The organism is Paenibacillus sp. MSJ-34 (genome assembly GCF_018918005.1).
GTDB lineage: Bacteria > Bacillota > Bacilli > Paenibacillales > Paenibacillaceae > MSJ-34.
In genome coordinates this window covers 1-93,807 of record NZ_JAHLPR010000024.1, presented here as the reverse complement: position 1 = coordinate 93,807, position 93,807 = coordinate 1, and the positions used below count along the sequence as shown (strand labels likewise).

Below are 93,807 nucleotides of genomic sequence, written 5' to 3'. Positions count from 1 at the left end.
TCGGGTTCTTTAGCATACGCATTTTTGAAAATTGCTTTCAAAAACACGTTTACATCGATAATTTTAACTCAAGCACCCCAAATTGAGCCTCAATCGCCCGGTTTATTCCGAGATCCTATAAATAAAAACGTCCCGGTTCCATTCATAACGGAAATGGATCGGGACGTTCTTCGTCTCTTGCCTTGTATTATAACGCGAAGGCAACTTGCGATCCAGCCCGATCTTGCGCCTTCCATCCGTTCCTCTCGCTTGCGTTTGATATTGCCATAGGACAGGGGTATGATTATGATAGAAAGTAAAATTAGATTCGAAGGCTCGTCTTTCGGCAAGAGCGGTCATTGAAGTTATAAGGAGTTGACGGTCATGCAAACAACAAGCAACCAAGCCCAAAGAAATCAAACCACAGGCAGTATATCGGCAGGTCGATAGCGATGGAGACGAAAGACTTTCGCATCCGAGGCATGACTTGCGCGGCATGCTCCGCCGCGATCGAACGAGGCTTGAACGATCTTCCGGGCGTACAACAAACGAATGTAAATGCGATGCTCGAATCGGCGCGCGTCGAATACGATCCGGCCGAATTGTCGGTATTCGATATTATCGAGAAGGTGGAAGAGCTCGGATACGAGGCGATTGTCGAAGAAGAAGCGAACTCCGGCGAAACGGAGCGGCAAATGGAAATCCGGTTCCAACAGAAACGGTTGATCGTCTCGGCCCTGCTTTCTTTTCCCCTGTTGTGGGTGATGGCAAGCCATTTCTCATGGCTGTCCTGGATATACGTGCCGGAATTTCTGAAACATCCGTGGGTTCAGTTCGCGCTGGCCACGCCGGTGCAGTTCTGGATCGGCAAACCGTTTTATGTTGGCGCATATCGGGCGTTAAAGGGCGGGAGCGCCAATTTGGACGTTCTCGTCGCGCTTGGAACGACATCGGCTTATATGTTCAGCTTGGCGGCGACGCTGCGCTGGGTCGGACAATTTCACCAAATGCCGGGCATTTATTACGAAACCAGCGCGATCTTGATTACGCTGGTCGTATTCGGGAAACTGCTCGAAGCGGTAGCGAAAGGGAGAACGTCGGCGGAACTCAAATCGCTCGTCGAATTGCAGCCGAAGACGGCAATCCTTGTCAAGGACGGCGAGGAAACGGAAGTGCCGGCGGCCGATGTCGCGGTCGGAGATCTATTGCTGGTCAGACCCGGCGCGCCGATTCCGGCCGACGGCGAAGTCGTTGAAGGCGCTTCCGACGTTGACGAATCCATGCTGACAGGCAACAGCGCGCCTGTGATGAAACAACCTGGCGACACCGTGTTCGGCGCCACGATGAACGAATCGGGCCGTTTGCTCGTGCGGGCCGCGCGAATCGGGAAACATACGGCCCTGTCGCAAATCGTAAGAGCGGTTGCCCAAGCGCAAAGCGCGAAACCGCTCCCGATTCAACGGGTGGCCGACGCCGTGGCCGGCGTCTTCGTTCCGATCGTCGTCACGTTTGCGGTCGTGACTTCGATCATTTGGTATATGTTTGTTCAATCGGGCAATTTCGCGGCGGCGCTGGAGGCCGGCATAGCGGTGCTGGTCATCGCTTGTCCGTGCGCGCTTGGCCTCGCGACCCCGATTTCGGTGATGACCGGTTCGGGCCGCGCCGCGGCGCTCGGCATTTTGTTTAAAGGCGCCCAGTTTCTGGAAACTACGCATGAAGTGGACATCATCGTCTTCGATAAGACAGGCACGATTACGCAAGGAAAGCCGCTGCTGCGGGAAACGGTCGTCATTCCCGGCGATTGGGACGAACAGACGGTGCTGCGCTTAGCGGCGCTCGCGGAGAAGCAATCCGACCATCCGCTCGGGAAGGCGATCTTTCACGGAATCGCGCAGCGCGCGGATATCGATCTTGCGGGAAGCCAGGATTGCGTGCGGCACTTTGAAGCGCAAGCCGGACTCGGCGTCGCAGCCGACGTGGAAGGCCGTCAAGTGCTGGTCGGCAATCGGCGGTTGATGCATGAGCATCGAATCGATATTTCGGGAGCGGAACGGGAACTTGGGCGTATGGAAGCGCAAGGGAGAACGGCGATGCTCATTGCCGTCGACCGGAAATACGCAGGGATCGCCGCCGTATCCGATGCGCTGAAAGAAACGGCCTCTGCCGCCATTCTGCGCCTGAAACAGATGGGCATCGAAGTCATTATGCTGACCGGCGACAGCCGCGGCACGGCCCGAACGATCGCCAATCAGGCCGGAATCGTGCACGTGCTTGCGGAAATTCTGCCGCAAGACAGGGCGGAAGCGGTACGCAAGCTGCAGGTACAAGGCCATCAAGTGGCGATGATCGGAGACGGCATCAAAGACGCTTCGGCATTGGCCGCGGCCGATATTGGCATCGCGATCGGCAACGGATCCGAGATTGCGATGGAAGCCGCGGATGTCGCGCTGCTTCGGGGAGATTTGAACAGCATTCCCGACGCGATCCACTTAAGCCATAAAACGATGAACAATATGAAACAGAATTTGTTCCTGGCGCTGGCGTATCATGCGATCGGAATTCCGATTGCCGCCGCCGGCTTGCTTGCCCCGTGGGTTGCGGGGGCGGCGATGGCGCTTAGTTCGCTGTCCGTCATCGTCAATGCGCTAAGGCTGCAAAAAGCGAAATTGCGCTAATCGCCGGAGCGGATCTGCACGCGCATTCGCTTGTTTCCAACGAAATTGTCATCTCTTTGAAACTTTTTCGCGCTTATCTTGTTGCATAATGAATCTATTAAGTACGATTACAACTAGAAAGCGAGTGTAGTTATGAAGTTGACGAAGCTCATATTCGGAGCTGGCACGGCGCTATTGCTGATTACCGGAAGCGCGTGCTCGCCGAAGGAAGCGCTTCAGACGGAAGCACCTCGAATGGAGTCCGAATTGAAAACGGAGAAAGTGCCGACGACGACGCTCGAAATCAACGGCGGGAAAATTGTGCCAAACTTGACGAATACGATCATCGCCGACTTTAAGGAAGGCATTAAAGTACGCGATATTCTGGAAGGAAGCGGGATCGTCAAGGTTTCCGAAGACGGCGAATCGATCGTGTCCGTCAACGATGTTGCCCTCGATCCGACGATGGAGTGGGGGATTAAAGTGAATGATAAGGAAGTATCCGCAGAACCGTTAAATCATATGCTGAATGAAAATGACCGGGTTGAAATTTTCGTGAAAACGACGGAAGTCGACCCGTCCTCCAACCTTATCAAATAAAAATTCGATTTGCATACATAATTACAATGGAATAGCGGCATACATACGGCGAAGACCGGATCTAAAGCGCGACGAGCGCGCGATGGATCCGGTCTTTGCATTATCGTTCAAACTTGGCGTTCTGCGCTGTGAAATTTATCACATCGTTCGAAAACCGTTGAATGTATACTCGAATTACTTCGTACACAGGGGAGGTATTCGATATGCGAAGCCAAGAGCGCGAGAAGCTTGTATTGATCGGAAACGGAATGGCGGGCGTCAGTGCGCTGGAGCAAGTAATGAAGCTGTCTTCATCGTTCGATATTACCGTATTCGGCAGTGAGCCGCATCCGAACTATAACCGGATTATGCTGTCCTATGTACTTGAGGGAAGCAAATCGATTTCCGATATTATTTTAAACGACTGGAATTGGTATAGGGAAAATAATATTACGCTTCATACCGGAACAACCGTGACTCATATCGATACGGCAAACAAAACGGTGCACACGGACAAGGGCGTCTCGGTCGCATACGATAAATGTATTATCGCAACAGGTTCGAATCCGGTCATGCTTCCTATTCCCGGAATCGATAAGGAGGGAATCGTCTCGTTCCGAGACATTGCAGACTGCAGCCGGATGATCGAAGCCGCGCGCACATTCAAGAAAGCGGCGGTAATCGGCGGCGGATTGCTTGGCTTGGAGGCCGCCAAAGGTTTGCTCGGGCTAGGCATGGACGTAACCGTCGTTCATCTGGAAGACAGATTGATGGAACGCCAGTTGGATGACGAGGCGGCGGCCATGTTGAAGCGCGAATTGGAACGGCAAGGCTTGAAATTCGCAATGGGCAAGCGAACGGTGGAAATAGCGGGGGAGCAAAGAGTAAGCGGATTGCGGTTTGACGACGGCACGGAACTCGAGACGGATTTCGTCGTCATGTCGGTAGGCATTCGTCCGAATGCCGAACTGGCCAAAACAAGCGGAATCAACTTCAATCGGGGGATTATCGTCAACGATTTCATGCAAACGTCCGCTCCGGACGTATATGCGGTCGGAGAATGCTGCGAGCATCGCGGCGTCAGTTACGGTTTGGTCGCGCCGTTGTTCGAGCAGGGCATGGTGCTTGCCAAACATATATGCGGTGTGGAGACGAAGCCGTACGAAGGGTCGGTGCTGTCGACGAAATTGAAAATTTCCGGCGTCGACGTTTTCTCAACCGGGGAATTCGAGAACAGGCCGGATCTGCAAGTGATTCGAACGCAGGACGATTGGAACAATACGTACAAAAAAATATTGCTGCGCGGCAACCGCGTCGTAGGCGCCGTGCTGTTCGGGGACGTATCCGAATCGTCCCGCCTGCAGCAGTGGATTAAAACGGGCAAAGAAATGACGAAAGAGATGTATGCTTCCATCATGGGAACAGGCTGCTGCGGAGGTGCGGAAAAGAGCAACGCGGCCGCCGAGATGGCCGACGACGAAATCATATGCGGCTGCAACGGAGTGAACAAGAAAGCGATCGTCGACGCTATAAGAGAGCAAGGTTTGACGACGGTCGACGAAATTAAAGCCCAAACGGGGGCGACGCGTTCTTGCGGCGGATGCAAACCGTTGGTTGAACAACTATTGCAGCTGGAATTAGGCGAGCGATACGATGCCGTTGCGAGCAAGCAGGGCATTTGCGGTTGTACGGCGCTTAGCCGTGACGAGATTGTGGCGGCGATTCGCGAGAAGGGACTCGGAACGATTAAAGAAACGATGCATGTGCTCGGTTGGCGCAATTTGGAGGGCTGTTCGAAATGCCGTCCCGCGCTGAATTACTATTTAGGCATGATCCGCCCTGTCCAATATGAAGATGACAAATCGTCCCGTTTCGTCAACGAACGGATGAACGCCAACATCCAAAAGGACGGTACCTATACCGTTGTGCCGCGCATGTACGGCGGCGTTACGACGCCGGAGGAATTGAAAAAAATCGCCGAGGTGGCCGTGAAATACGATGTCAAGGTCGTCAAAATGACGGGCGGACAACGGCTTGACTTAATCGGCGTCAAGAAACAGGATTTGCCGAAAGTATGGGAGGAGCTTGACATGCCGTCCGGCTATGCGTACGCCAAATCGCTCCGTACTGTCAAAACATGCGTCGGTTCTTCATTCTGCCGTTTCGGCACGCAAGACTCCATGGGCATGGGCGCGCTGCTCGAACGCAAATTCGAACGGCTCGACTTCCCGGCGAAATTCAAAATGGCCGTCAACGGCTGCCCGCGCAACTGTGCGGAATCTTGTACGAAAGATATCGGAATTGTGGGCAACGAAGGCGGCTGGGAAATATATGTCGGCGGCAACGGCGGAATTAAGCCGCGTCTGGCCGATCTGCTGACGAAGGTTAAGACGGATGAGGAGTTAATCGAAATTACCGCCGCCGTGATGCAGTTTTATCGTGAAACCGGCACATATTTGGAACGGACGTCGGAGTGGGTGGAACGAATCGGTTTGGATGCGGTCAAGAATGCGGCGGTTGACAATATGGAATCGCGTCGCGCCCTCGTCGAACGGATGGAGTTGGCATTGCAGCAAACGGAAGATCCGTGGCGCAAAGTGTTGAACGATGCGTCTGTCCGCAGCGCGTTGTATGAGGATATTCAAGCGTAAAAAGGAGGGGAATGCGATGAAATCGGTACAAGCGCATCAATCTTCAAGCGATAAGAAGCTGACGTATTACACCGTTGGAAACATAAACGAATTTATCGTCCGAATCGGGCGGGTCGTTCATCTTCGGGGGAAGGAGATCGCGGTATTCCGTTCGGAAGAAGGCGATGTGTTCGCCTTGGAGAACAAGAGCCCTCATCCGAAAGGCGGGCCCCTTGCGGAAGGAATCGTTTCGGGCCGATATTTGTACGAACCGCTGCACGATTGGAAAATCGATATGGCGGACGGGTTAGTGCAGGCGCCGGACACAGGGAGCGTGCAAACCTTTCGCGTGCGCGTTACCGATGGCGGAGAGGTTCAAATCGGAATGACTCCTTCATTCCGGGAATGAGAAGCGGATGCGGATGACTGCCTGAGACTGCAAGGAGAGGAGTGGGCCAGATGTACAAAACGAGCGTAGAGTCTATGGTTCATACCGCTTTATCCAAGAAAGAAGCGATGCGGCAAAGCTGGCTGCGGTATTTCATGTCCTCATGGCTGGCCGGAGCGTATGTCGGCATCGGGATCGTATTGATCAATATCGTCGGAGCGCCGTTCTTCGCGGAACATTCGCCCGCCTACAATTTGGTGATGGGGGTATCGTTCGGCATTGCGCTGACGCTCGTCATATTCGCCGGAGCGGAATTGTTTACCGGAGCGAATATGTATTTCGCGATCAGTACGTTGGAGCGAAGAACGTCCGTCGGAGATTTGTTGAAAAATTGGGGGACCGTATGGCTCGGCAATTTGGTCGGAGCGCTCATCCTGTGCGCTTTAGTCGTTGGAGGAGGCATATTTAAAGACATTCCTCCGGATCATCTATTATTTACGGTCGCCTCGAAAAAAATGAATTTAAGCGCATTGGAAATATTTTGCCGCGGCATTTTATGTAATTGGCTTGTCTGCTTATCCATCTGGACCGCGAGCAGGGCGAAGGAAGATACGGCAAAGCTCATTCTGATCTGGTGGTGCTTGTACGCCTTTATCTCATCCGGTTACGAGCATAGTGTCGCCAATATGACGGTGCTCAGCCTGGCGGTTATGCTGCCGACGCATCCGGAGACGGTATCGATTGCCGGCTGGTTTCACAATATGATACCGGCAACGCTCGGCAATATTGTCGGCGGCGCTTTGTTTATGGGAATGATGTATTGGTTTGTCTCAAATAAAAGCAAATAATTGTATTCTAGCGCAAATGGGCCGATTGATTTCGGTTCATTTGTTTTTTTAGGCATAAATCTCCCTTGAACAGACAAGAAGCGCTGATTTCGGCCCGAGAAGAAAGTAAATAAAATAAAAATGACATCCAATCCGTCGCCGGGTTGAATGCCATTTTACTATTCCTGTGAAGAGAGTCAATTTCATAAATCGCCGCCGCTTTATCGCGCATACAGAAGCGGATACCTCGCTTCATTTCAAAGGCGATGCGCGCGGACCTACGCTCCTTGTTTGGCACTAACGAAACTAGCAATTCTTATTCGACTCAAAATGAAGACATCCCCATTTTAGCGAAACTACGTATCCTTATTCATTGGAAATCGGCGGTTTTACCGCCCTTTTCCCCTCATTAGCGTGATACAGTTACGTTAACATCCGCAGTGTATACGTTTCGTTAGCCCGCCCGCTGGCGCCGTCAGCCGGCAGCGGTATTTCGCTGCGCGGCTATCCGCCATCTACGAAGCAGCCGGCGAAGGGGAAGGGGAGAGCAAGGAAATCAAATCCGGCAAATCTCGTTCGGACACATTTCGCAATGGCAAATTTCCCGCAATTGCTGCAAATCTTGAATGACGATAAGTCCGTTATCGTAATCGATCGCCTCTTTTTTGCGCAGATCGCTTAACATCCGGTTGACGCTTTCGCGCGTCGCTCCGATCATGTTGGACAGATCGGTATGCGTAATTTTTTTGTTAATCAGGATGCCTTTATCGGTTTTCTCCCCATACGTGTTGCCTAGCCGGATTAAGGTCGAACATAACGCGCCCGGCTTGCCGTAAAGCATTAGATCGCGGAATTTCGTTTGCGTCAGCCGATGATGGATGCCCATCCACTTCATAAAATCGATGGAGAAATCGGCATATTGGCAGATGAGCAGTTCCAAATCTTTTTGTTCCACGACGCCGACGACGGATTGCTCCAACACTTCGGCGGTGAAGCCGTGTCTCGATTGGTTGAACGGATCGACATGGCCGATCAGATCGCCCGACCGGTACATATAGAGGATCAGTTCTTTTCCTTCGTCCGTCGATTTCGTAATTTTCACGCGCCCGCTTTTCAAATAATAAAGCTTATCCGCCTCGTCTCCTTCCCAGAACAGATGAGTATCGTTGGAAAAAACGCGTTCTTTCATCGCTTCTAACAATCTATTCAAATTTTGTTCCGAGAAACAGCTTGTATTTCCTGCTACTGCTTGTTCGTTCAATTGGAATTGTGCCATGCCCATTCCCCTCTCTCCCGTCATTTGTTTTGCTAAAATTCAGAAGTTGCAATTTGGTTTGTGCAAATTATCACATACTTATTTTAACATGTATTGCCGCAAGGGAACACCCATAAGCGTCGACAATTATGAATAATTAGTTAAAATTGCAGTTCTTTTTTTTCACGCTGATGAAAATTCAAACAATTTTCAAACTTTGTGAATTTTTTCACGATACAAAGACAATGATTTGTTGTATGCTAAAAGTGTCACAGACAAAAAAAGAAATTAGGGAAGTGGAGGATGGTTGGGATGGCAGTGAAAAACGAATTGAAAGCCGAAAAAACGACGCAAACCGTTCAGGAGCAAATCGATGCGGTCATGCGCAAAGCGCGCAAGGCGCAAGAAGCGTTCATGGCGCTCAATCAGGAGCAAGTGGATGAAATCGTGCAGGCGATGGCGCTTGCCGGCTTGGACAAACATATGGCTTTGGCCAAGCTCGCGGTGGAGGAAACGGGGCGCGGCGTGTACGAAGACAAAATTACGAAGAACATTTTCGCAACGGAGTACATTTACCACAGCATTAAATACGATAAAACCGTCGGCGTCATCGAAGACAATCCGTATGAAAATTGCCAAAAAATCGCGGAACCGGTCGGGGTCGTCATGGGCATTACCCCGGTGACGAATCCGACGTCGACGACGATGTTCAAGGCGCTTATAAGCATCAAAACGCGCAATCCGATCGTATTTGCTTTCCATCCTTCCGCGCAAAAATGCAGCGCCGAAGCGGCGAGGATTTTACGCGATGCGGCTGTCGCCAAAGGCGCGCCGAAAGATTGCATCCAGTGGATCGAGACGCCGTCGATGGAAGCGACCAACGCGCTTATGAACCATCCGGACGTCGCTTTAATATTGGCGACAGGCGGCGCGGGCATGGTCAAGGCGGCTTACAGCGCAGGCAAACCGGCGCTCGGCGTCGGTCCCGGCAACGTTCCTTGCTTTATCGAGAAGTCGGCCCATATCGAACAGGCGGTTACGGATCTGATCCTTTCCAAAACGTTCGACAACGGCATGATTTGCGCGTCCGAGCAAGCAGTGATCATTGAAGAGCCGATTTACGACAAAGTGAAAAAATTGCTCATTGCCCATGGATGCTACTTCTTAACGAAAGAAGAAACGGCGATTCTGTCCGGCAAAGCGATGAAGGAAGGCACATGCGCGGTCAATCCGAATATCGTCGGCCAGCCTGCGGCGAAAATCGCCGAAATGTTCGGTTTGAAAGTTCCGCAGGATACGAAAATATTGATTGCGGAGCTCGAGGGAGTCGGTCCGAACTATCCATTGTCTGCGGAAAAATTAAGCCCTGTGCTGGCGTGCTACAAAGTGAAAAACGCGGACGAGGGCATTGAGCGCGCGACCGAAATGGTGGCATTCGGCGGCATGGGACATTCCTCGGTCATTCATTCGAACGACGACGAAGTGATCCAAAAATTCGCAGACCGGCTGCAAACCGGCCGCATCATCGTCAATTCCCCGTCGACGCATGGCGCGATCGGCGACATTTACAATACGAACTTGCCGTCCCTAACGCTCGGCTGCGGTTCGTACGGACGGAATTCGACCTCGCAGAACGTAACTGCGGTCAATTTAATCAATGTGAAAAGGGTGGCGCGCCGCACGGTGAATATGCAATGGTTTAAAGTTCCGGGCAAAATATATTTCGAAAAAGGCGCGACGCAATATTTGGCCAAAATGCGCGATATTAACCGCGTCATGATCGTGACCGACCCGATGATGGTCAAATTGGGTTATGTGGAGAAGGTGGAGCATTACTTGCGGCAACGGCTGACTCCGGTAGCCGTCGAAATCTTCTCCGAGGTTGAACCGGATCCGTCGACGGCGACGGTGGATCGCGGCGTGGCGATGATGAATCAGTTCAAGCCGGACTGCATTATCGCGCTCGGCGGAGGTTCCCCGATGGACGCCGCCAAAGCGATGTGGCTGTTCTACGAATATCCGGACACGGATTTCAACAACTTGAAACAAAAATTTCTCGATATCCGCAAACGGACGTACAAGTACCCTCGTCTCGGCCAAAAAGCGAAATTCGTAGCGATTCCGACAACTTCGGGCACGGGATCGGAAGTCACTTCGTTCGCTGTCATTACCGACAAGGAGCGCGGCAATACGAAATATCCGCTGGCCGATTACGAGCTGACGCCGGACGTGGCGATTATCGACCCGGATTTCGTCTATAGCTTGCCGAAAGTGGCCGTAGCGGATACAGGCATGGACGTATTGACGCATGCGATCGAAGCGTACGTTTCGGTCATGGCGAACGATTATACGGACGGGCTTGCGATCAAAGCGATTCAATTGGTATTCGAATATTTGGAAAAGTCGGCCTTAACCGGCGATCCGGTCGCACGCGAGAAAATGCATAACGCTTCGACGCTGGCCGGTATGGCATTCGCCAATGCGTTCCTTGGCATCAACCATAGCTTGGCGCATAAATGGGGCGGGGAATATCATACGGCGCACGGCCGCACCAATGCGATTCTTATGCCGCATGTGATCCGTTACAATGCGAAAAAACCGACGAAATTCCAATCGTTCCCGAAATACGATCATTTTATCGCGGATCAGCGTTATGCGGAAATCGCGCGCATTCTCGGGCTGCCGGCGCGCACGGTGGAAGAAGGCGTAAGCAGCTTGATCGCGGCGATCCGCAAGCTGAACAAGGCGCTCGGCATTCCGGAGTCGTTCCAAGAGCTCGGGTTCGATGCCAAAGAATTTGAAGCGAAAGTCGATTATTTGGCGGATCGCGCCTTCGAAGATCAATGTACGACGGCGAATCCGAAGCTTCCGCTCGTTACGGAACTTGCCGAAATATATCGGAACGCGTTTTACGGCAAGTTTGAATAATACAGTTTCAAACCGATAAAACGAAATATATATAACAGATTGAATAATTAATATAACAGTTGAGAAAAGTTGTGGCAAAATCATCCGAATGTGATTTTTGTCACAACTTTAATCTCTTTCTAATTGTACAATTAAAGTGTAAACGATAAGACAAATCCTATATTTCAGGAAATGGAGAAATCAATAAACAGATATCCTGAATATGTAGTACAGAAAATGGAGGGATTACGATGTCGGTGATTGAACAAGACGTGATGAAACAGGCGGAACAAGGTTGGCGCGGATTCAAACAAGGAAAATGGACGAAAACGGTGGATGTGAACAGCTTTATCGGAGCGAACTTGAAGCCGTATTACGGAGACGAGTCATTCCTCGCCGGTCCGACGGACAGAACGACAGCCCTATGGCAAATCGTGTCCGACTTAACGAAAAAAGAGCGCGACAACGGCGGCGTTTTGGATGTCGATGTCAACACGCCATCGACGATCACTTCGCACGGACCAGGCTATTTGGATCAAGAGAAAGAGCAAATCGTCGGGTTGCAAACCGATGAGCCTTTTAAACGTTCGATTCAACCTTTCGGCGGCATCCGCATGATGATCGACGCCTGCAAAGCGTATGGCTTCGAGATGCCGCAGCAAATCGTCGATATGTTTACGACGATCCGCAAGACCCATAACCAAGGGGTATTCGACGCCTATACGACGGAAATGAGGAAAGCCCGTTCCGCCGGCATTATTACCGGACTGCCGGATGCTTACGGACGCGGACGCATTATTGGCGATTATCGCCGGGTAGCTCTGTACGGAATCGATTTCCTGGTCGAAGAGAAGAAGAAAGATTTGCTGAACCTGGAATTGGACGCGCTGGACGCCGATACGATTCGGGACCGCGAGGAAATCTCCGAGCAAATCCGCGCACTGGGCGAACTGAAGTCTATGGCCGCCATGCATGGGTTCGACATTTCCAAACCGGCCGTTAATGCGAAGGAAGCGTTCCAATGGCTGTATTTCGGCTATTTGGCCGCCATTAAGGAACAGAACGGCGCGGCGATGTCCTTGGGAAGAGTGTCCTCGTTCCTGGACATCTATATCGAGCGCGACTTGCAAGAAGGAACGCTGACCGAAGAGCAGGCGCAAGAGCTGGTCGACCATTTCGTCATGAAGCTGCGTATCGTGAAATTTTTGCGTACGCCGGATTACAACGAATTGTTCAGCGGCGACCCGACGTGGGTTACCGAGTCGATCGGCGGCATGGGCCTGAACGGCGAAACGCGGGTTACGCGCAACAGCTACCGTTTCCTGCATACGTTATACAATTTGGGGCCGGCGCCCGAACCGAACTTAACGGTGCTCTGGTCGACGAAATTGCCAGAAGCTTTCAAGAAATATTGCGCCAAGGTGTCGATCGAGACCAGTTCCATCCAATACGAGAACGACGATATAATGCGCCCGCACTTCGGCGACGATTACGGAATCGCCTGCTGCGTATCCGCTATGCGGATCGGGAAACAGATGCAGTTCTTCGGCGCACGCGCCAATCTCGCCAAATGTTTGCTGTATGCCATCAACGGCGGCGTCGACGAGAAATCCGGCAAGCAGGTCGGTCCCGAATATCCGCGCATCACGTCCGAAGTGCTCGATTACGAGGAAGTGACGGCACGCTTCACGGCGATGATGGAATGGCTTGCGAAGCTGTATATGAACACGCTCAACGTCATTCACTTTATGCATGATAAATATTGCTATGAAAGAATCGAGATGGCGCTGCACGACAAGGACATTTTGCGCACCATGGCATGCGGTATCGCAGGATTGTCCGTCGCGGCCGATTCCTTGAGCGCGATTAAATACGCGAAAGTTCGGCCGATCCGCAACGAGCAAGGAATTGCCGTCGATTTCGAAATCGAGGGAGATTATCCTTGCTACGGCAATAACGACGATCGCGTCGACCGTATCGCCGTTCAATTGGTGGAAAAGTTCATGGGCATGCTGCGCAAGCATAAAGCGTACCGCAACGCGCTCCCGACTCAATCCGTATTAACGATTACGTCCAATGTCGTATACGGGAAGAAGACGGGCACGACGCCGGACGGCCGCAAGGCGGGCGAGCCTTTCGCTCCGGGAGCCAATCCGATGCACGGGCGCGACAAGAAAGGGGCGCTCGCATCGCTTAGCTCCGTTGCGAAGCTGCCATACGAGCATAGTCTGGACGGTATCTCCAACACGTTCTCCATCGTCCCGAAAGCGCTCGGCAAGGAAGATCAAGTCCGCAAATCCAACCTTGTGGCGATGATGGACGGCTACTTCGGAAGCGGAGCCCATCATCTGAACGTCAACGTGTTCGACCGCGAGCAACTGATCGACGCGATGGAGCATCCGGAGAATTATCCGCAATTGACGATCCGCGTCTCCGGATATGCCGTCAACTTCATTAAGCTGACGAAAGAACAGCAATTGGACGTGATCAACCGTACGTTCCATGGCATGATGTAACGGAAGATCAAATTGCAAGGCATTCGCTGCATGTTGGAACAATAAGGCGCAGTGCTGCAGAAAGGATGCGTGAAAAAAATGAACGGTCGAATCCATTCATTAGAGACGTTCGGCACCGTTGACGGACCCGGCATACGCTTCGTGCTTTTCATGCAGGGCTGCGCCCTGCAATGCCAATACTGCCACAATCCCGATACATGGGACACGACGAAAGGGACCAGCATGTCCGTCGAGGAAGTGGCGGCGGAGATCGAACCGTATCTCTCTTATTACAATGCTTCCGGCGGAGGCTTGACCGTTTCCGGCGGCGAACCGACGCTGCAAGCCCCATTCGTCTCCGAACTGTTCCGCGAGGTCAAGCGGCGCTGGGGAATGCATACGACGCTCGATACGAACGGATTTTGCGAGGCGGAGCGGGCGGAAGAACTGCTGGATGCAACCGATTTGGTGCTGCTTGATATTAAGCATATCGATCCGAACAAGCATCTTGCCTTAACGGCGCAAAAGATCGACCGGACGTTGAAATTCGCCCGACGGTTGTCGGATAGCGGCAAGAAGATGTGGATTCGTCTCGTGTATGTACCGGGCATCCATAACGACGAGCGAGACTTGATCGCATACGGCGAATTGCTTGGCACGCTGCACGGAGTCGAGAAATTCGAGATATTGCCCTATCATCAAATGGGCGTATATAAGTGGGAACAGCTTGGCAAAGCTTATCCGCTCGCAGGAGTGCCTTCGCCGGCGGATGAAGAAATCGCGCGGGCGTACCGCTTGATCGAGCAAGGAAGGCAGGCAGCGGCGAAGACGATATAAACTTATCATAAAAAATTAGGAATTCCGGAATCTTAACAAGTAGGTTCCGGAATTTTTATGCAAAAGAACTCCAGTTAGTGGGGTTTGGGAAGCTTTAACTTAGGGAAAGTTATCACTCGAACTCGATGCTAAGATAATTGCTGGTCTGCCAACTGCTTATATTGAAGCGTAGTGTGGGCAATTGCTTTTCCCATGATGCCATCTCTTTCGGGTATTATTTTACCCACTTCGCTTTCATTGCGTCAAACGCCTGATGAGCAAAATCGATGTCCTCGTTGTAGATTGTCTGGAGGTACTGTTCATTAGAAAGTTAGACATCTGTTCTTTCTTGATGAATCCTAATTTTTCTTTGACAAACTCCTTACTAGAATTTTAAATACATCATTAAGGCCTATTTTGTGCACATTATTCATGAGTAGGGTTACTTTCTTGGTGGTTTTGGTCAATCCCGAGAATACCCTACTTTTTGTTGTCTGAAAAGAATCCAAATTTGTTGCACAAACAATTTTACTTCTTCAAACATTTTACGGTCACTATTTACTTTTGTAATTTTTCGTTAGATTAGTGGTATCCGCATCGTTATATAAGTAGAGGCAATTCTTCAGGTAACACAGCATGCCATAATGTAGGGGGGGATCTATAAAAAGGAAAATAAATCATATATATATGGTAACCCGACTCGAACAATGCCTAATTTAACCTACGTTAATGCTACAAGATGAAGTTTTAAAAAAATCCTAATTTTAGGTACAGGAGGAGAAGGAATGATTAAATTCAAAAAGATTGCAATGATTGCTACAGCTATTTTTTTATGCATTTCATCTGCCGCTGCATACGCAACAGAGAGTGCGACACAGTCAGTTCAGCAAAAGCAGGTGCAGACAGAAGAATGGTCAAATGCTTACCCTGCACCTACAGTAGCTGAATCTATCCATATTCCGATAAATACAAATTTTTACAATAAAGAAACTAACAAAATCGATAAGGATAAGCTCAAACAAGGAATAGAGGAATTGGTCGCCAAAAACCCAAAGTATGCTAAACTTTTGGATAATTTAGAGTTGAAGGTTGATCGGTTTAATGCTAATTCTGAGAACCGTTTGCAAAGCACAAGTAGCATATCACCTCAATCTGTCGTGATATGGTATAATGATTGGGCACCTGGAAAGGAGCCTAGAGTGACCTATGATGGTAACTGGTATACCTATACCATATCATGGTTAGGTGAAGATAATTACAGATCAAGCGTTCCAATTAAAGTGAGTGAAACCAAAAGTATTACGACAAGGGAATCTATAGGTTTCACAGGGGACGCAGATATAAAAGCAAAATTTGGATTTTCAGCAGCAAGAGAGGTAACACAGACCGCTACTAAAACGGTAGGAGCTGATATTCCGGCATGGACATATTGGGCTACTCGTCCATATATTTATTGGAACAAGAAGATTTATACTGGTACTTGGGCTTTAGAATATATAGATGAAGCAGGATATCACTATATTGAAGAACAAAAAGAAGGTATAAACAGTACTCAAATCAGTAAAACAAATGATTATTGGACAAGAACAAACAGTGCCAAAAATCCTAATGCAAATTCTCCACAACCTCCGGATAGAATGCCTTATTAATATTACTAAAATGGAGTTGCATTAAATTTATGCAACTCCTATCTTACCTTAATGGGGGATGGTTGGTTTATGCAAAATAAAAAATATATTGATAGGCTAATTATATTAATATCAGGTTATTTGTTTTTGCTATTAATAATTGGGGTTTTTTTTGTACCATGCATTAAAACTTGGGGGCCTAACAAAGAAAGAGAAAGTGCAGTTTTTGCACCGATCTGGAAACTTATGGATTCGTATGATCATAACGGATACAGTTTAATTTATGAAATAAACACAGATAGAATATTATTAGAAATCCTGATAGTTTCATTAATTGCTGTTACTGTATTTTTGTTAATTCATACAATTAGTAAAGCAAAGTAAATTGTTAGATTTTATCTAGTCTCACTTTACGAGAAAAGTAAACAGTTGCATAAAACTGGTCGTTTTTCTGGAAAAAATTAAATTACCGTTAGCTCGGCTGCCCTATCTCAGGAAAAAAACACTACTTTCCATAATGCTAAATCATCCTTCCATCAATTTTTTACTCGGTATTTGATTTTTTAGAAAAAGGTAGTGCTAACATATCTTATAATGATTATCGAAAAGTTAATATTTGGGGACAATCGTTCGGAACTAAAAAAGTAGACCTGAATTGGTGTGCTATTACAACGAAATGTTGGACAGAATTAACTTGGGACGATGTAAAGTTTGGACATCGGACTGAAGAAGTGAAACGGCGCATTTAAAGAAAGAGAAATACGTTTTTCGTTCTAGCTTTAAAAATTAGACTAAACGTAAAAATTACAGACAACAGCAATCACTTGTTGTTCCTCTATCTAACCATTCCTTACGTTTATTTCTTTTCATTAATTTGTGTTTTTCACCCGAATCCACGATGGATTCGGGTCCGGAATATGAATTTCAGAGTGTCGTCTTTTTTAGAGAATCTTTGAGTTGTTCATCATTCATTTTCGATCGTCCCATTTTTTTAAAAAATATTGAAGTAATTTTTTTCTTGCTCTAGCTAACCGTTGAGTTAAAACTGATACGGATATATTGAGTGTTTTTGCAATTTCCTTATAGGATTTTTCCTCGATGTAATACAGAAATAGAACTATTCGGTAATTTTCTTTTAATTCAAAGATAGCCTGATTGAGCAAGTTGTTGCGTATTTTTTGTTCTACTTGATCAGCAACAGCAATTTCATCATTAGCCAATTCTTTATTTTCATTAACGAGGTCGATGTCCAAATTATAACGATATTTCTTATTTTTTTTCATAAAATCATAGGCTGTATTCTGAGCGACTCTTTTAATCCAAGCTTTCATATTACCATTTTGTTTTAATGTTGGAGCTTTTGCAACCACTTTCAAAAACGATTCTTGTATAGTGTCTTCAACCCAATGGTAATTTCTTAATAAGAAATAAATATCCCTGTAAATTAGATTTCTAAAATTAATGTAGATCAGTTTCTGAATTTCTTCATTTAGGTTTTCAAAATCTCCTATTAGTAAGTACAACCATTGCTCCATCGTTACACCTCTCAGAAGAAGCTGAATTTGCTTAATTTGGGAAGTGAGTCTCTACGTAGTAAAATTATCTTATTTTATTATACCAAAATATACCTAAAATGTAAATTTTAAACTAAAACTTGATGTATGAAATACTCCAAATTTCCGCTTCTAATTAGATTAAGATAGATGATTGCTTAAACTGGTTACACGCTCTGTGGTGTTGTCAAACGCCTGGCTATACGAAATGTAGGCGTGAAACTTTATTCAAAAAGTTAATGTGTTTATACGAGTTATATCTACAATGCAATCTATGTCAAAGTAGTATCATGATTGAGTTAAAACTAACAATTACGACTCTGTAACTAAGCAATTATTGACTCCTTGAAAAAAAAGCCTACTTTCCAGTTTCTACCTTTTATCATTTTCTACAGTCCAAGGCTTTTATTGACGATAAATGAACAGGGCTGTCCTTGACAGTGGTGATCACTACTGAGGGCAGCCCATCATTTCGAAAAAAATTCATCTTGCTTGTAGATAATTTTATCCCTAAATTATTTAATTCTATCCTATTACAGAATATGTAATTAGAGCTACAATAATTGTGTAAATTACAAAATGTTACAAAATTTTCCGTAGATGGAGGTGAGGATTTACGAGCGTGCGTGCAAACGCGAACCAATTTCATAGATGAAGGAGAGCCGATGATTATGATGAAACCCGAGTACTCTTGCATTATTGCCGAAGATCATCCTCGTTGCCGCAATACGTTGATTCAATATGCCACGAAGTTGGGATTGCGCGTCGTAGATACGCCGGGCAGCGGCAACGCTTTAATTGACGCCGTGTTCAAATTTATGCCCGACCTTATTATTACCGATATTTTGTTGGACCGAATGGACGGCATTACCGCTTGCAAGCATATTCAAAGACAAGGCTTCGCTCCGCCTGTCATCATCGTGTCGCGCTCCACCGAGCCTCGTCATTATTCGGCGGGATTCGAGTTGAATTCTATCGATTATATCAATTTGCCCATTCCTTACGATCGTTTTGCCAAAGCCGTTACGAAGGCGAAGCATCGGATCGAACAGCATAAAACATTGTCGCTCTTGCAGCAAGACGCTCAAAACTACATTCAAGTGAAGCATAAATACCGCACGGTAAACGTCGCCGAAAACTCCATCGTCTTTGTAGAAAAAGTGGACAAAAGGCGATTTGAAATCCATTTAACCGACGGAACGATCATGGATACCAGCACGAATCTAGAACGGATTCAGGATCGCTGTTCGGAATGGATCATGACGCCTCATCGCAGTTATCTCGCCAATATCAAACATATTGAAACGGTCATACCAGACCCGATCATCCAGGGCAATTATCTTATTGTCTATCCTCACATCAATCAGAACATACCGCTGACCCGCCGAAACTACGATCATTTTTTGCGCCTTGTGCACAAGCTCAAAATATCCGAAGCGTTCTAGAGAACCGAAACCGAATCCGATTCGTCCGCTTCTCTGTCCGCTAAGGACAAACATCGTGCCGTTTGGGACGAAACTATCGCCCTTTCATCCTAACTCATTCCTTCAAAGGATAGATTTCTTTATATTACAGATATGGAGATTGATAGAAAAGAAAAAACGAATGGAGGGAAGAGCATGGGGCAGTACCGCCATCATCTGTTGTCGCCGTTGCAAGATTTCGCGGAAATGCCGTATCCGCAGTTCGACTTTTCGGATACAGGGCTTTTCCATAATCGAATCAGACCGTCTCAACCGCCTTGGCAGATCCGTTGGCTCAGGCATTCCGACCGGAGGTGACGCGTCTTGGATATGACGATGCCGATCCAATTGCTGGTTTGCACCGTTTTTGTGAGCACCGGAATTTCGAAGTTGTTCGCCATGTCTTCCTTTGAAGAAGCGATCGTTCGATTTACATCGATTCGCAACGCGTTGGCGGTACGGATATTATCGGCAACGACGGTGGCTTTGGAAATCGGTTGCGCCGTTCTATTATTGGTACCGATCGTTCCGTACCATATACCGGAGATCGTCTTAATGGCTATGCTGCTGTTCTTTTCCATCCTGATTGCGTATCATCTCTTCAAAAAAACGAAGCTGACATGCCACTGCGGCGGACTGCTCGGAAACGAACCGATCGGCGTCGGCATTCCGATTCGCAACGCGCTCTTGTTCATCGGTCTGGGCTGGACGATTGTAGCCCCCGCATCACCGTCTGTAGTCGAGCGATTGAAACATGCGGAGCAATGGCAAATGTTGGCGTTAACCGAACTGCTCGTTCTATGTTTGTTGACGGCTTATTATTTCATCCAAAAAGTCAATGCGCTTATGAAAGAGAATGCTTCATCGCAATAATCGAACGAAGAGTGGTGAAAACGGAAATGGAACGATTGATGCTGCTGCATATTACAATTTCGTCGTTGTTCTTTTTTTGCAGCCTGTTTTTAGGGCTGAAGCTGGCAAAGCATCAAAAAATGGTCTTCGAAAGGCTGGAGTCTCTGCTGGCTTCAAGACATCAGGATCATGATAGCGCCCTTGTTCCGGCTCATTACGGTTTAGCAAAAGAAGCTCTTTTTCCAACGATTCAAGTCAAAGATATGACGACCGGACAGATGTCGGCGTTACAACTGAGCGGCACGAAGGACACGTATATTTTGTTTGCGCTGCCGGGCTGCAAGCCATGCGAAGAAACGTTGGAGAAAATGAAAATGTATAATTTCAGCGCGTTTCAGTTTGATTTGATCGTACTGACCTATACTTATCCGGGAGTATCCGATGCGGAAGATAAGATGGCCAAGCATCGCCAATTTCTGCATGCGCTTTCTCTGGATCGAATATATAGCGTAGCCGCGCCGGAAATGAAACAATTGGATATTACCTCGTTTCCGTCCATGATGCATATCGCTTCGGACGGGAAAGTGATTGGAACGTATACGGTCGATTCGGAGAAATTGCATCTCTATTTTCAAGAATACCCGGCGGCAAGAATCGCTTCCTGACCGGCGGAAGCATGAAAGGAGGTGAGATCATGCGTGTTTGTAACTTTGATTCGTCCTGTACGTACAGCTATCATAGGGAAATTTTAAAAGGCAGCGACGGGCAATGGTATTCGGGCGGCTGCTGCTAATGCCAATGAAGTAACAAGGGGAGAAGACTCAATCTTGAGTTTCTCCTCTTTTTTTAAATCATACCAATTGGGGTTATCGAAAATGAACAACACAAATATACGAAATTGGATGGACATGCTTTCGGTGCTAAAACGAACATTTTCATGGAAATTGTATTGCTTTGTCGTTCTTGCGGGCGTTCTCGTCATTTTGCCTAATGCGCAATTAATGATTACGGAATACATCGGCAATTCGCTGCCCGCGGCGATCGAACATCGGCAATTTGACAAATTGATCGCTTTATTGGCTGTGCAAGCCGGGATCTTCGCTCTCATTCAATTATGCATTGCGCTCAATAAAATATTGGAGACGCAGTTGAGCAGCCAATATAAATGCTTGTTGGAGGAAAAAGTCCATACCAAATTGTCCAATGTGAAAATTACGCTGCTGGAACGGTCGGAGACGCACAACCAGATTATGGCGCTATCGAATACGCTGCAGCATTTGGGCTTTCCGCTCTTGAAGCATTTGATTCAATTTGCGAAATCGTCGCTGACGATTGCGGTGATGCTGTATGTCATGCGGAACGTTCATTGGTCGGTGCTTGCGATTATCGTTACGGTAAGCTTTTTGCATGTGTTTGCGATTCGCAAATATTTTCGGAAACAGATGGAAATTTATATGCAAACGAGCGAGCCCTCAAGAAAAGCGAAATATTATGCCGGCTTGCTGATCGATCGCGAACTTGTGGGCGAAGTGCGCACGTTTCAATTAAACAGCTTTATTCTATCCAAATGGAAGTCTTTGTTTTTTCATATCGAAAAGATGCAAGTCCGGTTAACGAATAAACAGGATCTATTGCTCGGCTCGCTGCAAATGATAAGCCAAGCGCTGCAATTTATGATGCTGCTCATCCTTGTTCTGTTTACGTCCTTTACGGTCGGGACTTATTTGATGGTGACGCAAGGTTTGCTGCAATTGCAAAATATGGCGCACGAATTGGTGGAATCGGTCAATCGGCTGCAGGAAACGTCGGTATATTTGCCTTCGTTTTTCAAGGTGATGGAACTGGAAGAGGAGGAACAAGACGAGCGGCTGCTCCCCTTTCAAGGATTGAAGCGCGAAATCAAATTAGAGAACGTTTCGTTTCGGTATCCTAATGCCGCATCCTACGCATTAAAGCAAATCAACATTGAAATCAAAGCCGGGGAAAAAGTGGCCATTGTAGGGCATAACGGTTCGGGCAAAACGACGTTGGTGAAATGTTTGCTTGGAATATACGATCATTACGAAGGAGAAATATTTCTCGATGGAATACCGATGCGCCATTATGACAAAAAATCGGTTCGGGCGCATCTTTCCGTGCTGCTGCAGCATTTTGGGAAGTACCCGTTGTCGCTTCGGGACAATATTTCGCTTCATGACGGGGAAGGCGGCGGACATGCCGACCGTCTGCTTGAAGCCGTTCGTCTCAGCGACGCAAGCGGCTTTGCAGACGGGTTGCCGAACGGAATCGAAACGCCGCTGAATCCCGTATTCGGCGATGGCGTCGATTTATCCGGCGGACAATGGCAAAAGATTGGTTTGGCGCGGGCCTATTATAAAAATTCGGATATTGTCATTCTGGACGAACCGACGGCAGCGATCGACCCTTTATCGGAAGACCGGTTGTTTGAAGGGATGCTTGCGCATCTGCAAAATAAAACGGCGCTCATTTTGACGCATCGGCTTGGAATATGTCGGCAAGCGGATAAAATTATCGTCATGGACGGCGGAGAGGTCGTGGAGATGGGATCGCACGACCGGTTAATGAGTCGGGGAGGATACTATAAACGGATGTATGAAACTCAAGCGAAATGGTACGTTCACGCGAAAGAAGGCGATTTATATCCCGTTCCTTTCTGAATCGTTTGCAATCATTAGACGATTTTATCCCTCTATAATCGAAATGTCATCCTTACCAAAAAAAAACATCCATTTTATAATGAACACGTAGTACAAAATAACTATTCAATGGGAGGGTCTTACAAGGATGAAGAAGAGTTTATTATTGCTAATGACTCTGGTAATCGTCTTAACAATGGGACTAGCCGGTTGCGGCAGCAAATCGGCCGATCCGCCGCCGGCGAACACTCAGGGCAACGAAGGAACGAAAGAGGCGGAACCGCCTAAGGAAGAGCCGGAGAAGGTGGAGCCGTTTGAAATGACGATTCGGCATACGCAAGTCGCTGAATCCTCCAAGAACCGCTTGAAAATCCTGCAAGACGTCGCCAAGAAAACAGAGGAAGAAGTTCCAGGACTAACATTGAAGCTTGACGGGGTTCAAGATGCCGTGAACCGGAACGAGAAACTGAGAGGAGAGATGGCGGCAGGAAATCCGCCGGAAATCTTCGATACGTTTGGCAGATTTGACGCATATTTGTACTACAAAGAAGGCAAAATGCTCGATATTACACCGATTATCGAGGAATTGGGGATTAAGGACAAGTTTTTCGACTTGAAATCGTGGACGTCGGATGACGGTAAAGTGTACGGATTGCCTGTAGGCGGATCGGCGGAAGCATTCTTCTACAACAAAGAATATTTCGAGCAAAAAGGCCTTAAAGTGCCGACAACGTTCGAAGAATTGGAAGATTTGCTCGCCAAAATTAAAGCGGACGGCAAAGTGCCGATCGCGGCAGCATCGCAAGCATCGTGGGTTCCTTTGATGATGACGAACCAGCTGTGGGCGCGTTATGCGGGACCGGAAATTACAGCAGGCTTTGCGAGCGGCAAGACGAAATGGGACGACCCGAATATGATCAAAGCTTGGGCGAAGCATAAGGAATGGGTAGATAAAGGCTACTTCAAGAAGGGCGAACTCGCGCTGGATTATGCCGATATGACAACGCAGTTTACGACCGGAGAAGCGGTCATGATGTTCGAAGGAACATGGCGCTCGTCGATTTTCAAGAAAGCTGAAGAAGGCCAAGAGCCGAATATGGCGGAAGATATGAGAGACAAGGTAGGGTTCTTCAATATGCCGCCTCTTGCCGGAGGTCCTGGAGATCAAACCGCGTTGATGCAAGATATGAACAACGGATACGGTTTCTCTGCCGAAGTCGCTAAGGATGAAAGAAAATTAAATGCGGTCAAAGTATTTATTAAAAACTTGTATAACGAAGAAATGCAGCTTCGCGGATTTAAAGAAGACGGCGTACTTCCTTCCATGAAAGTAGATGAGCAGAAATATCAGGAATTGGCTACGGAGCCGATCATGAAAGAAATTACAGGTACGTTGTCTAAAGTTCAAAGCTCTTTCAACGCATTCGACGCTTTGGTTCAACCTTCCGTTAGAACGGAAGTAGAGACGCAAATTCAAAAGCTGATTGGCGGTCAGGCAACGGCGGAAGATGCGCTCGCCGCGATTCAAAAAGCGCAGGACGTTGCAATTGAAACCGGTCAATAATTAGCAAGATAAGAAATAAGGGGCCACTTATCGAACGGTATGGGTGGCCCTTTCTTTCCAAATATTCGCTTCAGATCGATGTCATAATGTGCTGGAGGTTTCTATGAACAGAGCGTTACGAAGTCCGATTATTTATATTTGCTTTATATTGCCGGCTTTAGCGCTATTTGTCGCTTTTTTCGTATACCCTTTAATTACTTCGATTTATTATAGTTTTACCGATTGGAACGGTATTTCGAGTAATTATACGTTTGCGGGCATGAAGAATTTTTCCAAAGCGCTGCAGGATCCGAGTTTTTGGAAAGCGGCATTAAACAACTTTTATTTCATCGCTTTCTCTTTGCTCATTCAATTGCCGCTCATTATTATTTTCTCCTTATTGATCGCGAACGTGAAGCGTTTGAAAGGCTTTTACAAGTCGGCCGTTTTCATGCCTTCCATCATGTCGACGGCAGTCATCGGTATTCTGTGGGGATTTATTTACAACCCCGATGTCGGTTTGCTTAATAAAGTGCTGGGCTTGTTCGGAATCGAACCGCTGTATTGGCTTGCGGAACAAAACTTGGCGATGCTGTCGATATTGATCACGAACGCCTGGCAATGGACCGGATTCTATATTATCTTAGTGCTGGCCGCCATTTTGGGCATTCCGAGAGAAGTCGAAGAAGCGGCATTAATCGACGGAGCTACGAAGTATCAGCGTGCGACCCGCATTACGATCCCGTTAATTATGCCGGTCATCTCCGTCGTCGTCTTGCTGTCGGTAGCGGGTGCGATGAAGGCGGCCGACATTGTCGTTGTTATGACGAAAGGGGGGCCTGCGTCAACGACGGACGTGTTGATCACCTATATGATTAAACACGCCATCACCAGCTTTCAATACGGCCTCGGCAACGCAATTACGGTATTAATCTTCATCTTAACGCTCATTATCACAGGAATTTATCAAGGGGTTTTTGCAAGACGAAGCGAAAGGGTCGAATATTGATGAGAACGCTAAAGAGGGGAATACCGCATTTTTTTCTGCTGGCTTATGTACTAATCGTTTTATATCCGTTTCTATTCGTCATTTTTTCTTCCGTAAAGCGCAACAATACGGAAATTGCCTTGAATCCGTTCGGACTGCCGACGGAATTCGCTTTTGAGAACTACGTTCGGGCTTGGGTCAACGCGAATATTAGCACGTATTTTTTCAATAGCTTGTATATCGCCTTAATCGCGACGGTCGGGACGATTTTAATCAGCTCCATGCTGGCGTTCGCCGTAACGCGGATGAGATTCGGCAAAATCAGCGTCGTTGTCTACTCGTTGATTCTTGTCGGCATTCTTATCCCGAACAATTCGCTGCTGCTGCCGATCTATTTATTGATGGGACAAATAGGCGTACTCAACACGCATATGGCTTTGATTATCCCTTATATCGCGAATTCGATTCCGATTACCGTCGTCATCCTGACCGCTTTTATGCGTTCCTTTCCAAGCGAAATTGAAGAAGCGGCCGTTGTCGACGGGTTGAGGGCGCAGGGGATTTTTGCTAGAATTATGATACCGCTTATGGTTCCATCCCTAGTCACCGTTTTTATACTAAACTTTATGGGGAACTGGAATGAATTTCTACTTGCAAACTATTTCCTTTCGAACGACGAGTTAAAGACGCTGCCTGTCGGAATGGTTGGATTCCGCGACAAGTTTTATACGAACTATGCCCAGATGTCTGCGGGCATTGTGTATAGCGTCGTACCGGTCATGATTATTTACGTCTTTTTACAAGAGAAAATTATCGAAGGCGTTACCGCCGGAAGCATTAAAGGCTAACGCCCCAAGGGAGCAAGAGGAATGATGAATTTGCGTAAAAAATTGTTTATCGCTTTTATTGCGCTGATCATTATTCCTTTGTTTTCGTTGGGGACCGCTACGTTCTATATCTCCACTTATTTAATCGAGAAGCAGTATAAGCAGCAATCCGAATTAACATTAAAAGCCGTCAGTCAAAATATTCAGTTCATTTTCAAAGAAATGAACAAAGTAACGGATAACGGAATTGTAAACTCTTTCTTTCAATCCGCATTAAATGCGAAAGATCCGAAAAAGCAAAACATTACCGATTTGGACCGGTTGAATATGAACGAAACGCAGCGGAATTTCCGCAATTTACTGTACAACCATCCATCGATCAGTTATGCATTCCTCTATAATTTCAATCAATACGCTTTTAGCAATTCGAACATTGTGTCCATTTTTACAAAGGAAAATTTCAAAGCTCTCCCTTTCGAGGAATTTAACAATCATCCGATGTACCGGGAAACGATGGAGCGCAACGGAAGTCCGCTCTGGATCGGTCCTAACGAATTTCCGGAATTGACGGGTACCGAACCTGTTTTCACGCAAATTCGCGTCGTGAAAGATTTATGGACGCTCAAAAATATGGGGATTTTGGTCGTTCAAATTAAAAATTGGGAACTGGAAAAAATTTTTAATAGTTTCCGCTATAATGATAATTTGAAGCAAATCCGTTTCTTTCTCGTCAATAAGCACGGATTAATATTGTATGACAGTTCGCAGCAAGACGACGGACAATATTTGCAAAAATATATTCCGGCCAATTTGAATCTCGCGCCGGGTTACCAAAGCTATCGAGGCAATTTCAACAATTCGGAAAGCGTTATCTCCGTCAACGAAATGCCCGATTTGGACTGGTATCTCGTATCCGTGACTTCATGGAAATCGTTGTCCGAAGACATCACTTTGTTTATTAAGTGGATCGGTACGATAACAACCGTCAGTTTATTGGCCGCATTTCTATTTTTCTTGTTATTTATGAACCGAATCACCCGATCGATTATCCGCATCGTACGTTTTATGCGGCGGGTGGAAACGGGCGATCTGCAAGTGCGAGTGAACGAGAAAGGGAACGATGAATTGCATTTGCTCGCGAAAGGGTTCAACAGCTTGATCGACCGGGTCAATCAGTTGCTCGAACAAGTGAAATTGGAGCAAAACCATAAGAACAAGGCGGAAATGCGCGTGCTCCAGGCGCAAATCAAGCCGCATTTTCTATTTAACACATTGGAATCCATTAATGTGCTGGCGATTCAGAATAAGGGACGTATTGTAAGCCAAATGGTGCACCGTCTCGGGAATATATTGCGAATCAGCATTCAAGACAAAGAAGAAATTACAATTAAACAAGAGATCGAACATTTGCGCAGTTATTTGGAAATTCAAAAATTTCGTTTTGAAGATTTGTTCGATTATGAAATTTCCATTCCGGACGAAGTGATGAGATGCACCATTCTGAAGCTCACACTGCAGCCGCTGGTTGAGAATTGCATTCAACACGGGTTTGAAGGGATTCAATATAAAGGGTTTATTCATATTAAAGGCCGGCTTGACGGCAATAAGGTCGTCATCTTCGTAGAAGATAACGGGATCGGCATTTCGGGCGAACAGCTCAAAAATTTCCGCTATTTGCAAAGCGACGATCCATCGAAGGACGCACCGGCAGAGGCCAATGTGGAACGCCGCGGGTTAGGCGTGCGCAGCGTCGCCGACCGCATACGCATACAATACGGTCCGGGATACGGATTGTTTATTTGCTCCGAGGTTAATCAAGGAACTATCATTCAGTGTATAATCCCTAGGTACGGGTTAGGTGATATTAATGAATCTGAAAGCGATGTTGGTCGACGATGAAGTTCATATTTTAAATAATTTGAAACAAGTCATTCCTTGGGAAGAGTTGGATATCGAAGTAGGTTTGGCCCGCAACGGAATGGAAGCGCTTGAGCTCGCGTCCGTCGAGCGCCCGGATTTAATATTATGCGACATCCGCATGCCCGTCATGGACGGCATGGCTTTTTTGCGGGAATACCGCAAAATCGATTCGGATTGCGAAATTATTATGCTGACGGGCTATGAAGAATTCGAATATGCTAGAGTCGCGCTGCAGCACGGCGTTCGGGACTATATCTCGAAACCGATCAATTACGAGGAATTGGAAGAAACGGTGCGGAACATTGTCGGCCTGATCCGTGCGCATAAGCTGGAAAAGATGGTGGCGGAGCGCAGGTGGGGCCGGGTCGTACGATTGGCGTACGAAAAGATGATGTTCGATCAATTAATGGGTTATTCCTTAATTAATGAACGTTATGTCATTTCGGAAGCGGACCAGAATGTGGACGATTTGGAATACGCGCTGTTCCTGGTCGATTTGGACGGATATTCGCAAATGTCGACCGCATGGAACGACAACGAACGGAAACTGTGGAATTTCGCGGTGAATAATGTGCTGCAGGAAGCGCTTCACGATTGTCATATTAAATACGCGGCACTGCAGACGCGGGAAGGCGAATGGTGCTTGATCGTCCAGTTTTTCAAAGGGATGCTGCCTTTGCGCGAAGAGAAGGCAATGGCCTGGGCGGCAAAGCTGCGGGAAGCCGTCAAGCAACATGTGAAATTTACCGTTAGCGTCGGAATCGAGCACGGGCCGATCCGGCTGGACGGACTATCGGAGGCCTACAAAAACATTCAGCGCTTGCTGCTCGTCAATCCGCTCAGCGAACAGCTCATTTCCGTCAAAAACAAATCGCACGACCATTCCAATCCGACCGTTTCGGAGTGGCAATTAATCGAAGATATCGTATCCGGACTGCGGCATTGCGATCGCGCGAAAATCGAACGGACGCTGCAATCGCTGCAATCGAATTTGCTTGCAATGTCGGAGCAGTCGCTCGTGCGGGCCGAACGGCTGCTGCATTATGTCGTCATCCATTTGCTGCGGGAAATGCGGGAGATGGATGTCGTCTCGACGAAGGAAGAAGAAGCCGTATGGAAAAATTTGCAGCATAGCGTCAGCGTGAAAGATTTGCTGCAAATGATCGCGGAGCTTGTGCATCGTTCGACCGACGCGGCGCTGAACAAAAAATCGAGCGAACTGCTGATGATTTCCGCCAAAGATTATATTACGCGCAATCTGTCCTCCGACATCGGCATCGAAGAGATTGCCGATCATCTCGGAATCAGTTGCAGCTATTTCAGCTTGTTGTTCAAAAATCATTTCGGCGAAACGTTCGTGGAATATTTAACGAAACAACGAATGGAATTGGCGAAATCTCTCCTGCTGATGAGCGATAAAAGCATTACCCAAATCGGCTCGCTTGTGGGATACTTGGAGAGAAGGTATTTTACGAAAGTCTTTCAAAAATATACTGGCATGACACCCTCAGAATACCGGGAAAGAAAGGATGCAGGCATTTGAAACAGATCAATTCCATGTCCTTGGCGGAAAAGGTAGGCCAAATGTTTGTTTGCGGTTTTGAAGGCTATGTCCCGAATGATGACATTAAGGCGCTGATTTCGAACTATCATTTGGGCGGCATTATTTATTTCCGCAGAAATGTGCGCGAAGTCGGGCAGATCGCCGGGCTGTCCTACGATTTGCAGAAGTGGAATGAAGAACAATCGGATATTCCGCTATTGATCAGCATCGATCAGGAAGGCGGAATGGTGGCGCGAATCGATAGCGATGAAGTAACGCTCGTTCCGGGCAATATGGCGATCGGCGCGACGCGCAATATCGATCTGGCTTATGAAGCCGCGCGAATATGCGGACTCGAGCTGCGGGATTTGGGTATTAATGTAAATTTCGCGCCGAGCGTCGATGTGAACAACAATGCGCTCAATCCGGTGATCGGCGTCCGGTCGTACGGCGAACGCGCCGATCTGGTAGCGGAGATGGGCGCGGTGGCGATTCGGGGTTTGCAGGAAGCGGGGATCGCGGCGACGGCAAAGCATTTTCCGGGTCATGGAGACACGGAATCCGATACGCATTACGGATTGGCCGAAGTGCCGCATGAGAGGGAACGATTATTCAACCTGGAACTCGTTCCGTTTAAACGGGCTATCGAAGAAGGGGTGGATGCGATCATGACGGCCCATGTCATGTTTCCCGCCTTCGAACCCGCATCGAAGCCGGCGACGTTATCGCGTCATGTGCTGACGGATTTGCTCCGAGGAGAATTGAAGTATAACGGCGTCATCATTACGGATTGCATGGAGATGCATGCCATATCGAAACATTTCGGCGTTGCCGAAGGAGCGGTTATGGCGGTCGAGGCGGGAGCCGATCTCGTTCTTGTCAGCCATACGTTCGAAAGCCAGGTCGCTTCCATCGAAGCGGTCATCGCCGCCGTCGAGTCGGGCAGGGTGCCGGAAGCGCAAATCGACGAGTCCGTCAAGCGAATTATGGAGTTGAAACGCAAGCGCCAAATGGATCGGTTTAGCCGGGTAACGGCCGACTTTGCCTCTCGTTTCGGCACAACCGCAAGGAAAGACATCGTGCGGCAAATTTGCGAACAGAGCGTCACGCTTGTGAAGGATGACGGCCAGTTGCCTTTGGACAAGAATGAGCCTACGATCGTCATTTGGCCGGAAGTGAAGGAGAGGACGGAAGTCGACGAACCGGTCGAACAAAGGTATACGCTGGCTGCCGCTTTATCCGAATCGATGGCGAACGTTCAAGAATTACGAATCGGAACGAATCCCGAACCGGAAGAAGTGCGCAATGCGATCGAAGCTTGCGCCGGGTATAAGCAAATCGTCGTCGCCACCTATAATGCGGTATCGACGCTGCACGAAGGGCAAGTTGAGATCGTCCGCGAGCTTGCGGCGCGCAGCGGCGTGAAACTTGTCGTCGCCTCGACAAGAAATCCGTACGATTTGAACCAATTTCCGGACATTGCGACTTATTTATGCTGCTATGAAAATCGACCGATGACGATGGCGGCGCTCGGCAAAGTATTGGCAGGCGCCATTCCGGCGCGCGGAAAGCTTCCGGTCGCCATTGCGGCCGAGTATCCGTTCGGGCATTCCGCAACATTGCAATCGTAACGAGAACAAAGATGTTTCGTACTTTGGGCCGGCAATATGATAGCGTGCCGGCTTTTTTGTGCGTTTCCCGAATTTATTGAGAAATTTGCACTAGCGAAGAAACTTTTCAACCTTTCCTGCGTCTATACATTGTCAACACTGACACGATAACGGATATGAGGGAGTCTATGATGAAACTATTTAAAACGATGCTCATTTCTACACTGATTATTTCGCAATTATTAATGGCATCCGCCGTTTCGGCAGAGCAGGCCGATGCGTCGCAATCCGCGGCGGAACAAACGACCGCCAATCCGCAGAACGAAGCTAAAACGGACATGACGGAAGAACAAGCGGAACGACCGGGGGAAACGCCGGTAACGGAGGAAGCGCCTGATACGGAACAAACGGCAGATCCGCAAGAAACGGCGGGGAACGGTCCGGCGACGGTCGATCCGGCCGAATCGCAAGAGGAGCAAGATCTGCTGATCTTAAAAGCGAACAGCGATAAAATGATTCATAATGGCACGGAATATACCGCGCTTCAGCCGGTGACGGTCAAGGACGGTAATTCTTACGTCTCTCTGCGCTCTTTGGCGGAACGTGTCGGCATTAACGTATCGTTCGACAATTCGACGAAAGAAACGGTGCTGCAAAGCGGAGGTCATGAAATACGCTTCAAAATGGACAGCGCAACTTATACGGTTGACGGCGTGAAGAAAAAAGCGCATGGTCCGGCCTACTCGCAAAATGATATTTTTATGGTGCCGCTGACGACCATTACGCAAGCGTTGAATATTCCGCTAACGTTCAATGCGGAAACGAAAGAAATTATACTTAACTTATACTCCGCTCCGAGCGCGGAATTTATCGTGAAAACGCAAGATATTCGCGCCGAACAAACGAGAGTCGAATACGAAGACCGCTCTTCCCACCCGCGCGGTTTAACCATTGTCGAAGAACGCTGGGAAGGGAAAGAAGAGATTTTCCAAGAGCCGGGCTTGCATGTCATTACCCGTTGGGTTCGCGACGAGAACGGCGTATGGAGTAAACCGTATTCCGTGACGGTCAATGTCAGACCGGCCAAACAACCGCCTGTCGCCTTTTTCGTGACGAATCAGGATACGTACCGGATGGGCGAATTGATCAGCATTCAAGACCAAAGTACCGATGAAGAAGATTCGATCGTCGAACGCAAATGGGACAATAAAGAGCGCGCCTTCTTTACCCCGGGACAACAAACGATTAAATTGAAGGTTACCGATAAATACGGCTTGAGCAGCGAGTACGAAAAGACGATTACCATCACGGAAGAAACGTTGTACACAAGAGACGATTTTAATAAACTGTATACCCCTGTCGGGGAAAAATATACATTCAACGGCGGCAGCGTGCTCGAATTGCCGAAAATTCAATTCAAAAGCACGGATTGGGGCAAAGTGCTGCTTCGCAGCAACAGCCCGGAAAGCGTGACGACCGAAGGAGTCGTTTACGACGATACGATCAACGGCGACATGCGCTTCTTGATCCATCATAAAAATATTTCCAACCAAAATTTGAAGTTTTATGTGGTCGCCACCAACCCGTACGATTTTGACGTCGCCTTTGGGATCGAGCATGTCGGATTCGCCGGTCCGAATGAATTCGAATCGATTACGGGACAAAAATCGTTGCAACGTTACTTTGAGTCATTGCAAAAAGGCGGCGTGCGGCAGACCGTTAATTTAGCTCCGGGCGAAAGCAAGCTCATTTTGACCGACTTGAGCGCAAGAGCGGCCAAACCGGGGCAAGTCGTCAGCATGATGGCCGATTTGTATTCCGACGCTCCGGTTCGTTACCGTGTCGTTGCGGTGAACGAATCGAAGGATGTCATGGCTTCGCTTCCGTTCTTGACGCTGCTTGACCGCGACGGCGTACACATTCGCGGCACGTATCAAGGATCCAATCGCACGATCAGCATCGCGGAAACGATCGGGGATAAACCGGCCCGCATGATGCTTGCCGACAAGACGGACGATCCGTTCCTCGTCGGGAGAGATTTCATGAATGGCATGGATAGCGTAAATCTTGGGAACTATGGAGTCTATTATACGATTTATTTGGAAAAGGTAGCGCCGAACACGCTCATCTCCTTCAATCCGCGCGGCGGCTTATACTCCGGCGTATTTATGGTGAACGGGGAATTGGTTCCCGCGCCTGAGTCGGGCAATTTGAACAATCGGGACGAAGCCAGCGTTCTGTACCGCACCGGGTCCAGAGAAGAGAAAGTGACGATCGTGTTCTCGCCGGCGTCCGGCAGCAATTTGCCTGTAAATCTATTGTTCTATCCTTTGCCTGACAAAAAAGACTAGAGTAATAGAGCTCCGATTTGACGTCCAATTTGTTTTGTTGCATTATTAAAAGAAACGAGCAATTGCGACGGGGGTAACGATGTTGTTGACAACGGAGCAAATCACGAAAATTATGTCCAATCAAGGATTGCGGATTACCGATCAACGGAAAACGTTGGCCAAACTGTTCGCGGAATCGTCCGGGTATTTAACGCCGAAGGACGTATACGAGTACATGGGCAAGCATTATTCGGGCCTGAGTTTCGATACGGTATACCGCAATTTGCGAGTCATGCAACAACTCGGCGTGCTGGAGCAGGTCGTTTTCGAAGACGGCGTCAAATTCAAAGTGCATTGTGCGGAACCCCATCATCATCACCATATGATTTGCTTGCAATGCGAGAAGACATATCCGATTACCTTTTGTCCGATGCCGTTAACGGACGTGCCGGACGAGTTCGAAGTGGTCAAACATAAATTCGAAGTATTCGGGTATTGTAAAGATTGCAGATGATGAAACTGGTGTTTAAAGGGTTGATTCATTTTTACCGCAAATGCATTTCGCCGTTAAAGCCGCCGACATGCCGGTTCTATCCGACCTGTTCGGCCTACGCATTGGAAGCGATCGAGCTGCACGGCGCCGCGAAAGGGAGCTATTTGGCCGTCAAGCGGATTTGCAAATGCCATCCTTTCCATCCGGGAGGATTCGATCCGGTCCCGCCGCGGCGCGGAGAAGGAGAATCTTGACAATCGATGTCCCGATTCGGTATATTATCTTCATATATATCGTTCCAGTGAAAGGATAAGTACAAAGCGCCAGCCTAGTCCAGAGAGCCGGGGGAGCTGCAAACCGGTATAGGATGACTTTGGAAAATGGTCCCGGAGGAACCGTCTTTGAGCGGCTTGCTTCATGATGGATACGCCCGATCGGCGGGAATCCGAAGCTGTCGTAAGAGGACGGCGCGACCCGGCGTTAACGGGGCAGTCCTGAGGAAGGACTTACGGAGCCGATATCTGCGAAGATACCGGGAATTTGGGTGGTAACACGTGAGCGAGACTCTCGTCCCATAATGGGACGGGAGTTTTTTTGCATTTTAATCATGTTTAAGGAGGAAGAGCGGCATGGCAACTCAAAGCCAAAAAACGTTTTACATTACGACGCCGATTTATTATCCGAGCGATAAACTGCATATCGGGCACGCCTATACGACGGTGGCCGGTGATGCGATGGCAAGATATAAGCGCCTGCGAGGATACGATGTCCGGTATTTAACCGGGACGGACGAGCATGGGCAAAAAATCGAGCGCAAGGCGAAGGAGAGCGGCAAGACGCCTCAACAATTCGTCGACGACATCGTCGCGGGCATCAAGCAATTGTGGAACAAGCTCGATATCTCCCATGACGATTTTATTCGTACGACGGATGAACGCCACAAGAAAGCCGTGGAGATCATTTTCGACCGTTTGCTGCAGCAGGGCGATATTTATAAAGGGACGTACGAAGGCTGGTATTGTACGCCTTGCGAATCGTTCTTCCTGGAACGGCAGTTGGTGAACGGAAATTGTCCGGATTGCGGCCGTCCGGTGGAACGGGTGAAAGAGGAGAGCTATTTCTTCCGGATGAGCAAATACGCCGACCGTTTGCTGCAATATTACGAAGAACATCTCGACTTCATTCAACCCGAATCGCGGAAGAACGAAATGATCAACAACTTCATCAAGCCGGGTCTCGAAGATTTGGCGGTATCGCGGACGACGTTCGATTGGGGCGTCAAAGTGAAGGGCGATCCGAAGCATGTCGTCTACGTATGGATCGACGCTTTGTCCAACTATATTACGGCGCTCGGCTACGGCTCGGACGACACGGAGCTGTTCGACCGGTATTGGCCGGCGGACGTCCATTTGGTAGGCAAGGAAATCGTGCGTTTCCATACGATTTATTGGCCGATTATGCTGATGGCATTGGATCTTCCGCTGCCGAAGAAAGTATTCGGCCACGGCTGGCTGTTGATGAAGGACGGCAAAATGTCCAAATCGAAAGGCAATGTCGTCGATCCGGTCATGCTGATCGACCGGTACGGCTTGGACGCGCTGCGCTATTATTTGCTGCGCGAAGTGCCGTTCGGCGCGGACGGGACGTTCACCCCGGAAAGCTTCGTCGACCGGGTCAATTCCGATTTGGCCAACGATCTGGGCAATTTGCTCAATCGGACGGTAGCGATGGTCGATAAATATTTCGACGGCGTAACGCCGCAATACGAGGCGAATGTGACGCCTTACGACGCGGCGCTGGTCGAGGCGGCGGAGACGGCGGTGCGGAAAATGGAAGAAGCGATGGAGCAGATGGAGTTCTCCGTCGCCTTAGCCGCCATCTGGCAGTTTATTAGCCGCAGCAATAAATATATCGACGAGACGCAGCCTTGGGTTCTCGCCAAAGACGAAGCGAAGCGCCGCGAACTAGCCTCGGTCATGGCGCATCTGATCGAATCGCTGCGCATTGCCTCGGTCATGCTGCAGCCGTTCCTGACGCAAGCGCCGCATAAAGTGTGGGCGCAGCTCGGCATCTCCGCCGGGGAATTGACGTCGTGGGGCAGCATCCGCACCTTCGGCATCATTCCGGCGGGAACGAAGCTGAGCAAAGGGGAGCCGATCTTCCCGAGGCTGGACGCGGAACAAGAAGTGGCGGCGATCGCAGAGGCGATGTCCGGAACGGCTCCGTCCGCCGATGCGGCGGGGAACGAGCCGGAATCGCCGTCCGCAAGCTCCGCAAGCGCGCCTCCGGCGGCAGCGGAGGAAGCGGAAGAAATCTCGATCGACGATTTTATGAAGGTCGATTTGCGCGTTGCGCAGGTCATTCACGCAGAACCGGTCAAAAAAGCCGATAAATTGTTGAAATTGCAGCTCGACCTCGGTTACGAGCAACGGCAAGTCGTCTCGGGCATCGCCAAATTTTACACGCCGGAACAGCTCGTCGGCCGGAAAGTCATTTGCGTGACGAATTTGAAGCCGGTGAAATTGCGCGGCGAATTGTCGCAAGGGATGATTTTGGCCGCGTCGCAAGGCGATCAATTGACGCTCGCTACCGTACCTGACGGCATGCCGAACGGCGCGAAAGTGAAATAACGATATACCAACGCCGCTTCTTCCTTTCAAGGAAGAGGACGGCGTTTTTGGCGATTGGAAGTTTTTTATGTTGACAATCGTGCAATTTACCTCCTATAATCCTATTTGTAATAATTACGATTAATGAGCGGAGGATTTTAGATCATGAAAAGAATGACGATGACGGCGCTGCTGCTTGCGCTGGCCGTTTCCGTAATACTTGCAGGCTGCGGCCGCTCGAACGAAATGAACATTGTAGAAGGCAAAATCAATGTCGTGACCACCTTCTATCCGATTTACGATTTTGCGCGGCAAATCGGGGGAGAGCACGCTCACGTGATGAATTTGATTCCGGCGGGCGTCGAGCCGCATGAATGGAGCCCGAACAGCCAGGAACTGCTGGTGACTTCCAAGGCGCAGCTCTTTATGTACAACGGCGCCGGCTTTGAAGGGTGGGTGCCTACGTTTCTGCAAGGATTGGATCCAAACTCGAACTTGAAGACGGTGGAAGTCAGCAGCGGAATCGAACTGCTGTATACGGCGGAAGACGACGGGCATAACCACGGGCATGAGCACGGCCCAGAGGGAACCGGGGAAGCGCATGAGCATGAAGACGAGCAACATGCCCATGGCGAAGATGGGGATCATAAAGATGAGGGCAGCGGGCACGATCACGAAGATTTGCATGTCGATCCGCATACTTGGGTAAGCCCGAAATCGGCGCTCAAGATGGCGGACAATATTTACCGCAGCTACGTCGAGGCCGACCCGGAGCATCAAGCGGATTACGAAGCGAATTACGAAGCGTTGGCGCAGCGGTTGCGGCAATTGGACGATGAATTCGGATCCTCCCTTGCTTCCGCCGCCCGGAAGGAGATCGTCGTATCGCATCAAGCGTTCGGATATTTATGCCGGGATTACGGACTGACGCAGAAAGCGATTATGGGTTTGTCGCCGGAAGCGGAGCCGCGCAGCCAGGATTTGCTGAACTTGATCGCCTTCGTGAAAGAGAACGATGTACGTTATATTTTCTTCGAGGAGCTCGTATCCGATCAGTTGGCCCGTACGCTGGCCAATGAGACGAATGTGGAGACTTTGGTGCTGAATCCGTTGGAAGGCCTGACGAAAGAGCAAGCGAACGCCGGGGAAGATTACGTATCGGTCATGGAGCAAAATTTGCAAAATTTAATGAAGGCATTACAATAAAAAATACGATAAACGCTCAAGAAGGAGAATGTGGGGATGACGATTCGGACGGCGCAAACGGATGGAACGGCGGCTTGCCACGATCCTGTCATTACATTGGAACAAGTGAATTTCTCATACCAACATCAAATCGTCATTCAAAATTTGGATTTCGTTGTCAAGCAGCGCGATTTTGTCGGTTTGGTCGGGGCGAACGGCGCCGGCAAAACGACGTTGATGCGGATGATTGTCGGGCTCCTGACTCCAAGCGCCGGACGGATCGACTTGTTCGGCAGCCCGATCGCGCAATTCCGCGATTGGGAACGAATTGGCTATGTCCCGCAAAAAAATTCGTTCAATCCGCTCTTTCCGGCTACGGTGAAGGAAGTCGTCATGTCGGGAATGTACAACAAACGAAAGATGTTTCGGCGGATTGGGAGAGAGGATCTGCGCAAGGCGGAAGATGCGATGCAGGTCATGCGGATTGAGGATTTGGCCGGCAAGAGGATCGGGCAATTGTCCGGGGGGCAGCAACAGCGCGTTTTTTTGGCCCGGGCGCTCATTAACAAACCCGACCTTTTACTTCTCGACGAACCGACCGTAGGAATCGACGTGGAAACGCAGCATAATTTTTTTCAATTAATCCGCCATATGCACCAGCATCATCGAATGACGATCGTTATGGTTACGCATGATATCGAGATGGTTGAGGAATATATCGGCGAAGAACCGCTGCTGCAAAGCGGCAAATTAAAATTTTACGTCAAGCATTCCCATGAGGTGGAAAATTGCGAACAGACGGATTTGCGGCACAGTTTTGTATAATGGAGTCGCTGAGGAGTAAAAGGGGAGACGTTCGGACATGTTGATGGATATATTGGCCAGCGGCTTTTTTCAACGCGCGCTTGCCGGAGGAATTTTGATAGCGCTGATGGCGCCTTTGATGGGAACGTTTCTCGTACTGAGACGATTGTCGATGATCGGCGATACGCTTGCGCATGTGACGATCGCGGGCGTGGCGCTCGGTTTTCTCATCGGGGTATATCCGCTGGCGGTCGGGCTGCTATTTGCGCTCGCCGCGTCGTTTGCGATCGAAAGATTGCGCAAAGCGTACAAAACCTATGCGGAGTTGTCGATCGCCATCATAATGTCGGGGGGAGTGGCGCTCGCCTCCTTGTTGTTTACGCTCGGCATGAGCTATAACTTGAACGTTTCAAGTTATTTATTCGGCAGCATCTATACGCTTACGAACACCGATCTTTACGTTGTGGGCGGCATATCGGCGGTTGTCCTGCTCGTCGTTGCTTTGTTATGGAAGGAACTGTTCCTGATGTCGTTCGACGAGGATGCCGCAGCCGTGAACGGGCTGCCGGTACGGTATTTGAATGTGTTGATTACGGTGTTGACCGCGCTCGTGGTGAGCGCTTCGATCAAAATTGTGGGAGCGCTGCTTATTTCCGCGCTGTTGACGATTCCTGTCGCATGCAGCTTGCTTATTGCGCGCGGGTTCAAGCAATCCGTCTTCTTCGCGGCGCTCATCGCCGAAATCGCGGCGATCGCCGGACTGCTCATTGCCGGCGTATGGAGCCTCGCGCCTGGCGGGACAATCGTGTTGTTGCTTATCGCGATTTTGATTGTTACACTTATAGTAAAACGAGGTATGAAAATATAACCAGTAGAGGTTGCATCAAATAGACTCTCGTTTTGCATAAAGGTGGGAAACATTCTTGTCTAACGTAAATATATGGATCGCTTTTTGGGCGGGACTCGCTTCTTTCATCTCGCCATGCTGCTTGCCGTTATATCCTTCTTATTTATCCTTTATTACGGGCATGTCCGTCAATACGCTCAAAACGGAGCAAAATAAGAGAGAGGTGCGGTTCCGCACGCTATCCCATACATTCTTTTTTATATTAGGTTTTTCCGTCGTGTTCTATACGTTAAGCTACGGCGCAAGCCTCATCGGCGATGTGTTCGTACAATACAAAAGCTTGATCCGCCAACTTGCCGCCGTCTTAATTATCGCGATGGGTCTTTTCTTGACCGGTTTGTTCCAGCCTCAATTTTTGATGAGGGAACGCAAGCTGAACCTGAAATTCAAACCGGCCGGTTACATAGGCTCTTTTGTATTCGGCATCGGCTTCTCCGCGGGTTGGTCCCCATGCATCGGCCCGATCTTAACGGCCATTATCGGACTGGCCGCAACGGAACCGACCGCATGGTTTAACTTGACGACGGCGTATTCGCTCGGTTTTGCGCTGCCGTTCTTTATTTTCGCTTTTTTCATCGGTTCGACCAAATGGATTTTGAAATATTCGAACATGCTGATGAAAATCGGCGGCGTTTTAATGATTATTATGGGAATTTTGCTATTTACGGATCAAATGACCAAAATTACGATTTGGCTGCAATCCATTACGCCGGAATGGCTCAAGTTTTAATTACGTGAAATAATCGATGGCTGCCGCCGGAAAATGCTCGAAAATCCGCTCTGCGAGAAACATCCGCAGGGCGTTTGCTTTTTCGTCCGGATAGACGTATTTGCCCTGCCCCCAGCGCCCCCATTTATATTTGCGTTTGGCGATGTCCATCTCGAGCTTGCTCTTCGGATAACGCTGTTCGATGACGTTTTTGGCCGTTTTTGTAAACCGATGCTGAATGAGCTCAAACGTCAAGTCTTGGGCCGCCTCCGGCGGCAATATTTCCCCGAGCCGCTGCAACAGTTCTCCGTAGCCTTGTTCCCATCCGTCAAACCAAATAATGGGGGCGATAATAAACCCTAACGGGTAGCCTGCTTTGGCAATTTTCCCCGCCGCTTCGATTCGTTCCATAAAGCGCGACGTACCGGGCTCGAAATTCCGGATGACATAGTCCGCGTTCACGCTGAAGCGGATGCGCGTATGCCCGCGATGGGGCAAGCCCAGCAACGAGTCGACATGATGGTATTTGGTCACGAAGCGCAAACGGCCGTACTCTTCCTTACCCATAAATTCGATCAATTCGGCAAGCGATCCGGTAATATGCTCCAACCCGACAGGGTCCGACGTGCATGCCGCTTCGAATCTGGTTATTTCCGGCGCGCGTTCGTCGATATAACGTTTTGCCGCCGCCATAATCTCGTCCGTGTTGACATACACCCGAACGTACGGTTTCGCGCCCAGCGTCGTTTGCAAATAACAATAATGGCAATGTCCCATGCATCCGGTTGCGATCGGAATCGCGTATTCGGCCGAAGGCTTGGATTGATCGAACTTCAACGTTTTCCGCAGGCCGACGACGAGCGTTTTTTTGGCGATTCTATATTTCTCCAGGTCGGATTCGCCGGGCAAATTCGTGATGCGGTTATGCGATGTCGTCATTTGGTACGGAATTCCTTGCGCTTTGACCCATTGCATAATTTTTTCGCCTTTTGGATATTGCAATGCGTTCGGTTCGAAATAGACCAATTCGGGCACGAATAATTTCGTCCGTTTTCCGGCGATAGGATTTGCAGATGCCGCAGTATTCAACGAAAACCCTCCTTCAAGAGGTTTTGACATGCCCTTCCCGCCGGGGCAGTCAATCTTTAGTTTTCCTTGCGATGCGTGGATCGAAACATGCAAATGAAGGCTTTTCCGACTCGATTTGCTCGGCAAGGCTTGCTTTTCTTATGTAAATCCATGTATCATTAAAAGTGGTTTCAATTCGAAGTTTATATGTGAAATGAGGGAATCGCATGCCAACGCCGAGCATGGAAGATTATTTGGAACGAATTTATAAATTGATCGATGAAAAAGGGTATGCCCGGGTTTCGGATATCGCGGAAGGATTGGAAGTTCATCCCTCGTCCGTAACGAAAATGATACAAAAGCTCGATAAAGACAATTATCTCATCTACGAGAAATATCGCGGCCTTGTTTTGACGAATAAAGGAAAGAAAATGGGGAAACGCTTGATGGAGCGCCACACATTGTTGGAAGATTTCCTCGAGATAATCGGCGTGCAGGAGGAAAATATCTACAAAGATGTGGAAGGAATCGAACATCATCTAAGTTGGGACTCCATTACTTGCATCGAATCGTTGGTCGAATACTTTCGGCGGGAGCCTGAGAGGCTGCAGCAGCTGAAGGAAATACATAACGAATTGGAAAACGACGCGTAACAATGCCTGTTTCTACGAAACGGGCATTTCTTATTTTTTGCGGTGCGGGAAACTTTTGCCTTGTTCATTGCGTCAATACTATTGAGGTTTCGCAGGCGGCCGCATTGCCAGGCTAGCGAGGGCAGGGCATTGTTATGCCCGGCAAGCGAAAAGAATCTAGCAATATTCCGAATTTGCCGGTGCGAGAGTTGCTGCGGAGTCGTACAATACGTTTTAGGAGAGTGAGCCGGATTGAAGTTTACTAGAGTTGCGATATGGTTCATCGCATTGGTTTTGACTTTGCAGACGACAGCCGTATTTGCGGCAAAAGCCGAAGCGGCTGGCGCCAAGGAGATCGAATTATACTTAAACGGATCGCGCATACATACCGATACGGCTCCCTATATCGTGCCGAAAGCGGGCAAAGTGATGGTGCCGCTCCGAGTGATCGGCGAGTCGCTAGGAGCATTCGTCGATTGGAACGAACGATCGGGCACGGTTTCGATTAGCGGTCAGGATACGGCCATTTCTTTGGCCAAAGGGAAGAAGACCGCAACCGTAAACGGAGAGCCGGTCGAACTGGAAGCTTCGGCCGAAATGAGAAACGGGCGCACGATGGTGCCGCTTCGTTTCGTAGGCGAAAGTTTGGGGATGACCGTCAATTGGGATGAAGCCGCACGAGCCGTCCGGCTATTCGCCGCTTCCGCTCCGTCTGAACCGTCCGTCCCGTCTCCGTCTGTCCCGACACCGTCGAAACCGGACAAACCGGCGGGGGACGAATTTCGGGCCGCATGGGTATCTACCGTTTACAATATTGACTGGCCTACGAAAGCGGGACTATCCGCGGAGCAGCAGCAAAGCGAATTTACGAAGCTGCTTGACGATTTGCAAGATATGGGGATGAATGCGGCGATCGTGCAAGTCCGCCCGACGTCGGACGCATTCTATCCGTCGCAATATGTGCCATGGTCCAAATATTTGACCGGCGTGCAAGGACAGGATCCGGGATACGATCCGCTCGCTTTCATGATTGAAGAGACGCATAAGCGGAACATGGAGTTTCATGCCTGGTTCAATCCTTTCCGGATCAGCGTAGACGATAAAATGGAGAACTTGGCGGCCGAGCATCCGGCGCGGCAGCATCCCGAATGGGTCGTTCGCCATCAAGGGAAGTTGATGTACGATCCGGGCATTCCGGCGGCGCGCGACTTCATCGTCGACAGCATCATGGAAGTGGTGCGGAATTACGATATCGACGGCGTGCATCTGGACGATTATTTTTATCCATATGGCGAAGACAAAGAGCCGTTTCAAGACGATGCGGCCTATGCGGAGTACAATAACGGACAATTCGCGGACAAAGGCGATTGGCGGCGGCATAATGTCGATTTGTTCGTCGAGCAATTAAGCAAAAAAATCGCTGCGGTAAAAAGCGGCATCGAATTCGGCATTAGTCCGTTCGGCGTATGGCGCAATCAAAAGATGGACCCGACCGGTTCCAATACGGCGGCGGGCTTGAGCAGCTACGACAACTTATATGCCGATGTGCGCAACTGGATTCGCAGCGGCTGGATCGATTATGTCGCTCCGCAAATTTACTGGAGTCTTGAACATAAAACGGCCCCTTACGCCACGCTCGTCGATTGGTGGGCGAACGAAACGAAGGGAACCGGGGTGAAGCTTTACATCGGTCATGCGCCATACAAGCTCGGGACGAGCGAAGCGGGATGGTCCAGCGCCGCGGGACTTCTATCGCAACTCGATTACAATCGCCAAATTGGCGGTGTGAGCGGCAGCATCTTCTTCAGCGCCAAAGATTTGCGCAAAAATACGCTCGGCATCGCCGACAGGCTGAAAACGTATTATCGGCAATAACATAGTGACAACCCTCCGCCGCATACATTTCCAGTAGAGGAATGACTGCGAAAAGGGTGATGTGCGAATGCGGGTCAATGCCGTATTTGAAGGCGGAGGTGTCAAAGGAATCGCGCTGGCGGGAGCGGTGCGGGCGGCGGAACAACACGGCGTCCGATTTGAACGGGTGGCCGGCACTTCGTCGGGTTCGATCGTCGCGGCATTGATTGCGGCCGGATTTACAGCGTCGGAAATGAAGAAGATCATCATCGAAACGCCGTTTTCCACATTGCTTACGAGAGCGCCTATATTTAACGTCAAAGTAATCGGCCCCGTCGCCAGGGTGCTATGGAAGAAAGGGCTTTATTCCGGCGAGGCGTTGGAGTATTGGATCCGAAACATTTTGTTGCGGAAAAAGGTGCGTACGTTCGGCGATTTGGCAAAAAACCAACTTCGCATCATCGCTTCGGACATTACGAACGGCAAGCTGCTCGTACTTCCGGACGATATATCCCAATACGGCATCGATCCCGCTCAATTCGAAGTGGCCAAGGCGATTCGCATGAGCACGAGCATTCCTTATTTCTTCGATCCGGTCATGATTCGCGAAGCGCATTCCGTCGGCGGGCGCAAAAAATTCAAAACCCAATTCGCCTATATCGTCGACGGCGGCTTGCTCAGCAACTTCCCGCTTTGGTTGTTCGACCGGGAATGCAAGCCAGGGCAAACGCCGATCGTACCGACGATCGGTTTTCAACTGGTAGGGAAAACGGAAAGTCAGCCGCATCGGATTAACGGGCCGTTCTCCATGTTCGAAGCGATGTTCGAGACGATGATGTCGGCGCATGACGAACGGTATATCGAGCAGCATAACCGTTACCGTACGATTAAAGTCCCGACGCTCGGCATCGGGACGGTTCAATTCGACATTAGTACGGAGGAAAGCTTGAAATTGTACGATGCGGGGTTAGCGGCGGGCACTCATTTTTTTGAAGGCTGGACCGTGAAGGATTACGAAGTGCATTTTAAGAAATACGTAACGGCGTTGAAAGTATAACCCGAAACAAAAGCAGCCCGCTCTTGAAGAGGAGGGGCTGCTTTCTTTTGCTTTAATGATACTTGGGATAATCGTCGTCGTCCGGACCTTTCTTCGAGCCATCGATTACCCGGAACGGAGCGCGTTTGCGCTTCGGCTTCTCCGGACGAACGCGGTTCGCCTCCACCCGGCGGTAACCGCCGCGGGCTCCGGGCCGCATAGAACGAAACCGTTGCGGCGGAAACTTATACAAGACGAAGACGACTCCAATGACGAGCAAAGGAATGATAAATTGGCCGGGCTGCTCCAGTATGCTTACAACCAAACCGATTAGCGCAAATGCGATAAAAATGTAGGCCGTAATCCGGTACCGGTTCACCATCACGCTCTCATCCTTTCGCTAAAAAATTATTGATTGGCAAATTGACGATCCAACTCTCTCATTCGGTTGAACGAAGCGATCGAAACTTCCACCTGATCGTCCGTCGGTTGCTTGGTCGTTAGTTTTTGCAGCCACAAGCCGGGATAACCGAGGTAACGAAGCACCGGCACGTCGCGCAAGGAATTTGTGAAACGGAGCGCCTCGTACGAAACGCCGAGTACGACAGGCAGGAGCAGCAATCTTTGAATAACGCGTTCCCATAAGTTGTCCCAAGGCACAAACGAATAGATGATGACGCCGATAATAACCGATAAGACGATAAAACTGCTTCCGCACCGGTAATGCAGCGTATTGAATTTTTGGACGTTCTTTACCGTCAGTTCCAAGCCGGCTTCGTAAGCGCTGATGACTTTATGCTCCGCGCCGTGGTATTGGAACAATCTTTTGATCGGCGGGGCTTGCGAAATGACCCACAAATAAACTAACAGAAATGCGATCTTAATGATGCCTTCGATCAGGTTGTGTAATATTTTATTCTCGAATGCTTGGCCAAAGATCAACTGCTCGACAAAAACAGGAACTAAAGTGAAAACCAATTTGCCCACGAGGAAGGAGAGAATGCCGACGACGGCGACGCCGAGAATCATCGTCAGGTTAAAGCCGGAGCTTTCCTTTTCCTTCTGCTTGGCGGCTTCCTCGGGGCCTACTTCGTCCTCCGCGTACGCTTCCGCCGAGAAGTTCAAATGCTGGGACCCTTTGGCGCTCGAGTCGATTAATCCGACGATTCCGCGGATAAAAGGTATTCTCTTTAACTGTTTCACCCACGGTTTTTCTTTTTTCGGAACTTCGAAAAACGCGATTTCGTTATTTTTCCGCCTTACGGCCGTTACATTCACGTATTGCCCCCCGAACATAACCCCTTCCAAGACCGCTTGTCCGCCGTATATTGCGGTTTTTGCTTTATCAGACAATGAGTGTCACCTTCCCCAAGTAAAAATCTTCCCGCTGCGCCTGACTCGTTCGAGGGCGAAGCTACCTTAATTGTAACGAATTTGCGGCAGAAATGCTACTTTGATTACGATAGTGCCAATTGCGCATACTACCGGATAGATCCGTGCGAATCTTGCAGAAGGAGGTTTATACATATGAAAAGACGAAAGAAAGGCAACACGAATATGTTCTGGTTCTCCATTCAACTCGGTTTTTTTGCGGGATTGATTTGGGGGCTCGTTCGGTGGTTTTTTTATTGGTTTCGTTTTACGTCGGTTAGTCCCGGCTTTATGCTCAAACCGTTCTACCGCGCTTCCTTCTGGCAGTCGATTGCCGGCCATGCCGCCGGAACGCTGTTATTTATACTGCTGTCCATTCTCGCAACGCTCATCTATACGCTGTTGTTTCGCAAATTGTTGGGCCCGTGGCCGGGAATCGTGTACGGCATGTTGTGGTGGGCGATATTGTTCGTATTTGCCGGACCCGCCGCCGGCATGGTGAATCGCGTGACGCATTCCAATTGGAATACGATTATATCCGAGTTTTGCGTTTTTGTGCTATGGGGGCTGTTCATCGGCTATACGACGGCGTTCGAATTCAACGACGAGCGGGTGAGAGAACCGCGTGAAGCGCGCAATTGATCTTCCGCCCGGTCGATCCGTGCGACAAAAGCTTCTCAAACCGCGGACATTTATGGTAAAATATCATGTGGTTATTTTACCGTAGGATTACGGATATATCAGTGCGGGTGGTCGATCGTAAATGCTTACAATATTAGTGTTGAACGGACCGAACTTGAATATGCTAGGAATTCGCGAACCAGGCATATACGGATCGGTCGGATTGGATGCGATTGAAGCGGCGCTGCGCGGCAAAGCGGGCGAATTGGGCATGGACCTCGAGTTCTTCCAATCGAATCACGAAGGGGCGCTCATCGACCGGATCCATGAAGCCTATGGCGTTGCGCAAGGCATCTTGTTCAATCCCGGCGCATTCACGCATTACAGTTACGCGTTGCGCGATGCCATCAGCACCGTCTCGATTCCTGTCGTCGAAGTACATTTGTCGAATATTCATCAGAGAGAATCGTTTCGTCATACTTCGGTGATCGCACCCGTCGCTCTCGGTCAAATCGCCGGCTTCGGAGCCGCCGGTTACGAACTGGGACTGATTGCGCTGCATCGCCATTTGAATGCGCAAATGAAAGAAGGTTGATCGTATTGAATAACAAACGGGTGGAACAACTCCGCCAAGCGATGGAAGCGCGGCAATTGGAAGCACTGTTTATTACGAACGGCGTAAACCGTCAATATGTGAGCGGTTTTACCGGGTCGTCCGGTTATGTTGTGATTACGATGGATAAGGCGTATTTGTTGACCGACTTTCGTTATATGACGCAAGCTGCGCAACAAGCTCCGGATTTTGAAGTGATCGAGCATCGCCCGCAAGTGATGGAGACGGTTCGGGATTTGCTCGCGGCGGTTGGAGTGAAGCGTACCGGATTCGAGCAGGATTATGTTGCGTTCAGTACATACAAGACGTACGAGGCGCAAGCAGGGACGATTCGATTGGTTCCCATGTCCGGCCTTGTCGAAGAACTGCGCATGGTGAAAGACGAGCGGGAATTGGCTTTGATTCAGGAAGCCGCCGATTTGGCGGATGCGACGTTTTCCCATATTTTGACGATGTTGAAGCCGGGAATAACGGAGAAGGAAATCGCGCTGGAGATGGAGTTTTTCATGCGGAGAAAAGGCGCGACCTCGACTTCGTTCGAAACGATCGTCGCTTCCGGCGAACGTTCGGCGCTGCCGCATGGCGTTGCGAGCGACCGCGTGTTGCGGAAGGACGAGTTCGTCAAATTCGATTTCGGCGCATATATGAACAGTTATGTCTCCGATTTGACGCGCACGGTCGTGCTTGGCAAACCGACGGACAAACATCGCGAAATATACGATATCGTATTGGAAGCGCAACTGCATGCGCTTGCGAACATCCGTCCGGGGATGACCGGCAGCGAAGCGGATGCCTTGGCGAGAGATATGATCGAGCGCCACGGTTACGGCGATAGCTTCGGCCACAGCACCGGCCACGGCATCGGCATGGAAATTCACGAGGCTCCGCGCCTCTCGAAGCTGAGCGACACGATTTTAAAGCCCGGCATGGTCGTTACCGTTGAACCCGGCATCTATATTCCGGGATTCGGCGGCGTACGGATCGAGGATGACATCGTCATTACTCAGGACGGGATTAAAATATTGACTCATTCCACGAAAGAATTTATAACGATTGACGCGTAAATGCTTCGGACGAATGAATTCACAACATGAGTTTCATGAAGGAAGAAAAGTTGGCGATCGCATTCGACGCGTCGCTTCACAAACATTTTTAGGAGGAATTTTCGTGATTTCAGTAAACGACTTTAAAACAGGATTAACCGTCGAAGTGGACGGGGATATTTTTACGGTTCTTGATTTCCAACACGTGAAGCCGGGGAAGGGAGCGGCATTCGTTCGTTCGAAGCTGAAAAACTTGCGCAACGGCAATACGGTGGAGCGTACGTTCCGCGCGGGCGAAACGATCGGCAAGGCGCAAATCGACAACCGCGAAGTGCAATATTTATACGCATCAGGCGACGAGCATGTATTTATGGATAACGAGTCATATGACCAATTCAGCTTGAGCGGCAAGCAGTTGGAGTGGGAATTGAATTTCCTGAAGGACAATATGAATGTTCATATCGTCAGCTATCAAGGCGAAATTCTCGGTATCAACCTGCCGAACAGCGTCGAATTGAAAGTGGTGGAAACCGAGCCGGGCATTAAAGGAAACACGGCTACCGGCGCAACGAAAAACGCGAAAGTAGAGACAGGATTAAACGTCCAAGTTCCTTTGTTTATTAACGAAGGGGACACACTGCTAATCGACACGCGCGAAGGGAAATACATTTCCCGGGCTTAATCGTCATCGGCGGTTATTGTTTTCTATAGCGGAAAGCCTCTCTTGCACGATATTCGTGACAGGGAGGCTTTTTTTGGCGGTTAGCGGCCGCGGGAGACGGTGTCCGCAGCAAGCGAGGCGGCCGGAAGATCCCTGATTTGCATCAGATAGGCGCCACTAGCCAATCTGCGGACTCAGAATCCATTATTTGTTACAAAGCAGGCGATAACAGCCAGCCCAACAGCAACTGCGGTTCGCTCTTTACCCCATAACTACTGGCGTTGCATCGAAAAAGGGTGCGGATTCGAGTTCATCCTCCATCAAAGCGAGAAAAAAGATGCATAGCAGCGCTTTGCTGAGCAACCGATCAAAACGGGTTAGAAGATGCAAAAATGACGGGGGAACTCGCCTATTGGGCAACACACGTTATGAAATCTATGATATAATAAAACATTATGCAACCGTAAATAGAGTGGGAGTGAGACACCTTTGGCATTGTACGTTATGAAATTTGGGGGCAGCTCCGTAGGGGATACGGAGCGGATGAAACATGTCGCCAAACGGATCGTAGAGAAAAAAGAGCAAGGCAACCAATGCGTTGTCGTCGTTTCGGCGATGGGCGATACAACCGACGATTTGATCGATCAATCGAAAGCATTGAATCCGAATCCGCCTGCAAGGGAAATGGACATGCTGCTCACGACGGGGGAGCAAATCTCCGTTGCGCTCCTGTCGATGGCCATTCATCAGCTCGGGCATGAAGCGCAGTCTTTCACCGGCTGGCAGGCAGGGTTTCGCACGGACGGAACGCACGGCAAGGCGCGTATCGTCGATATTGTTCCGGAGCGGGTCCACGCCGCGTTGGATAACGGGAAAATCGTCGTTGTGGCCGGATTTCAGGCGATGACCATGGACGGGGAAATTACGACGCTCGGCCGCGGCGGCTCGGATACGACCGCTGTTGCGCTTGCTGCGGCGATACGCGCGGACGTTTGCGAGATTTATACCGATGTGGACGGGATCTATTCTACCGATCCGCGAATTGTGAAATGCGCGCGCAAACTGGACGAAATTTCGTATGACGAAATGCTGGAGCTTGCCAATCTGGGCGCTGCGGTGCTTCATCCGCGCGCCGTAGAATACGCGAAACATCAAAAGGTACGCTTGGTTGTCAGATCCAGCTTTACGAATAATGAAGGAACGGTTGTCAAGGAGGAAACGAAGATGGAGCAAGGTGTAGTAGTCAGCGGCATCGCTTACGATAAAAATGTAGCGCGCATCAGCATTATGGAAGTGCCGGACGTTCCGGGGGTATTGGCGAAAGTGTTCGGGGCGTTGGCGGAAGCGAAAATCGATGTCGATATTATCGTGCAGAGCGGCGTACAAAACGGCAAAGCGGATTTCTCTTTTACGGTGGCGTTATCCGATCGGGAACGCGCGCTGCAAGTGATCGAACAGTTGCGCGAAGAATTGCCGTACCGCGAGGCGACTTCGGAAGACGGGCTGGTTAAAGTATCGATCGTTGGCGCCGGTATGGTTAGCACTCCGGGCGTAGCCGCGAAAATGTTCGATGTCATCTCCGGACTCGGCATTAGCATTAAAATGGTGAGCACGTCGGAAATTAAAATGTCTTGCGTCATCGACGGCGAGAAGCTCCAAGACGTAATACGCGCCTTGCATACGGCGTACGGATTGGATACGGCCGATCAAGTGTTTGTCGGCGGCCCGCAAGAACGCAGATAGTTATTGGAAAACATCAATGAAACCTGAGGCGAAGCAGCCCTCAGGTTTTTCAATTCATAGATATAAGCGGTATTCTTCTCAGATTCGGTCGAATATCATTTGCACGACCTTCATCAGCAGCGCGGTCAGGCCTGCGGCCATGAGCGGACCGACGGGGATGCCGCGCAGGAAAATAACGCCCAAGATGGAGCCAATAACAAGACCCACAATAATCTGTGGGTCTACCTTCAGCAGTTCGAGGCCGCGGCTGTTCATATAAGTTGCGAAGGCTCCGCCCAGCAAAGCGATAATGCCGGGCCAGGTCGTCAGCGCGGACCAAATATCCTTGAGCGAAACGCGGCCGGACGCGAACGGAACAAGGACGCCAAGCGTTAGAAATAGCAGCCCGAGCTCCAAACCGCGCCGTTCGATTGTCGGCAAAAATCGATCCAAATGCACGAGCTTGACGACTAACAGTATGCAAGCTGCCGTCGTTATTATAGGGGAGCGGCCGACCAGGCCGACAATAATAAGAATGACCATGACAATTTCGCCGTTCATCGTAACGCCCCTGTCCAAGTTAGTCTCTATATTAAATGTATGAACAAGCAGTCGTTTTAGAACGGGAGGCGTCGATGTTTTACTCGAACAGGAAAGGCTTCATGGACTGATGATCGGTTAAAATCGGTACGAGCGGTACGGTATCGACCCCTGCGCAATATTCCACGTCTTTGCCGAAACCAAGCTTCGAGAGCCTTCTTCCGCCTGCGCAATCGTACAGCGTTTGCGTCAGCCGGTCCGCGGAATGCAGATAGGCGCTGCGCATGGCAAGGCCCAGATCGTTAATTTGGATCGAGCTTGGATGATCGGAATGCTGCAGCAACCGGTCGACCAACAAGCCTGCGCATAATCCGTCTTCCAGCGCAAACTCGTCCTGCGTTCCCGAGCAGAGCAGAATGATATCCTTTTTCAAATGCAGGGCTGCTCTAGCGCATGCCGTCGCGTTAATGAACGCTCCCGCCAATATATAAGCGGCTTTCAGCGATTTTTGAATCGCGCGCGTTCCGTTCGTCGTCGTGAAGATGACCTTTCTGTCCGTCATTTCTTCGGTCATATACTCGTAAGGCGAATTGCCGGCATCGAATCCGGCGATTTTTTTGCAAAACCGTTCCCCACCCAACCAATCTCCGGGTTGCTGCACGTTTTGGGCTTGGCATACGGTCTCAACGGGAATGACTTCGCTGCATCCGTGCGCCAATGCGGTAACGATCGTACTCGTCGCACGCAAAGCGTCAATCACAATTGCTGTTTTGTGGATAAATAGTTCGGATCTGGCCTCGTTGACGCTAGCAATTACATCTACGTGCATTTTCTCAACTCCTAAATTTTGTACTCGCTTCGGAAGCATACCTCTTAAATTACATAATCGTATACTTGAAGTTTAGTCACAAACGTGTCGGAGCGCAACCCCCTGCGCAGCGCTTCCAGCGTCATGACATCCTGCGGGGCGATGTTGCCCAAGTTTACGTTCGCACCTAGTTCCTTCAGCATAAACAACTGCTGCGATTTGAGCGGCGCCTCCCACATAATCCAATCCATTTGCGGAATTTGGCTGACGATATTGCGAAACGATTCCTGCACGCATTCGCCTTGCTTATCGTAGATGCCGACATCGAGCCCGGATTCGCGGCCTTCGATCGTAAGGAATTCAGCCCCATGCTCGCGATCTTCGAATACCGTTTCGATCAACTCCTCCATATCGATGCCGGAACCCGACAATTTTTTGCCGAATTCGGAAAAAACGGCAAAACCTTCTTCCCGCCCTCTGACGATCAATTCGCTTCGCTTGCGCCGGGTTAAGGAAATGCTGCCGTCGGACACTTCGACGCCCGTAAACCCTAATTGTTTAATCATATGAAAAAATGACGGGACGATGTCTTGCTGTACGGCAATCTCCAAAAACGTTCCACCCGGGATGAAACATATGTTATACGTTTTGGCCATCTCCGCTTTTTGCCGCAACACCTCCGTCGGATAAAGCGGGGACGTGCCGAAGCCCAGTTTCACGATATCGATATATTCTCCAACTGTTTGCAGCAAATCTTCGAAAGCATGTAATCCGAGTCCTTTGTCGATAATCATCGTTTTGCCTGTCTGGCGCGGTTTGCTTGTTCTTTCTCCGGACGGATCAAGCAAGAGCGGATGCCAATTCGGACACGCGTTACCTTCCATAAGACGATTCTCCTCACTATGATGGTTTGAACATGTGAACGTTCCACTGGGAGTAATATATGCAATCGCATTTAGTCATGTGCCTACGGGAGGCGTCCCGCTTATTCGACTTTTCGATTCCTAAAATGAGACGAGCCTGCATACAGTTGTACAAAGCATGGTGAATGGGAAAGGAGCGAAGCAAGTGATCGATAAAATTGTGCTCAGTATGGCGTCGATTCGCATTTTGTCAGGTTCGATCGAAGTGTTGGCGGCCTTGCTGATGCTGCGTTTGAATCAGCCCGAGAAAGCGCTGGCTGTCAATACCGCGCTCGCGTTGGTAGGGCCGATCGTGCTGATTACGACGACGTCTATCGGAGTGATCGGCATCGCCGACAAGCTGTCCTGGGGCAAAATCGGTTGGATCGTCTGCGGGGTAGGCTGTATATTAATCGGAATTCTTAAAAAATAGTTCAGAGAGTCATAAAAAGATAGTCCAGGCATACATATGTGGTAAACGATAGGACAACTAGGGGGTGCGAAGGATGAACAGAGCGGCGTGGTTATCCGTTATTCCGTCCGCGCTCCAGGACATGTTGCTGAAGCTGCCGCCGCATGTTGCCGATCGCCTCGAAGAGATCCGTGTTCGCGAGGGGCGGGCGCTCGAAGTCAATTTCGCCGGAGAACATTCCTTCTTAACGTTGCGGGGCGAATTGACGAACCGGCCGGATGAAGCCTATCGTCCGACGCGCGAAGACGGGAAAAGGCTGCTTGACATGATCACGAACCATTCGCTCTATTCGATGGAGGAGGAACTGCGCAAAGGATTCATTACGATTCCAGGCGGCCACCGAATCGGACTTGCCGGCCGTACGGTGCTGCATCGGGGGGAAGTCGAGCATATTCGCGAGGTGACGAGTTTCAATATTCGGATCGCGCGGGAAATGAGAGGCGTCGGCCAGGAAGTGCTGCCGCATTTGCTAGATTTCCGGCAACAGAGCGTGCTGCATACGCTCATCTTGTCTCCGCCGCAGCATGGGAAGACGACGCTCATTCGCGACCTGGCCCGATTAATTAGCTATGGCGAATGGAATCATGCCGATGCGAAATGGAAAGGTCTCAAAGTCGGGATCGTCGATGAGCGTTCGGAAATCGCCGGTTGTTTGCGAGGCGTTCCCAGCTTCGACGTCGGCCCGCGAACCGATGTGCTGGACGGATGCCCGAAGGCCGAAGGAATGATGATGCTGATCCGGTCGATGTCGCCGGACGTTCTCATTGTGGACGAAGTCGGCCGCCCGGAAGACGCCGAAGCGATACGCGAAGCGCTTCATGCAGGCATTCGGGTTATTGCGACTGCCCATGGCAGCGGATTGGAGGAGATTTCACGACGGCCGATTTTGGCCAGGCTGAGCGAGGAGGAGCTGTTCCAGAGCTATGTCGTGCTGAACCGAACGAAGCAAGGGACGGTCAGGAATATTTACGATGCGAAGAAACGGCAGCTCTTGACGCCCGCTTTTGCAAGGAAAGGCGGGGGGCTATGACGCTGAAACTGATCGGTGCGGCGCTCGTCATCTTGTCCTGTTCGTTATTCGGTTTCTATCAGGCCGCGCAATTCGCCAACAGGCCGAAGCAAGTCAGACAGCTTGTCGCGGCGCTGCAGCGGTTGGAGACCGAAATATGGTACGGCCATGCTCCGCTTCCCGACGCGCTTCGCAAAATCGGGGAACAAATCCCCGAACCGCTCAAGCTTATTTTTACGACGGCGGCGCAGCGATTAACGGACGCCAAAGGGCTGTCGACGCAGGAAAGCTGGCAGCAGGCGATTGAGGAGCACTGGAAGTCGACCGCCATGAAACAAAACGAAAAGAACATTTTGCATCAATTCGGATTCAGTCTAGGAACCAGCGATCGAAACGACCAGATCAAGCACATCCGATTGGCCGTAGGTCAACTGCAGCACGAAGAAACGGCAGCCTTTGACGAGCAAGCCCGTTACGAGAAAATGAGCAGAAGTCTCGGCTTGTTAGCCGGTGCGCTCATCGTCATATTAATGTTTTGAAAAGCGGTTCAGGCACGATACGAAGCTTACGATTTACGTCTAAGCGCAACTATATTGCGAGGCCTGCAGCATGGGGTACTGTCATTCATATAGAGAGGTGCCAAGAGGATGAACTTAGAAGTAGGCGCGATTTTTCAAATTGCGGGGATCGGCATCATCATCGCGATGATCCATACCGTGTTAAAGCAGATGGGGAAAGAGGATATGGCGCATTGGGTCACCGTGATCGGGTTCGTCGTCGTACTTTTTATGGTCGTTCGGCTCTTGAATGATTTGTTTCAAGAAATTAAGATGATCTTCCTGTTCCAGTAGGTGGACGGCGTGGAAATGATACAGATCGTTGGTCTGGGGCTGATCGCCACCGTATTGATCCTCGTCCTGAAAGAACAGAAGCCGATGTTTGCATTTGTCGTAGCCACGTTCACCGGCATCGTTATTTTTCTTTTCCTGATCGAAAAAATCGACGCGGTCATTCAAGTGCTGCAAGATTTGGCCGAACGATCCGGAATTCAAATGATCTATTTGAAAACGATACTGAAAATTATCGGCATCGCCTATATTGCCGAATTCGGAGCGCAAATCGTCAGGGACGCGGGTCAAGAAGGCATCGCTTCCAAAATCGAACTGGCCGGCAAAGTGCTAATCATGGTCCTCGCCATCCCGATTATCAGCATTATTATCGAAACGGTGCTGCGCCTGTTGCCGGCTTAACACGTCTCTTGCGCGAAACGGAGTTGATGCCATGAACCGCACGAACCAATGGAAAAGCGCGTCCGTCATGTTCCTTTGTTGTTTCATCGCGATGCTGGGGCAATATATTGCCGCGACAGCCTCGCCGGCGGATCAATTGATCGAGCAGCAGGCCAAACAGCTGCAGACGAGCGAAATCGAACGGTACTGGGATAATTTAATGAAGCAGTACGGCGGATTTTTCCCGGATCAGAAGGCCCCGACGTTTATGGATATGCTGCTTCCCGGAGGAGAAGGCTTCAGTCTCGCGTCGGCGTTGCGGGGATTGCTCTCGTTTCTGTTCCATGAAGTCGCATACAACGGCAAGCTGCTCGTCACTATCGTCATATTGACGGTATTTAGCATGATTCTCGAAACGCTGCAGACCGCGTTCGAACGGAACGCGGTCAGTAAAGTGGCTTATTCGATTTCTTATATGGTCATTATCATTATCGCGATCAACAGCTTTAACGTCGCGATCGGGTACGCCAAAGACGCCATCTCGGGCATGATTCATTTTATGATGGCGATGGTACCCCTATTGTTCTCTTTGCTCGCTTCCATGGGCAACGTCGTAACGGTCTCCATTATGCATCCGCTCGTCGTTTTTATGATCCATACGGTAGGGAATCTGATCTACTTCGTCGTGTTCCCGCTATTGTTCTTCTCCGCCGTGCTGCATATCGTCAGTTCGATGTCGGACAAATATAAAGCGACGCATCTTGCAAATTTGCTGCGATCGATCGGGGTATATGCGCTTGGAGCGCTGCTGACCGTGTTTCTCGGCGTCATTTCGGTGCAAGGCGTAACCGGATCGGTGACGGACGGGGTGACGGTACGCACGGCCAAATATATTACCGGCAATTTCGTGCCCGTTGTCGGCAAGATGTTCTCGGATGCGGCGGATACCGTGATTTCCGCTTCGCTGCTCGTCAAAAATGCGATCGGCTTGGCGGGAGTACTCATTATCTTGTTTTTATGCGCGTTTCCCGCGCTTAAAATATTGACGCTCGCATTAATATACAACGTATCTGCGGCCGTCATGCAGCCGATGGGAGAGAGTCCCATCGTGACCTGCCTGCAAACGATCGGCAAGAGCATGATTTACGTGTTCGGCGCGCTCGCCGCCGTCGGATTGATGTTTTTTCTGGCGATCACGATTATGCTGACTGCGGGGAATGTGACGGTGATGCTGCGATGATGGACTGGCTCAACGGTTGGTTGAAACAAATCATCGTCGTCATTCTAATCGCTTCGTTCGTCGATTTGATCTTGCCGAGCCGTTCCCTGCAGCGGTATGTCAAATTGGTTGTCAGCCTGCTGATCCTGCTGACGATCATTTCGCCCGTACTGGAATTGTTTCAAGGCAATTTTGCGGATCGGCTGGCAGACGAATTGGAAAGGCAATCGAGTTTCGAGAAGGCCGCTTCCGGCAAGATGGACGATCTCGAGCGAATCGTCAGCGAGGGCGAACGAATCAGGCGAAGCCGGGAAGAAGAAGCTTTGCGCACGGTCGAAGCCGAGATCGCCGCACGGATGAAGGAACAGATCGAGCGCGAGACGGGCGCGGCGGTGTCGAAGGTCAGCGTTTCGCTGAACTACGGGCCGAATGGCTCGGGGCAGACATCAAGGCAACCGCCCAAGATCGGCTCCGTATCCGTCGTTCTGAATGGAGACGAACAACCCGCGCTAGGCGGCGCCGAGCCGATCGCCGGAATCAAGCCGATGGAGGCGGTCAAAGTGGAAGTGCGCATCGAGTCTTCGGGCGAGTCCGTTCCCGCATTGGCGGAGGCGGACCCGGAAGCGCGGCCGAATGGCGCGAGTGCCGGGCAAGCGGCGGGCGGGCAAACCGTCAAGGAGGAAATCGTCCGTCTGATACGGCGCGAGTGGGATGTGGAAGCAAACGGAATCCAGGTCGAATAGGAGGTGGACTTCATTTGGCAAAATGGCTGCAAACGTTGGAGAATTGGATCGGCGGCGGCCCGGGCGGGACCAAACGGGTACAAACGTTTCGCTGGCTGCTTATGTTGGGGCTGATCGGCATGGGACTATTGCTGTTCAACTCATTTGCAAAAATGAACGTCAAATCGGTCGATAACGTCAATGAGAGTCGCGATCCTCCGCCGTCTTCCGACATACAAGCCGCTGCGACCGCCGATCCGTCGCCGCTCTCCGCGTTCGATACGATCGAACAGGCTCTGGAGGCGAATATGAAGGAGATCTTGGAAAAGATCGTCGGCGTCGGCACGGTGGATGTCATGGTAACGGTCGATTCCACGGAGGAAGTCATTGTACAGCGCAACGTCAAAGACAGCCAGCAGGTTACGGACGAATCCGATCCGAACGGAGGCAAGCGGCATATTACGCAATATACCCGCGACGGACAGATTGTCACGTACGAATCTTCCGGCGATCAGACTCCGATCGTAACGAAAAAAATTAAACCGAAAATTCGAGGGGTGCTCATTGTTGCCAAAGGTGCGGAAAACCGCACTGTGAAGGAACTGATCATCGACGCGGTGGAAAAAGGGATGAGCGTTCCCGCTTACCGCATTTCCGTCGTGCCCCGCAAGCAATCCCAATAATTGAAAATAAATCATATCCGCAAGGAGGAAAAACAATATGAATTCGAAAAGACAAACGATTTGGTTAGTTTCCATGCTGAGCATTATGGTCATCCTGTCCGCCTATTATTTGTTCACCGATCCTTCTGGATCGAAGGAATCGAACCAGCTCGCGGACGGCACGCAACTGACGAACGATATGATCATGCCTAACGGATCGGATAACGGCAACGGCGCAAACGATGTAATCGTGGACGAAGTGCTCGATCCGAACGCGGATCCGACGAGCGAGCCGTCGGAAAGCAAGAGCGACCAAGACGTGCTGAAACAGATGGAAAATCAGGGGGCGTCGTCCAAAGACTATATTACGAAGCTGCAAATGAACCGGAACGACGAAAACCAGAAAAAAATGGAGGAATTGCAATCGATCGTGAACGACATGGAAAAATCGCCTGCGGACGCCGGCAAAGCGACGGAAGAGATGATGAAGCTGGAAGAGAAGGAGCAAAAAATAACGAGCGTCGAGGAAACATTGCAGAAAGAATTCGGCGATGCGGTTATTACGCAGGATAACGATAAATATAAAGTCGTCGTACAGAGCAAGCAATTGGAAGTCAGCCAAGCGGTCAGCATCATCGATCTTGTTATGAAAGAATTAAATGTAACGCAAGATAAAGTGAGCGTACAGCGCGTCTCGCCGTAATCCGATTGTTGCAATGAAAATGCAAGTTCAAAAAGTGAACTTTTCAAACACCGAGAAGGCAGGGAGAACCATTCGATGTCGAATCCGCTCCCGGATATGCTTCGCGATCAAAAGGGGACTTTTTGAACAACCGCGTAAAAGAGTCCGGTTGATCTGGACTCTTTTTATTTTGAACGATTATGTTATAATACTTACGTTATATGTTCGTCCGCAACATGGACAACGAACGTTTCCGCAACTTGAATGAGAAAGTGAAAGCAGATCTGACAAGGAGTGAAATAAATGTTTAAACTGAGCGAGATTAAAGAGTTAATCAAGCTGGTCGACCAGACTACCGTTCAAGAATTGGAAATTGAAAACGAAGGTTCAAGACTGTTGATTCGCAAGCCGGGCAAAACGGAATTGGTCAACGTCCAAACCGCGCCGATTCAGCAAACCTTTCATCCCGCGCCAACCGCGCATATTGCGGCGGGTCCCGCAGCGGATGCGGCCCAGGCCCAAGGCCAGGCGAACGACGCTCCCGCCAAAGCGGAGCAAGCAAGCAATTTACATAAAATCGTCTCGCCCATGGTGGGCACTTTCTATCAAGCGCCATCGCCTGACGCGAGCCCATATGTGAAAATCGGCGACAAAGTCAAGGAAAAATCGGTCGTTTGCATTATCGAAGCGATGAAATTGATGAACGAGTTGGAAGCAGAGGTTAAAGGCGAAATCGTCGATATTTTGGTTGAGGACGGTCAGTTGGTTGAATTCGGTCAACCTCTTTTCTTGGTGAAAACGGAATAGGGGGGAGAGCAATGAAGTTTCGAAAAATATTGATCGCCAACCGCGGCGAAATCGCAGTGCGCATTATTCGCGCATGCCGGGAGCTTGGAATCGCTTCGGTTGCCGTATATTCCGAGGCGGACCGCGACGCGCTCCATGTCCGGATGGCGGATGAGGCCTACTGCATCGGACCTACAATTTCCAAGGAAAGCTATCTGAACTTGGCGAATATTATGAGCGTAGCTACGCTTACCGAATGCGACGCCATCCATCCGGGATACGGTTTCTTGGCCGAGAACGCCGATTTCGCGGAAATTTGCGACTCCTGCAACATCGCCTTTATCGGTCCTTCGCCGGAAGCCATCAGCCGGATGGGCGACAAATCCGTTGCCAAACAGACGATGAAAGAAGCGAATGTGCCGGTTATTCCGGGTTCGGACGGATTAATTGAGGATTTGGACGAAGCGATCATGGTCGCGCGCGATATCGGTTATCCCGTGATTATTAAAGCGACGGCAGGCGGAGGCGGCAAAGGCATCCGTTTGGCGGAGAACGAAGAAGCGCTCATTCAGCAAATCACGACCGCGCAGCAGGAAGCGCAAAAGGCGTTCGGCAATGCCGGCGTTTATTTGGAGAAATATTTGACCGGCATGAAGCATGTCGAAATTCAAATTATCGCCGACAAACACGGAAACGTCGTGCATTTGGGCGAACGCGATTGCTCGGTGCAGCGCCGCAGACAGAAGCTGATCGAAGAGGCGCCGTGCGCGGTGCTCACGCCCGAAATTCGCGAGCGGATGGGGCAGGCCGCAGTGCGCGCCGCACAAGCCGTCAATTATGCGGGTGCGGGCACGCTGGAATTTCTGCTTGGACCTGACGGCAACTTTTACTTCATGGAAATGAATACGCGAATTCAAGTCGAGCATCCCGTAACGGAGATGATTACGAGCGTCGACCTGATTAAAGAGATGATCTCGGTAGCCGAGGGCAACCCGTTGTCGTTCCGGCAAGAAGACGTTCAATTTAACGGATGGTCGATCGAATGCCGCATTAATGCGGAAGACGCGAGCCGCAATTTTATGCCTTCGCCGGGCAAGATCGGCTTCTACTTGCCGCCGGGAGGATTGGGCGTCCGGGTCGACAGCGCCGCGTATCCGGGATATACGATTTCGCCCCATTACGATTCGATGATCGCCAAGCTGATCGTATGGGCGCCGACGCGCCAGGAAGCGATCGAGCGCATGCGCAGAGCGCTGTCCGAATTTGAAATCGAAGGAATTCATACGACGATTCCTTTCCATTTGAAACTGCTCGAACATCCCAAATTCGTGGAAGGCGATTTCGATATTAAGTTTCTTGAGGAGTATGAAGTCTAGTTTGTCATATTTCCGATGAAATGATATAGTATGTATAATATGGTGCGTATGCTTGTCGGATGAAACATCCGCAAACTATTGGAGGTGTCTGGCGAATGGATACGATAGCGACGGATTACGAAAAGACGGAAATGGGACAAATTCATATCGCTCCGGAAGTCATTGAGGTCATCGCCGGTTTGGCCACAATCGAAGTGGAGGGCGTTGCCGGCATGAGCGGCGGTTTTGCGGGAGGCATTGCAGAATTGCTAGGACGCAAAAATTTGTCCAAAGGCGTAAAAGTTGAGGTCGGACAACGGGAAGCGGCCGTGGACGTATCGATCATTGTGGAATATGGAAACCGCATTCCGGAAGTGGCTACGGAAATTCAACGCGGTGTGAAACGTTCGATTGAAACGATGACCGGCCTGCATGTCGTGGAGGTCAACGTACACATTCACGACGTTCATTTCAAAGTTGCGGATAAGCCGGAAGAGGAAGAGTCGGCGGCGCAACGAGTACGATAAGCCGTTTGCAGGAACGCGTTAATTAGAATGGAGAACCCCCGACATCATCGTCAGGGGTTTGCTCTGATTTTAAGGAGGCCACAGCATTTATGGTGAAAATATTGGACAGGCTGCTGCTGTTTCTATACAGTTTGGTCATCGGGGCATTATCCGTCGTGATGTTTCTCCTTAGCATGCGATTGGTGAACCCGTCTTTCTTTATGGTCGAAGGCGAATGGCTCCGTTACAGCTTTATTGCCGGTTCGGTCGTCATATTTTTGATCAGTCTCCGCTTTTTTTACATATCGGTTCGCCGCGAGAAGGCGTCGCTGCATTCGATCGATCAGCGCAACGACTTCGGCGATATTAAAATTTCCGTAGAAACGGTTGAAAATTTAGTTTTGAAATCGGCGTCCCGCATTCGCGGCGTCAAAGACTTGAAAACGAAAATTGAAGTGACCGAAGCGGGCATCGTCATTACGATTCGCCTGATCGTGGACGGAGAAAGCTCGATTCCGGGACTGACCGAAGAAGTGCAGCGCCAAGTTCACGGATATGTGCAAGAAATTACGGGAATTCCCGTATCCAATGTATCCGTATATATTGCGAATATCGTTCAGACGCAAGTCTTCAAATCGAGAGTGGAATAGAGGTGAGTTTCCCGATGTGGAAATCGATATGGGAAAGTCACGGCGGACGTATTTCCGGCGTTGCGGCAGGAACGATTCTTTTTATCGCATATATATGCTTCGGATTTTGGGACATGCTCTTCCTGGCTTTGTTAGTATTTATCGGCTATACGCTCGGAAAGCAGAAGGACTTGAAGCTTGGCGCTTTGTTCCCGTGGCAACGCATGGCGGATTGGCTGACCGATAGATGGAGATTGTTTAAATGAATCCTGTGAAAGTTCCTGAACGAAAATGACTTGATATAGAGGTTGTTCAAATAGCGGGCGCAGCGCCGGCTGCCTCCCGAATCTCGCCGAAAATTGCGGCTTGCGCGGGAATTTCCACGGAAATTCCAAAGGCATCCTTAGAAGTCCCCATCGGCTGTTTGAACTTGCATTTATATACTGTCCGCTATCGTACAGGAGACGATCATAGGTTTTTTTGTGTCGAGAACGTATCATACTAGTGAAATAAAACCCTAATGTTGGAGGAACGTGAATGAAGAGGCGCCTGGCGAGAGAAATTACGGTGCAAAGCTTGTATCAAATGGAAATGAACGGAGTGTCGGCGGAAGAGGCCGTCTCCATGGTGTTGACCGAAGCAAAGGAAGAGAACGAGACGGAAATCGAAGTGCGCAACGTACAGGAGACGAGCGTTCACGTGCTAGCCCTTGTTCATGGCGTATGGAACAACAAAGAACGGATCGACCAGCTGTTGTCCGAATTTCTAAAGGGATGGCAGGTCGACCGTTTGTCCCGCGTCGATCGGCAAATACTGCGCCTCGCTTGTTATGAAATGGTGTTCAAGGACGACGTGCCGCCGAAGGTGGTCATCAATGAAGCGATTGAGCTTGCAAAACATTTCGGCACGGACGATTCCGGCAAATTCGTCAACGGCGTGCTGGGGAAAATGATGAAGGAACTGGATAAGCTGAAATCAAACTGACATAGGGGAGAGATGAACAATGACGGCAACCTTGATAGACGGCAAGGCGATTTCCGCGTCAATTCGCGAACAAATTCAATCGGAAGTGGAACGGTTGATCGGGCAAGGCGTTCGTCCCGGTCTGGCGGTGGTGCTCGTCGGCGAAGATCCGGGCTCGAAAGTATATGTGGACAGCAAGGAAAGAAGCTGCAAGGAATTGGGGATTTATTCGGAGGTGCATCGCCTCCCCGAATCCGCGTCGCAGGAGGAATTGCTTGCGCTGGTGGATCGATTGAACCGCCAGGACAATATTCACGGCATTCTTGTCCAATTGCCGCTTCCCGGACATATGAACGAGAAAGCGGTCATCGACGCGATTGCCGTCGAGAAGGATGTGGACGGCTTCCATCCGATCAATGTCGGCAACTTGATGATCGGCGACGATAGCTTGCTGCCGTGCACGCCGGCGGGCGTCATCGAGATGATCAAACGGACGGGCGTCGACATCGCCGGCAAACACGCCGTCGTCATCGGCCGCAGCAATATTGTGGGCAAGCCGGTATCGATGCTGCTGCAGCGGGAGAACGCGACCGTAACGATGTGCCATTCGAAGACGGCGAATATGCGGGAATTGACGCGCCAGGCGGATATTCTCGTCGTGGCGATCGGCCGCGCCAAATTCGTAGACCGAAGTTATGTGAAACCGGGAGCGGTCGTCATCGACGTTGGGATGAACCGGTTGGAGAACGGCAAGCTCGTAGGCGATGTCGATTTCGAAGACGTGAAGGAAATATCGGGACCGATCACGCCGGTACCGGGCGGAGTCGGGCCGATGACGATCGTCATGCTGATGCAAAATACGCTGATCGCCGCCAAGCGGGCGCACGGCATCGAATAAGGTGCGGGCGATGGCGGAGCAGCGCATATTATCGATCAAAGAATTAAACCGCTATATCCGCATGAAGCTGGAGACGGATCATGTTCTGCAAGAGGTGTGGATTCGCGGGGAAATATCCAATTTCACGCATCATTCGAGCGGGCATATGTATTTCACGCTGAAAGACGCGGACAGCCGCATCAAAGCGATTATGTTCGCCAGCCATAATCAGAGGCTTCCCTTCATTCCGAAGGAAGGCGCCCGGGTGATCGCCCGCGGCAACGTGTCCGTCTACGAGCGGGACGGACAATACCAATTTTACGCGACGCATATGCAGCCGGACGGGATCGGCAGTCTGTATTTGGCTTACGAGCAACTGAAGCAAAAATTGGACGGGGAAGGCTTGTTCGCTCCCGAATCCAAACGGCCGATACCGCGATTTCCGAAAACGATCGGCGTCATCACGTCTCCTACGGGGGCGGCCGTGCGCGATATTATCATTACGCTGCAGCGCCGCCATCCCGCGGTGCCGGTCATCCTATATCCCGTGCTTGTCCAGGGCAAGCAGGCGGGCCCGATGATCGCCGGCGCGATCGAAGCGATGAACCGGTATAAGGAAGTCGACGTGCTGATCGTCGGGCGGGGCGGAGGCTCGCTGGAGGAGCTATGGGCGTTTAACGAAGAAGTGGTCGCACGCGCCATTCACGCGTCGCAAATTCCGATTATATCGGCGGTCGGGCATGAGACGGATTATACGATCGCCGATTTTGTCGCGGATTTGCGCGCGGCGACGCCGACGGCGGCGGCGGAGCTTGCCGTTCCGCATCACGCGGAATTGAAGCAGCATCTCCGCCATTTGGAGCAGCGGATAGAGCAGGCGGCGCGCATGCGCCTTCGTCAGCGCCGCGAAGCGCTTAACCGGCTGCAGAAGTCGCCGGCATTCGCCAATCCGCGCAAGGCGCTGCTGCAGCCGGCGCAGCGGCTCGACCGGCTGCGCGAGCAGCTGCGGTTCCGGATGCAGAACCGGCAAAGCCGGCTCGCCGAGCGGCGAACCCATTTGTCGGGCCGTTTGCTTCGCCACAATCCGCAAGAGCAAGTAACGGCCGCAAGCAAACGAATGGAGCATCTCCAATACCGGATGCTGCAGTCGATTCAATCGACGGTGAAAGAAAGGAAGCATCGTTTGATCTCAGGCATGAAGCAGTTGGACGCGTTAAGTCCGCTCAAGGTGATGGCGCGCGGCTTCAGTCTCGTTTACGACGAGCGGGAGCAGCGATTGATCAAATCGATTGCCGATGTGGAGCTCGGCGATCTCGTACGCATTAAAATGGGAGACGGCAGGCTGGATTGCCAAGTATGGGGCATGACGGGGGAGGAGGAAACAAAAGATGGCGGACAATACGGAAAAGACGGAAAACGCGCATAGCTTCGAAGAGGCGATCGATAAGCTCGAGCAAATTGTAACTCGGCTCGAAAGCGGAGACGTTCCGTTGGAACAAGCGATCGAACTGTTTCAAGAAGGAATGAAGCTGTCGCAATGGTGCGGCCTCAAATTGGAGCAAGTCGAACGCAAAATTGAGATGTTGATGGAAGAAAACGGGGAATTTCGCAAAAAACCTTTTACAAACATTTTAGACGAGTCTGGTGATCCGATTGAATAATACGCCCTCGATTCAAGATTATTTGCAATCTTGTTCTGCATTGATAGAGCGGCATTTGGGGAACATATTTCCCGAGGAATGGAATTTTCCTAGCGTGCTGCGCGAATCGATGTTTTATTCGCTTATGGCGGGCGGCAAACGGCTGCGTCCGATCTTGACTCTCGCCGCGGCCGAAGCGTTGGGCGGATCGGCCGAGAAGGCGATGCCGGTCGCTTGCGCCGTGGAGATGATCCATACGTATTCGCTAATACACGACGATCTGCCCGCCATGGATAATGACGATTACCGCCGCGGCAAATTGACGAACCATAAAGTATATGGTGAATCAATGGCGGTGCTGGCCGGCGACGCGCTGCTTACTCACGCTTTTTACGTTGCCGCGCAGGCCGCCCGGACGTCCGGAGCGTCCGCGGAGGATACGCTTGCCGTTATCGAAGATTTGGCGATGCTGGCCGGGGCGCGCGGCATGGTGGGGGGACAAGTCGCCGATATGCAGGGCGAGCAAGGGTTGACCGATTTGGATCAGCTCCGGTATATCCATTTGCACAAAACGAGCGATTTAATCGTGTTCGCGTTGAGAGCCGGCGGCCGAATTGCAGGCGCTACGAAGGAACAGCTTGACGGCTTGTCCGTCTTCGGCTCGAACCTCGGCCTCGCTTTTCAAATTCAGGACGACATTCTCGATCTGATCGGGGATGAACGTAAGCTCGGCAAGCCGACGAACAGCGACGTCAAAGGCAAAAAAGTGACCTATCCGTTCTTTATCGGCCTGGAAGCTTCGGAACGGGAAGTGGAACGATTGACGGAAGAAGCGAAACAAGCGATTCTTGGCGCAAACTTGCCGAATCCGCACAAATTGTTGCAAATTGCTGACTATTTGATGAAACGGGACCATTAATTGCTGCGTATAACTTATTAATTTATGTTATAATAAGTCTTACATATGAGTGGTGCAGTATCCTAGTCAGTCTACCTTTCTGAAGGCGGGCCTAAAAATTCGCCAAAGGGCACATCGATGAAGTTCCTTGTGTTGGCTTTCGACGCCCAGTCGGGGGCTGATGCTGGGAGTTAAGGTTGTGGGGCGATCCACAATGGCATGTGGGCGTTGACCCCGCTTCCGCGGAGGCCCAAGTTCGTGGCTTTTGCGCCCTCGCGCGCCCGGTTACGGCTTGGGGTATGAACCTGCATTGCGAGTCGAATCTGTCTCATTTTATATCATTATGAGCGGGAAGCAGCATCTATGACTTGTTTGCAGCGTAGCCTGCCTTGAGTGAATCAGCAGGGATTATGGAAGTGTAGGCGGATATCGCTTCGGCCAAAGCGCTATTCTCCGGATGCTATATGAAAGCTGATTTGCAAAAGAGGCTAAGGAATGGTTTAAAGACTGTCGGAGGAAAACTCCTAGGCTGTTCACGCAGTGAGGCTTTTTGAGGATTATAGTGTGGACTAAGTGGTAATCCAGTCTGACGGCCGGCAACGGGGTCAAGACGAGCGTAAAGGGAAACCGCCTTTTCGGCGACGGGGAGGCGTCTTGTCTGGGAAAACCTACTGGACCTAAGCCACAGCGTTTACTCAAAAAGTTGCCACTCACTTTCCATACTTAGGAGCAAAGAAGATCAATATGAAGTTTTCGATCAAGCACTCCATCAAATGGAGTATTTTTATATCGATCGTCACATTTGCGCTAGCGTGTATCTTCTCTGTCGTTTCGACCGCCTTATTGGCAGGAGTCAGTTGGGGAATCGGCACGCTTATTGTTTTTTTACTGATACTGATCGGGATCGTGTTCGATATTATGGGACTCGCCGCCGCCGCCGCGGACGAGAAGCCGTTTCACGCCATGGCGGCCGAGCGCGTTCACGGGTCAAGGCAAGCGATCTATATCGTTCGCAATGCCGACCGCTTTTCCAATTTTTGCAATGACGTCGTGGGCGACGTAAGCGGCGTGATTAGCGGAGCCGCGACGGCGCTCGTCGTGGCGAATTTAATTGCGACCATGAATGCGAGCAACGTCGTGGTGACGACAGCAGTAAGCGTTGTCTTCGCCGGCATCGTATCCGCACTTACGGTCGGAGGCAAAGCGATGGGCAAATCGTACGCGATTCATTATTCCACCGGCATCGTGCTGACGATCGGCAAGTTTTTCGACGTATTGGAACGAAGATTGCGCATTCGCATATTTGTAAAGAAAAAAAGCAAATCGAGCAAAGGAAAGCGAGGAAAATCACGTGCTGCTAGACCAAATTGATCAACCCGACGATCTGAAAAAATTATCGGTCCCGGAATTAACGCAATTGGCAGCCGAAATTCGCCAATTTCTTATCGAGAAGCTTTCCGTTACAGGCGGGCATCTCGCGCCCAATTTGGGCGTTGTCGAATTGACGCTGGCATTGCATTATTTATACCAAAGCCCGAAAGACAAGTTTATTTTCGACGTCGGACATCAAGCGTACGTTCACAAAATTTTGACGGGACGCATGGACAAATTCGATACGCTGCGCAAATATAAAGGATTATGCGGTTTCGTCAAACGCTCCGAGAGCGAGCATGACGTATGGGAAGCGGGTCACAGCAGCACGTCGTTGTCCGCCGCGATGGGCATGGCGACGGCGCGCGATTTGAAAGGCGAAGACCACAAAGTGATCGCGGTGATCGGGGACGGCGCTTTAACGGGAGGCATGGCCTTCGAAGCGCTGAACCATATCGGCCACGAGAAGAAAAATTTGATGGTTGTGCTGAACGACAATGAAATGTCGATCGCGCCGAATGTCGGAGCGATGCATAACTATTTAAGCAAAATTCGTTCCGACAAACATTATTTGCGGGCCAAAGGCGAATTGGAACAGTTCCTCAAAAAAATTCCGGCCATCGGCGGAAAGCTGGCCAAGACGGCCGAACGAGTGAAGGACAGCTTGAAATATTTGGTCGTTTCCGGCGTATTATTCGAAGAGTTGGGCTATACCTATTTCGGGCCGATTAACGGCCACGATATCGAAGCGATGCTCGATGCGTTCAGACAAGCGGACAATGTAGACGGTCCGGTATTGATGCATGTCGTCACCGTCAAAGGAAAAGGCTACTCGCCGGCGGAAGCGGACTCGCATAAATGGCACGGCATTACGCCGTACAAAATGGAATCCGGACAAGTGCTGAAGGCGGTCGGCAATCCGATGTATACGGAAATCTTCGGAAGCACGCTGATCGAGCTCGCCGAGCAGGACGAACGCATTGTCGCCGTTACGCCTGCGATGCCGGGCGGTTCGGGGCTGCTTGCCTTCGGAGAACGGTTCCCGAACCGAATGATCGATGTCGGCATCGCCGAGCAACATGCGGCCACGATGTGCGCGGCGCTAGCTTTGGAAGGGCTCAAGCCCGTATACGCGGTCTATTCGACCTTCTTGCAGCGGGCGTACGATCAAGTCGTTCACGATATTTGCCGGCAAAACGCCAACGTCATCTTCGCGATCGACCGGGCGGGATTCGTCGGCGCGGACGGCGAAACGCATCAAGGCGTGTACGATATCGCTTATTTGCGCCATATTCCGAATATGGTGCTTATGATGCCGAAGGATGAGAACGAGCTTCGCCATATGATGAAAACGGCGCTTGAATACAACGATGGGCCGATCGCCGTTCGTTACCCGCGCAATAACGCCGTTGGCGTGCCGCTCGATCCGGAGATGAAGCCGATTCCGATCGGAACGTGGGATATCGTACGCGAAGGAGATTCGGCGGCGATCGTAGCTGCCGGACCGATGATTCCAGTCGCGGAAGAGGCGGCGGAACTGTTAAAGCGGGAAGGTATGAGCGTGCGGGTCGTCAATGCAAGATTTATTAAGCCGTTGGATGAGCAAATGCTGTTGCAGCTTGCCAAGGAAGGTTTGAATTTGATCGTATTGGAAGAATCGTCCCAAATTGGCGGCTTGGGCAGCGCGGTTTTGGAATTTTATTCGAATAAAGGCATTTTCAATATGCATGTCAAAACGCTCGGCGTGCCGGATTACTTCGTCGAGCACGGCAGCATCGTCGAACAGCGGCAGGAAGTCGGTCTGACCCCAGGCAGAGTCGCGACGGAACTGAAAGCGATGTTGCCGCGGATTAAATTAAGCGCAAAGTAGGTTTATATGGATGTCGAATCAGAAAGAGCGGATCGATGTGCTGCTCGTCGAACAAGGTTTATGCGACAGCCGGGAAAAGGCGAAAGCCGCGATTATGGCCGGATTGGTGTTCAATAAGGACGGAGAACGGCTCGAAAAAGCGGGAATGAAGATTGCGCGCGATACCCAGTTGCAAGTGAAAGGGGCCGTTCATCCTTATGTAAGCCGAGGCGGCTTGAAGCTGGAGAAGGCGCTTCGTACGTTCGAATTGGACATTGCCGATTCCGTCATGCTGGATATCGGCGCGTCTACCGGCGGTTTTACCGACTGCGCGCTGCAGCATGGAGCGCGGTACGTTTATGCAATCGATGTCGGATACAACCAGTTGGATTGGTCGCTTCGCAACGACAGCAGAGTTCATGTGATGGAAAGAACGAATTTCCGCTACACGACCCCGGAGGATTTATCGGGACCGGTTCCGGACTTTGCAACGATCGACGTATCGTTCATATCGCTTACCATCATATTGCCTCCTTTGCTCGCCTTGCTGCGCCGTCCTGCCCGGGTCGTCGCCCTCATTAAGCCGCAGTTCGAGGCAGGCAAGGAGAAAGTCGGCAAATCCGGCGTCGTGCGCGACCGGAAAGTGCATCAAGAAGTGCTCGAGCGGATCCTTGCATACGCCGCCGGACTCGGTTTCCGCCTGGACGGCCTGACGTTCTCGCCGATCACGGGCGGAGAAGGAAATATCGAATTTTTGGCTTGCTGGACGCTGGCGGAAGGCGCCGAGGCGATGGAACGGGAAGGCGAAGACGCGTCTCTCATCGAGAAGGTCGTGCGGGACGCCTCGCATACGTTTACCGGAAACTCATCCAACGGATGAGTTTCTTTTGTTTAAAAAAAGGATATTGGCTGGTTTTCCGCGAATAAGATGTGCAAGAAGTCTTTCCATCGTTTGAGGTGATTCGAATGGGGCGCAGTGATGAATTCGTCATGATCGGAATTATCGTCCTGATCGCTATTTGGATTTATTTCGCATTTCGCAAGTGGCTGCTCGAACCGACCTCGTTACGGTATATTCCTTTAAATAACGACATTAAAGAATCCGTCGCGGTGCAACTGCTGGAACGGGCCGGCTACGAGGTGATCGGGGGCAAGTTCCGCATTCCGTTTCATTTTACGGTAAACGGTGACGATCTGCACAGCCGCTTGTTCGTGGATTTAGTCGCAAGACAAGGGAAAGAATGTTATTTAGTGAAAATCGCGCGGGACCGCATGCCGATCGATTGGACGGGCAGCGGCGTCCGCAATCGTTTGCTTGCGTATTTTTTAATATATGGAGATTGCGCAGGGATATTATATATTGATGAAAAAGAACAGCAAATCCATAAAATACAATTTCAATTCGACGAAGACGATTAGCGGTGATTGCGGTTTATAGGTCCGACGAACAAATTGGAGGAGGGTATCATGAAGGGACAACGACACGTAAAAATTCGCGAAATTATTATGAATCGGGACATTGAGACGCAGGACGAGCTCGTGGACGCGCTGCGAAATGCCGGATACCAGGTGACGCAAGCTACCGTTTCGCGCGATATTAAAGAAATGCAGCTCATTAAAGTGCCGCTTGAAAACGGAAACTATAAATATTCGATGCCTACCGATCAACGCTACAATCCGGTTCAAAAATTAAAACGGGCGCTCGTGGACAATTTCGTTCATATCGACTATACGGAAAATTTGGTGGTCATGAAATGTTTGCCGGGAACGGCCAACTCCATTGCCGTATTGATGGACAATTTGGAGTGGGAAGAAATTATGGGCACGATTTGCGGCGACGATACGATGCTCATCATTTGCCGCAATAAAGAAAATAGCGGCAAAATCGTCAATCAAATTATGGATTTGATTTCGTAAGGATGGTGGAACTATGCTTGTGGCGTTATCGATTCGGAATTTAGCCGTCATCGAGTCGGTTTCTGTTGATTTTCATAAGGGATTTCACGTATTGACAGGGGAAACGGGCGCGGGCAAATCGATTATTATCGATGCTTTAAGTTTAGTGATCGGCGCGCGCGGCTCGGCGGAATTCGTACGCTACGGATGCGATAAAGCGGAAATTGAGGCGATGTTCGATCTGCAAGCGGACCATCCGGTATGGGATGTGCTGAAGGAGATGGGCATACATACCGCGGAAGACGAGCATCTCGTAGTCCGGCGCGAATTGACAGCCCAAGGCAAAAGCGTCAGCCGCATTAACGGGCAAATGGTCAATTTGACGATGCTGCGCCAGGTGGGGGAGCATCTGGTCAACATTCACGGCCAGCATGAGCATCAATCCTTATTGCAAGTCGATAAGCATCTGCATTTATTGGATACGTACGGCGAGACGATCATTGCGCCTGTCAAAGCCGAATACCAAGAGGTGTACAAGCAATTCGTCGCCGTGCGCAAACAATTGGAAGAGCTTGAAGAATCGAGCCAAAAATCGTTGCAAATGCTGGATCTGTACCGCTTTCAAATCGAGGAAATCTCAAGCGCCGGCTTGAAAATCGGCGAAGACGAATCATTGGCGGAAGAGAAGCGCAAACTAGCCAATAGCGAGAAAATGATGGATACCGTATCGGAAGCATACGAAACGATATACGGAAGCAAAGGGCTGGATTCGGTCGGCAAAGCCGTTTCCAAATTGAACGATATCGTTTCCTTCGACGCGCCGGCGCTGCAGCCGATTATCGAACAGTTGCAATCCGCGTATTATCAAATGGAAGACGCGGCTTTCGCGCTGCGCGACTATCGGGAACGGATCGAATTTAATCCGGCGCGATTGGAGCAAATCGAAGAACGGCTCGATCTTCTCGTCTCTTTCCGGCGCAAATACGGCGATAACGTTGCGGAAATATTGGCTTATTTGGATCGAATCCGCAAGGAAACCGAAACGATCGAGAATAAAGACGAAGTGATGCGCAAGCTGCAGCAAGAAGCCGACGGCTTGTTCGCGAAGCTGGTCGTATTGGCGAAGCGGCTGAGCGGTTTGCGCAAACAATGCGCCGAACGGCTAACGAAACAAATGGAATCGGAACTGACCGATTTGCAAATGGAACGTACGCGGCTCGCAGTCAAGCTCGAGCGAACGGAAGACCCAAGCGGCCTGGATGTCGACGGCGTACGGATCCGGTTTACGAAACACGGGTTCGACAGCGCCGAGTTTCTGATCTCGCCTAATCCGGGAGAGCCGCTTCGGCCTTTGCATAAAATCGCGTCCGGCGGTGAACTGTCGCGTCTTATGCTTGCGCTGAAATCGATATTCGCCGCCGTCGACCGGGTTCCGGTGCTCGTCTTCGACGAGGTCGATACGGGGGTCAGCGGACGGGCTGCGCAATCGATCGCCGAGAAAATGTCCAAGCTGGCGGAGATGTGCCAAGTGTTCTCCATTACGCATTTGCCGCAAGTCGCTTGCATGGCCGATCGTCATTATTTGATCCAAAAGCAAGTCGTCGGGGAACGAACGATGACGAATGTAGAAGCGTTATCGAGCGAAGGGCGCGTGGCGGAACTCGCCCGCATGCTGGGCGGTGTCGAAATCACCGAGAAGACGCTGCACCACGCCCAGGAAATGCTGACGCTGGCGGACGCCAAAAAAGCGATGTAATCGCTTGAAAGGAACGGCTTGCAGCGATGCAAAGCCGCCTTAGGGAACGGACACTTTCATTGGTTTTACGATCAATTTTTTCAGTAATAAAACGCTCCGGCCAAGGTTATCTTATAGGTACGCAATTGGCGACTGCCTTTCTCGTCAAGCGAAAGAAGGAAAGGGAGCGTGACATCTTGAATTCCACCGTTAGGAAAAGATTCATCGGTCTTTTACTTGTTTTTTCCGTATGCATACTTACCACGACGACACCGTTTCAGAACTTTGCCACCTTTCCGAGCGAAGTACGCCTTTTTACCGGACAGCACAAGGATTTGATGCTCTCCATTCCCGTTCAGGCGCAAGCCAGTCTGGATCGCCCGGATGTCGTGCAGGTGAACGGAGCGGCAGGGCCATCGTTCAACGTCTCGTTGAACAAGCCGATTCATTTGCAGACGGCGCAAAGCGGCCAAGCGGAATTAAAGCTGAAATTATTCGGCAAAATTCCGTTCAAAACGGTCAAAGTGAACGTCGTTCCCGATTTGAAAGTCATTCCCGGCGGACAAACGATCGGGGTAAAGGTGAAATCCGCCGGCATTTTGGTCGTCGGTCACCATTTGGTTGCGGCCGACAAAGACCGTAAAGTGTCGCCAGGCGAAGATGCGAATATTAAACTTGGGGATTTGATTACGCGGATCGACGGCGTTCCATTGAACGATGTGTCCAAAGTCGCCGCTCTTGTGGAAGAAGCGGGCAAGAAGAACAAGCCGCTCGAATTGACCATTTTGCGCGACGGCCAAGAAATCAAGACGAAGCTAACCCCCGCTTACGATACGAAGGATAAGGCATGGCGCCTTGGATTGTATATCCGCGATTCGGCTGCGGGAGTAGGAACGCTAACGTTCTATGCGCCGGATCAAGGAGCGTTTGGAGCGCTCGGGCATGTCATTACCGATATGGACACCCAAACGCCGATCGTAGTCGGCAAAGGCGAAATCGTACAATCGAACGTTACTTCGATTTCCAAGAGCCAAGACGGGGAACCGGGGGAAAAGCGAGCCCATTTTCTGAAGGAAACGAAAGTTTTGGGAGAGATCGAGCGCAACACGCCATTTGGCATCTTCGGCAAGATGAAAGCCAATCCCGAACACAGCTTGTTTAAAAAACCGATTCCTGTCGCCTTCGCGGAGGAAGTCAAGGAAGGCCCAGCGCAAATATTAACGGTCGTCGAGGGCCAACAAGTCGAACGCTACAATATCGAGATCGTTCATGTAACCCGTCAAACGACTCCGGCCACGAAAGGGCTCGTGATCCGCATTACCGATCCGCGCTTGTTGGAAAAGACGGGGGGAATCGTACAGGGGATGAGCGGGAGCCCGATCATTCAAAACGGTAAATTAATCGGTGCCGTCACTCATGTTTTCGTCAACGATCCGAAATCGGGTTACGGTTGTTTTATCGAATGGATGCTGCAGGATGCGGGCATTATGATCAAAAATTCCGGCAACGCCAAAGATAAAGCATCGTAATGTGATCCCCCTTTCAGGGGGATTTGTTCCATCGGGCAAACCTATTTTATATGGTCACACGGAAAGGCTTCGGTATGAAGCTTTTTTCATTTTTTGTCGAATGGAAACGAAAAAAGTTGGAACATGTAATAAAATTATTATTATAAAATATTTTTTAGAAAAAATAAAGAAAAATAATTTTCGACAGGAGGAATTTACTGGGTGATGTCGAATTTCTTTTTCTGGACAGGAAAAAAAGAAACATTGAATTTAAACAGATGAAGGAGGATCCAGTAGTGCAAAAGATTGAAGTATTGTTAGCGGACGACAACCGAGAATTTACGAATTTATTGGCGGAATATATTTCCGAACAAGGGGATATGGTGGTTACTGGCATCGCTTATAATGGCGAAGAAGTGCTGCGCCTCATTGAAGAATCGCGCAAAGCGCCCGACGTCATTATTTTGGATATCATCATGCCGCTTTTGGACGGGCTTGGCGTTCTCGAAAGATTGCGCGCCATGAATTTGACTCCGCAGCCCAAAGTCATCATGCTGACGGCTTTCGGCCAGGAAAATATTACGCAAAAAGCGGTACAGCTCGGCGCTTCGTATTACATCCTCAAACCTTTTGATTTGGAAGTGCTTGCGAACCGTGTGCGGCAATTGATCGGAACGGTAACGATGGCTTCGGTCGGCACGCCGATCGTTTCATCTCCTAAGTCGAACGTGGTTCCAATGGGCAAAGGGAAAAATTTGGACGCTAATATTACTTCGATTATCCATGAAATCGGAGTGCCGGCGCATATTAAAGGGTATCAATATTTGCGCGAGGCGATTACGATGGTGTACAACAACATTGAAATACTCGGCGCGATTACGAAAACGCTGTATCCGGCCATCGCCGAAAAATTCAAAACGACGCCGAGCCGCGTCGAACGGGCGATCCGCCACGCGATTGAAGTCGCTTGGACGCGCGGCAATATCGACTCGATTTCGCATTTATTCGGCTATACGATCAACATTTCGAAGTCGAAACCGACCAATAGCGAGTTCATCGCGATGGTGGCCGACAAGCTGCGGATCGAGCATAAGGTGAGTTGATCGCCAAGGGCATAAAAAGAGCAATTACATAATGCTTTAAGTACTTGATTCGCCGCATCATAAACGGTTGTAGCAGCCGTTTACGATGCGGCGTTTTTAACGTTTGTAAGCGATTTTGACCGAATTAGGCGAAAAAACAATTGACAATGCAGCGTAACTTTGTTTATATTAAGCATTAATACATGAAATGACGATGACGGAGAAGAGTAAGCTGGGACGTCCTAAGCCAGGGATCGCGCTGCCGGAGACTGAGAGCGCGCGAGTGGAAAGAGCAGCCGAAGTTCGCTCCCGAGTTGGCCCTTGAAAGGCGGCGGCTTCTTGACCGGTCGGTTGCCGTACGAGTAGAGGCGTTCCGGTTCGCACGCCGTTACCGTGTCAGAGTGAACAACCGTCTGGAGCCGGCGATATGCCGTAAGCTCACGTAAACAACGGGTGTTAATTAGGGTGGTACCACGATTCCTCGTCCCTTTGCGGACGGGGATTTTTTGTTTTCGTTGAAAGAAATTAAAGGAGTTGGAAACGATGAATACGGACATGATGCTGGAAACGTTACAGGAACAATTAAATCATATAGATTTGGAATTAATTCATATTTTGAACCGGCGCGAAGCGACGATGCGCGAAATCGAACGCGCGCAAACCGGCGATGAGCTGGCTGTACGCTCCGTGCACGAGGACGAAGTCGCCGCGACGTTACGGCAGTCGTTCCCGGCTTTGGCCCCAGCGGCGAAGCCGGCGAAAAGCAAGCGCACGCTGCTTGTCAGCCGGGAAGCGCGAAGCGTTGACACGGTTCTGCATATTAAGGACGCGGTAATCGGCGGCGGTGCGAACTGCCTCGTGGCCGGCCCGTGTTCGGTGGAAAGCTACGAGCAAACCCGCAAAGTGGCGGCGGCGCTGAAGGAGAACGGCGTTCGCATTATGCGGGGCGGCGCTTACAAGCCGCGGACGTCGCCGTACGATTTCCAAGGTCTCGGCGTCGAAGGGCTGCAAATTTTGCGGGAAGTGGCCAATGAATTCGGCCTCGTCACGATCAGCGAAATCGTGCATCCGGCCCATATCGAAACGGCGGCGCAATATATCGACGTCATTCAGATCGGTGCGCGCAACATGCAGAACTTCGAATTGCTCAAGGCGGCCGGCGATATGCGCATGCCGGTGCTGCTGAAACGGGGAATCGCCGCGACGATGGAAGAGTTTCTGCTTGCCGCCGAATATATCGTCTCGCGCGGCAATACGCAAGTGATGCTGATCGAACGGGGCATTCGCACTTACGAGAAATGGACGCGGAACACGCTGGACATTTCGGCCGTGCCGCTGTTGAAGCAGAAGAGCCATTTGCCCGTGCTCGTCGACGTCAGCCATTCGACCGGGTACAAAGATATTATGCTCCCATGCGCGAAAGCGGCGCTTGCCGCCGGCGCCGACGGCGTCATGGTTGAGACGCATCCCGATCCGGCCAGCGCGCTGTCCGACGCGGAGCAGCAATTGACGCTTGAGCAGTTCGCGGAGTTTTTCGCCGGGTTGAAGCAATCCGGATTGTACCGCGCGTGAATGCCGCGCGAAAGAAGATAAGACCGCCAACGGGTAGATCCCGTTAGACGGTCTTATGTTTCGTTTGGAGCTATATAGCGGCGGTTCGAGTGGATGCGGTCGGTTCGGTGCTGCGGACTGCAGTGCGTTTTACGTCCATCGTATACGTAACTCCAATTTCTACCGCTAATTCGTGTCATGTTCGCATAAAACGATCATTAGATGGAAAACCCGGCGCTAATCCCTTGCTATTCGATGAAACGCCGCAAATTTTCGAAATTAGCTCCATGAAATACCGCTATTTAACGCTCCACATATCAGCTAAACAAATTAACGGCAGGAAATACCGCTAATAAGGAAGCGCTGCGTTGGTATTTGCCGGCCCAGCAGCGCTGTCATTTTCCTTGTGGTCTCGTTCGCTTTGCTTTAAAGCGCGGCGCAACGTAATTGCGCTTGCGGTCCCGGAAAAAAATCCATCCTCCGATAAAAAAGACGCCGCCGAAGAACAGGACAAGCCCGCCGAGGAACTTCAGCCATTCGAAATCCGGCACGGCCGATTCGTCGCCGTGCTGCGCGAAATAGAAGAAAAGGCTGTCTTTCATCAATAAAAAACCGTAGGCGGCAACGATGCCGGGAATCACCAATAACAAAATGGCGATAAACCGTGAAACAACTAATTTCATGTCCGACCTCGCTCAACTGAAATTTTGATACGTCTATCATACTCTTTTTGCAAAATGTTGTCTAACGATGGCCGGTGTTTTTATTCAACATAAAAAAGTTGTACAATAGGTGGATAAGCAACGAATAAGTATTAACGAATGAAATGAAGAACTTCACTCACGGCATGGACAAGGCCAATGTTCCGAAACGGGATTTGTTCGATGCCGATGTAGCAATTGGTTCAACGACACGATTATGGGAGGTTTGATGTATGACTCTTACTTACGACGTTGCCGTACTCGGCGGAGGAATCGGCGGTTATACGGCGGCCATATCCGCCGCTCAAGCGGGGAAGACGGTTGCCATTATCGAGAAGGATTTGTTGGGAGGAACTTGCTTGCATCGCGGCTGCATTCCAAGCAAATCCTATTTGCGAAGCGCCGAATTGTTCGCTGCGATGAAGGAGAGCGAGCAGTACGGCATCGTTACGGATGGCGTTCGTTTGGACTTTGGCAAAGTTGCGGAACGGAAACAGAACATCGTCGATCAACTGCATCGCGGTTTGCAATATTTAATGAACAAAAATAAGATCGACGTACTGCAAGGGAAAGGTCGCATTATCGGACCGTCGATCTTCTCGCCGAAGAGCGGCGCATTGGCCGTGGAGCTAGCCGACGGCGAGATGGAAACGGTCGTTTCAACCAATTTGATTATCGCGACAGGGTCCCGTCCGCGCGAACTGCCGGGCTTGCCTTTCGACGGCGTCCATGTCATGTCCAGCGACGACGCGCTGCGAATGAGCGAGATTCCGGAATCCATCGTCATCATCGGCGGCGGCGTAATCGGCGTGGAATGGGCGTCAATGCTATGCGATTTCGGCGTTAGCGTAACGATCGTCGAAGCGGCTCCGCAGTTGCTGCCGGCCGAAGACGGAGATATTGCGCGCGAATTGCAGCGGTTGCTGTCCCGGCGCGGAGTCAAGGTGCTCACGAACGCGGCTGTGGCTGCGGATACATATCGAACCGACAACGGGCAAATCGTAATCGAGGCTTCGCATGAAGGGCAGCCTGCAACGTTGAAAGCGGACAAGCTGCTTGTCTCGATCGGCCGCCAGGCGAATGTGGAGCATATCGGCTTAGAGAATACCGATATTCAAGTGCGTGACGGCGTCATTCTTGTCAACGGCTCGATGCAAACGACGGAGCCGCATATTTACGCCGTGGGCGACGTGAACGGCGGTTTGCAGCTGGCGCATGCCGCCGGGCATGAAGGCTTATTGGCGGTGAAGCATTTGAACGGAGAAGCCGTGCAGCCTTATGCGCATCATTTGATTCCGCGCTGCATCTATTCGCGTCCGGAAGTGGCGTCCGTCGGCTGGACCGAGAAGCAAGCCTTGGAACGGGGACATGCCGTGAAGAAAGCGAAAGTGCCGTTCTCCGCCATCGGCAAGGCGCTCGTATACGGCGATAGCGACGGGTTCGTCAAAGTAATCGCCGACAGGAACACGAACGATATTCTCGGCGTACACATGATCGGCCCGCATGTGACCGATTTGATCTCGGAAGCGCAGTTGGCGCAAGTTTTGGACGCGACGCCGTGGGAAGTGGGACAATCTATCCATCCTCATCCTACCTTGTCCGAAATTATCGGAGAAACGATGCTTGCGCTTGACGGAAAGTCGATTAATATTTAACGGAAGCGAAATCGTAAAAAAGTTCATTTTCTTTTTTGGCGGAAAGAGAGTATAATAAGTTTAAACCCAAGTCTTAGTACCAGGTTATAATACCAACATTGGGTTTCAAACAAAGGAGGTATCTCCATGAATCAAAAAACGATCGAACAACAACAAACGAAGCATGAGCAGCTCGGTTTAACTGACGAGCAAGTGATTGAAATGTACAAATATATGCTGCTCGCCCGGAAATTCGACGAACGCACGCTGCTATTGCAGCGTGCGGGGAAAATCAATTTTCACGTATCGGGAATCGGGCAGGAATGCGCGCAAGTTGCCGCGGCATTCGCATTGGACCGCGAGCACGATTATTTCTTGCCGTATTACCGCGATTACGGGTTCGTCCTCTCCGTCGGCATGACGGTCCGCGAACTGATGCTTTCCGTCTTCGCCAAGGCGGAGGATCCGAACAGCGCCGGCCGGCAAATGCCGGGCCACTTCGGCTGCAAACGGCTGCGCATCGTAACGGGCTCAAGCCCGGTGACGACGCAACTGCCGCATGCCGTCGGTTTCGCGTTGGCGGCCAAAATGAAAAAGCAAAATTTCGTTTCTTTCGTCACATTCGGCGAAGGCTCCAGCAACCAGGGCGATTTTCATGAAGGATGCAATTTTGCCGGGGTTCAAAAGCTCCCAGTCGTTATTATGTGCGAGAACAATCAATACGCGATTTCCGTGCCGCTGCATAAGCAAGTGAGCGGGAAAATTAGCGATCGGGCTCTCGGTTACGGATTTCCGGGCGTACGCGTCGACGGCAACGATACGCTGGAAGTGTACCGCGTCGTGAAAGAAGCGCGCGAACGGGCGCTTCGCGGGGAAGGGCCGACGTTGATCGAAGCGATGATGTACCGGCTTTCGCCCCATTCGACATCGGATAACGATTTGGTGTACCGGACGAAGGAAGAGGTCGATTCTTACCGGGCCAAGGACGGGATTCCCCGTTTTAAGCAATATTTGATCGAATGCGGCATTTGGGACGAGAAGCGCGATGAAGAATTGCAGGCCCGGTTGCAGCAAGAAGTGAACGAGGGGACGGATTATGCGGACAAGGCGCCGTTTCCGAAGCCGGAAGATATGCTGCTGCACGTTTATGCGGATAGAGGAGGGGAATAGGCATGGCGGTTATAGAGTATATCGATGCAATTCGCCTCGCCATGAAGGAAGAGATGGAACGCGACGAGGATGTGTTCGTGCTCGGCGAAGACGTCGGGTTGAAGGGAGGCGTCTTCACAACGACGAAAGGCTTGCAGGAGCAATTCGGCGAGATGCGGGCGCTGGATACTCCGCTCTCCGAGTCGGCGATAGCGGGCGTTGCGATTGGCGCGGCCATGTACGGCATGAAGCCGATCGCGGAAATGCAATACTCCGATTTTATGTTCCCGGCCACGAATCAAATCATAAGCGAGGCGGCGAAAATCCGCTATCGTTCCAACAACGATTGGAGTTGCCCGGTAGTGATCCGCGCTCCGATCGGGGGCGGCATATTTGGCGGTTTATATCATTCGCAATGTACGGAATCGGTATTTTTCGGCACGCCCGGCTTGAAGATCGTCGCTCCTTATTCGGCATACGACGCCAAAGGATTGTTGAAAGCGGCGGTGCGCGACCCGGATCCGGTACTCTTCTTCGAGCATAAAAAATGCTACAAGCTGATTAAAGGCGACGTTCCTGACACGGATTATATCGTGCCGATCGGCAAAGCGAACGTCATTCGCGAAGGAACGGACATTACGGTCATCGGCTACAGCTTGCCGCTGCATTTCGCGATGCAGGCGGCGGACGAGCTTGCGCAGGAAGGAATCAGCGCGCATATATTGGATTTGCGCACGCTTCAGCCGCTCGATAAAGAGGCGATTCTGGAAGCGGTCAAGAAAACGGGCAAGGTGCTGATCGTTCACGAGGACAATAAAACCGGCGGGGTAGGAGCCGAAGTGTCGGCCATCATCGCCGAGGAACTGCTGTTCGATTTGGACGCTCCGATTAAGCGGCTATGCGGGCCGGATGTGCCGGCGATGCCGATCAGTCCGCCATTGGAGAAATTTTATATGTTAAACAAGGACAAAGTGAAAGAAGCGATGCGGGAGCTTGCATTGTTCTAGGACGGTTCGGATCCGAACAGGTTCGAACAGCCAAATAAAGGAGTTGAGTAACATGTCATCGAATAAAGGGCTAGTAGAAGTTGCCATGCCGCAGTTCGCGGAATCCCTTGTCTCGGCTACCATCGGCAAATGGCTGAAAAAGCCGGGCGATACGGTCGAGCAGTACGAGCCGGTGTGCGAAGTGATCACCGATAAAGTGAATGCGGAGCTGCCTTCGACGGTAACCGGCGTTTTGAAAGAAATTTGGGTCGAGGAGGGCCAGACGGTCGATGTCGGCACGCCGATCTGTGTCATCGAAACGGCCGGAGGGAATCATGAAGGCGAGGCGCAAACGGCAATCGCGCCGCCTGCCGCTTCCGCGGCTCCGAACGGCGGAGATCAGAGCATGCGCAGCCGATATTCGCCGGCGGTCCAGCAACTGGCAGCCGAGCACGGCATCGATTTGCGGCAAGTCCCCGGAACGGGATTGGGGGGACGAATTACGCGCAAAGACGTTTTGAGCTACATTGAAAACGGCAACCCGGCTCCGGCGCCAACGCATGCCGGCTCTGCCGCCGGCGGATTCGCGGGTGCGCCTGCCGCTTCCGCGGGGATCGACGAAATGGCGTTAGCCGCCAAAGCCCCTGTGCGCCATTCCGGGCTGCATTTGTCCGAAACGCCGAAAATTCCGCATATTGAAGTAGAGGGCCAGAACAACTTCGGCGGAGGCCGGGGAGAATACTTTATCGACGTTACCCCAATCCGGAATACGATCGCTACCCGAATGCGCCAAAGCGTTGCGGAAATTCCGCATGCTTGGACGATGATCGAAGCGGACGTCACGAATTTGGTATTGTTAAGAAATAAATATAAAGACGAATTTATGCGCAATGAAGGCGTTAATTTGACTTATCTCGCCTTTTTCCTTAAAGCGGTCGTCAACGCCATTAAAGATTATCCGATTATGAATTCGGTGTGGGCGGTTGACAAAATTATCGTGAAACGCGATATCAATTTATCGCTCGCCGTCGGTACGGAGGATTCGGTGTTGACGCCTGTCATTAAAAAAGCGGATCAAATGAACATCGCCGGATTGGCGCGCGAAAGCTACGAATTGGCGAAGAAAACGCGGGAAGGCAAGCTGTCGATTAACGATATGCAAGGCGGAACGTTTACGGTGAACAACACCGGTTCGTTCGGATCCATCTTATCTTATCCGATTATCAACTATCCGCAGGCGGCGATTGTAACGTTCGAATCGATCGTCAAGAAGCCTGTCGTGATCAACGATATGATCGCCGTTCGCTCGATGGCGAACATTTGCTTATCATTGGATCACCGGATTTTGGACGGCGTCATTTGCGGCCGTTTCCTGCAGCGCTTGAAAGACAATCTGGAAAGCTACGACCTCGATACGCAATTGTATTAAAAGGAAGGAACGTGCAGCGAAGATGAGCAAGCAATTGGACGTACGCTATTTTCCATTACTCGATTATGCGGAAGCTTGGGAGATGCAGAAATCTCTAGTCAAGGAAATCGACGGTGCGAAGCGGAATGAGACGCTGCTGCTCTTGCAGCATCCGGCCACCTTTACGATCGGTTCGCAGAAGCATCCCGAGCATCTGCTCTGGAACGAACAACAATTGCGCGATAAAGGCATCGCGGTATTCGAAATCGATCGCGGAGGCGATATTACGTATCACGGGCCGGGGCAACTCGTCGGCTATCCGCTGCTTGCGCTCGACGCCGAGAATATGGATCTGCACGGATATTTGCGGAACTTGGAGCAAGTCATTATCAATTACTTGGCGAAATTCGGCATTACAGGCGGGCGCAAGCCGGAATATACCGGCGTTTGGGTCGGCAACGAGAAGATTGCCGCCATTGGCGTCAAATTCAATAAGCGCCGGCAGCGCCGAGGGTTTATTACGAGCCATGGGTTCGCCTTTAACGTTGCATCGGGGATTCAGCATGAAGGCTTCACCGGAATCATTCCGTGCGGGATCGAGGAATACGGCGTCACATCGCTTGAGGATTGTACCGGGCAGCGATTCGCCGTGCAGGATGTGGCAAGGGAACTGCTGCCCTGCTTCGTCGAAGTGTTCGGTTACGAACCTGTGATCGAAGGCGGACTAGTATAAAAGCGGTTCGACCAGAATCAGCAATGTGGATACGACCATGGCGAGCAGCATTAAGTAAATGACGAGACGGAACCAAAATTTTCTTCTTTTATTCATGAACGTTTCTCCTTTGCAATATAATACGGAAGTTTTGAAGTTAGGCATGCGGTCCAAGAATAACATCGGACAAATCTATTGTAACCTATCTGGTCGATTGGAGGAAAGTCGCATGATCGTGCAAGACCGAATTGTGCAACAACTTGTTGAACTGGTGCAGATCGACAGCGAAACGCGAAACGAACGGGCCATATGCGATGCATTAATCGAAAAGTTCAACGAACTCGGCCTATCCGTCGATGAGGACGATACCGCTGCGCGCACCGGGCACGGGGCGGGCAATTTATTCGCCGTCCTGGAAGCGACGCCGGGACAGTCGGACGTCCCGACCGTGTTCTTCACGGCCCATATGGACACGGTGGCCCCTGGCCAAGGCATCAAACCGGTTATCGGCGCGGACGGGTACATACGCAGCGACGGCACAACGATCCTGGGCTCGGACGATAAAGCCGGTTTGGCCGCGATTCTCGAAGCGATTCGAGTGCTGCGGGAACAGGACATACCGCACGGCAAAATACAGTTTGTCATTACGGTTGGGGAAGAATTAGGTCTGGTAGGCTCGCGCGCAATCGACCGCAATCGTCTGGAAGCGAAATTCGGCTTTGCGCTCGATTCCAACGGCGAAATTGGCGAAATTGCCGTGTCCGCTCCGGCGCGGGCGGAAATTACGATGAAAGTATTCGGGAAATCGGCGCATGCCGGCGTCAACCCCGAGGATGGAATCAGCGCGGTGCAGGTGGCAAGCAAGGCGATTTCGCGGATGTCGCTTGGCCGCATCGATAAGGACACAACCGCTAATATCGGACGCTTCGAAGGCGGCGGCGCCACGAATATCGTGTGCGATTTCGTGAAGATTGACGCCGAGGCGCGCAGCATGGAGCAGGCTAAGCTCGACCGCCAACTGGCGGCGATGAAGGAAGCGCTGGAATCCGCGGCGGCGGAATTCGGCGCGCGCGCCGAATTTATAAGCAATCTCGCATACCCGGCATTCCGCCTTACGGATGACGATGAGGTCGTCCGACTCACGTCCGCGGCGATCGCGAGCATCGGCAGGCAGCCGAGCACGTTCCAGACCGGAGGCGGCAGCGATGCCAACATTTTTAACGGGATGGGCATTCCGACCGTCAATTTGGCCGTCGGTTACGAGGACATCCATACGACCAATGAACGCATCAAGATCGAAAACTTGGTGAAGACAGCCGAGATGGTCGTGGCGATCGTGCGGGAAACGGCGAAGCGACGGTAGAAATATGCGGGACTGAGCGGGCGCTCAGTCCTTTTGTTGATCGCAGCTTACAGAGCCGATCTTTTTCCGTCGGCGGTTTGCGCAGCGGTAGGATTGTCGGAGGCTTCCGATATTTTAAATTTTAACGAGTACAACGCGGCGATGGCGATCATTGCGGCGGACACAAAATATGCCGTCATGAGGGACGTCGATTTCATAATGAACCCGGACGAGGCGGACCCGAGCAGAATGCCTCCCGTAATAATCGGAGCAAGAATGCCGCTCGTCCGCCCGACATATTTCTCTTCGACCCATTGGATCATAAACATGTTCATCACGATTTGAAAAAAAGCTTGGATCATGCCGACCAGAAAACGCATCGATCCCGTCAGCACAACGGAACGGGACAGCACCTCCACGGCAATCGACGCCGCCAGCGCCAAAATGCCGGCAAACATGACAAGCTTGGCATGCGAGCGCAGCCATTCCGAGCTTCCCGCCGCAACGGCGCCGCCGATTAGAAGCCCGATTCCCGCCAAAGCGTAAAACCATTGCAAACTTTCTTTTTCCAATCCAAGCCGTTCCATTAAAATGTAAACGTCCAACGGTTCGATGAGGCCGATCCCGAGTCCGAACAGCGCCATCACGACAGCCAACACCGTCAAGTTGCGATGATTGAGAACATAGACGAGTCCTTCGCGCATATCGCGGATTAACGAAGAAGACGTCTCGGACGAATCGCGGGGCGAAGGGGGGAGGGCGAACTGAATGAGCGCCGCGGATGCAAACAAAATCATTAACGCGATCATCGAGTAATGAATGCCGAGCGAAGTATAGATCAACGTTCCGATCATCGGCCCGACGATGAGAAATATGGACATCAACCCTTGCGTGATGCCGATCGCAATCCCGACTTGCGCATCGGGAATATGCCGTTTGAACAAGATCGCCGAAGAAGGCTGAGAAAATTGGCTGACGACAGCGGAAACGACCGTAGCGACGAATGCCGCTTGCCATATGCCAGAGACGATACAAATCAAAATAACGGCGATCGAAGCGGAACTCAACAAATCGCCTGCGATGACCGTTTTCTTCGGATTCCAGCGGTCCGCCAGCGTTCCGCCGACGATCGAGAAGAGAAAAATCGGCAATAATTGAAATACGGTAATCAAAGATACGGCTACAGGGTCGTTATTGGTTTGTTCCATCACGTAGAACAGTACGGCGATGTTGCGAATCCAAATGCCCATTTGCTGGATGAGGTCGGCTATTGCTACGATACGAAACACTTTGTTTTGGATAAGAGATTTCATAGATGATCCCCTTTCGTTATAATTAATCTGACCATTCAGTTTAATTATTTGCGAAAATAAAACGGAAAAAGCTCTGCTAGGGCTTGATTCCGTTTAAAAAAACGTCGATCGCCTTGCGATGCAACGCGACTACTTTATCATAGGATGGCTCTCTTATTAAAGTCGAGCCGACACCTGCAAGCATGCCGAACAAAATATCCGTTAACTTGTCCGTGTCGTCTTCTTTAAACTCGCCTCCGTTCATGCCGTCCTGCAACACTTTGATGAAAATCGGCCTTGGCATGTAAGATATTCGCAAAATAGATTCCAATACTTCCGGATCGGCACCCCGGCTGCCGGCGAATTCCTCTCCGGCTTTCATCAACGGATTGTTAAAATCGTCCGCGAAATGCTCCGCCAAACGGTAAAGGCGTTCCGTTTCGGTCCGAAGCGGGGCGGAAATCGCATTCCACTTATCAATCCATTCGTTCATGTTGATGTCCAACAACGTAATAAACAATTGTTCCTTGCTCTTAAAGTGATAGTAAATGCTGCCTTTGCTGATACCGGAGCGGATGCGGATTTCTTCCATCGAGACGGCGCCGTAGCCTTTTTGGCTGAACAATTCTTTGGCGCATTGAATGATGATGCTTTTCGTTTGTTCCGTTTCCTCCGGCCGTCGTCTGGCCATGACATCGACCTCTTTCCTAATAATCTGACTGTTCAGTTTAATAACAGAATACAGGAAAGCGCCGGAAAATGCAATCATGGAGGGGTTATCGCCTTTCAGGCCCCAATCGGCGATCCAATTCTCGCCGCAGGCTGGCGTTCGGTCCGCTCCGTTTCGCCCATTGCCGGAGATGATGGCGTATTTCCCATGCTTTGCCTACAAGCCTCATTTGGTTGGACGCGACATAACTTTTCATACGAAAGTCTCCTTCTCTTGCCCGGATTTGATATAATAACAACGTATGCTATGTTTGGACAAGTTATGCGAACCGGCAACAACGTAGAATTGCCATTGGAGGTGCAAGCTGTGAACAATCATCGAAAATTCGAAGAAAAGACGATTAAGACCGAGAAAATCTTTCAAGGGAATATCATATCGCTGCAAGTCGATACGGTAACGCTGCCGAACGGGAAGCAGGCGACAAGGGAAATCGTGAAGCATCCGGGCGCGGTAGCCGTGCTCGCGCTGCATGCCGACCGAATGATCGTCGTCGAGCAATACCGGAAGCCGCTGGGCAGAAGCGAAGTGGAAATTCCGGCGGGCAAGCTGGATCCGGGAGAGGAGCCGCATCGCGCGGCCGAGCGCGAATTGGAGGAGGAGACGGGCTACCGCTGCGAATCGCTGCGGCTCATCAACTCCTTCTATACGTCCCCGGGTTTCGCCGACGAAATCATCCATTTGTATCTTGCGGAAGGGCTGGTTCCGGGCGCCATGCGGCTGGATGAGGACGAATTTCTCGAATGCGAAAGCATTACGCTCGAGGAGGCGCAGCAATATATCGCCGAAGGGAAAATTAGCGACGCCAAAACGATATTGGCGGTATACGCTTGGCAGATATACCGGTTGACGGGGCAGATCGGATCATGAGCGGCCAAGGATCGATGCCGAACCGTTCGGAGCGGGAAGGATCGCAGGCTCGCAATAAAGCTGGCTTGCGTTCGTTCTATGCCGATTTGCATATTCATATCGGAAGAACCGGCAAGGGCAATGCGGTCAAAATTAGCGGCAGCAAAGATCTTACGTTCGCGAATATCGCGCACGAAGCGTCGGAACGCAAAGGGATCGAATTGATCGGCATTATCGATTGCCATGCGCCGTCGGTGCAGGACGATATTATCCGCTGTCTCGACAACGGCGAAATGCATGAGCTTCAGGACGGCGGCATCCGCTACCGCGATACGACGATTCTGCTCGGCAGCGAAATTGAAGTGCGCGATCCGGGAATGGGCGAAGCGCATGTGCTGGTCTACTTCGCCAAGCTTGAGACGATGCGGGAATTTACGCTCTGGATGTCGCAGCATATGAAAAATGTGGAGCTCAGCTCGCAACGCATTTACGTGCCGGCAAGAAGGCTGCAGGAGGAAGTTGCCGCGCGCGGCGGATTGTTCGTTCCGGCGCATATTTTCACGCCGCATAAAGGGATTTACGGGAGCGCCTCGAACCGTATGGCCGATCTGCTTCATCCGGACTTGATCGCGGGAGCCGAACTCGGCTTGAGCGCGGATTCGGAAATGGCCGGCTATATTGCCGAACTGGATCCGTATCCGTTGCTGACGAACTCGGATGCGCATTCGCTTGGGAAAATCGGGCGGGAATATAACGAACTTCTGCTGCGTGAGCCAACGTTCGCCGAATTCCGCCTTGCGCTCGCGGGGAGGGAAGGCCGGCGCATTGCAGCCAACTACGGTTTGAATCCGCGGCTCGGCAAATACCATCGTTCCTCCTGCATCCAGTGCGACTCCATTATCGACGAGCGGGAGCATGCGCATGTCCGCTGTCCGTATTGCGGCAGCGCCAAGCTGGTGCATGGGGTGCTGGACCGCATTCTCTATATCGCCGACAGGGAAACGCCGCGGGTGCCCGCGCATCGGCCGCCATACCGTTATCAAGTACCGCTCGACTTCATACCCGGATTGGGCAAAAGCAAGTTGAACGCGCTGCTCGCGCGATTCGGCACCGAGATGAACATCCTGCACCGGGCGGAACTTGCGGAAATTAGCGGCATCGTCGGCGAGCAAATCGCGGAGCATATTATTCAAGCGCGCAACGGCACGCTGGGCATCTCTTCCGGCGGCGGAGGCTCATACGGCAAGGTCCTTCGTTCGTAAAGGTCATAGTTTGGCCGCTTCTCTCATATTTTAATAGAAATAGACAAGAAGAGAGGAGCCGGAAAACGATGCAGCCGCTGCGCAACTATTTGAAAGATCAGATGATTTTGTATGTTTTTGTGTCCGTCTTATTCGTCGTAGGCGTCGTGTTCGGATCGCTGATGGTGAACGCGCTGTCCCTGGACCAACAGCAGGAGCTCGGCCGTTATTTGGGCCACTTTTTCAGCACCGTCGATCAAGGAGGAGTGAGCGGAGAAAGCGCGTTTTGGGATACCGCGATGGGCCATGTGAAGTGGATTGCGATCATTTGGATTTTGGGACTGTCCGTGGTTGGGCTTCCGTTCATCCTAGTGCTTGATTTTATGAAAGGGGTGCTTGTCGGCTTTACCGTCGGGTATTTCGTCGGGCAATATTCGTGGAAGGGATTGTTGTTTGCGCTTGTGTCGGTCGCTCCGCAAAATATTGTCGTCATACCGGGCATTATTATAAGCAGTGTAGCGGCGATCGGCTTTTCGCTGTACATGCTCAGAAACCGGGTGCTCACGCAGCGCAGAGGGCAGATCAAGCAGCCGTTTGTGTCATACTCCGCATTAACGCTGACGATGGCCGTCGCGATGGTCGGCATCGCCTTGTTCGAAGCATGGGTTTCTCCTGTTATGATGCGATGGGTTGCACCGATGCTGCTCGAGAGCGTGGCCATGGTACGAATCTAGCAAAATGTTTGACTTTAATTGCGTTATCCCCCTATAATGAAAGCAATGATAAAGGAACGCGTGAATGCCGGCAAAAGGGGGCGTACAGATGGAAGCACGAATCGAGAAAATAAAACAGCAGCTTCAGTCGCAAGGCTATAAATTGACGCCGCAGCGCGAAGCGACGGTGAGGGTGCTGTTGGAGAACGAGGACGATCATCTGAGCGCGGAAGATGTGTTTATGTTGGTAAAAGACAAGGCGCCGGAAATCGGCTTGGCCACCGTCTATCGTACGCTTGAATTGCTTAGCGAGCTGCATGTCGTAGAGAAATTGAATTTCGGCGACGGTGTGGCTCGGTATGATTTAAGGACGGACAGCAGCAAACATCATCATCACCATTTGATATGCGTGCAATGCGGCGCGATGGATGAAATTCGCGAAGATTGGCTATTGCCGCTCGAAGAACGGTTGGAGAAAGAATTTCATTTTACGGTGATCGATCACCGTCTCGATTTTCAAGGAATTTGCCATCGCTGCAATGCGAAAGCGAAATCGGAGGAGTAACGACCTCTATCACTCATGAGAAGGCCCGACGGAATGCATGTCGGGCCTTCTCATATCCGATTTTTGCGTTTGGCGGGCCGGCGATTCCTCACATTCGCGCGGAGCGTCGGCGAGCGCAGCTTCACCGTCCGCGGTTTCGCCGCATGCAGATTTGCATGCACCCTGTCTGCGGCGCGGTCTGCTTGGACAAGACCGCTGCCTTGCGCTCTTCGCGAAGATCCCCTGAGATGGAGCGCGGTGGAAGCGAGAAGGTTGCGGATTTGCGAAGGCGAAAGGCGCGGATTCAGCCGCAGCAACAATGCGGCGCTTCCGGACACATGAGGGGCGGCCATCGACGTGCCCGAGCGCGTGCCCGTCCCTTTGCCGACTTTCAGCGACAAAATGTCGACCCCGGGCGCGGCTACGTCGACTTCTTGGCCGCGGCTGCTGAAGGAAGCGATTTTGTTGTTTCGGTTGGACGCCGCCACGGCGATCGTCTCCGGATATCTGGCGGGTTCGTCGATGCGGGTTGCATCGGACCCGTTATTGCCGGCCGATGCGACGACGACGATACCATGCCGATTCGCTCTGCGTATGCTTCTACGGAGAGCGGGACTGTTGCCGATAATGCCGAAACTCATATTGATAACATCCATGCGACGATCGATACACCATTCGACGCCTTCGATAATATCGGAAACGAAGCCGTTGCCGTTCTGATCCAACGCCTTAACGGCATATAATTTGGCGCGGGGCGCCACCCCGGTTATACCGCTGTTTATGCCGCGCGCCGCCGCGGTTCCGGCGACATGAGTCCCATGTCCGTTATCGTCGTGGAAGGAGTTTCGCGGATTGATCGTATTGATGCCTCCGGCAACTTTCAGATCCGGGTTCGGACCGATGCCCGTATCAATGACGCCGATCCGGATACTCTCTCCCGTCGAACGCGGCCATACGCTCGGAGAGCCGATGCGGCGCACGCCCCAAGGAGTACTGGAGCCGCTGACGCGCGCTCCTTTCCGCTTTGGAAAACCATGCGCCCTCGCTTTGACATCGGCTTCGACCCGCCGAATTTTGGAATGGTTTTGGGCCACTTGCGAAACTTTATTGCGGTCAACGTGGCAACATACCATATTCAGCGATTTAATTGTTTTAATCGGGGTTATTCCGTTTTTTTTCAAGAGCCGTATATACTGGGAGTAGCTTTTGCGGTCTTTTAGAATGATAAGTTGCCGCGTCGTTTGCTTGGAAGGTTTGGCATGAATCATCGCTAACATTCGATCACGCTTACGCATTTCTTCTCCGCCTTTATATCGTAATTTCGTCTCGTCATTTACTCTATGTGGACGAAAGCCGCTTTGTGATTGCCATTCGCGGCCATATCAAGGCATGGCGGAGAAACGGGCATCTATCACACATAATCGGGCGGCCGATTGGAGAACGTATAATAGGAAAAGAAAGCGGTTGTTATTCTGGGTTTGCAAACATAGGTTGAAGTATCCGGTTCATGAATTCGGTTATAAGGAAGGAAGCGAAAGGCATGAAGATCGGGATACCGAAAGAAATAAAAAATAATGAGTTCCGGGTTTCGTTGACGCCGGCCGGAGCAAGCGCGCTAAGCGGCGCAGGCCATCAGGTGCTGGTCGAGCGGGGAGCAGGCGCGGGGAGCGGATTTGCCGACGACGAATATGCGGCGGAAGGGGCGGCCATCGTACCGTCCGCTCCGGACGTATGGACGCAGGCCGATATGATCATGAAAGTGAAGGAACCTCTGCCCGAAGAATACGGTTATTTCCGCAAAGGGCAAGTATTGTTCACATTCCTGCATCTGGCTGCTGCGGACGCTTTGGCGGAAGCGTTGATCCGCAGCCAAGTAACGGGGATCGCTTATGAGACGATTCAGCTTCCGGGCGGCGGCTTGCCGCTGCTTACGCCGATGAGCGAAGTGGCGGGACGCATGTCCGTTCAGGTCGGCGCCCGTTTCTTAGAAGCGTATTACGGAGGGCGGGGCATGCTGCTTGGGGGCGTGCCGGGAGTGCCGCCTGCCGACGTCGTCATCATCGGCGGCGGAACGGTCGGGACGAATGCCGCCAAGATGGCGCTTGGCCTAGGCGCTAGCGTTACAATCGTCGAAAGAAGCGCGGATCGGCTGCGTTATTTGGACGATATCTTCGGCGGCCGAATTCGGACGGTCATGTCGAATCCGTATCATATCGCGCGCGAAACGCAAAGGGCCGATTTGTTGATCGGTTCGGTGCTCGTACCCGGCGCGAGGGCGCCCAAGCTCGTCAGCGAAGCGATGGTGGCGAAGATGAAGAAAGGCGCCGTCATCGTCGATGTCGCCGTCGACCAAGGCGGTTCCATCGAGACGATCGACCGGGTAACGACGCATGACAATCCGGTATACGAGAAATACGGCGTCATCCATTATGCCGTAGCGAATATGCCCGGCGCGGTCCCCCATACGTCGACGTTCGCCCTGACGAACGCCACATTGCCTTATGCGTTGGAAATCGCCGGCAAAGGCGTGGAACGCGCAATCCGGGAGAACGCCGCCTTGATGCAAGGCGTCAATACGTATAACGGCAAAGTGACGCATCAAGCGGTCGCCCAGGCGCTCGGCCGAACGTACGAACCGCTGTTGCCGTAACGAACAACCCGTCTTTTGTGCGCATTGACCGGCATAATTTACGGGACATGTTCATACGATGTGGTAATTCATTTCAACCTAAATTTCGAAAGTACCGTTCATTGAAAACATAAAAAAGTGCCCAAATCTTTGGTAGAATGGTGTTTGTCGAGAACACTACACCCAAAGAGAGGAGCACCTTTTAGGTGAAGTCTAC

At 50.8% G+C, this 93,807-nt stretch carries 89 protein-coding genes; 75 read left to right on the top strand and 14 right to left on the bottom strand.

What is annotated here, in order from left to right:
- Positions 1-431 precede the first annotated feature (431 nt).
- From KQI79_RS13715 to KQI79_RS13695, 5 genes are all read left to right on the top strand, one after another.
- A complete protein-coding gene (locus KQI79_RS13715) occupies positions 432-2,654 on the top strand; it encodes a heavy metal translocating P-type ATPase (protein WP_216538809.1) in 2,223 nt (740 codons plus the stop codon).
- Between the two features lie 132 nt (positions 2,655-2,786).
- On the top strand, positions 2,787-3,233 hold the full coding sequence (locus tag KQI79_RS13710) for a hypothetical protein (protein WP_216538808.1): 447 nt from the start codon (positions 2,787-2,789) through the stop codon (positions 3,231-3,233).
- Between the two features lie 203 nt (positions 3,234-3,436).
- The gene (gene nirB / locus KQI79_RS13705) at positions 3,437-5,863 is read left to right on the top strand and encodes a nitrite reductase large subunit NirB (protein WP_216538807.1); all 2,427 of its coding nucleotides are present in this window, start codon (positions 3,437-3,439) and stop codon (positions 5,861-5,863) included.
- 16 nt (positions 5,864-5,879) lie between these two features.
- Positions 5,880-6,251, top strand: coding sequence for a nitrite reductase small subunit NirD (gene nirD, locus KQI79_RS13700; RefSeq protein ID WP_216538806.1), 372 nt, complete (start codon positions 5,880-5,882; stop codon positions 6,249-6,251).
- Between the two features lie 50 nt (positions 6,252-6,301).
- Positions 6,302-7,078, top strand: coding sequence for a formate/nitrite transporter family protein (locus tag KQI79_RS13695; protein ID WP_216538805.1), 777 nt, complete (start codon positions 6,302-6,304; stop codon positions 7,076-7,078).
- A gap of 535 nt (positions 7,079-7,613) precedes the next feature.
- Here the strand turns inward: KQI79_RS13695 and KQI79_RS13690 are convergent.
- A complete protein-coding gene (locus tag KQI79_RS13690) occupies positions 7,614-8,333 on the bottom strand; it encodes a Crp/Fnr family transcriptional regulator (protein ID WP_216538818.1) in 720 nt (239 codons plus the stop codon).
- 291 nt (positions 8,334-8,624) lie between these two features.
- Here KQI79_RS13690 and adhE point away from each other — a divergent pair, with 291 nt between their 5' ends.
- The 5 genes from adhE (at position 8,625) to KQI79_RS13665 (ending at position 16,542) form a co-directional block, all read left to right on the top strand.
- Entirely contained in the window at positions 8,625-11,240 is a 2,616-nt protein-coding gene (gene adhE / locus KQI79_RS13685) for a bifunctional acetaldehyde-CoA/alcohol dehydrogenase (RefSeq protein ID WP_216538804.1), read from the top strand.
- A gap of 230 nt (positions 11,241-11,470) precedes the next feature.
- A complete protein-coding gene (pflB, locus tag KQI79_RS13680) occupies positions 11,471-13,735 on the top strand; it encodes a formate C-acetyltransferase (protein WP_216538803.1) in 2,265 nt (754 codons plus the stop codon).
- A gap of 78 nt (positions 13,736-13,813) precedes the next feature.
- Positions 13,814-14,551, top strand: a complete 738-nt coding sequence (pflA, locus tag KQI79_RS13675) for a pyruvate formate-lyase-activating protein (protein ID WP_216538802.1) — start codon at positions 13,814-13,816, stop codon at positions 14,549-14,551.
- Between the two features lie 764 nt (positions 14,552-15,315).
- Entirely contained in the window at positions 15,316-16,179 is an 864-nt protein-coding gene (locus KQI79_RS13670) for a hypothetical protein (protein ID WP_216538801.1), read from the top strand.
- Positions 16,180-16,248: 69 nt separating this feature from the next.
- A complete protein-coding gene (locus KQI79_RS13665) occupies positions 16,249-16,542 on the top strand; it encodes a hypothetical protein (protein WP_216538800.1) in 294 nt (97 codons plus the stop codon).
- A gap of 584 nt (positions 16,543-17,126) precedes the next feature.
- On the opposite strand, the gene KQI79_RS13660 is transcribed toward KQI79_RS13665, so the two are convergent.
- On the bottom strand, positions 17,127-17,693 hold the full coding sequence (locus tag KQI79_RS13660; RefSeq protein ID WP_216538799.1) for an RNA polymerase sigma factor: 567 nt from the start codon (positions 17,691-17,693) through the stop codon (positions 17,127-17,129).
- Between the two features lie 689 nt (positions 17,694-18,382).
- On the opposite strand from KQI79_RS13660, the gene KQI79_RS13655 reads away from it, so the two are divergent.
- The 18 genes from KQI79_RS13655 to KQI79_RS13570 all read left to right on the top strand — a co-directional run bounded on the left by KQI79_RS13655 (position 18,383) and on the right by KQI79_RS13570 (position 40,172).
- On the top strand, positions 18,383-19,156 hold the full coding sequence (locus KQI79_RS13655; RefSeq protein WP_216538798.1) for a LytR/AlgR family response regulator transcription factor: 774 nt from the start codon (positions 18,383-18,385) through the stop codon (positions 19,154-19,156).
- A 348-nt stretch (positions 19,157-19,504) separates the two neighbouring features.
- The gene (locus KQI79_RS13650; protein WP_367398196.1) at positions 19,505-20,047 is read left to right on the top strand and encodes a MauE/DoxX family redox-associated membrane protein; all 543 of its coding nucleotides are present in this window, start codon (positions 19,505-19,507) and stop codon (positions 20,045-20,047) included.
- A gap of 26 nt (positions 20,048-20,073) precedes the next feature.
- Complete coding sequence (locus tag KQI79_RS13645; protein WP_216538796.1) at positions 20,074-20,691, top strand: hypothetical protein; 618 nt, start codon at positions 20,074-20,076, stop codon at positions 20,689-20,691.
- A gap of 252 nt (positions 20,692-20,943) precedes the next feature.
- Complete coding sequence (locus KQI79_RS28260; RefSeq protein ID WP_216538795.1) at positions 20,944-22,704, top strand: ABC transporter ATP-binding protein; 1,761 nt, start codon at positions 20,944-20,946, stop codon at positions 22,702-22,704.
- A 127-nt stretch (positions 22,705-22,831) separates the two neighbouring features.
- Positions 22,832-24,247 carry an ABC transporter substrate-binding protein gene (locus KQI79_RS13635; protein WP_216538794.1) on the top strand — a complete coding sequence of 472 codons (1,416 nt, stop codon included), beginning with the start codon at positions 22,832-22,834 and terminating at the stop codon, positions 24,245-24,247.
- A 103-nt stretch (positions 24,248-24,350) separates the two neighbouring features.
- Positions 24,351-25,235: a carbohydrate ABC transporter permease gene (locus KQI79_RS13630; RefSeq protein WP_216538793.1), complete on the top strand. Its 885-nt coding sequence runs from the start codon at positions 24,351-24,353 to the stop codon at positions 25,233-25,235.
- Entirely contained in the window at positions 25,235-26,062 is an 828-nt protein-coding gene (locus KQI79_RS13625) for a carbohydrate ABC transporter permease (protein ID WP_216538792.1), read from the top strand. Before KQI79_RS13630 ends, KQI79_RS13625 begins: the two co-directional genes overlap by 1 nt.
- A 21-nt stretch (positions 26,063-26,083) precedes the next feature.
- Positions 26,084-27,940: a cache domain-containing sensor histidine kinase gene (locus KQI79_RS13620; RefSeq protein WP_367398195.1), complete on the top strand. Its 1,857-nt coding sequence runs from the start codon at positions 26,084-26,086 to the stop codon at positions 27,938-27,940.
- Positions 27,909-29,504, top strand: a complete 1,596-nt coding sequence (locus KQI79_RS13615) for a response regulator (RefSeq protein WP_216538791.1) — start codon at positions 27,909-27,911, stop codon at positions 29,502-29,504. The genes KQI79_RS13620 and KQI79_RS13615 overlap by 32 nt, the downstream gene beginning before the upstream one ends.
- A 14-nt stretch (positions 29,505-29,518) precedes the next feature.
- A complete protein-coding gene (gene nagZ / locus KQI79_RS13610) occupies positions 29,519-31,135 on the top strand; it encodes a beta-N-acetylhexosaminidase (RefSeq protein ID WP_216538816.1) in 1,617 nt (538 codons plus the stop codon).
- A 167-nt stretch (positions 31,136-31,302) separates the two neighbouring features.
- Positions 31,303-33,465 (top strand): copper amine oxidase N-terminal domain-containing protein, encoded by a 2,163-nt coding sequence (locus KQI79_RS13605; protein WP_216538790.1) that lies wholly within the window; start codon positions 31,303-31,305, stop codon positions 33,463-33,465.
- An 82-nt stretch (positions 33,466-33,547) separates the two neighbouring features.
- A complete protein-coding gene (locus tag KQI79_RS13600; RefSeq protein ID WP_216538815.1) occupies positions 33,548-33,958 on the top strand; it encodes a Fur family transcriptional regulator in 411 nt (136 codons plus the stop codon).
- Complete coding sequence (yidD, locus tag KQI79_RS13595; RefSeq protein ID WP_216538814.1) at positions 33,958-34,191, top strand: membrane protein insertion efficiency factor YidD; 234 nt, start codon at positions 33,958-33,960, stop codon at positions 34,189-34,191. The genes KQI79_RS13600 and yidD overlap by 1 nt, the downstream gene beginning before the upstream one ends.
- Positions 34,192-34,566: 375 nt before the next feature.
- Positions 34,567-36,567: a methionine--tRNA ligase gene (metG, locus tag KQI79_RS13590; RefSeq protein WP_216538789.1), complete on the top strand. Its 2,001-nt coding sequence runs from the start codon at positions 34,567-34,569 to the stop codon at positions 36,565-36,567.
- Positions 36,568-36,711: 144 nt separating this feature from the next.
- The gene (locus KQI79_RS13585) at positions 36,712-37,752 is read left to right on the top strand and encodes a metal ABC transporter substrate-binding protein (protein ID WP_216538788.1); all 1,041 of its coding nucleotides are present in this window, start codon (positions 36,712-36,714) and stop codon (positions 37,750-37,752) included.
- A gap of 36 nt (positions 37,753-37,788) precedes the next feature.
- Complete coding sequence (locus tag KQI79_RS13580; RefSeq protein ID WP_216538787.1) at positions 37,789-38,556, top strand: metal ABC transporter ATP-binding protein; 768 nt, start codon at positions 37,789-37,791, stop codon at positions 38,554-38,556.
- 43 nt (positions 38,557-38,599) lie between these two features.
- On the top strand, positions 38,600-39,403 hold the full coding sequence (locus KQI79_RS13575; RefSeq protein ID WP_216538813.1) for a metal ABC transporter permease: 804 nt from the start codon (positions 38,600-38,602) through the stop codon (positions 39,401-39,403).
- A gap of 55 nt (positions 39,404-39,458) precedes the next feature.
- The gene (locus KQI79_RS13570; protein ID WP_216538786.1) at positions 39,459-40,172 is read left to right on the top strand and encodes a cytochrome c biogenesis CcdA family protein; all 714 of its coding nucleotides are present in this window, start codon (positions 39,459-39,461) and stop codon (positions 40,170-40,172) included.
- Here KQI79_RS13570 and splB read toward each other — a convergent pair whose 3' ends face one another.
- Positions 40,173-41,240: a spore photoproduct lyase gene (gene splB / locus KQI79_RS13565; RefSeq protein WP_230191113.1), complete on the bottom strand. Its 1,068-nt coding sequence runs from the start codon at positions 41,238-41,240 to the stop codon at positions 40,173-40,175.
- A gap of 206 nt (positions 41,241-41,446) precedes the next feature.
- On the opposite strand from splB, the gene mntR reads away from it, so the two are divergent.
- From mntR to KQI79_RS13550, 3 genes are all read left to right on the top strand, one after another.
- Complete coding sequence (mntR, locus tag KQI79_RS13560) at positions 41,447-41,872, top strand: transcriptional regulator MntR (RefSeq protein WP_216538784.1); 426 nt, start codon at positions 41,447-41,449, stop codon at positions 41,870-41,872.
- A 231-nt stretch (positions 41,873-42,103) separates the two neighbouring features.
- On the top strand, positions 42,104-43,726 hold the full coding sequence (locus KQI79_RS13555; RefSeq protein WP_216538783.1) for a family 10 glycosylhydrolase: 1,623 nt from the start codon (positions 42,104-42,106) through the stop codon (positions 43,724-43,726).
- Positions 43,727-43,793: 67 nt separating this feature from the next.
- A complete protein-coding gene (locus tag KQI79_RS13550; RefSeq protein ID WP_216538782.1) occupies positions 43,794-44,762 on the top strand; it encodes a patatin-like phospholipase family protein in 969 nt (322 codons plus the stop codon).
- Positions 44,763-44,814: 52 nt separating this feature from the next.
- Here the strand turns inward: KQI79_RS13550 and KQI79_RS13545 are convergent, their stop codons facing one another.
- Entirely contained in the window at positions 44,815-45,123 is a 309-nt protein-coding gene (locus KQI79_RS13545) for a hypothetical protein (protein WP_216538781.1), read from the bottom strand.
- Positions 45,124-45,149: 26 nt separating this feature from the next.
- A complete protein-coding gene (locus tag KQI79_RS13540) occupies positions 45,150-46,037 on the bottom strand; it encodes a DUF1385 domain-containing protein (RefSeq protein ID WP_483311387.1) in 888 nt (295 codons plus the stop codon).
- 231 nt (positions 46,038-46,268) lie between these two features.
- Between KQI79_RS13540 and KQI79_RS13535 the strand changes: the two genes are divergently transcribed.
- The 5 genes from KQI79_RS13535 (at position 46,269) to KQI79_RS13515 (ending at position 50,793) form a co-directional block, all read left to right on the top strand.
- Complete coding sequence (locus tag KQI79_RS13535; protein ID WP_216538779.1) at positions 46,269-46,754, top strand: YqhR family membrane protein; 486 nt, start codon at positions 46,269-46,271, stop codon at positions 46,752-46,754.
- A gap of 121 nt (positions 46,755-46,875) precedes the next feature.
- Complete coding sequence (gene aroQ, locus KQI79_RS13530) at positions 46,876-47,328, top strand: type II 3-dehydroquinate dehydratase (protein ID WP_216538778.1); 453 nt, start codon at positions 46,876-46,878, stop codon at positions 47,326-47,328.
- Positions 47,329-47,333: 5 nt separating this feature from the next.
- Complete coding sequence (locus tag KQI79_RS13525) at positions 47,334-48,410, top strand: M24 family metallopeptidase (RefSeq protein ID WP_216538777.1); 1,077 nt, start codon at positions 47,334-47,336, stop codon at positions 48,408-48,410.
- A gap of 103 nt (positions 48,411-48,513) precedes the next feature.
- Positions 48,514-49,071, top strand: a complete 558-nt coding sequence (efp, locus tag KQI79_RS13520; protein ID WP_216538776.1) for an elongation factor P — start codon at positions 48,514-48,516, stop codon at positions 49,069-49,071.
- A 468-nt stretch (positions 49,072-49,539) separates the two neighbouring features.
- Complete coding sequence (locus KQI79_RS13515) at positions 49,540-50,793, top strand: aspartate kinase (protein WP_216538775.1); 1,254 nt, start codon at positions 49,540-49,542, stop codon at positions 50,791-50,793.
- A 78-nt stretch (positions 50,794-50,871) separates the two neighbouring features.
- Here KQI79_RS13515 and KQI79_RS13510 read toward each other — a convergent pair whose 3' ends face one another.
- The 3 genes from KQI79_RS13510 to comA form a co-directional block, all read right to left on the bottom strand.
- Positions 50,872-51,333, bottom strand: a complete 462-nt coding sequence (locus KQI79_RS13510; RefSeq protein WP_216538774.1) for a DUF441 domain-containing protein — start codon at positions 51,331-51,333, stop codon at positions 50,872-50,874.
- A gap of 79 nt (positions 51,334-51,412) precedes the next feature.
- The gene (locus KQI79_RS13505) at positions 51,413-52,141 is read right to left on the bottom strand and encodes a 2-phosphosulfolactate phosphatase (RefSeq protein WP_216538773.1); all 729 of its coding nucleotides are present in this window, start codon (positions 52,139-52,141) and stop codon (positions 51,413-51,415) included.
- Positions 52,142-52,185: 44 nt separating this feature from the next.
- Entirely contained in the window at positions 52,186-53,004 is an 819-nt protein-coding gene (gene comA, locus KQI79_RS13500; protein ID WP_216538772.1) for a phosphosulfolactate synthase, read from the bottom strand.
- Positions 53,005-53,188: 184 nt separating this feature from the next.
- Here comA and KQI79_RS13495 point away from each other — a divergent pair, with 184 nt between their 5' ends.
- The 28 genes from KQI79_RS13495 (at position 53,189) to KQI79_RS13360 (ending at position 77,684) form a co-directional block, all read left to right on the top strand.
- Positions 53,189-53,455: a YqhV family protein gene (locus tag KQI79_RS13495; RefSeq protein WP_216538771.1), complete on the top strand. Its 267-nt coding sequence runs from the start codon at positions 53,189-53,191 to the stop codon at positions 53,453-53,455.
- 73 nt (positions 53,456-53,528) lie between these two features.
- Entirely contained in the window at positions 53,529-54,524 is a 996-nt protein-coding gene (spoIIIAA, locus tag KQI79_RS13490; RefSeq protein WP_216538770.1) for a stage III sporulation protein AA, read from the top strand.
- A complete protein-coding gene (gene spoIIIAB / locus KQI79_RS13485) occupies positions 54,521-55,042 on the top strand; it encodes a stage III sporulation protein SpoIIIAB (RefSeq protein ID WP_216538769.1) in 522 nt (173 codons plus the stop codon). The genes spoIIIAA and spoIIIAB overlap by 4 nt, the downstream gene beginning before the upstream one ends.
- A 108-nt stretch (positions 55,043-55,150) precedes the next feature.
- Entirely contained in the window at positions 55,151-55,354 is a 204-nt protein-coding gene (spoIIIAC, locus tag KQI79_RS13480; RefSeq protein ID WP_216538768.1) for a stage III sporulation protein AC, read from the top strand.
- Positions 55,355-55,363: 9 nt separating this feature from the next.
- Positions 55,364-55,753 carry a stage III sporulation protein AD gene (gene spoIIIAD, locus KQI79_RS13475; protein ID WP_216538767.1) on the top strand — a complete coding sequence of 130 codons (390 nt, stop codon included), beginning with the start codon at positions 55,364-55,366 and terminating at the stop codon, positions 55,751-55,753.
- Positions 55,754-55,820: 67 nt separating this feature from the next.
- Positions 55,821-56,972: a stage III sporulation protein AE gene (spoIIIAE, locus tag KQI79_RS13470; protein ID WP_290370019.1), complete on the top strand. Its 1,152-nt coding sequence runs from the start codon at positions 55,821-55,823 to the stop codon at positions 56,970-56,972.
- Positions 56,969-57,694, top strand: a complete 726-nt coding sequence (gene spoIIIAF / locus KQI79_RS13465) for a stage III sporulation protein AF (RefSeq protein ID WP_216538765.1) — start codon at positions 56,969-56,971, stop codon at positions 57,692-57,694. Before spoIIIAE ends, spoIIIAF begins: the two co-directional genes overlap by 4 nt.
- A gap of 14 nt (positions 57,695-57,708) precedes the next feature.
- Positions 57,709-58,356 carry a stage III sporulation protein AG gene (spoIIIAG, locus tag KQI79_RS13460; protein WP_216538764.1) on the top strand — a complete coding sequence of 216 codons (648 nt, stop codon included), beginning with the start codon at positions 57,709-57,711 and terminating at the stop codon, positions 58,354-58,356.
- 37 nt (positions 58,357-58,393) lie between these two features.
- Positions 58,394-59,038, top strand: coding sequence for a SpoIIIAH-like family protein (locus KQI79_RS13455; protein ID WP_216538763.1), 645 nt, complete (start codon positions 58,394-58,396; stop codon positions 59,036-59,038).
- Positions 59,039-59,320: 282 nt separating this feature from the next.
- Entirely contained in the window at positions 59,321-59,824 is a 504-nt protein-coding gene (accB, locus tag KQI79_RS13450) for an acetyl-CoA carboxylase biotin carboxyl carrier protein (protein WP_216538762.1), read from the top strand.
- A gap of 11 nt (positions 59,825-59,835) precedes the next feature.
- Positions 59,836-61,179 (top strand): acetyl-CoA carboxylase biotin carboxylase subunit, encoded by a 1,344-nt coding sequence (accC, locus tag KQI79_RS13445; RefSeq protein WP_216538761.1) that lies wholly within the window; start codon positions 59,836-59,838, stop codon positions 61,177-61,179.
- Between the two features lie 95 nt (positions 61,180-61,274).
- Positions 61,275-61,685: an Asp23/Gls24 family envelope stress response protein gene (locus KQI79_RS13440; RefSeq protein ID WP_216538760.1), complete on the top strand. Its 411-nt coding sequence runs from the start codon at positions 61,275-61,277 to the stop codon at positions 61,683-61,685.
- 89 nt (positions 61,686-61,774) lie between these two features.
- The gene (gene amaP / locus KQI79_RS13435; RefSeq protein WP_216538759.1) at positions 61,775-62,314 is read left to right on the top strand and encodes an alkaline shock response membrane anchor protein AmaP; all 540 of its coding nucleotides are present in this window, start codon (positions 61,775-61,777) and stop codon (positions 62,312-62,314) included.
- Positions 62,315-62,328: 14 nt separating this feature from the next.
- The gene (locus KQI79_RS13430) at positions 62,329-62,559 is read left to right on the top strand and encodes a DUF2273 domain-containing protein (RefSeq protein ID WP_216538758.1); all 231 of its coding nucleotides are present in this window, start codon (positions 62,329-62,331) and stop codon (positions 62,557-62,559) included.
- Positions 62,560-62,830: 271 nt separating this feature from the next.
- On the top strand, positions 62,831-63,277 hold the full coding sequence (nusB, locus tag KQI79_RS13425) for a transcription antitermination factor NusB (RefSeq protein ID WP_216538757.1): 447 nt from the start codon (positions 62,831-62,833) through the stop codon (positions 63,275-63,277).
- A 19-nt stretch (positions 63,278-63,296) separates the two neighbouring features.
- Positions 63,297-64,154 carry a bifunctional methylenetetrahydrofolate dehydrogenase/methenyltetrahydrofolate cyclohydrolase FolD gene (gene folD / locus KQI79_RS13420; RefSeq protein ID WP_216538756.1) on the top strand — a complete coding sequence of 286 codons (858 nt, stop codon included), beginning with the start codon at positions 63,297-63,299 and terminating at the stop codon, positions 64,152-64,154.
- A 10-nt stretch (positions 64,155-64,164) separates the two neighbouring features.
- Positions 64,165-65,559, top strand: coding sequence for an exodeoxyribonuclease VII large subunit (gene xseA / locus KQI79_RS13415; RefSeq protein ID WP_216538755.1), 1,395 nt, complete (start codon positions 64,165-64,167; stop codon positions 65,557-65,559).
- Complete coding sequence (gene xseB, locus KQI79_RS13410) at positions 65,522-65,794, top strand: exodeoxyribonuclease VII small subunit (protein WP_216538754.1); 273 nt, start codon at positions 65,522-65,524, stop codon at positions 65,792-65,794. The genes xseA and xseB overlap by 38 nt, the downstream gene beginning before the upstream one ends.
- Entirely contained in the window at positions 65,787-66,692 is a 906-nt protein-coding gene (locus KQI79_RS13405) for a polyprenyl synthetase family protein (protein WP_216538753.1), read from the top strand. Before xseB ends, KQI79_RS13405 begins: the two co-directional genes overlap by 8 nt.
- A gap of 723 nt (positions 66,693-67,415) precedes the next feature.
- Positions 67,416-68,042 (top strand): hypothetical protein, encoded by a 627-nt coding sequence (locus KQI79_RS13400; RefSeq protein WP_216538752.1) that lies wholly within the window; start codon positions 67,416-67,418, stop codon positions 68,040-68,042.
- On the top strand, positions 68,023-69,912 hold the full coding sequence (gene dxs / locus KQI79_RS13395) for a 1-deoxy-D-xylulose-5-phosphate synthase (RefSeq protein ID WP_216538751.1): 1,890 nt from the start codon (positions 68,023-68,025) through the stop codon (positions 69,910-69,912). Before KQI79_RS13400 ends, dxs begins: the two co-directional genes overlap by 20 nt.
- Positions 69,913-69,922: 10 nt before the next feature.
- Positions 69,923-70,771 carry a TlyA family RNA methyltransferase gene (locus KQI79_RS13390; RefSeq protein WP_216538750.1) on the top strand — a complete coding sequence of 283 codons (849 nt, stop codon included), beginning with the start codon at positions 69,923-69,925 and terminating at the stop codon, positions 70,769-70,771.
- 86 nt (positions 70,772-70,857) lie between these two features.
- On the top strand, positions 70,858-71,310 hold the full coding sequence (locus KQI79_RS13385; protein ID WP_216538749.1) for a hypothetical protein: 453 nt from the start codon (positions 70,858-70,860) through the stop codon (positions 71,308-71,310).
- 48 nt (positions 71,311-71,358) lie between these two features.
- On the top strand, positions 71,359-71,808 hold the full coding sequence (gene ahrC / locus KQI79_RS13380; RefSeq protein WP_253298136.1) for a transcriptional regulator AhrC/ArgR: 450 nt from the start codon (positions 71,359-71,361) through the stop codon (positions 71,806-71,808).
- A 13-nt stretch (positions 71,809-71,821) separates the two neighbouring features.
- Positions 71,822-73,543 carry a DNA repair protein RecN gene (gene recN / locus KQI79_RS13375; protein WP_216538748.1) on the top strand — a complete coding sequence of 574 codons (1,722 nt, stop codon included), beginning with the start codon at positions 71,822-71,824 and terminating at the stop codon, positions 73,541-73,543.
- 176 nt (positions 73,544-73,719) lie between these two features.
- Positions 73,720-75,051, top strand: coding sequence for a SpoIVB peptidase (spoIVB, locus tag KQI79_RS13370; protein WP_216538747.1), 1,332 nt, complete (start codon positions 73,720-73,722; stop codon positions 75,049-75,051).
- 275 nt (positions 75,052-75,326) lie between these two features.
- On the top strand, positions 75,327-76,133 hold the full coding sequence (gene spo0A / locus KQI79_RS13365) for a sporulation transcription factor Spo0A (RefSeq protein WP_216538746.1): 807 nt from the start codon (positions 75,327-75,329) through the stop codon (positions 76,131-76,133).
- Positions 76,134-76,655: 522 nt separating this feature from the next.
- Entirely contained in the window at positions 76,656-77,684 is a 1,029-nt protein-coding gene (locus KQI79_RS13360; RefSeq protein ID WP_216538745.1) for a bifunctional 3-deoxy-7-phosphoheptulonate synthase/chorismate mutase, read from the top strand.
- A 374-nt stretch (positions 77,685-78,058) separates the two neighbouring features.
- On the opposite strand, the gene KQI79_RS13355 is transcribed toward KQI79_RS13360, so the two are convergent.
- Positions 78,059-78,346: a DUF2627 domain-containing protein gene (locus KQI79_RS13355; protein WP_216538744.1), complete on the bottom strand. Its 288-nt coding sequence runs from the start codon at positions 78,344-78,346 to the stop codon at positions 78,059-78,061.
- Positions 78,347-78,597: 251 nt separating this feature from the next.
- Between KQI79_RS13355 and lpdA the strand changes: the two genes are divergently transcribed.
- The 5 genes from lpdA to lipB all read left to right on the top strand — a co-directional run bounded on the left by lpdA (position 78,598) and on the right by lipB (position 84,274).
- Positions 78,598-80,019 (top strand): dihydrolipoyl dehydrogenase, encoded by a 1,422-nt coding sequence (gene lpdA / locus KQI79_RS13350; RefSeq protein WP_216538743.1) that lies wholly within the window; start codon positions 78,598-78,600, stop codon positions 80,017-80,019.
- A gap of 126 nt (positions 80,020-80,145) precedes the next feature.
- Positions 80,146-81,168 carry a thiamine pyrophosphate-dependent dehydrogenase E1 component subunit alpha gene (locus KQI79_RS13345; RefSeq protein ID WP_216538742.1) on the top strand — a complete coding sequence of 341 codons (1,023 nt, stop codon included), beginning with the start codon at positions 80,146-80,148 and terminating at the stop codon, positions 81,166-81,168.
- A gap of 2 nt (positions 81,169-81,170) precedes the next feature.
- The gene (locus KQI79_RS13340) at positions 81,171-82,154 is read left to right on the top strand and encodes an alpha-ketoacid dehydrogenase subunit beta (RefSeq protein ID WP_216538741.1); all 984 of its coding nucleotides are present in this window, start codon (positions 81,171-81,173) and stop codon (positions 82,152-82,154) included.
- A gap of 52 nt (positions 82,155-82,206) precedes the next feature.
- Positions 82,207-83,562, top strand: a complete 1,356-nt coding sequence (locus KQI79_RS13335; protein WP_216538740.1) for a dihydrolipoamide acetyltransferase family protein — start codon at positions 82,207-82,209, stop codon at positions 83,560-83,562.
- A 22-nt stretch (positions 83,563-83,584) separates the two neighbouring features.
- Positions 83,585-84,274: a lipoyl(octanoyl) transferase LipB gene (gene lipB / locus KQI79_RS13330; RefSeq protein WP_216538739.1), complete on the top strand. Its 690-nt coding sequence runs from the start codon at positions 83,585-83,587 to the stop codon at positions 84,272-84,274.
- Here lipB and prli42 read toward each other — a convergent pair.
- Positions 84,266-84,370, bottom strand: coding sequence for a stressosome-associated protein Prli42 (gene prli42, locus KQI79_RS13325; RefSeq protein ID WP_216538738.1), 105 nt, complete (start codon positions 84,368-84,370; stop codon positions 84,266-84,268). The genes lipB and prli42 overlap by 9 nt on opposite strands.
- Positions 84,371-84,482: 112 nt before the next feature.
- Here prli42 and KQI79_RS13320 point away from each other — a divergent pair, with 112 nt between their 5' ends.
- On the top strand, positions 84,483-85,616 hold the full coding sequence (locus KQI79_RS13320) for a M20/M25/M40 family metallo-hydrolase (RefSeq protein ID WP_216538737.1): 1,134 nt from the start codon (positions 84,483-84,485) through the stop codon (positions 85,614-85,616).
- Positions 85,617-85,663: 47 nt separating this feature from the next.
- Here the strand turns inward: KQI79_RS13320 and KQI79_RS13315 are convergent, their stop codons facing one another.
- The 3 genes from KQI79_RS13315 to mciZ all read right to left on the bottom strand — a co-directional run bounded on the left by KQI79_RS13315 (position 85,664) and on the right by mciZ (position 87,813).
- Complete coding sequence (locus KQI79_RS13315; protein ID WP_216538736.1) at positions 85,664-86,908, bottom strand: MFS transporter; 1,245 nt, start codon at positions 86,906-86,908, stop codon at positions 85,664-85,666.
- 76 nt (positions 86,909-86,984) lie between these two features.
- Positions 86,985-87,578 carry a TetR/AcrR family transcriptional regulator gene (locus KQI79_RS13310; protein WP_216538735.1) on the bottom strand — a complete coding sequence of 198 codons (594 nt, stop codon included), beginning with the start codon at positions 87,576-87,578 and terminating at the stop codon, positions 86,985-86,987.
- A gap of 85 nt (positions 87,579-87,663) precedes the next feature.
- Complete coding sequence (mciZ, locus tag KQI79_RS13305) at positions 87,664-87,813, bottom strand: Z-ring formation inhibitor MciZ (protein WP_216538734.1); 150 nt, start codon at positions 87,811-87,813, stop codon at positions 87,664-87,666.
- 110 nt (positions 87,814-87,923) lie between these two features.
- Between mciZ and KQI79_RS13300 the strand changes: the two genes are divergently transcribed.
- The 4 genes from KQI79_RS13300 (at position 87,924) to fur (ending at position 90,982) form a co-directional block, all read left to right on the top strand.
- The gene (locus tag KQI79_RS13300) at positions 87,924-88,484 is read left to right on the top strand and encodes an NUDIX domain-containing protein (protein WP_483311386.1); all 561 of its coding nucleotides are present in this window, start codon (positions 87,924-87,926) and stop codon (positions 88,482-88,484) included.
- 14 nt (positions 88,485-88,498) lie between these two features.
- Positions 88,499-89,725 carry an endonuclease Q family protein gene (locus KQI79_RS13295; RefSeq protein WP_216538810.1) on the top strand — a complete coding sequence of 409 codons (1,227 nt, stop codon included), beginning with the start codon at positions 88,499-88,501 and terminating at the stop codon, positions 89,723-89,725.
- A 68-nt stretch (positions 89,726-89,793) separates the two neighbouring features.
- Positions 89,794-90,438, top strand: coding sequence for a stage II sporulation protein M (gene spoIIM / locus KQI79_RS13290; protein WP_216538733.1), 645 nt, complete (start codon positions 89,794-89,796; stop codon positions 90,436-90,438).
- An 88-nt stretch (positions 90,439-90,526) separates the two neighbouring features.
- The gene (gene fur, locus KQI79_RS13285) at positions 90,527-90,982 is read left to right on the top strand and encodes a ferric iron uptake transcriptional regulator (RefSeq protein WP_216538732.1); all 456 of its coding nucleotides are present in this window, start codon (positions 90,527-90,529) and stop codon (positions 90,980-90,982) included.
- A gap of 50 nt (positions 90,983-91,032) precedes the next feature.
- Here fur and KQI79_RS13280 read toward each other — a convergent pair whose 3' ends face one another.
- The gene (locus tag KQI79_RS13280; RefSeq protein WP_216538731.1) at positions 91,033-92,256 is read right to left on the bottom strand and encodes a S8 family peptidase; all 1,224 of its coding nucleotides are present in this window, start codon (positions 92,254-92,256) and stop codon (positions 91,033-91,035) included.
- A 245-nt stretch (positions 92,257-92,501) separates the two neighbouring features.
- Here KQI79_RS13280 and ald point away from each other — a divergent pair, with 245 nt between their 5' ends.
- Positions 92,502-93,611, top strand: a complete 1,110-nt coding sequence (gene ald, locus KQI79_RS13275) for an alanine dehydrogenase (protein WP_216538730.1) — start codon at positions 92,502-92,504, stop codon at positions 93,609-93,611.
- Positions 93,612-93,807: the final 196 nt, after the last annotated feature.

Bases quoted from the DNA above. Each gene is read 5' to 3' on its own strand.
- ald (WP_216538730.1), top strand. From the start codon at position 92,502: ATGAAGATCGGGATACCGAAAGAAATAAAAAATAATGAGTTCCGGGTT.
- KQI79_RS13630 (WP_216538793.1), top strand. From the start codon at position 24,351: ATGAACAGAGCGTTACGAAGTCCGATTATTTATATTTGCTTTATATTG.
- nirB (WP_216538807.1), top strand. From the start codon at position 3,437: ATGCGAAGCCAAGAGCGCGAGAAGCTTGTATTGATCGGAAACGGAATG.
- nirD (WP_216538806.1), top strand. From the start codon at position 5,880: ATGAAATCGGTACAAGCGCATCAATCTTCAAGCGATAAGAAGCTGACG.
- comA (WP_216538772.1), bottom strand. From the start codon at position 53,004: ATGGAAGGTAACGCGTGTCCGAATTGGCATCCGCTCTTGCTTGATCCG.
- KQI79_RS13320 (WP_216538737.1), top strand. From the start codon at position 84,483: ATGATCGTGCAAGACCGAATTGTGCAACAACTTGTTGAACTGGTGCAG.
- KQI79_RS13440 (WP_216538760.1), top strand. From the start codon at position 61,275: ATGGATACGATAGCGACGGATTACGAAAAGACGGAAATGGGACAAATT.
- spoIIIAE (WP_290370019.1), top strand. From the start codon at position 55,821: ATGTTCCTTTGTTGTTTCATCGCGATGCTGGGGCAATATATTGCCGCG.
- KQI79_RS13335 (WP_216538740.1), top strand. From the start codon at position 82,207: ATGTCATCGAATAAAGGGCTAGTAGAAGTTGCCATGCCGCAGTTCGCG.
- spoIIIAC (WP_216538768.1), top strand. From the start codon at position 55,151: ATGAACTTAGAAGTAGGCGCGATTTTTCAAATTGCGGGGATCGGCATC.
- KQI79_RS13315 (WP_216538736.1), bottom strand. From the start codon at position 86,908: ATGAAATCTCTTATCCAAAACAAAGTGTTTCGTATCGTAGCAATAGCC.
- KQI79_RS13690 (WP_216538818.1), bottom strand. From the start codon at position 8,333: ATGGCACAATTCCAATTGAACGAACAAGCAGTAGCAGGAAATACAAGC.
- accB (WP_216538762.1), top strand. From the start codon at position 59,321: ATGTTTAAACTGAGCGAGATTAAAGAGTTAATCAAGCTGGTCGACCAG.
- pflA (WP_216538802.1), top strand. From the start codon at position 13,814: ATGAACGGTCGAATCCATTCATTAGAGACGTTCGGCACCGTTGACGGA.
- KQI79_RS13540 (WP_483311387.1), bottom strand. From the start codon at position 46,037: ATGTTCGGGGGGCAATACGTGAATGTAACGGCCGTAAGGCGGAAAAAT.
- KQI79_RS13280 (WP_216538731.1), bottom strand. From the start codon at position 92,256: ATGCGTAAGCGTGATCGAATGTTAGCGATGATTCATGCCAAACCTTCC.
- KQI79_RS13650 (WP_367398196.1), top strand. From the start codon at position 19,505: ATGACGATGCCGATCCAATTGCTGGTTTGCACCGTTTTTGTGAGCACC.
- lipB (WP_216538739.1), top strand. From the start codon at position 83,585: ATGAGCAAGCAATTGGACGTACGCTATTTTCCATTACTCGATTATGCG.
- accC (WP_216538761.1), top strand. From the start codon at position 59,836: ATGAAGTTTCGAAAAATATTGATCGCCAACCGCGGCGAAATCGCAGTG.
- spoIIIAA (WP_216538770.1), top strand. From the start codon at position 53,529: ATGAACAGAGCGGCGTGGTTATCCGTTATTCCGTCCGCGCTCCAGGAC.
- xseA (WP_216538755.1), top strand. From the start codon at position 64,165: ATGGCGGAGCAGCGCATATTATCGATCAAAGAATTAAACCGCTATATC.
- KQI79_RS13645 (WP_216538796.1), top strand. From the start codon at position 20,074: ATGGAACGATTGATGCTGCTGCATATTACAATTTCGTCGTTGTTCTTT.
- KQI79_RS13505 (WP_216538773.1), bottom strand. From the start codon at position 52,141: ATGCACGTAGATGTAATTGCTAGCGTCAACGAGGCCAGATCCGAACTA.
- KQI79_RS13615 (WP_216538791.1), top strand. From the start codon at position 27,909: ATGAATCTGAAAGCGATGTTGGTCGACGATGAAGTTCATATTTTAAAT.
- KQI79_RS13605 (WP_216538790.1), top strand. From the start codon at position 31,303: ATGATGAAACTATTTAAAACGATGCTCATTTCTACACTGATTATTTCG.
- KQI79_RS13510 (WP_216538774.1), bottom strand. From the start codon at position 51,333: ATGAACGGCGAAATTGTCATGGTCATTCTTATTATTGTCGGCCTGGTC.
- mciZ (WP_216538734.1), bottom strand. From the start codon at position 87,813: ATGAAAAGTTATGTCGCGTCCAACCAAATGAGGCTTGTAGGCAAAGCA.
- spoIIIAB (WP_216538769.1), top strand. From the start codon at position 54,521: ATGACGCTGAAACTGATCGGTGCGGCGCTCGTCATCTTGTCCTGTTCG.
- aroQ (WP_216538778.1), top strand. From the start codon at position 46,876: ATGCTTACAATATTAGTGTTGAACGGACCGAACTTGAATATGCTAGGA.
- KQI79_RS13295 (WP_216538810.1), top strand. From the start codon at position 88,499: ATGCCGAACCGTTCGGAGCGGGAAGGATCGCAGGCTCGCAATAAAGCT.
- KQI79_RS13390 (WP_216538750.1), top strand. From the start codon at position 69,923: ATGTCGAATCAGAAAGAGCGGATCGATGTGCTGCTCGTCGAACAAGGT.
- KQI79_RS13620 (WP_367398195.1), top strand. From the start codon at position 26,084: ATGATGAATTTGCGTAAAAAATTGTTTATCGCTTTTATTGCGCTGATC.
- KQI79_RS13580 (WP_216538787.1), top strand. From the start codon at position 37,789: ATGACGATTCGGACGGCGCAAACGGATGGAACGGCGGCTTGCCACGAT.
- KQI79_RS13670 (WP_216538801.1), top strand. From the start codon at position 15,316: ATGATTAAATTCAAAAAGATTGCAATGATTGCTACAGCTATTTTTTTA.
- xseB (WP_216538754.1), top strand. From the start codon at position 65,522: ATGGCGGACAATACGGAAAAGACGGAAAACGCGCATAGCTTCGAAGAG.
- KQI79_RS13430 (WP_216538758.1), top strand. From the start codon at position 62,329: ATGTGGAAATCGATATGGGAAAGTCACGGCGGACGTATTTCCGGCGTT.
- spoIIM (WP_216538733.1), top strand. From the start codon at position 89,794: ATGCAGCCGCTGCGCAACTATTTGAAAGATCAGATGATTTTGTATGTT.
- pflB (WP_216538803.1), top strand. From the start codon at position 11,471: ATGTCGGTGATTGAACAAGACGTGATGAAACAGGCGGAACAAGGTTGG.
- KQI79_RS13655 (WP_216538798.1), top strand. From the start codon at position 18,383: ATGATGAAACCCGAGTACTCTTGCATTATTGCCGAAGATCATCCTCGT.
- adhE (WP_216538804.1), top strand. From the start codon at position 8,625: ATGGCAGTGAAAAACGAATTGAAAGCCGAAAAAACGACGCAAACCGTT.
- KQI79_RS13340 (WP_216538741.1), top strand. From the start codon at position 81,171: ATGGCGGTTATAGAGTATATCGATGCAATTCGCCTCGCCATGAAGGAA.
- KQI79_RS13535 (WP_216538779.1), top strand. From the start codon at position 46,269: ATGAAAAGACGAAAGAAAGGCAACACGAATATGTTCTGGTTCTCCATT.
- amaP (WP_216538759.1), top strand. From the start codon at position 61,775: ATGGTGAAAATATTGGACAGGCTGCTGCTGTTTCTATACAGTTTGGTC.
- KQI79_RS13665 (WP_216538800.1), top strand. From the start codon at position 16,249: ATGCAAAATAAAAAATATATTGATAGGCTAATTATATTAATATCAGGT.
- KQI79_RS13585 (WP_216538788.1), top strand. From the start codon at position 36,712: ATGAAAAGAATGACGATGACGGCGCTGCTGCTTGCGCTGGCCGTTTCC.
- metG (WP_216538789.1), top strand. From the start codon at position 34,567: ATGGCAACTCAAAGCCAAAAAACGTTTTACATTACGACGCCGATTTAT.
- KQI79_RS13715 (WP_216538809.1), top strand. From the start codon at position 432: ATGGAGACGAAAGACTTTCGCATCCGAGGCATGACTTGCGCGGCATGC.
- fur (WP_216538732.1), top strand. From the start codon at position 90,527: ATGGAAGCACGAATCGAGAAAATAAAACAGCAGCTTCAGTCGCAAGGC.
- KQI79_RS13575 (WP_216538813.1), top strand. From the start codon at position 38,600: ATGGATATATTGGCCAGCGGCTTTTTTCAACGCGCGCTTGCCGGAGGA.
- nagZ (WP_216538816.1), top strand. From the start codon at position 29,519: ATGTCCTTGGCGGAAAAGGTAGGCCAAATGTTTGTTTGCGGTTTTGAA.
- KQI79_RS13710 (WP_216538808.1), top strand. From the start codon at position 2,787: ATGAAGTTGACGAAGCTCATATTCGGAGCTGGCACGGCGCTATTGCTG.
- recN (WP_216538748.1), top strand. From the start codon at position 71,822: ATGCTTGTGGCGTTATCGATTCGGAATTTAGCCGTCATCGAGTCGGTT.
- KQI79_RS13345 (WP_216538742.1), top strand. From the start codon at position 80,146: ATGAATCAAAAAACGATCGAACAACAACAAACGAAGCATGAGCAGCTC.
- KQI79_RS13455 (WP_216538763.1), top strand. From the start codon at position 58,394: ATGAATTCGAAAAGACAAACGATTTGGTTAGTTTCCATGCTGAGCATT.
- KQI79_RS13625 (WP_216538792.1), top strand. From the start codon at position 25,235: ATGAGAACGCTAAAGAGGGGAATACCGCATTTTTTTCTGCTGGCTTAT.
- ahrC (WP_253298136.1), top strand. From the start codon at position 71,359: ATGAAGGGACAACGACACGTAAAAATTCGCGAAATTATTATGAATCGG.
- spoIIIAF (WP_216538765.1), top strand. From the start codon at position 56,969: ATGATGGACTGGCTCAACGGTTGGTTGAAACAAATCATCGTCGTCATT.
- KQI79_RS13400 (WP_216538752.1), top strand. From the start codon at position 67,416: ATGAAGTTTTCGATCAAGCACTCCATCAAATGGAGTATTTTTATATCG.
- mntR (WP_216538784.1), top strand. From the start codon at position 41,447: ATGCCAACGCCGAGCATGGAAGATTATTTGGAACGAATTTATAAATTG.
- KQI79_RS13355 (WP_216538744.1), bottom strand. From the start codon at position 78,346: ATGAAATTAGTTGTTTCACGGTTTATCGCCATTTTGTTATTGGTGATT.
- KQI79_RS13550 (WP_216538782.1), top strand. From the start codon at position 43,794: ATGCGGGTCAATGCCGTATTTGAAGGCGGAGGTGTCAAAGGAATCGCG.
- KQI79_RS13660 (WP_216538799.1), bottom strand. From the start codon at position 17,693: ATGGAGCAATGGTTGTACTTACTAATAGGAGATTTTGAAAACCTAAAT.
- yidD (WP_216538814.1), top strand. From the start codon at position 33,958: ATGAAACTGGTGTTTAAAGGGTTGATTCATTTTTACCGCAAATGCATT.
- lpdA (WP_216538743.1), top strand. From the start codon at position 78,598: ATGACTCTTACTTACGACGTTGCCGTACTCGGCGGAGGAATCGGCGGT.
- KQI79_RS13695 (WP_216538805.1), top strand. From the start codon at position 6,302: ATGTACAAAACGAGCGTAGAGTCTATGGTTCATACCGCTTTATCCAAG.
- KQI79_RS13360 (WP_216538745.1), top strand. From the start codon at position 76,656: ATGAATACGGACATGATGCTGGAAACGTTACAGGAACAATTAAATCAT.
- folD (WP_216538756.1), top strand. From the start codon at position 63,297: ATGACGGCAACCTTGATAGACGGCAAGGCGATTTCCGCGTCAATTCGC.
- KQI79_RS13385 (WP_216538749.1), top strand. From the start codon at position 70,858: ATGGGGCGCAGTGATGAATTCGTCATGATCGGAATTATCGTCCTGATC.
- KQI79_RS13635 (WP_216538794.1), top strand. From the start codon at position 22,832: ATGAAGAAGAGTTTATTATTGCTAATGACTCTGGTAATCGTCTTAACA.
- prli42 (WP_216538738.1), bottom strand. From the start codon at position 84,370: ATGAATAAAAGAAGAAAATTTTGGTTCCGTCTCGTCATTTACTTAATG.
- nusB (WP_216538757.1), top strand. From the start codon at position 62,831: ATGAAGAGGCGCCTGGCGAGAGAAATTACGGTGCAAAGCTTGTATCAA.
- KQI79_RS13310 (WP_216538735.1), bottom strand. From the start codon at position 87,578: ATGGCCAGACGACGGCCGGAGGAAACGGAACAAACGAAAAGCATCATC.
- KQI79_RS13545 (WP_216538781.1), bottom strand. From the start codon at position 45,123: ATGGTGAACCGGTACCGGATTACGGCCTACATTTTTATCGCATTTGCG.